Source organism: Jiangella sp. DSM 45060 (genome assembly GCF_900105175.1).
Taxonomy (GTDB): Bacteria; Actinomycetota; Actinomycetes; order Jiangellales; family Jiangellaceae; genus Jiangella.
On the sequence record NZ_LT629771.1, the window covers coordinates 3,183,506 to 3,298,848 of the forward strand.

92 protein-coding genes and 1 pseudogene (1 of these 93 cut by a window edge) are annotated in these 115,343 nt (G+C 72.4%); 35 read left to right on the top strand and 58 right to left on the bottom strand.

Annotated elements, in window-relative coordinates:
- The 6 genes in view from BLU82_RS14380 to BLU82_RS14405 are tightly spaced (at most 51 nt apart) and all read left to right on the top strand, a layout consistent with a single transcriptional unit that may run on beyond the window.
- Window positions 1–1,068: the 3' portion of a YfcC family protein gene (locus BLU82_RS14380; RefSeq protein ID WP_092621493.1), read on the top strand. Its footprint begins 516 nt before the window's first position; only the last 1,068 of its 1,584 coding nucleotides appear in the window; its start codon lies beyond the left edge, outside the window; it ends in the stop codon at window positions 1,066–1,068.
- A 51-nt stretch (window positions 1,069–1,119) separates the two neighbouring features.
- Entirely contained in the window at window positions 1,120–1,605 is a 486-nt protein-coding gene (locus tag BLU82_RS14385) for a DUF1269 domain-containing protein (protein ID WP_092621496.1), read from the top strand.
- A complete protein-coding gene (locus tag BLU82_RS14390; RefSeq protein WP_092621499.1) occupies window positions 1,595–2,143 on the top strand; it encodes a copper chaperone PCu(A)C in 549 nt (182 codons plus the stop codon). Before BLU82_RS14385 ends, BLU82_RS14390 begins: the two co-directional genes overlap by 11 nt.
- A complete protein-coding gene (locus BLU82_RS14395; protein WP_092621502.1) occupies window positions 2,140–3,327 on the top strand; it encodes a Vps62-related protein in 1,188 nt (395 codons plus the stop codon). Before BLU82_RS14390 ends, BLU82_RS14395 begins: the two co-directional genes overlap by 4 nt.
- A complete protein-coding gene (locus BLU82_RS14400; protein ID WP_092621505.1) occupies window positions 3,297–4,067 on the top strand; it encodes a hypothetical protein in 771 nt (256 codons plus the stop codon). Before BLU82_RS14395 ends, BLU82_RS14400 begins: the two co-directional genes overlap by 31 nt.
- Complete coding sequence (locus BLU82_RS14405; protein WP_092621508.1) at window positions 4,064–4,942, top strand: hypothetical protein; 879 nt, start codon at window positions 4,064–4,066, stop codon at window positions 4,940–4,942. The genes BLU82_RS14400 and BLU82_RS14405 overlap by 4 nt, the downstream gene beginning before the upstream one ends.
- A gap of 92 nt (window positions 4,943–5,034) precedes the next feature.
- On the opposite strand, the gene BLU82_RS14410 is transcribed toward BLU82_RS14405, so the two are convergent.
- On the bottom strand, window positions 5,035–5,337 hold the full coding sequence (locus BLU82_RS14410; protein ID WP_092621511.1) for a DUF1876 domain-containing protein: 303 nt from the start codon (window positions 5,335–5,337) through the stop codon (window positions 5,035–5,037).
- Window positions 5,338–5,466: 129 nt separating this feature from the next.
- Here BLU82_RS14410 and BLU82_RS14415 point away from each other — a divergent pair, with 129 nt between their 5' ends.
- On the top strand, window positions 5,467–6,786 hold the full coding sequence (locus BLU82_RS14415) for a phosphoribosyltransferase family protein (protein WP_092625837.1): 1,320 nt from the start codon (window positions 5,467–5,469) through the stop codon (window positions 6,784–6,786).
- A 146-nt stretch (window positions 6,787–6,932) separates the two neighbouring features.
- Here BLU82_RS14415 and BLU82_RS35125 read toward each other — a convergent pair whose 3' ends face one another.
- Genes BLU82_RS35125 through BLU82_RS14455 form a run of 8 tightly spaced genes read right to left on the bottom strand, consistent with a single transcriptional unit; the run spans window position 6,933 to window position 13,132 of the window.
- Window positions 6,933–8,306: a YbhB/YbcL family Raf kinase inhibitor-like protein gene (locus BLU82_RS35125; protein ID WP_197682949.1), complete on the bottom strand. Its 1,374-nt coding sequence runs from the start codon at window positions 8,304–8,306 to the stop codon at window positions 6,933–6,935.
- 11 nt (window positions 8,307–8,317) lie between these two features.
- Complete coding sequence (locus BLU82_RS14425; protein ID WP_092621517.1) at window positions 8,318–8,899, bottom strand: redoxin family protein; 582 nt, start codon at window positions 8,897–8,899, stop codon at window positions 8,318–8,320.
- Window positions 8,899–9,657, bottom strand: coding sequence for an MTAP family purine nucleoside phosphorylase (locus BLU82_RS14430; protein ID WP_092621520.1), 759 nt, complete (start codon window positions 9,655–9,657; stop codon window positions 8,899–8,901). Before BLU82_RS14430 ends, BLU82_RS14425 begins: the two co-directional genes overlap by 1 nt.
- A complete protein-coding gene (locus tag BLU82_RS14435; protein WP_092625839.1) occupies window positions 9,657–10,319 on the bottom strand; it encodes a glycosyltransferase family 2 protein in 663 nt (220 codons plus the stop codon). Before BLU82_RS14435 ends, BLU82_RS14430 begins: the two co-directional genes overlap by 1 nt.
- Window positions 10,319–10,909, bottom strand: a complete 591-nt coding sequence (locus BLU82_RS14440) for a class I SAM-dependent methyltransferase (RefSeq protein ID WP_157740949.1) — start codon at window positions 10,907–10,909, stop codon at window positions 10,319–10,321. The genes BLU82_RS14435 and BLU82_RS14440 overlap by 1 nt, the downstream gene beginning before the upstream one ends.
- Window positions 10,906–11,340 carry a hypothetical protein gene (locus BLU82_RS14445; RefSeq protein WP_092621526.1) on the bottom strand — a complete coding sequence of 145 codons (435 nt, stop codon included), beginning with the start codon at window positions 11,338–11,340 and terminating at the stop codon, window positions 10,906–10,908. Before BLU82_RS14445 ends, BLU82_RS14440 begins: the two co-directional genes overlap by 4 nt.
- Window positions 11,337–12,497, bottom strand: a complete 1,161-nt coding sequence (locus BLU82_RS14450) for a molybdopterin-dependent oxidoreductase (protein WP_197682950.1) — start codon at window positions 12,495–12,497, stop codon at window positions 11,337–11,339. The genes BLU82_RS14445 and BLU82_RS14450 overlap by 4 nt, the downstream gene beginning before the upstream one ends.
- Window positions 12,494–13,132 (bottom strand): DUF2064 domain-containing protein, encoded by a 639-nt coding sequence (locus BLU82_RS14455; protein ID WP_092621529.1) that lies wholly within the window; start codon window positions 13,130–13,132, stop codon window positions 12,494–12,496. The genes BLU82_RS14450 and BLU82_RS14455 overlap by 4 nt, the downstream gene beginning before the upstream one ends.
- 114 nt (window positions 13,133–13,246) lie before the next feature.
- On the opposite strand from BLU82_RS14455, the gene BLU82_RS14460 reads away from it, so the two are divergent.
- The 4 genes from BLU82_RS14460 to BLU82_RS14475 are packed head-to-tail and all read left to right on the top strand — an operon-like array spanning window position 13,247 to window position 17,490.
- Window positions 13,247–13,948 carry a response regulator transcription factor gene (locus BLU82_RS14460; protein WP_092621532.1) on the top strand — a complete coding sequence of 234 codons (702 nt, stop codon included), beginning with the start codon at window positions 13,247–13,249 and terminating at the stop codon, window positions 13,946–13,948.
- Complete coding sequence (locus BLU82_RS14465) at window positions 13,945–15,141, top strand: sensor histidine kinase KdpD (protein ID WP_092621535.1); 1,197 nt, start codon at window positions 13,945–13,947, stop codon at window positions 15,139–15,141. Before BLU82_RS14460 ends, BLU82_RS14465 begins: the two co-directional genes overlap by 4 nt.
- A gap of 53 nt (window positions 15,142–15,194) precedes the next feature.
- Complete coding sequence (locus BLU82_RS14470; protein ID WP_157740953.1) at window positions 15,195–16,439, top strand: hypothetical protein; 1,245 nt, start codon at window positions 15,195–15,197, stop codon at window positions 16,437–16,439.
- A gap of 16 nt (window positions 16,440–16,455) precedes the next feature.
- Window positions 16,456–17,490, top strand: coding sequence for an NAD(P)-dependent oxidoreductase (locus BLU82_RS14475; protein ID WP_092621541.1), 1,035 nt, complete (start codon window positions 16,456–16,458; stop codon window positions 17,488–17,490).
- A 51-nt stretch (window positions 17,491–17,541) separates the two neighbouring features.
- Here the strand turns inward: BLU82_RS14475 and BLU82_RS14480 are convergent, their stop codons facing one another.
- The 6 genes from BLU82_RS14480 to BLU82_RS14505 form a co-directional block, all read right to left on the bottom strand.
- Window positions 17,542–18,789 (bottom strand): MFS transporter, encoded by a 1,248-nt coding sequence (locus tag BLU82_RS14480; protein WP_092621544.1) that lies wholly within the window; start codon window positions 18,787–18,789, stop codon window positions 17,542–17,544.
- Between the two features lie 152 nt (window positions 18,790–18,941).
- On the bottom strand, window positions 18,942–19,718 hold the full coding sequence (locus BLU82_RS14485; RefSeq protein WP_157740955.1) for a precorrin-6A/cobalt-precorrin-6A reductase: 777 nt from the start codon (window positions 19,716–19,718) through the stop codon (window positions 18,942–18,944).
- 93 nt (window positions 19,719–19,811) lie between these two features.
- Entirely contained in the window at window positions 19,812–21,485 is a 1,674-nt protein-coding gene (locus tag BLU82_RS14490; RefSeq protein ID WP_092621550.1) for a DUF885 family protein, read from the bottom strand.
- A 5-nt stretch (window positions 21,486–21,490) separates the two neighbouring features.
- Complete coding sequence (locus BLU82_RS14495) at window positions 21,491–23,761, bottom strand: DPP IV N-terminal domain-containing protein (protein WP_157740957.1); 2,271 nt, start codon at window positions 23,759–23,761, stop codon at window positions 21,491–21,493.
- Window positions 23,762–23,781: 20 nt separating this feature from the next.
- The gene (locus BLU82_RS14500) at window positions 23,782–26,049 is read right to left on the bottom strand and encodes a DPP IV N-terminal domain-containing protein (protein WP_172885614.1); all 2,268 of its coding nucleotides are present in this window, start codon (window positions 26,047–26,049) and stop codon (window positions 23,782–23,784) included.
- Window positions 26,050–26,072: 23 nt separating this feature from the next.
- Window positions 26,073–27,191: a serine hydrolase gene (locus BLU82_RS14505; RefSeq protein ID WP_157740959.1), complete on the bottom strand. Its 1,119-nt coding sequence runs from the start codon at window positions 27,189–27,191 to the stop codon at window positions 26,073–26,075.
- A 193-nt stretch (window positions 27,192–27,384) separates the two neighbouring features.
- Between BLU82_RS14505 and BLU82_RS14510 the strand changes: the two genes are divergently transcribed.
- From BLU82_RS14510 to BLU82_RS14545, 8 genes are read left to right on the top strand one after another with little or no spacing between them, the layout of a single operon-like run.
- Window positions 27,385–28,941 (top strand): ABC transporter substrate-binding protein, encoded by a 1,557-nt coding sequence (locus tag BLU82_RS14510; RefSeq protein ID WP_092621562.1) that lies wholly within the window; start codon window positions 27,385–27,387, stop codon window positions 28,939–28,941.
- Between the two features lie 3 nt (window positions 28,942–28,944).
- On the top strand, window positions 28,945–29,886 hold the full coding sequence (locus BLU82_RS14515; RefSeq protein ID WP_092621565.1) for an ABC transporter permease: 942 nt from the start codon (window positions 28,945–28,947) through the stop codon (window positions 29,884–29,886).
- Window positions 29,883–30,761: an ABC transporter permease gene (locus tag BLU82_RS14520; RefSeq protein ID WP_092621568.1), complete on the top strand. Its 879-nt coding sequence runs from the start codon at window positions 29,883–29,885 to the stop codon at window positions 30,759–30,761. Before BLU82_RS14515 ends, BLU82_RS14520 begins: the two co-directional genes overlap by 4 nt.
- On the top strand, window positions 30,758–31,756 hold the full coding sequence (locus BLU82_RS14525; RefSeq protein WP_197682951.1) for an ABC transporter ATP-binding protein: 999 nt from the start codon (window positions 30,758–30,760) through the stop codon (window positions 31,754–31,756). The genes BLU82_RS14520 and BLU82_RS14525 overlap by 4 nt, the downstream gene beginning before the upstream one ends.
- Window positions 31,749–32,582, top strand: a complete 834-nt coding sequence (locus tag BLU82_RS14530) for an ATP-binding cassette domain-containing protein (RefSeq protein ID WP_092621571.1) — start codon at window positions 31,749–31,751, stop codon at window positions 32,580–32,582. Before BLU82_RS14525 ends, BLU82_RS14530 begins: the two co-directional genes overlap by 8 nt.
- Window positions 32,579–34,279, top strand: coding sequence for a CocE/NonD family hydrolase (locus BLU82_RS14535; RefSeq protein ID WP_092621574.1), 1,701 nt, complete (start codon window positions 32,579–32,581; stop codon window positions 34,277–34,279). Before BLU82_RS14530 ends, BLU82_RS14535 begins: the two co-directional genes overlap by 4 nt.
- A complete protein-coding gene (locus BLU82_RS14540; protein WP_092621577.1) occupies window positions 34,276–35,067 on the top strand; it encodes an SDR family oxidoreductase in 792 nt (263 codons plus the stop codon). The genes BLU82_RS14535 and BLU82_RS14540 overlap by 4 nt, the downstream gene beginning before the upstream one ends.
- Before the next feature lie 16 nt (window positions 35,068–35,083).
- Window positions 35,084–35,716, top strand: coding sequence for a GntR family transcriptional regulator (locus tag BLU82_RS14545; protein ID WP_092625845.1), 633 nt, complete (start codon window positions 35,084–35,086; stop codon window positions 35,714–35,716).
- Between the two features lie 285 nt (window positions 35,717–36,001).
- Here the strand turns inward: BLU82_RS14545 and BLU82_RS14550 are convergent, their stop codons facing one another.
- Genes BLU82_RS14550 through BLU82_RS14580 form a run of 7 tightly spaced genes read right to left on the bottom strand, consistent with a single transcriptional unit; the run spans window position 36,002 to window position 47,535 of the window.
- The gene (locus BLU82_RS14550) at window positions 36,002–38,293 is read right to left on the bottom strand and encodes a DPP IV N-terminal domain-containing protein (protein ID WP_172885615.1); all 2,292 of its coding nucleotides are present in this window, start codon (window positions 38,291–38,293) and stop codon (window positions 36,002–36,004) included.
- 17 nt (window positions 38,294–38,310) lie between these two features.
- Window positions 38,311–39,735, bottom strand: coding sequence for an aldehyde dehydrogenase (locus BLU82_RS14555; RefSeq protein WP_092621583.1), 1,425 nt, complete (start codon window positions 39,733–39,735; stop codon window positions 38,311–38,313).
- Window positions 39,732–41,297 (bottom strand): GMC family oxidoreductase, encoded by a 1,566-nt coding sequence (locus BLU82_RS14560; protein WP_092621586.1) that lies wholly within the window; start codon window positions 41,295–41,297, stop codon window positions 39,732–39,734. Before BLU82_RS14560 ends, BLU82_RS14555 begins: the two co-directional genes overlap by 4 nt.
- Window positions 41,294–43,192, bottom strand: a complete 1,899-nt coding sequence (locus BLU82_RS14565; protein WP_092621589.1) for an alpha/beta fold hydrolase — start codon at window positions 43,190–43,192, stop codon at window positions 41,294–41,296. The genes BLU82_RS14560 and BLU82_RS14565 overlap by 4 nt, the downstream gene beginning before the upstream one ends.
- 7 nt (window positions 43,193–43,199) lie before the next feature.
- Window positions 43,200–44,198 (bottom strand): dipeptidase, encoded by a 999-nt coding sequence (locus BLU82_RS14570; protein ID WP_092621592.1) that lies wholly within the window; start codon window positions 44,196–44,198, stop codon window positions 43,200–43,202.
- Window positions 44,195–46,042 (bottom strand): prolyl oligopeptidase family serine peptidase, encoded by a 1,848-nt coding sequence (locus BLU82_RS14575; RefSeq protein ID WP_092621594.1) that lies wholly within the window; start codon window positions 46,040–46,042, stop codon window positions 44,195–44,197. The genes BLU82_RS14570 and BLU82_RS14575 overlap by 4 nt, the downstream gene beginning before the upstream one ends.
- Window positions 46,039–47,535 carry a S10 family peptidase gene (locus BLU82_RS14580; RefSeq protein ID WP_092621597.1) on the bottom strand — a complete coding sequence of 499 codons (1,497 nt, stop codon included), beginning with the start codon at window positions 47,533–47,535 and terminating at the stop codon, window positions 46,039–46,041. Before BLU82_RS14580 ends, BLU82_RS14575 begins: the two co-directional genes overlap by 4 nt.
- Before the next feature lie 108 nt (window positions 47,536–47,643).
- On the opposite strand from BLU82_RS14580, the gene BLU82_RS14585 reads away from it, so the two are divergent.
- On the top strand, window positions 47,644–48,267 hold the full coding sequence (locus BLU82_RS14585) for a (2Fe-2S)-binding protein (RefSeq protein WP_092621600.1): 624 nt from the start codon (window positions 47,644–47,646) through the stop codon (window positions 48,265–48,267).
- 125 nt (window positions 48,268–48,392) lie between these two features.
- Here BLU82_RS14585 and BLU82_RS14590 read toward each other — a convergent pair whose 3' ends face one another.
- The 7 genes from BLU82_RS14590 to BLU82_RS14620 all read right to left on the bottom strand — a co-directional run bounded on the left by BLU82_RS14590 (window position 48,393) and on the right by BLU82_RS14620 (window position 58,184).
- On the bottom strand, window positions 48,393–49,391 hold the full coding sequence (locus tag BLU82_RS14590) for a dipeptidase (RefSeq protein WP_092621604.1): 999 nt from the start codon (window positions 49,389–49,391) through the stop codon (window positions 48,393–48,395).
- Window positions 49,392–49,410: 19 nt separating this feature from the next.
- Window positions 49,411–51,285: an ABC transporter ATP-binding protein gene (locus BLU82_RS14595; RefSeq protein ID WP_197682953.1), complete on the bottom strand. Its 1,875-nt coding sequence runs from the start codon at window positions 51,283–51,285 to the stop codon at window positions 49,411–49,413.
- The gene (locus tag BLU82_RS14600; RefSeq protein WP_092621610.1) at window positions 51,282–52,148 is read right to left on the bottom strand and encodes an ABC transporter permease; all 867 of its coding nucleotides are present in this window, start codon (window positions 52,146–52,148) and stop codon (window positions 51,282–51,284) included. Before BLU82_RS14600 ends, BLU82_RS14595 begins: the two co-directional genes overlap by 4 nt.
- Window positions 52,145–53,110, bottom strand: a complete 966-nt coding sequence (locus BLU82_RS14605) for an ABC transporter permease (protein ID WP_092621613.1) — start codon at window positions 53,108–53,110, stop codon at window positions 52,145–52,147. Before BLU82_RS14605 ends, BLU82_RS14600 begins: the two co-directional genes overlap by 4 nt.
- Window positions 53,107–54,759, bottom strand: a complete 1,653-nt coding sequence (locus BLU82_RS14610; RefSeq protein ID WP_092621616.1) for an ABC transporter substrate-binding protein — start codon at window positions 54,757–54,759, stop codon at window positions 53,107–53,109. The genes BLU82_RS14605 and BLU82_RS14610 overlap by 4 nt, the downstream gene beginning before the upstream one ends.
- 38 nt (window positions 54,760–54,797) lie before the next feature.
- A complete protein-coding gene (locus tag BLU82_RS14615; RefSeq protein WP_157740961.1) occupies window positions 54,798–56,405 on the bottom strand; it encodes an ABC transporter substrate-binding protein in 1,608 nt (535 codons plus the stop codon).
- Between the two features lie 111 nt (window positions 56,406–56,516).
- A complete protein-coding gene (locus BLU82_RS14620; RefSeq protein WP_092621623.1) occupies window positions 56,517–58,184 on the bottom strand; it encodes an ABC transporter substrate-binding protein in 1,668 nt (555 codons plus the stop codon).
- A 974-nt stretch (window positions 58,185–59,158) separates the two neighbouring features.
- On the opposite strand from BLU82_RS14620, the gene BLU82_RS14625 reads away from it, so the two are divergent.
- Window positions 59,159–60,148 carry a GntR family transcriptional regulator gene (locus BLU82_RS14625; protein WP_092621626.1) on the top strand — a complete coding sequence of 330 codons (990 nt, stop codon included), beginning with the start codon at window positions 59,159–59,161 and terminating at the stop codon, window positions 60,146–60,148.
- A gap of 5 nt (window positions 60,149–60,153) precedes the next feature.
- On the opposite strand, the gene BLU82_RS14630 is transcribed toward BLU82_RS14625, so the two are convergent.
- From BLU82_RS14630 to BLU82_RS14665, 8 genes are read right to left on the bottom strand one after another with little or no spacing between them, the layout of a single operon-like run.
- Window positions 60,154–61,626 (bottom strand): class I adenylate-forming enzyme family protein, encoded by a 1,473-nt coding sequence (locus tag BLU82_RS14630; RefSeq protein ID WP_092621629.1) that lies wholly within the window; start codon window positions 61,624–61,626, stop codon window positions 60,154–60,156.
- A gap of 20 nt (window positions 61,627–61,646) precedes the next feature.
- Window positions 61,647–63,395, bottom strand: coding sequence for a thiamine pyrophosphate-binding protein (locus tag BLU82_RS14635; protein WP_092621632.1), 1,749 nt, complete (start codon window positions 63,393–63,395; stop codon window positions 61,647–61,649).
- Window positions 63,392–64,489, bottom strand: coding sequence for a P1 family peptidase (locus tag BLU82_RS14640; protein WP_197682954.1), 1,098 nt, complete (start codon window positions 64,487–64,489; stop codon window positions 63,392–63,394). Before BLU82_RS14640 ends, BLU82_RS14635 begins: the two co-directional genes overlap by 4 nt.
- Entirely contained in the window at window positions 64,486–64,911 is a 426-nt protein-coding gene (locus tag BLU82_RS14645) for a cobalamin B12-binding domain-containing protein (RefSeq protein WP_092621635.1), read from the bottom strand. Before BLU82_RS14645 ends, BLU82_RS14640 begins: the two co-directional genes overlap by 4 nt.
- A 15-nt stretch (window positions 64,912–64,926) precedes the next feature.
- A complete protein-coding gene (locus BLU82_RS14650) occupies window positions 64,927–66,606 on the bottom strand; it encodes a methylmalonyl-CoA mutase family protein (RefSeq protein ID WP_092625849.1) in 1,680 nt (559 codons plus the stop codon).
- Window positions 66,603–67,508 (bottom strand): ArgK/MeaB family GTPase, encoded by a 906-nt coding sequence (locus BLU82_RS35130; RefSeq protein WP_197682956.1) that lies wholly within the window; start codon window positions 67,506–67,508, stop codon window positions 66,603–66,605. The genes BLU82_RS14650 and BLU82_RS35130 overlap by 4 nt, the downstream gene beginning before the upstream one ends.
- Complete coding sequence (locus BLU82_RS14660) at window positions 67,495–68,982, bottom strand: class I adenylate-forming enzyme family protein (RefSeq protein WP_092621638.1); 1,488 nt, start codon at window positions 68,980–68,982, stop codon at window positions 67,495–67,497. Before BLU82_RS14660 ends, BLU82_RS35130 begins: the two co-directional genes overlap by 14 nt.
- 1 nt (window position 68,983) lies before the next feature.
- Window positions 68,984–69,349 carry a hotdog domain-containing protein gene (locus BLU82_RS14665; RefSeq protein ID WP_157740963.1) on the bottom strand — a complete coding sequence of 122 codons (366 nt, stop codon included), beginning with the start codon at window positions 69,347–69,349 and terminating at the stop codon, window positions 68,984–68,986.
- Between the two features lie 223 nt (window positions 69,350–69,572).
- Here BLU82_RS14665 and BLU82_RS14670 point away from each other — a divergent pair, with 223 nt between their 5' ends.
- Entirely contained in the window at window positions 69,573–71,243 is a 1,671-nt protein-coding gene (locus BLU82_RS14670; protein ID WP_092621644.1) for a DUF885 family protein, read from the top strand.
- A gap of 15 nt (window positions 71,244–71,258) precedes the next feature.
- Here the strand turns inward: BLU82_RS14670 and BLU82_RS14675 are convergent, their stop codons facing one another.
- A complete protein-coding gene (locus tag BLU82_RS14675; RefSeq protein ID WP_092621647.1) occupies window positions 71,259–72,293 on the bottom strand; it encodes a dipeptidase in 1,035 nt (344 codons plus the stop codon).
- Between the two features lie 84 nt (window positions 72,294–72,377).
- Between BLU82_RS14675 and BLU82_RS14680 the strand changes: the two genes are divergently transcribed.
- Together BLU82_RS14680 and BLU82_RS14685 are read left to right on the top strand one after the other, a co-directional pair.
- Complete coding sequence (locus BLU82_RS14680) at window positions 72,378–74,324, top strand: amidohydrolase family protein (protein ID WP_092621650.1); 1,947 nt, start codon at window positions 72,378–72,380, stop codon at window positions 74,322–74,324.
- A gap of 140 nt (window positions 74,325–74,464) precedes the next feature.
- Window positions 74,465–75,772 carry an aspartate aminotransferase family protein gene (locus BLU82_RS14685; protein WP_092621653.1) on the top strand — a complete coding sequence of 436 codons (1,308 nt, stop codon included), beginning with the start codon at window positions 74,465–74,467 and terminating at the stop codon, window positions 75,770–75,772.
- 84 nt (window positions 75,773–75,856) lie between these two features.
- On the opposite strand, the gene BLU82_RS14690 is transcribed toward BLU82_RS14685, so the two are convergent.
- Window positions 75,857–76,843 (bottom strand): LLM class flavin-dependent oxidoreductase, encoded by a 987-nt coding sequence (locus BLU82_RS14690; RefSeq protein WP_157740965.1) that lies wholly within the window; start codon window positions 76,841–76,843, stop codon window positions 75,857–75,859.
- A gap of 156 nt (window positions 76,844–76,999) precedes the next feature.
- On the opposite strand from BLU82_RS14690, the gene BLU82_RS14695 reads away from it, so the two are divergent.
- The 5 genes from BLU82_RS14695 to BLU82_RS14715 all read left to right on the top strand — a co-directional run bounded on the left by BLU82_RS14695 (window position 77,000) and on the right by BLU82_RS14715 (window position 82,405).
- Window positions 77,000–78,640: an ABC transporter substrate-binding protein gene (locus BLU82_RS14695; RefSeq protein WP_092621659.1), complete on the top strand. Its 1,641-nt coding sequence runs from the start codon at window positions 77,000–77,002 to the stop codon at window positions 78,638–78,640.
- Window positions 78,641–78,725: 85 nt separating this feature from the next.
- Window positions 78,726–79,703 carry an ABC transporter permease gene (locus tag BLU82_RS14700; protein ID WP_092621662.1) on the top strand — a complete coding sequence of 326 codons (978 nt, stop codon included), beginning with the start codon at window positions 78,726–78,728 and terminating at the stop codon, window positions 79,701–79,703.
- Entirely contained in the window at window positions 79,696–80,559 is an 864-nt protein-coding gene (locus tag BLU82_RS14705; RefSeq protein ID WP_172885616.1) for an ABC transporter permease, read from the top strand. Before BLU82_RS14700 ends, BLU82_RS14705 begins: the two co-directional genes overlap by 8 nt.
- On the top strand, window positions 80,556–81,554 hold the full coding sequence (locus BLU82_RS14710) for an ABC transporter ATP-binding protein (RefSeq protein ID WP_172885617.1): 999 nt from the start codon (window positions 80,556–80,558) through the stop codon (window positions 81,552–81,554). Before BLU82_RS14705 ends, BLU82_RS14710 begins: the two co-directional genes overlap by 4 nt.
- Window positions 81,551–82,405, top strand: a complete 855-nt coding sequence (locus tag BLU82_RS14715; RefSeq protein WP_092621671.1) for an ABC transporter ATP-binding protein — start codon at window positions 81,551–81,553, stop codon at window positions 82,403–82,405. Before BLU82_RS14710 ends, BLU82_RS14715 begins: the two co-directional genes overlap by 4 nt.
- On the opposite strand, the gene BLU82_RS14720 is transcribed toward BLU82_RS14715, so the two are convergent.
- Window positions 82,390–83,826 carry an aldehyde dehydrogenase family protein gene (locus tag BLU82_RS14720; protein WP_092621674.1) on the bottom strand — a complete coding sequence of 479 codons (1,437 nt, stop codon included), beginning with the start codon at window positions 83,824–83,826 and terminating at the stop codon, window positions 82,390–82,392. The two genes, BLU82_RS14715 and BLU82_RS14720, sit on opposite strands and share 16 nt — an antisense overlap.
- 54 nt (window positions 83,827–83,880) lie before the next feature.
- Between BLU82_RS14720 and BLU82_RS14725 the strand changes: the two genes are divergently transcribed.
- A complete protein-coding gene (locus BLU82_RS14725) occupies window positions 83,881–86,730 on the top strand; it encodes an FAD-binding and (Fe-S)-binding domain-containing protein (protein ID WP_092621677.1) in 2,850 nt (949 codons plus the stop codon).
- 1 nt (window position 86,731) lies between these two features.
- On the opposite strand, the gene BLU82_RS14730 is transcribed toward BLU82_RS14725, so the two are convergent.
- On the bottom strand, window positions 86,732–87,091 hold the full coding sequence (locus tag BLU82_RS14730) for a cupin domain-containing protein (protein WP_157740967.1): 360 nt from the start codon (window positions 87,089–87,091) through the stop codon (window positions 86,732–86,734).
- Between the two features lie 65 nt (window positions 87,092–87,156).
- Between BLU82_RS14730 and fgd the strand changes: the two genes are divergently transcribed.
- Window positions 87,157–88,188 (top strand): glucose-6-phosphate dehydrogenase (coenzyme-F420), encoded by a 1,032-nt coding sequence (fgd, locus tag BLU82_RS14735; RefSeq protein WP_092621680.1) that lies wholly within the window; start codon window positions 87,157–87,159, stop codon window positions 88,186–88,188.
- Window positions 88,189–88,247: 59 nt separating this feature from the next.
- On the opposite strand, the gene BLU82_RS14740 is transcribed toward fgd, so the two are convergent.
- The 8 genes from BLU82_RS14740 to BLU82_RS14775 all read right to left on the bottom strand — a co-directional run bounded on the left by BLU82_RS14740 (window position 88,248) and on the right by BLU82_RS14775 (window position 98,329).
- Window positions 88,248–89,507 carry a Xaa-Pro peptidase family protein gene (locus BLU82_RS14740; protein WP_092621683.1) on the bottom strand — a complete coding sequence of 420 codons (1,260 nt, stop codon included), beginning with the start codon at window positions 89,505–89,507 and terminating at the stop codon, window positions 88,248–88,250.
- A complete protein-coding gene (locus tag BLU82_RS14745; RefSeq protein WP_092621686.1) occupies window positions 89,504–91,477 on the bottom strand; it encodes a DPP IV N-terminal domain-containing protein in 1,974 nt (657 codons plus the stop codon). The genes BLU82_RS14740 and BLU82_RS14745 overlap by 4 nt, the downstream gene beginning before the upstream one ends.
- 35 nt (window positions 91,478–91,512) lie before the next feature.
- A complete protein-coding gene (locus tag BLU82_RS14750) occupies window positions 91,513–93,108 on the bottom strand; it encodes a gamma-glutamyltransferase (protein WP_197682957.1) in 1,596 nt (531 codons plus the stop codon).
- A 62-nt stretch (window positions 93,109–93,170) separates the two neighbouring features.
- Window positions 93,171–94,778, bottom strand: a complete 1,608-nt coding sequence (locus BLU82_RS14755; protein WP_157740971.1) for an ABC transporter substrate-binding protein — start codon at window positions 94,776–94,778, stop codon at window positions 93,171–93,173.
- A gap of 32 nt (window positions 94,779–94,810) precedes the next feature.
- On the bottom strand, window positions 94,811–95,653 hold the full coding sequence (locus tag BLU82_RS14760) for an ABC transporter ATP-binding protein (RefSeq protein ID WP_092621696.1): 843 nt from the start codon (window positions 95,651–95,653) through the stop codon (window positions 94,811–94,813).
- Window positions 95,650–96,504, bottom strand: coding sequence for an ABC transporter ATP-binding protein (locus BLU82_RS14765; protein ID WP_092621699.1), 855 nt, complete (start codon window positions 96,502–96,504; stop codon window positions 95,650–95,652). The genes BLU82_RS14760 and BLU82_RS14765 overlap by 4 nt, the downstream gene beginning before the upstream one ends.
- Window positions 96,501–97,373 (bottom strand): ABC transporter permease, encoded by an 873-nt coding sequence (locus BLU82_RS14770; RefSeq protein ID WP_092621702.1) that lies wholly within the window; start codon window positions 97,371–97,373, stop codon window positions 96,501–96,503. The genes BLU82_RS14765 and BLU82_RS14770 overlap by 4 nt, the downstream gene beginning before the upstream one ends.
- Window positions 97,370–98,329 carry an ABC transporter permease gene (locus tag BLU82_RS14775; RefSeq protein WP_092621705.1) on the bottom strand — a complete coding sequence of 320 codons (960 nt, stop codon included), beginning with the start codon at window positions 98,327–98,329 and terminating at the stop codon, window positions 97,370–97,372. Before BLU82_RS14775 ends, BLU82_RS14770 begins: the two co-directional genes overlap by 4 nt.
- 294 nt (window positions 98,330–98,623) lie before the next feature.
- On the opposite strand from BLU82_RS14775, the gene BLU82_RS14780 reads away from it, so the two are divergent.
- Entirely contained in the window at window positions 98,624–99,346 is a 723-nt protein-coding gene (locus BLU82_RS14780) for a GntR family transcriptional regulator (RefSeq protein WP_092621708.1), read from the top strand.
- A 10-nt stretch (window positions 99,347–99,356) separates the two neighbouring features.
- Here BLU82_RS14780 and BLU82_RS14785 read toward each other — a convergent pair whose 3' ends face one another.
- From BLU82_RS14785 to BLU82_RS14815, 7 genes are read right to left on the bottom strand one after another with little or no spacing between them, the layout of a single operon-like run.
- Window positions 99,357–100,655 carry an FAD-binding oxidoreductase gene (locus BLU82_RS14785; protein ID WP_092621711.1) on the bottom strand — a complete coding sequence of 433 codons (1,299 nt, stop codon included), beginning with the start codon at window positions 100,653–100,655 and terminating at the stop codon, window positions 99,357–99,359.
- A 7-nt stretch (window positions 100,656–100,662) separates the two neighbouring features.
- Window positions 100,663–101,202 carry a type 1 glutamine amidotransferase domain-containing protein gene (locus BLU82_RS14790; protein WP_092621714.1) on the bottom strand — a complete coding sequence of 180 codons (540 nt, stop codon included), beginning with the start codon at window positions 101,200–101,202 and terminating at the stop codon, window positions 100,663–100,665.
- A complete protein-coding gene (locus BLU82_RS14795) occupies window positions 101,199–102,263 on the bottom strand; it encodes a phosphoglycerate dehydrogenase (RefSeq protein ID WP_157740973.1) in 1,065 nt (354 codons plus the stop codon). The genes BLU82_RS14790 and BLU82_RS14795 overlap by 4 nt, the downstream gene beginning before the upstream one ends.
- Window positions 102,260–103,897, bottom strand: coding sequence for a thiamine pyrophosphate-dependent enzyme (locus tag BLU82_RS14800; RefSeq protein WP_092621720.1), 1,638 nt, complete (start codon window positions 103,895–103,897; stop codon window positions 102,260–102,262). Before BLU82_RS14800 ends, BLU82_RS14795 begins: the two co-directional genes overlap by 4 nt.
- Before the next feature lie 51 nt (window positions 103,898–103,948).
- On the bottom strand, window positions 103,949–104,935 hold the full coding sequence (locus BLU82_RS14805; RefSeq protein ID WP_092621723.1) for a D-2-hydroxyacid dehydrogenase: 987 nt from the start codon (window positions 104,933–104,935) through the stop codon (window positions 103,949–103,951).
- A 1-nt stretch (window position 104,936) separates the two neighbouring features.
- The gene (locus tag BLU82_RS14810; RefSeq protein ID WP_092621726.1) at window positions 104,937–105,965 is read right to left on the bottom strand and encodes an LLM class flavin-dependent oxidoreductase; all 1,029 of its coding nucleotides are present in this window, start codon (window positions 105,963–105,965) and stop codon (window positions 104,937–104,939) included.
- A gap of 37 nt (window positions 105,966–106,002) precedes the next feature.
- Window positions 106,003–106,203: a tautomerase family protein gene (locus BLU82_RS14815; protein ID WP_157740975.1), complete on the bottom strand. Its 201-nt coding sequence runs from the start codon at window positions 106,201–106,203 to the stop codon at window positions 106,003–106,005.
- Window positions 106,204–106,838: 635 nt separating this feature from the next.
- Between BLU82_RS14815 and BLU82_RS14820 the strand changes: the two genes are divergently transcribed.
- From BLU82_RS14820 to BLU82_RS14830, 3 genes and pseudogenes are all read left to right on the top strand, one after another.
- Window positions 106,839–109,622 (top strand): LuxR family transcriptional regulator, encoded by a 2,784-nt coding sequence (locus tag BLU82_RS14820; RefSeq protein ID WP_092621732.1) that lies wholly within the window; start codon window positions 106,839–106,841, stop codon window positions 109,620–109,622.
- Between the two features lie 73 nt (window positions 109,623–109,695).
- Window positions 109,696–110,474: pseudogene (locus BLU82_RS14825) on the top strand (SDR family oxidoreductase).
- A 108-nt stretch (window positions 110,475–110,582) separates the two neighbouring features.
- The gene (locus tag BLU82_RS14830) at window positions 110,583–113,381 is read left to right on the top strand and encodes an AAA family ATPase (RefSeq protein ID WP_197682959.1); all 2,799 of its coding nucleotides are present in this window, start codon (window positions 110,583–110,585) and stop codon (window positions 113,379–113,381) included.
- Here BLU82_RS14830 and BLU82_RS14835 read toward each other — a convergent pair.
- Both BLU82_RS14835 and BLU82_RS14840 read right to left on the bottom strand, forming a co-directional pair.
- Window positions 113,332–114,324 carry an alpha/beta hydrolase gene (locus tag BLU82_RS14835; RefSeq protein ID WP_092621738.1) on the bottom strand — a complete coding sequence of 331 codons (993 nt, stop codon included), beginning with the start codon at window positions 114,322–114,324 and terminating at the stop codon, window positions 113,332–113,334. The two genes, BLU82_RS14830 and BLU82_RS14835, sit on opposite strands and share 50 nt — an antisense overlap.
- A 50-nt stretch (window positions 114,325–114,374) precedes the next feature.
- A complete protein-coding gene (locus BLU82_RS14840; RefSeq protein WP_092625855.1) occupies window positions 114,375–115,139 on the bottom strand; it encodes an alpha/beta fold hydrolase in 765 nt (254 codons plus the stop codon).
- Window positions 115,140–115,343: the final 204 nt, after the last annotated feature.

A 115,343-nucleotide genomic window follows, 5' to 3' on the forward strand; every position in this document is an offset into this window, starting at 1 on the left:
GTCGAGACGTTCGGCTTCTATGCGCTGCTCATCCCGCTGATGAAGGCGATCGGGTACGACCGGATGACCACGGTCGGCGTCATCATCGTCAGCATCTCCGTCGGGGCGATGGGCTCGACGGTGAACCCGTTCTCCATCGGGGTGGCCTCCGGCGAGGCCGGGGTGTCCATCGGCGACGGCATCGTGCTGCGGGTCGTGCTGTGGGTGACGATGACCGCCATCGGCATCGCCTACGTGCTGCGCTACGCCCAGCGGGTCCGGCGCGATCCGTCCCGGTCGCTGGTCAAGGCCGACGACGAGCCGGACGATGCCCCCGACGACACCGCCGACGCGCCGGCCGAGCGGCTGACCGGCACCCAGAAGGCCGTCCTGGCGATCACCGGCCTGACCTTCGCGCTGCTGATCTTCTCGGTCATCCCGTGGTCGAGCATCTTCGGCGCGACCACCGGCCCGGCCGAGGGCGACGTGATCCACGAGACCACCACCGAGCCGTACTGGTTCCAGCTGGACTGGTGGTTCGCCGAGCTCGCCATGCTGTTCTGGATCGCCGCGATCATCGTCGGCATCGTCGCCCGGATGGGTGAGAAGGACATCGTCGGCAGCATCATCCGTGGCGCCGGCGACTTCCTCGCACCGGCGCTGGTCATCGCGCTGGCCCGCGGCGTCGCCGTCATCATGACGAACACCCAGACGCTGGACACGGTGCTCAACTACATGGAGCGGGCGGTCAGCGACGCCTCGGCCGGCGTGTTCACCGTCCTGGTGGCGGTCGTCAACGCGCCGCTGGCGTGGCTCATCCCGTCCTCGTCCGGGCACGCGACGCTGGCCATGCCGCTGCTGGCGCCGTTGAGCGACTTCGCCGACGTCGACCGTGCCCTGACCATCACGTCGTGGCAGCTGGGTCACGGGCTGGCGCTCATGGTCGCGCCGACCAACGTCGCCGTCGTCGCGGGGCTGGCCCTGGCCAAGGTCGGGTACGACGCCTACCTGCGCTTCGTCGCGCCGTTGCTGGGCATTCTCGCCCTCTACGTCTGCCTCGTGCTGTTCATCGCCGCCGGTTTCGGCTGACCCATCCCGTCCCGATCTCGCACCATCCGGTCCGATCCGCAGGAGGAACGCATGTCCGAGCTCATCGTCATCGGGTACGACGACCACGACACCGCCAAGCGGGCCTACGAGGAGGTCCAGCGGCTGCAGAGCGACTTCATCGTCGACCTCACCGGGCTGGCCGTCGTCACCGTCGACGAGGACGGCAAGCAGCACGTCGACACCCCCGGGCGCATCGTCGGCGCCTCGGCCGCGTCCGGCGCCCTGTGGGGCGCCCTGTTCGGCCTGCTGTTCCTCATCCCCGGCATGGGCCTGCTGATCGGCGGGGCGATGGGCGCGTTGCTCGGCAAGCTGAACAAGTCAGGCGTCGACGAGGCGTTCCGCAACCGCGTACACACGATGCTGCAGCCGGGCAGGGCCGCCGTCGTGATCATGGCCGCCAAGATCACCGAGGACAAGTTCGCCGCCGCGCTGCGGCCATTCGGCGGCGACCTCCTGCAGACCTCGCTGTCGAGCGAGGACGAGGAGGAACTGGCCTCGGAGCTCCGTGCGGGCTGACAACGGCGCCCGGCGAGCGGTGGCACGGTCGCTGCTCGCCGGCGCCGTCCTGGCGCTGACCGCCGCCTGCGCGAGCAGCGGCGGCAGCGCCCTGCTCGACGCCCGCAGGCCGTCGGACAGCGTCAACGCGACCGCCGGGCACATCCGGCTGCTGGGCGTGCGCATCGAGCATCCCGACGACGCTGAGCACATCGAGGGCGACAACGTGGGGCTCTTCCTCACCATCGCCAACCAGTCGTCGGAGCCCGACACCCTGACCGCGGTGAGCAGCGTCGACGCCCGGCAGATCGTGTTCCGCGACGGCGACGGGCCGATCGAGGAGGAGATCGACGTCACGGTGCCGGCGGAGGGTGTGGCGTCGCTGCAGTACCCGGGCGGCCCGCACCTGGAACTGGTCGAGCTCGGCCGCAACGTGCGCGGCGCCAGCTTCCTGCCCGTGACGTTCCGCTTCGCCGACGCCGGGACGGTCACCGTCTACGTGTTCGTCCGGGGGTTCGGCCGGCCCACGGTGTCGCCGCTCCCCCCGCCGACCCCGTGAGCGTTCGCTCCGCCGTCGCCCGGCTGGTCGTGGCGGCGGCACTGGCGACCGGCCTGACGGTCCCGGCGACGCAGCTCGCCGCGGCGCAGGACGTCGCGGACCCGGCGGGCGAGCTGGCCGAACGGTATGCGCCGGTGCTGCGGATCCGCGCCCAGGAGGAGCCGTGCGGCCCGGGCCAGCCCTACCTGCCTGTCGACATCGACACCGTCCTGGACAACCGCGACGTCGCCCTGCGCGGCCCCTGGTCGACCGACGACCTCGCCGGCATCGCGCCGTCCGCGACGGACATCGGCGACGGCCTGGGCCGTTACCATCTCGACTTCCCCGGCGACGCCCTCGACCCCGGTTGCGAGTTCGAGCAGTGGTCGCGGGAGCTCACCGACGACGGCGACCCGGTGGCCTACGCCCGCGTCGTCGGCGACCCGGACCGGCCCGGGCAGGTCGCACTGCAGTACTGGTTCTTCTACGTCTTCAACGACTGGAACAACAACCACGAGGGCGACTGGGAGATGATCCAGCTCGTCTTCGACGCCCCCGACGCCGCGGCGGCGCTGCGCACCGAGCCCACCATGATCGGCTACAGCCAGCACTCCGGCGGCGAGGGCACCACTAGGGGCTCGGACGTGCACGAGGTGCTCGACGGCACCCACCCGGTCGTCTACCCGGCCGAAGGGTCACACGCCAACTTCTTCGGCGCCGCGCTGTACCTCGGGCGCAGCGCCGACACCGGCGTCGGGTGCGACGACACCCGCGAACCGCACACCGACCTGCGGCCGGAGATCGCGCTGATGCCGACCGAACGGCCGGCCTACCTCGAAGCCTTCCCTTGGCTCGGGTTCGACGGCCGCTGGGGGGAACGGCACGAAGCGTTCTACAACGGCCCCGCCGGCCCCAACATGAAGCGGCAGTGGACCGAGCCGATCCAGTGGGCCGAGGAGACCTGGCGCGACGGCAGCGTCACCGTCCCGCTGTCGTCGGCCGTCGGCCCGAACGTCACCAACACCTTCTGCGGCGCCGTCGAGACCGGCTCCAACCTGCTCCGCGCGATCGTCCGCAACCCCGGCCCGGCGCTCGCCGTCCTGGGCGTCCTGGTCGCGATCGTGCTCGGCGCCGCCAGCCGCACCCGCTGGACCGGGGCCGGCCGCTGCCCGTCGTGCGCCGCCGCGCCTGGGGTCAGCTGCTGACCACCGCCTGGCGCATGTACACCCGGCGCTGGCCGCTGTTCATCGGCTTCGGCCTGGTCTACCTGCCCGTGATGCTGCTCGCCACGGCCGCGCAGTGGCTCGTCGTCACCCTCGCGGACCTCACCACACTGACCGGCCCGGACGGCGACCACAACGCGCTGACCGTGCTCGTCGTCGTGCTTCTCGGCGACACCATCTCGCTGCTCGCCTACGTCCTCGTTCTCGCGGCGGTGAGCCGCTCACTGGACACCCTCGCGCGCGGCGGGCAGCCCTCCCTTCGCGACGCCGCCCGCGCGGTCGGCCACGAACTCGGCCCGCTCACCGGGGTCTCCGCGCGGATCGCCGTCGTGGTCGCGCTGCTGGTGATCCCGGTCATCACGGCGCCGCTGGCCGTCGTCTACGCCGTGCGCCGCGCGTTCGCCGTCCCCGTCGTCATGGCCGAACACCGGACCGTGTCGGGCGCGTTGCGCCGCAGCCGTGAGCTGGTCCGCGGCCGCTGGTGGCCGGTGGCGCTGCTGCTGGTGCTGGTCGCCGGGCTCGGCGCGGTGACCGGCCCGCTGGTCGGCATCGTCATCCTGCTGGTCTCCGGCGGCACCTCCTTCTGGCTGATCAACCTCATCGCCGGCCTCGTCTACGCGATCACCATCCCGTACGTCGCGCTCGTCATCTCCTACCAGTACGCCGACCTCACCGCCCGAGCCATGAGCGACGACGACCGCCAGCCCGAGCTGGTGTCGTGAGGGGACGCTGGCGCTCGGCCGCCGCCGGACTGCTGATCGCGCTGGGTTGCCTGCTGACGGTGCCCGCGGTGGCCGCGGTCTGGCTGGACTCGACCGTCGTCGACACCGAGGGCTACGTCGACACCGTCGGGCCCCTCGCCGCGGACCCGGCCGTGCAGGACGCCGTCGCCGCGCGCCTCGCCGACCGCGTCGAGGCCGCGGTCGGACGCTCCGGCCCGCTCACCGACCGGCTACGCGAACGGATCGAGGAGCAGGTGCGCGGCGTCATCGCGAGTGACCGGTTCGCGACCGCCTGGACCGAGGCCAACCGGATCGCGCACCGCAACGTCGTCGCCGTGCTGACCGGCGACGACGGCGACGGCGTGGTCACCCTCATCGGCGACACCGTCACGCTCCAGCTCGGTGCGATCGCCGCACCCCTCCAGGAGCGCCTGGCCGCCGCCGGCGTACCGCTGCCCGAGCGTCTCACCGCGGCCGACACCCAGGTGGCGCTCCTCCAGTCCGATCACCTGCCGGCCGCCCGGGAGTGGCTCGCCCGCATCGACCGGCTGGGCCGCTGGCTCCCGGTCGCGGCCGTCGTCCTGCTCGCCGCCGGTGTCCTGCTCGCGCGCAACCGACCGCGGGCATCGGCCGTCGCCGGCGGCGGCGTGGGACTCGCCATGCTGGCGTTGGTGGCCGGCCTGGCGCTGGCCCGTCCGCCCTACCTCGACGCGCTGCCACCCACCGTCGACCCCGATGCTGCGGCGGTGGTCTTCGACCAGCTCGTCTCCCCGCTCCGGTCGTCAGCCCTCGTCGTACTCGCTGCCGGTCTCGTCATCTGCCTGGCCGCCGCCGTCGCGACCCGCCTCACCAAGCGGCGGGCACGGGTCCGATGACCCGGCCGCGCGCACGTCGTCCCAGATCCGGGCCGGGAGGCCGGCACCGGACCCTAGTGGCCGGTGTCAGCCGCGCCCTGTTCGGTGACGGCTCACACCGTCGTCCCGGTCCGCCGTTCGTCGCCGTGGAACTGGACGGGTTGATGGGTGACCTGTTCGATGTCCGTGGCCGCGACCTCGAGGACCTGGTGGGCGAGATCGGAGAACGCACGAGCCATCGCCAGTTCGTCGCCGATCTTCGGGACGGCGGGATCGGCCGGATTCCGCCGCGCCGTCCCGGAGCCGGTCAAGAACGTCCCCCTGGGCGACTCGAGCCGTGCCTCGGCCCTCGTGAGCAACTCGTCGTCCTGCTCGTAGACGACGACATCGACGTTCAAACGCTTGATCCGATTCATCGCCGGCCACCCTTCTCGATCGTCCGATGCCCAGCGTGCGGGACACACTCCCGTGATGTCGCGTACCCCATGCCGGTGCGCACAAACGGCCCGAGTGTCGAGCGGCCGGTGCGCGGGTACGGGCAGCACATGAGCGTCGACGGCCCGCAGACGATCTTCCGCGATCGCGAGGATGCTGGTCGCCGTCTCGGCGAGCGCCTGAGTTCAGCGACCTTCCACGACCCGATCGTGCTCGCGCTCCCACGCGGCGGCGTGCCGGTGGCCGCTCAGGTCGCGGCCGCGTTGGACGCTCCGTTGGCGGTGTTCGTGGCCCGGAAGGTCGGCATCCCGTCGCATCCGGAGTTCGGCATCGCCGCGATCGCGGAGGGCAGCGAGGAGGTCGTGGTGTCGGGCGCGGCCGGCCGCGTCGGACTAGGCCCGGGCGAGCTCGACGCGCTGGTCCGGGACGAGCGGGCTGAGCTGGCTCGGCGGGTCGGGCGGTACCGTGGCTCGTCGCCGCTGCCGGACCTGGAGGCACGCGACGTGGTCCTGGTCGACGACGGCCTGGCGACCGGCGTCACGGCCGCGGCCGCCCTGCGGTCGCTGCGCGGCTTCCACCCGCGCCGGCTGCTCCTCGCCGCGCCTGTCTGCTCTCCCCGCGCCGCCGAGCGGCTGGCCGCCGACGCGGACGAGGTCGTGTGTCTGGCCGCCCCCGCCGATCTGCGCGCCATCGGCGCGTACTACGACGACTTCGGCCAGACGACGGATGACGAGGTCGCCGAGCTGCTCGCCTCCTCACGCTCCACCACCGACGCCGCGCCGACCGAGCGGCCCGTCACTCTCGCCGTCCTGCAGGCCGGCGCCATCCATGGCGACCTCAGCGTGCCCGGCCGGGCCCGCGGCGTCGTGCTCTTCGCGCACGGCAGTGGCAGCGGCCGGCACAGCCCGCGCAACCGCGACGTGGCTCGGTCACTCCAGCGGCGCGGGCTGGCGACCATGCTGATGGACCTGCTCACCCCGGAGGAGGAAGCAGAGGACGCCGCCACCGGGCGGCACCGGTTCGACATCCAGCTGCTGGCCGGGCGGCTGGAGCTGGCCAGCCGCTGGCTGGCGGAGGAGCCGGCCACGGCCGATCTCCCGCTCGGCTACTTCGGCGCCAGCACCGGCGCGGCGGCCGCCCTGGTCGCGGCCGCGGCAGCCGACGGCCGCGTGGGCGCCGTCGTCTCCCGCGGCGGGCGCCCGGATCTCGCCGGCGACGCGCTGGCGAGGGTCATCGCCCCGACACTGTTGATCGTCGGCGGCCGCGACGAATCCGTCCTCGGCCTCAACCAGGAGGCGCGACGGCGGCTGCCCGGCGTCAGCGAGTTGGAGGTCGTGCCCGGCGCGAGCCACCTGTTCGAGGAGCCAGGTGCGCTCGACGAGGTCGCACGACTGGCCGGCGAGTGGTTCACCAGACACCTCGGGAGGTGACAAGCATGGCGACGCAGACCCAACGCACGATCCTCTGGGTCGTCGCGGTGGTAGCCGTCATCGCCCTCGTCGCACTGGCGATGGCGATCGGCGGCGACGGCGGAGGGGGTTACTGAGCCCGCCATGCGCTGCGGCAGGTGCCTGTCTCACCGCTGGAAGAGCCCGACCAGCGTGCCGCGCGCGAGCATCGCCGCATCCGCCGCGCGGTACGCGTCCTGGACGCTGGGATCCTCCGGCAGCTCGACCGGCTCGGACAGCGCATACAGCCGGAAGACGTAGTGGTGCGCGTCGTCGCCCGGCGGCGGCGCCGGCCCGCCCCACCCGAGCTCACCGAAGCCGTTGCGCCACTCGCGGCCCAGCGGCGGCGTCCCGTGCTCCGGCACACCGCCGCTGTGCGCATCGATCCCGGTCACCAGCCAGTGCAGGAACGACCCGCCCGGCGCGTCCGGATCCTCGCACAGCAGCAACAGCTCGACTGCCTCCACCGGGACTCCGATCCATTCCAGCGACGGCGAGACGTTCTCCTCGTCGTGCCCGTGGCGGCCCGGAATCGGCGCGTGGTCGCTGAAATCGGGGCTGCGAAGCTCGATACCGGCCACCCCGGCCACTCCCCTCCTGGACGACGCTGCGTACGCCCGCCTGGTACCCACTGCGGCGCGGAGCTCACGCGCGGATCGCATGGGGCGCCCCCGGCCACGGTGGCGCCGGACCAGCACCAGCACGAGGCCGGCGGCGACGACGACGGCGGCCACGACGACGAGCCGGGCCGGTCCGGCGTCGGTGACCAGGCCGCTGAGCCGGCCCTGAAGCTCCAGCGCGGTGTCGATGACGGGGTCGGCGGGGTCGCCGCCCGCACGCACCCGCAACTCGTAGACCCCGTAGTAGGCGACGTATCCCCCGGCGGCCACGAGCAGGACCCCACTCGCCCGCGACACGTGGGGCAGCAGCCGGCGGGCCCGCCGCACGAGGGCGTCGCCGCCCAGGGCCACGGCCACGGCCAGGAGCCCGACCACCAGCCCCATCCCGACGCCGTAGCCGACGAAGGCGGCCAGCCCGCCCGCGATGCCCGACGACGTGAACGTGGACGTGGCCATCGCGAGGAACGGCGCGACGGTGCAGGACAGGCTGGCGATCGCGTAGGCCACCCCGTACCCGGCCATGGACCATGCCGACGACGAGGGCGCGGCGCCCAGTCGTGGCGCCCGCAGCGTGAGCTCCCGGCCCGCGACGAGCCGGCCGCCGAGCCCGATCAGCGCCACGCCGATCACGACCGTCGCCCACGGCAGGAACCGGTCGACCGACATCGCCGCCGGCACCACGACCAGTCCGAATGCTCCGAACACGGCGACGAACCCGGCCGTCATCGCGGCGGTCGCCACACCGGCCCGGCGCAGCGCGGCAGCCGGGCCGGGCGGCCCGCCGCGGGCCACCAGCAGCGTCAGGTACGTGGGCAGCAGTGCGAAGCCACACGGGTTCAGCGCCGCCACCGAGCCCAGCAGCAGGGCGAATTCGATCGGCACCCCGTCCACGGTCAGCTCGCCGCCAGCGACTCGACGGCCGCCACGATCTCGTCCTCGTCCAGCGGCCCGCGGATCACCTCGATCTCGCCGTCGGCGGACACCAGACCGAGGTCGTATTGCTGCGTGACCCCGAACCGGCTGTAGACGTCGCCGTCGCGGTCGTCGATGTGCGCGATGGCGTCGACGCCGCCGTCGGCGATGAAGGCTTCCATGGCGGCGAGGTCGCCGGACAGCCCGGCCACCCCGACGAACGCGACCTCCCCCTCGTACCGTGCCGCGAGCTCGGCGATGAGCGGCGCCTCGCGCCGGCACACCGGGCACCACGGCGCCCAGAACCACAGCACGGCGGGACGGCCGGCCAGGCTCGCGCCGTCGAACGTGCCGCCGCCGACCGTCGCAGCGGTGAAGTCCAGCTCCTCCGGCACGACGACCGCCGGGGTCGGCGACGGGGTCGGCGCCGGCGACGGCGACGGGCTCGCCGACGGCGACGCGGTCACCGGAGGCGACGACAGCGCCGCTTCGGTCTCGTCCTCCGCCGCCCCGCACCCGGCCAGCAGGACGGCGACGGCGAGCAGGCCGGCGCGGGCGCCCATCAGCGCACCGCCAGGTCGGCCACGGCGGCCAGCAGCAGCGAGCGGACCCGCTCGACGTTGGTGCGGACCACCTCGAACACCGCCTCCTGGCTCACCGGCGGCGCCCCCGGCTCGCCGTCGAGCCCCGCGTCGTGGTCGGTGACGAGCGCGATGCCGCCGAAGTCGAGTCCGGCCTCGCGGGCCAGCGCCGCCTCCGGGTACTGCGTCATGTTGACGACGTGCCAGCCGGCGCGGCGGTGCCAGGCGGACTCGGCGCGCGTGGAGAAGCGCGGGCCGTTGATCACCACCACCGTGCCGCCGTCGTGCAGGGTCGCCCCGGCCGCACGCCCGGCGTCCAGCAGGACGCTGCGGACCCGCGGGGTGTACGGGTCGGCCAGCGACACGTGCCGTGGGCCGTCGTCGAAGTGGTCGTGGAAGGTGTCGGCCCGGCCCCAGGTGCGGTCGACGAGCTGGTCGACGACGACGAAGTCGCCGGGCCTGATCTCGGGGCGCAACGATCCGGCCGCGAACGGCGCCACCAGCGTGTGCACGCCGAGCCGCCGCATCGCGTCGACGTTGGCGCGGTAGTTCACCCGGTGCGGCGGCAGCTCGTGGCGCGTTCCGTGCCGGGGCAGGAACGCCACGCCAACGCCGCCGATCTCGGCCACCGTCACCGGCGCGGACGGCGGCCCCCACGCCGTCTCCACCGGCACCGTCTCGGCGCCGTCCAGGAAGGTGGAGAACCCGGATCCGCCGAAGATCCCGATCTCTGGTGTCATCACAGCTCCTCACGCAACTGGCGGCGGGCGTCGGTGAGACGCCGCCGCATGTCCAGCACCGCGCGCACCGTCCCGCCGACGGTGCCGGTGACCTTGCTCCTGCCAGTGCGCGGGTAGTACGGCACCGCGTGCTCGGCGACCCGCCAACCGGCCCACCCGGCCCGCAGCACCATCTCCAAGGGCCAGCCCGACCGCCGGTCGGCGAGTCCCAGGCCGAGCAGCGCCTCGCGCCGGGCCGCCCGCATCGGGCCGAGGTCGGTGAGGCGCACACCGGCGTAGGCCCGCACCCGGCCGGCGAGGTAGCGGTTGGCCACGCGGACGTGCGGCGGCATCGCCCGGCCCCGACGGGCGCCGAGCACCAGGTCCGCCTCCCCCTCGGCGACGGGATCGGCCACCAGCGGCAGGTCGCGCGGGTCGAGCGAGGCGTCGCAGTCCATGAAGCACACGACGTCCGCGGTCGCCGCGGTCAGGCCCGCGAAGCACGCGGCGCCGAACCCGCGCCGCGGCTCGTGGACGACCGTCCCGCCGTGCGCGACGGCCACCGCCGCCGACCCGTCGGCCGACCCGTTGTCGACGACGATCGGCCGGTAGCCCGCGGGCATCCGGCCGAGCACCCACGGGATGGCGGCGGCCTCGTCGAGCACCGGCAGCACGACGTCGATCACGCCACCACCCGGCCCAGCCGGGCGAACCACCGTCCGGCCGTGACGTGCCAGCCGGCCAGCCGCAGCCCGGCCGCCGCGGCGACCCGGGCGAGGTCGTCGGCCGCCACCCGCGCCCACGGGAACCAGCCGCTGATCTCGTCGTCACGTTCCAGTCGCGCCTCGCCCGTCCACGAGCCGGCGCCCGGCGGCGCGGCCTCGACGACCGCCCGCCCGTCGCCGGACAGCAGCCGCGCGACCCGCCGCAGCAGGTCCACCGGCGCGCCGCCGATGCCGACGTTGCCGTCGAGCAGCAGCACGCTGTGCCAGCGGCCCTCGCCGGGCAGCGCGTCGAACACCGAGTGGCGCAACGCCGTGGCACCACGGGCCCGGGCCTGGTCGACGGCGTGTGCCGACGCGTCGACGCCGAGCGCCGGGATGCCGAGCTCCCCCAACGCCACCACCAGCCGGCCCGGCCCGCAGCCCAGGTCCAGGACCGGGCCGCGCAGGGACGCCAGCAGTGTCCGCTCCGCCGGCGTCGCCGACGCCGTCCACGCGGCGACGGCCAGCGGTTGCGTCCACCCGTCGCGGCCGCGCATCAGCACCGTCATCTGGTTCTCCCCCGGACGACGCGCACGACGACGGCCGTCGCGACGGCCGTCCAGATGAGCGCCAGGACGATCACGAGGTTGCGGCCGTAGTCCAGCGGCAGCGCGCTGGGCACTGACGGCGACCGGCCCCATCCCCGCACCACGGGCCAGAACAGCAGCGTCAGCAGCGCACTCAGCGCGAATCCGAGCCGGACCGGCAGCCGCGCCGGGTCCGGCACCCACCGGGTGGCCAGCGCGGCGGCCACCACGACCGGAGCCAGCAGCGCGTCGTGCAGCAGACCGGACCCGGCCAGCCACCCGGCCAACTCGGCCGGGCGGGTGTCCGCGCGGTCGGCCCACGCGCCGGCCAGGCCGTAGCCGGCGATCGCCGCGCCGGCGGCCAGGCAGGTCCAGAAGAACGGGCCCGACGGCGCGCGCTCCGGCGCGGTCATGCGCGGATCACCACCAGTGCGCGCACCCACTTCGTCTGCAGGACGCCGGCCCGGTTGGGCGCGATGAGCCGGCACGGGTAGCCGTGGTCGAGATCGAGCCGCTCGCCGTTCAGCGCCACGGCCAGCATGGTGTCGGCGTCGCGCACCTGCGGGTGGTTCAGCTCCGACGCCCGGTACCGGCCACTGGCCTGCAGCGACTCCGCCCGCACGGTGACGTCGTCGTCCGGGTCGACCCCGGCGACGGCCAGCAACTCGGTGATCGGGACGCCCCGCCACCGGGCCGACACGCTCCAGCCCTCGACACAGGCGATCGGCAGTTCGGCCTCGCGACGCGCGAGGCGGTCGAGCTCCCCCGTGGTGAGCTCCACCGGCAAGGCGACGGCACCGGTGATCCGCAACCGGTAGGCCGGGTCCGACGCGGCGTCGACGACGCCGGCCTGGACGGCGCTGCGGTTGACCGGCACGCCCTGCGGGCCGATGTCGGGACGGCGTTGCGCGAACAGCGTCAGCGGCCGGAACGCGGGCAGCGTCTGACCGGCCGTGGTGACGGTGACGACGCCCGCGGCGACCGCCACCGCGCCCAGGAAGCCGCGCCGCCCGAGGGTGCCCGGCGCCGCTGCCGCGACCGGGTGGCCGGGCCGGGCCAGCGCCGCCCGCGCGACCGCGGCCTTCGCGCCCACGTGCGCGACCAGCGCGCCGACGGTGATCCACGCGACCCAGTAGTGCGCGGCCGGGAAGTAGAACCCCCACGGGTACCAGCGCGACACGTTGGCGACCCCGGAGAACAGCATGAACACGGCGCCGAAGGTCAGCGGCACCAGCATGAGCCGCTCGAGCCCGTGCGCGACGCCGGTCACCGGCGGCCAGCTGAACAGCCGCGGGTACACCGACCACAGCTTCGCCAGCAGCAGCGGCACCGTCGCGAATCCCGTCGCCACGTGCAGGCCCTGCGTGGCCCGGTACAGCGACGCCGGTCGCGGCGGGATCGGCAGCCAGCCCACCGGGTGCTGCTGCAGGTGCGAGTAGAGCCCGGTGAGGAAGCAGATCAGGACACAGCTGCCGAGCACGATGCCGAGAATCGCGGCGGTCCGCGCGTCGTGGACCGGCTGCCGCAGCGCCTCGTCCCGCGCCGTGGCCACCGCGCGCAGCGGTCTCACGCGGCCCCCGTCAGCACCGAGCGGACGACGCCCGCGGTCCGTGTCTCCGGCGCGGCGGCGGCCACCGCGAGCGCGTCGGCCGCGGTGTCGACGTCGCGCAGCACCGGCAGCTCCGTCACCGCCAGGCCCAGCGCGAGCAGCCGGTCGCGCTGGCGCGCAGCGGTCCGCGCGGTGCTCATCGGCACGCCGTCGAAGACGCCGCGCCGCCAGCGGTTCAGGCCCAGGGCCCACCAGCCGCCGTCCTCGGCCGCGCCGAGCGCCGCCGTCCGCGCGTCACCGCCGGCCACCAGGCCGAGCGCGTGATCGAGCAGCGACGGCGTCAGCTGCGGGGTGTCCATGCCGATCTGCACCCCCGGTCCCCCGGCGTGGCTCCACGCCGCCGCGAGCCGGGTCCCGAGCGGCCCGCGCACCTGCGGGACCACCTCGAAACCGGCCGGCAGCCACGGACCGGGCCGGCCGTCGAGCACGAGGATGCGCCGTCCGGCGCCGCACCGCGCGACGGCGTCGAGCGTGTCGGCGAGGGCCGCCTCGGCGACGCGTGCGGCCGCGACAAGGTCCAGCGGCGGGCAGAGCCGGGTCTTCACCCGGCCTGCGACCGGCTCCTTCGCCACCACGAGCACATGCGTCCGCTTCACGCTGACGACCGTAGGGTCGGCCGGCCGTCATGATTCTTACAAGCCGCGAAACTCTGCCACCGTACCCGCCCGACCTGGGGCGAAGCGGTCGCAGGCGGTGGCATGGTGGACCCCATGGATCCCGGACCGGCCCAGCGCGTGCTGGTGGTGGACGACGACCCGGCGCTGTCCGAGGTGGTCGGGCGGTACCTGCGCCGCGACGGCTTCGAGGTCGACTACGCCGCCGACGGCACGGCCGGTCTGGCGAAGGCGCTGGAGACCCTGCCCGATCTCATCGTGCTCGATCTGATGCTGCCCGGCCTCGACGGCCTCGAGCTCTGCCGGCGGCTGCGCCGCGTCGCGCCCATCCCGGTGGTCATGCTGACCGCGCTCGGCGAGGAGAACGACCGCATCGCCGGCCTGGAGATCGGCGCCGACGACTACGTCACCAAGCCGTTCTCGCCCCGCGAGCTGTCCGCCAGGGTCAAGGCGGTGCTGCGCCGAGCGGCCGCCGGCAGCGTCACACCCTCGGCCGCGCCCCGGCGGCTGACTGGAGCCGGCTGCGAGGTCGACCTGGTCGCGCACCAGGTGCGGCGCGACGGGCAGCTGGTGGCCCTCACGACGAAGGAGTTCGATCTGCTCGTGCACTTCATGACGCATCCGGGCCGCGCCTACCGGCGCGAGGAACTGCTCGAGGCCGTGTGGGGCTGGCGCTTCGGCGACACCTCGACGGTGACAGTGCACCTGCGGCGGCTGCGGGAGAAGATCGAGGACGACGCGTCCGCGCCGCGGCACCTGCTCACCGTCCGCGGTGTCGGCTACCGGTTCGAGCCATGACCCGGCAGGCCACGACCGTCTCGGTGCTGGCGACCGGCCTCGTCGTGGCCGGCGTAATCGCGGTCTCCGCCGGCATCCCCGCCCGCGACCTGGCGATCCTGGTGGCGGTGACGGCGCTCGGCTCCGGCGTGGCGTTCGTCGCCGGAGCCACGGTCCTGCGCCGCTTCCGCGGCCGGCCGGTACGCGCCCAAGTGCTCGTCGTCGCGGTGTCGGCGCTGCTCATGACGGTGGCCGGGGTGGTGGCCGCGGCGCTGGCGATGTTCATCTCGACGCACGACCTCGTGGCGCTGTTCATCGTGGTCGCGGCGGCGACGGCCATGGCGGTGGGCGCGGCGCTGCAGCTCGGCGACGACATCGGCGCCGGGACGAGGCAGGTCGGGCATCTGGCCCGCACGATGGTCGACGGCGGCGACGGTCCGGCGGCGGTCACCGGGCCCGGCGAGCTGGCGACGCTCGCGGCCGAGCTCGCCGACGTGTCCACCCGGCTGGACGAGTCCCGCCGCCGCGAGCGGGCGCTGGAGGCGTCGCGGCGTGAGCTGATCGCCTGGGTGTCACACGACCTGCGCAGCCCGCTCGCCACCATTCGCGCGATGGCCGAGGCGCTCGACGACGAGGTGGCCGACGACGCCGCCACCGTCCATCGCTATCACCGGCAGATCCGCGGCGACGCCGAGCGGCTCACCGTCCTGGTCGACGACCTGTTCGAGCTGTCGCGGATCAACAGCGGCGCCGTGCGGCTCGGGCCGGAGCTGGTGTCGATCGGCGACGCCGTCGCCGAGTCGCTGGCCGGCGCGGCCTCGCACGCCTCCGTCAGGAGCGTGCGGCTGGTCGAGGAGCTCGACGAGCTGCCCGTCACCGAGGTGTCGGCCCGCGAGTTCACACGTGCCCTGAACAATCTGCTCGACAACGCCATCCGGCACACCCCCGCCGGCGGCCGGGTCGTGGTGCGCTCCGGCCGCGACGACGGTGGCGCCGTGCTGCAGGTCATCGACGAGTGCGGCGGCATCCCCGAGCCCGACCTGGACCGGGTGTTCGACGTCGCCTTCCGCGGCGACACCGCCCGCGGCCGCGACGCCGGCGGCGGCGGTCTCGGGCTGGCCATCGCCCGCGGCCTGGTCGAGGCGCACGCCGGCTCCGTCGAGGTCGCCAACCACGACCGCGGCTGCCGGTTCACCATCCGGCTGCCGGCGTGAGGGTCCGGGCCGTCCCGTTCGCCCCCTCACACGGTCCGGCTCCCGGTGTGAGCGTGCGAGCGACCCCATTCGCGCTGGCCGGATGGGTGCTGCTGCTGGCCGTCGCGTGGGCCTGGGGCCTGACGCTGCCGGCCGGCGACCTGCACCTGGGTGCGATGCCGCTGTACGGGCGCTGGGACCTCGTCCCGGCCTGGCGGCTGGCGGCGCCGGTCGCCGTCGGCGCGGCCGCGGTGCTGGTGCTGCCCGCACTCGCGGCGCGGTGGCCCTGGCGGCGGCTGCTGGCCGCGTTCGCGGTGACGGCGGTGGCGTGGTCGCTTGCGCTGGCCGCCGCCGATGGCTCGGACGGGTTCGCCGACATCGGGCAGGCGTACGGACGGCACGCCGGCCTGGTCGACGAGCGCGGCGGCCCGGCGGCGTTCCTGCGCACCTACGTCGAGCACCAGGACGCCGTCCCCGTGCACCTGCAGGCGCACCCGCCGGGGCTGGTGCTGACGCTGTGGGCGTCGGCCCGGCTCGGGCCGGCCGGCGCCGGGTGGGAGTCCGCGCTGGCCATGGTCGGCGTGGCCGCGGCGGCGGTGGCGGTCCTGGTGATCGCGCGCGACGTGGTGTCGCAGCGGTTCGCCCGGGCGGCCGCGCCGTTCGTCGTGCTGGCGCCGGCCGCGGTCTGGCACACCAACGCGGACGTGGTCTTCGGCGGGCTGGCGCTGACCGGTGTGGCGCTGGTCGTGCTCGCGACCGGCCGGTCCGGGCCGGCCCGCTGGGCGGCGGCCGGCGGCGCGGTGTTCGGGCTGGCCCTGCTGTTCGCCTACGGGGTCGCGCTGCTCGCACTGCCGATCGCGGCGGTCGCGCTGTGGCGGCGCCGACCCGCGGTGCTGGCCGCGGCGGCCGGGGCGGGGGCCGTCGTGGTGGCGCTGCCGCTGCTCTGGGGGTTCTGGTGGCTCGATGGGCTGGCCGCCACCCGGGTCCAGTACCACGCGGGCGTCGGCGCCGACCGGCCGTACGCGTACTTCCTGCTGGCCAACCTGGCCGTGTTCGCGCTGGCGACCGGCCCGGCGACGGCCGCCGGGCTGGCCCGGCTGCGCGACCGGCGAGCCTGGCTGGTGGTCGGGTCGGGGCTGGCAGCGGTGCTGGTCGCGGACCTGTCCGGGCTGTCGTCGGCGGAGACCGAGCGGATCTGGCAGCCGTTCATGCCGCTCGTCCTGCTGGCCGGCGCCGCGCTGGCGCCGTCGCGGCGGTGGTTGATCGTGCAGGTCGCCGTCGCCGTCGTCCTGCAGGGCGCGCTGCGCTCACCGTGGTGAGGTCGGAGGGAGACGGATGAAGGTGCTGGTCACCGGCGGCGCCGGGTTCATCGGCGGGCACGTCGTCGAGCAGCTGTGCGCGGCCGGCGCGGACGTCGTCGTGCTCGACTCGCTGGTCGCGCACGCCGCACCCCCGGACCTGCCGGACGGCGTCGACCTGCGGGTCGCCGACCTGCGCGACCCCGACGCCGTCGCGCTGGCGGTGCACGACGTCGACGCCGTCTGTCACCAGGCCGCCCGGGTCGGGCTGGGGGTCGACCTCGGCGACATCGCCGACTACGTCTGCGACAACGACCTCGGCACGGCCGTGCTCCTGCGGGCCCTGTGGCGGCGCCGGTTCGCCGGGCGCCTCGTCGTCGCGTCGTCGATGGTCGTCTACGGCGAGGGCCGGTACCGCTGCGCCACGCACGGCGGCGTCGCGCCCGGCCCGCGCTCCGTCGCCGAGCTCGGCGCCGGCCGGTTCGAGCCGCCCTGCCCGCGCTGCGGCGCCCCGCTGTCCTGGGAGCACGTCGACGAGGACGCGCCACCCGATCCGCGCAACGTCTACGCCGCGACGAAGCTGCACACCGAGCACCTGGCCTTCGCGTACGGCCGCGAGACCGGCGCCGCCGTCTGCGCACTGCGCTACCACAACGTGTACGGGCCGCGCATGCCCCGCGACACCCCGTACGCCGGCGTCGCCAGCCTCTTCCGCAGCTCGCTGGCGCGCGGTGCCGCACCCCGCGTCTTCGAGGACGGCGGCCAGCTGCGCGACTTCGTCCACGTCCGGGACGTCGCCCGCGCCAACGTCCGGGCCCTCGGCTCCGCGTGGAGCGGCGCGCTGAACGTCGCGAGCGGCGAGCCGCACACCATCCTCGACATGGCCACCGCCCTATGTTTCGCGTTCGGTCCCGGCGCACCGCGCCCGGTCGTCACCGGCGAGTACCGCCTCGGCGACGTCCGCCACGTCGTCGCCTCCCCCGCCCGCGCGGCCGAGGTCCTCGGGTTCCGGGCCGAAGTCCCCTTCGCGCCCGGCATCGCCGAGTTCGCCCACGCCCCGCTGCGCGGATGACCGGCCGCCCCGGCTCACGACGTCCGGCTGCGTCACACCCCGGCTCTCCACTCACGGTGGGCTGATGTCGTCGGCGTCGTCGAGGTCCTCTGGGTTGGGCAGACCGGCCAGGAAGCGGAACGACGCGAGCGTGACCAGCGCCGCGGCACCGCCCGCGATCAGGAACGGGGCCCGCAGGTCGATCCGGCCCAGAACCCCGCCCAGCAACGACCCCAGCGGCATGGTGCCCCACAGCAGCGTGCGCCAGGTGCCGTGGACCCGGCCCAGCAGGCGGCTCGGGATCGCGGCCTGGCGCAGCGACATGACCAGGATGTTCCACATCGTCGTGCCGCCGGCGGAGACGAGATAGCCGAACGCGACCACGCCGAGCACCGGGACCGCACCCATCAGGACCAGCGCCAGCAGCGACACAGTCTGCGCGACCGCCATCACCGGCCCGGCCCGGTACCGCTCCTTCAGCCGGTTGGCCAGCGCGGCGGCACCGAGCGAGCCGACGGCGCCGGCCAGGATGAACGCGCCGTACCACGCCTCCGGCAACCCGAGCCGGTTCAGCACATAGAGCACCAGCGTCGCCGTGGCGGCCGAGAAGAACAGGCCGACCACCACACTGATCATCCACAGTTTCCGCAGCATCGGGTGGCCCATGAGATAGCGGAATCCGACGGCGAACTGCCGATACCAGACGACGTGCGGCTCACCCGGGTCGCCGCGGTGCGTACCGGCCGCCGCGACCGGGAGGAAGACCGCCAGGACGCCGGCGACCGCGTACGTCAGGGCGTTGATGCCGAGCGGCACTACCACCGACACCGCGAACAGCGCCGAGGTCAGCGGGCCGGACAGGAACCGCTCGACGACGATCTCACCGGCCTCGACCCGCGAGTTCGCCCGCGGCAGGTCCGGCTTGGCGACGATCGAGGGCAGCACCGCCCGCAACGCTCCGTCGTAGACCGTCTCGAACACCCCGTAGACGAACACGACGACGTAGAGCCACCAGATCGTCAGCGCGTCCGTGGCGAACAGCACGAGCAGCAGAACCGCGAGGAGCGTCCGCGCGCCGTTGGCGAAGGTCATCGCGCGTCGCCGGTCGACGCGGTCCAGCACGATGCCGGCCGGGATCGCGAACAGCAGCCACGGCAGCATCGCGACCGCCGCGATACCGGAGACGAGCAGCGGGTCGCCGGTCAGCCGCGCCGCCAGCAGAGGCGCCGCGACCTTCGCGATGCCGTCGCCCAGACTCGAGCTGACGTTCGCCGCCACGACGTTGCTCAACGCCCGCCCCAGCGGCTGCCGCTCACCCACCGCAGCAGCCTACGGCCCGGACCGCACCCACTCCGGCGCCGCTCTGCTGACAGCAGACGGGCGGCCGGAGCGGGTGGGGCGAGAGGACCGCGTCCCCGGAGGAGGGCGGTGGTGCCGGTGAGGTTCGGCGGACAGACTGCCGAGGTCAGGACTCAGCGACCACGGTGAGCCGAGTGCCGTCGTACGTCGCTGAGCCAGGCCAGAGCGGACAACGCGTCCGTCACCACGGGCTCCGACGGCCCGTTGCGCCGCTGGTCGCTCGCCGGCTCCGGTCGCCGGACCATGACCACCTCGATGCCGAGCTGGTCGGCGGCCTCCAGGAAGCTCCGCACACCGGTGTCACCGGAGTCGGCCGCGACCAGCAGCCGCACGTTCCCGGCGGCCAGCACGGAGATCGCCCCTCGAAGCCCGTATCGAGTGGCGTCCGGCTCGCGCACCCAGCCCGGAATCCGAGGGTCCATGGAGGTGCGTCTGCGGTGGCTGAGGGCCGATCGCCCGCCCAGGTCGCCCAGCCGCTCCGCGAGCCGCAGCGGTTCCAGCGCGAGCATGACGTCGCCCGGGTATCTCGACGCCTCGCGCTCGGCGGCATCGAACGAGGCGACCCAGTTCCACCGCTCAGATCCCGCGACGCCGTCGAACGGCGGTGGCACCGCCCGGAGAAGTGGTAGCCCGGCAACCTCGCAGGCAGCCGTCACCGCGGCGGACACGTCCGCTGCATAGGGGTCGGCAGCGTTGATCACGACGTCGACGGCATGGCTCCGGAACATCGTCACCAACGCGGCCGGCTCGGGGTGACTTTCGTACACGATCCCGTCGTCACGACCAGGCCCGTCCTCGGTCACCAGCCGGACGTAGTCGGGGTCGCCGTGTTCGAACGCCATCACCAGGTCGGTGACCAACGTGGTCGATCCGATGATCAGAGTCGCCATGCCCAACTCCCGGCCCAGCGGTCGACAGCCCGTCGTTGAACACATCAGGCTAGCACGACAATTGACCTAACTATCGCACCACATGACGGTCGATCAGCTGCCCGGGCGAGACGCCTGATCGCCGATCCAGCGGTGGACCTCGGTGGACAGGACGGCCAGCGGGACGGCGCCGTTGCCCAGGACCGCGTCGTGAAAGGCGCGGATGTCGAAGCGGCCGCCGAGGCGCTCGCGGGCGGACCGGCGCAGCGCGTCGATCTCCAGCCGGCCGGTCATGTAGGCCAGTGCCTGGCCGGGCCAGGCGATGTACCGGTCCACCTCGTTGACGACGTTCGGCGGCGAGACGGCGCTGTTGGCGAGCATGAAGTCGATCGCCTGCTGCCGCGTCCAGCCGTGGTGGTGCAGGCCGGTGTCGACGACCAGGCGGCAGGCCCGCCACGCATCGCACGACAGCATGCCGAAGCGGAAGAGGTCGTCCGAGTACAGCCCCATCTCGTCGGCCAGCCGCTCGGCGTAGAGGCCCCACCCCTCGCCGAAGGCGGCGATGTAGAGGTAGCGGCGGAACGCCGGCAGCCGGGTGAGTTCCTGGGCGGCGGCGAACTGCAGGTGGTGGCCGGGCACGCCCTCGTGGAACGACAGCGTCTCGTACTCGAACCGGGTTCGGGTCCGCGGCTGGTACGTGTTGACGTTGTACTGGCCTGGCCGCCCCTCGGCCGGCGGCATGTACTCCCCGATCACCGCCGCGGGCGCGACCACCGCGTTCATCGGCTCGACCACACAGTCCGCCGACGGGACACGGCCGAACCAGTCCGGCAGCGCCGCCTCGGCCCGGGCCACCGCCGCCCGCGCATCGGCGACGATGTCCTCGGCCGACGTGTAGCGCAGGGCCGGGTCGTTTCGCAGCTTGTCGACGATCGCGTCGAAGTCGCTGCTGCCGAACACCTTCTCCCCCAGCTCGGAGAACTCCTCGCGCAGCTGCGCGCACAGGTCCAGCCCGAGGCGGTGCAGCTCATCCGGCGTCCGCGACGTCGTGGTGTGTGCCGCGACGGCGCGCGCGTACATCTCGCCGCCGTCCGGCAGATGCAGCAGCCCGCTGCGCGCGTCCGGGCGGGCCGCCGCCAGCACCGGGCCCGACAGCGTCTCCAGCAGCGCCGCGAACGCCGGGCGGATGCTGTCGGTGACGAGGGCGCGGACGTCGTCCTCGACGCCGGTGCCCGCGGCGGGCGCCACCATCAGGTCGGCGTCGGCGGGCGTGGCGAGGTAGGCGCGCACGCGCTCGATCGTCTGCTCGACGCCGCGGCGGGTGGGGACGCGCCCTGACGCCACACCGGCCGACGCGCGCACGGTGATGCCGTCGACATACCCCCGGATGCCCGTCATCCGGCTCAGGTAGTCGCGTTCGCTCCGCGGGGTGGGCAGGCTGGTGTACGCCAGGGTGGCCAGGACGCCCGCCACGGGTCCGGCATGCCCGGAGACGGTGAACTCGAGGTGCCGGTCGACCAGCGGAGCCGCCTCCGAGCGGGCCGAGTGGATCAGCACGTCCCGCGTCACACGGTCGTCGCCGACGAGCCCGTCGGCGGGGATCGCCTCGGCTCGCGCCGCCAGGTCCAGCAGCCGCTCGCCGGCGGCCAGCTCGGCCGCCTCGCCGAGGTCGGGGACCCGGTCGTCGTACCCGGGGACGCCGAAGACGGAGGCGGTGAACGGGTTGGCGGAGCTGGTGATCTCCAGGTAGTCGTCGGCGAGGCGCGCGATCGAGCCGAGTTCCGTCATGACGTTCAGCCTCCGTACGAAGCGAGCAGCTCGGGGTCGGCGGGGATGTCGGCGATCCGGTACGTGGGCGGCGCCGCGCCCATCAGGTGCTGGACGAAGAAGTCCCAGCGGCGCCGCAGCCAGTACGCGGTGCCGATCATCAGGCGGTGGTCGGCGTTGGGGACGATCAGCAGGTCGAAGTCCTTGTTCGCCTTGATCAGGGCGTCGACCAGCCGCATCGTGCCGTGCGGCGTGGCGTTGTCGTCCATCTCGCCGTGCACCAGCAGCAGCTTGCCGGCCAGCTGCCCGGCATGGGTCTCGTTGGCCTGGCCGGCGAAGTCGAAGTCGTCCTCGAGGCCGAAGAACTTCTCGCCCCACCAGGCGTGGTTGAGCCGGTTGTCGTGGTTCCCGGCCGAGGACACCGCGACCTGGTAGAACTCCGGCGCCCGGAGCATGCACCTGGTCGAGGCGTAGCCGCCGGCCGAGTGCCCGAAGATGCCCACCCGGTCCAGGTCCATCCACGGACGGGTCCGGGCGAGTTGCTGGATCGCCGCGACGTGGTCGTGGACGTAGCCGTCGTCGCCGAGCCGCGCGGCGTCCTGGAACGCCTGGCCGCGCAGCGCGGACCCTCGGCCGTCGACCGCCACGACGACGAAGCCGAGCGCGGCGAAGCCCGCGGCGTTGCGCTCTCCCGTCAGGACGCCGCCGGACAACGGGAAGCGCAGCGGCGCCGTGGAGATCTGCGGACCGGGGTAGATCTCCTCGACCACGGGGTACCTGGCCGACGGGTCGAAGTCGTGTGGACGGTAGATCGCGCAATAGAGGTCGGTGACGCCGTCGGCCGCCTTCACCACCGCCCGCTCCGGCGGCGTCCAGCCGGCCGCGTAGAGGGCGGACGCGTCTGCCCGCTCCAGCTCCAGCACGACGGCGCCGGAGCGGTCGCGCAGCACCGACACGGTCTCCACGTCGTACCGCGAGGCGTTGTCGACGAAGAACCGTCCCGACGGCGACGCGGCGCAATCGTGGTCGAGGCCGTCGGACGTGACCGCGGTGATCTCGCCGCCGTCGAGCGACACCGAGTACAGCTCCTGCAGGTACGGGTCCGAGTCCGGCTCGCGCCCGGCGCCGGTGAACACGACCCGGCGGGCGTCCTCGTCGATCGACACGACGTGGCGCACCGACCAGTCACCGGAGGTCAGGGTCGTGACGGAGCCGTCGCGGCCGTACCGGTAGAGGTGGCCGTACCCGCTGCGCTGCGACCACCACAGCACCTCACCCGTGGACAGGACCCGGATGTTGGTGTCCTGCTGCTGCGGGCCGTACAGAAGGTGCGACGTGCTGGTCTCCTCGACGAGGACGGTGACCGCACCGGTCCCGGGGTCGAGCTCGTGCAGGCGGACGGTGTGGTCGCCACGGTCGCTGGAGAGGAAGTAGACGGTCGCGCCGTCGGCGCTCCACCACAGCTGGTCGTAGGCGATGGCGGGGACGAGCGGGGCCAGGATCGGCTCGCACCTCGCCGGCGTCACGGCGCCCGTCGCGGCCTCGAACACGATGAACCGAGTCGTGGGGACGTTCTCGTCGCCCACGACGGCGTAGCGATAGGCCAGCGGCTGCGGCCGCCCGCCGCCCGGCGGGGCGGAGCGCAGCAGGTGCATGAGCCCGACGCAGCGCTGGTCGAGCCGGTGCGTGACGAACCGGGTGGAGTCCGGCGACCAGACCACCAGCGGAGGCATGGTGAAGCCGAGGTTCTGCTGCATCACCAGGGCGGCGCTGGAGTCGGTCATCGTCGCGTAGTCGTACGCCTCGACGCCGTCGGTGGTGAGCCGCCGCACGTCGTCCGTGGCGGTGTCGCGCAGATAGAGGTCGTGGTCGCGTATCCCCACGGCCCAGCGCCCGTCCGGCGACGGCGTCTCGGCCGGATGGGCCGGTCCGAGGACGGTCGCCGCGTACGTGTCGAGGGCGACCTCGATCCGCCGCTCCCCGACGACCACGCGCACCACGCCGTCGTGCAGCAGATCCATGGAGAAGAACGGCAGGGCGGCCGGGTCGAACTCCTCGCCCAGGACGTCGCCGAGCGCGCGGGCCAGCCGCTCGTGGTCGAACGCCGGCCGCGTCGTCCCCGCCTCGGCGTCGACGACCACGAACCGCACGCCCGTGGCCGTCCTGGTCCGGTACCAGAACGTCTCGGTGCCGTCGATCCAGTTCGGCGTCACCCGCGGGGTGTGGACCAGCTCCTTCAGGTGGTGCGGCAGCAGGGCCTCGGCCCTCGCGTAGCGGGCGGCGAGCTCGGTGGTCATGGCGTCCTCCCCGGGCGCGGTCACCGGTAGACCTCGATCGGGACGTCCCCGACGCGGTACGGCGGCGGCGTCGCGCCCATCAGGTGCCGCACGAAGTAGTCCCACCGGCGGCGCAGGAAGTACGCCCGGTTCACCATCATGTGGTGGTCGGCGTTGGGGACGATGAGCAGGTCGAAGTCCTTGTTGGCCTCGATGAGCGCGTCGACCAGGCGCATCGTGCCGTGCGGCGTGGCGTTGTCGTCCATCTCGCCGTGCACCAGCAGCAGCCGGCCCGCGAGGTTGCCGGCCAGCGACGCGTTGGCCTGCGCGGCGAAGTCGAAGTCGCCGGTCAGTCCGAAGTACTTCTCGCCCCACCAGGAGTGGTTGATCCGGTTGTCGTGGTTGCCGCCCGCCGACACGGCGACCTTGTAGAACTCCGGCGCCTGCAGCAGCGCCCGGGCCGACGCGTAGCCGCCGGCCGAGTACCCGTAGATCCCGACCCGGTCCAGGTCCATCCACGGACGCGTCCGCGCGAGCTGCTCGATCGCGGTGACGTGGTCGTCGACGAACGCGGCGCCGGCGTCGACCCGGGCCTGGTCCTGGAAGGCCCGGGAGCGCATGGCGCTGCCCCGCCCGTCCGTGATCACCACGACGAACCCGAGTGCGGCGAAGGTCTCCGGGACGTTGAACGCCATCGACGCGCCGACGTTCGGGCCGCCGGACAGCGGGAACCGCAACGGCGCACACGACATCTGCGGCCCCGGGTAGACGCAGTCGAGGACCGGGTAGCTCGCGGCCGGGTCGAAGTCGTGCGGCTGGTAAACGGCACAGTAGACGTCGGTCTCGCCGTCGGCGGCCTTCACCACCGCACGTTCCGGCGCGATCCAGCCGGTCGCGGCGAGCGCCGAGGCGTCGGCCCGCTCCAGTTCCAGCACGACGTCGCCGGATCGGTCGCGCAGCACCGACACCGCCGGGACGTCCCAGCGCGCGGCGACGTCGACGAGGAACCGGCCGGACGGCGACGGCCGCGGGTCGTGGTCGAGACCGTCGGCGGTGATGGCCGTGATCTCGCCGCCGTCCAGCGACACCGAGTACAGCTCCCGCAGGTACGGGTCCGACCCCGGCTCGCGCCCGGCGCCGGTGAACACGACCCGGCGGGCCTCCTCGTCGACGGTGACGACGTCGCGCACCAGCCAGTCGCCGCCGGTGACGGCGCGGACCGAGCCGCCCGCGCCGTACAGGTAGAGGTGCCCCCAGCCGGAGCGCTGCGACCACCACAGCACTTCGCCGGTCGAGAGCGTGCGGACGTTGCGGTCCATCTGCTGCGGGCCGTAGAGGATCTGCGAGCTGCTGCTCTCCTCGACCAGGACGCTCACCTCGCCGGTGTCCGGGTCGAGCTGAGAGAGGGCGACGTTGTGATCGCCGCGGTCGTTGGCGAGCCAGTGGACGGCGGATCCGTCCTCGCTCCACCACACCCAGCCGTAGGCGATCGCCGGGACGAACGGCATGAAGATCGGCTCGCACTTGGCCTGGACCGACGCGCCGGTGGCCGCGTCGAAGACGAAGAACTCCGCGGTCGGGAGGTCCTCGTCGCCGGCGAGCCCATAGCGGTACGACAGCAGCCGCGGGCGGCCGCCGTCGAACGGCGCCGACCGGACGAGGTGCATGAAGTCGAGGCCGCGCTGGTCCAGCCGGTGGGTGACGAACCGGGTGGAGTCCGGCGACCACACCACCTGCGGCGGCGGGGTGAGATCGAGGTTCTCCTGCATGACCAGGCCCGCGACCTGATCGTTCGTCCCGCCGTAGGCATGACCGTCGACGCCGTCGGTGGTGAGGCGGCGCTCCGTGTGCGCGACGGTGTCGCGCAGGTACAGGTCGTGGTCGCGCCGGAACACCGCCCAGCGCCCGTCCGGCGACGGCGCCTCGCCCGTCCGGACCGGGCCGACGACGCTCGCCTGGTTGCCGTCGAGGGAGATCTCGATCAGCTGTTCCCCGACGGCCACCCGCACCGCGCCGTCGCGCGGCTCGATCGACGCGAACGGCAGCGCCTTCGGCCTCACCTCCTGCCCCAGCACGGCGCCGAGCGCGGCGGCCACGCGTGCGTGGTCGAACACCGGCCGGCGGCTCCCGGTCTCCGCGTCGACGAGGACGAACTCGGCCTCGTCGCCCGTGACGTTGCGGTACCAGAACGTCTCGGTGCCCGGGACCCAACCCGGCTGCACCTGCGGCGACGTGATGAGCCGCCGGAGGTGGTGCGGCAGCAGTGCCTCGGCCCTCGCGTAGCGGGCGGCGAGATCGGTCGTCGTCACAGCTCTCCTCGGGAAGCGGTCGGCTACTGACAGGCGCGGAGGAACCACTCCCGCTCGAGGGCGTGCAGCTCGTCGCGCTCGACGAGAGCCCGGCGGCCGGAGTACACCGTGGCGACGCCGACGCCGGCACGGTCGTCGACGCCGGCGGACGCGAGGTAGAACAGCGTCGTCCCGCCGTGCCACCAGGCCAGGCCCTCCGGGTGCGCCAGCCCGCGCCAGCCCAGCCCCTGGACGAAGTCGGGCACGTCGCTCCCGTCGGGCATGGTGAACCCGCCGGGCACGGCGAAGTACTGCTCGCGGGCGCGTCGCATGGCCCGGGACAGGACGGGCCCGCCGTCCTCGGCGCCGGCCGCGAGGTTGGCCTCCACGAACGTGAGCAGGTCGGTCATGGTCGAGCGCAGCCCGCCCTGCGGGAGCATGACGTCGTGGTACCAGTTCGGGCACGGCTGCCCGGTGGCGTCGTAGGCGTGCATCACCCGGCCCTGCTGCTCCGGGGAGAGCGTGTAGCCGGTGTCGGTCAGCCCCAGCGGCGCGCAGACCGTCTCCTTCAGCAGGTCCTCGTATGGCCGGCCGGCCACCAGCTCCAGGATGTGGCCGAGCGTGCCCATGCCGAGGACCGAGTAGGTCCAGCCGTGCCCGGTGGGGTAGACCAGTTCGGCGGTCTCGAGGTCGGCGTAGAGGTGTTCCTTCTTGTAGCGCAGGTAGTGGGTGTACGTCGCGAACGGCGGTTCGGTGCCCCGCAGCTCCTCGTCGATGAACGCCTGGTGGATCGCCCCGACGGAGCCGAGCCCGGAGCTGTGCGTGGCGAGCTGCTCGATCGTGATCGACGCGATGTGCTCCGGCAATCGGAGCTCCTTCGGGAGGTGCGCGGCGATCGGGTCGTCCAGGGCGATCAGCCCTCGCGCCTCCAGCGCGGCGAGGACCGTGGTCGAGAAGACCTTGGAGACGGATCCGATCTCGTAGATGGTGTCGGCGTCGGGCAGGCGGGCCTGCTCGGCGCCCGGCGACCGGAAGCTGCGAACCCGACGCTCGCCCCGCACGGACAGGCCGATCATCAGCGTGGCCTCGTCGCGGGTGGAGAGGTACTCCTCGGCGTCCTTCTCGATGCCGGCCACCAGGCCGGGGAGGTCGATGGCACTCAACGGCGCATCCTTCCACCTAGTGAAGTAGGCGCAGATTACCCCAACTGCAGCGACCACGCTAGGCCCCACCAGATCCATCTGGTGACGGCAAGTTCACCGTTGACGGGGGCTTCTTGATAGTGAATTATGCCCAGATCGACTCTGTCCTCTAGGCACTAGAACGGCCTCAACCGGCTGCCTCTGGGAAGGAAGAGTGATCCACGTCGCACGGCAGGCACGCATAGTCCTGGCCGCGGCCACGGCCGCCCTGGCCCTCGCCTCGTGCTCGGCCGGCGAGGCCGTCGAGCCGGTCTCGGCCGACCCGACGGCGACGCCGGCGACGGGTGGCACGCTGCACATCGCCGACGAGCGCGAGGCGCTCGGGCTGAACCCCTACACGGCGATCGACAACAACTCGGCGCACGTCTTCGCCCAGATCCTCGAGACCCTGTTCCGGACCGACGAGAACGGCGAGGTCGTGCCGTGGCTGGTCGAGAGCAGCGAGGCGAACGCCGACTTCACCACGTGGACGTTCGGCCTCCGCGAGGGCGTCACGTTCTCCGACGGCACCCCGATGACCGCCGACGACGTCGTCTACAGCATCGAGACGGTGCGGCAGTCCGAAGCCTGGGTGTCGATGTTCGCCGAGATCGAGACGGTCGAGGCGACCTCGCCGTCGACCGTCGTGGTCACGACGTCGGTGCCCTCCCCCGCGCTGGAGGCCAGCCTCTCGCTGCCGTTCGCCCCGGTCGTGCCCGAGGACCTCGCCGGCCTCACCCCGGAGGAGTTCTCGCAGCACCCCGTCGGCACCGGGCCGTTCCGCCTGGAGTCGTGGACCAGCGGGCAGCGCATCACGCTGGTGCGCAACGAGTCCTACTGGGTCCCCGGGCGCCCCTACCTCGACAGCATCGTCTTCGAGGCGGTGCCCAGCGACAGCAACCGGACCCAGCAGCTGCGCGGCGGCGATCTCGACATCATCGCCACGCCGCCCCGCCCGCAGCTGGAGGCGCTGGACGACGGGGCGGCCACGGTCGTCGGCCAGTTCGCCATGGCCTTCCCGAACTACCTGCTGCTCAACCAGGAGTCCGACGCCTTCGCCGACCCGCGGGTCCGGGAGGCCGTCGACCTCGCGATCCACCGCGCCAACATCCTGGAGGCGGCCGGCGGCGGCGTGGGCGAGCTCGGCGGCTCCTTCCTCGCGCCCGCTCTGGACTACCACGACGCGTCGCTCGAGCCGGTCGAGCGCGATCCCGCACGCGCGGCGGAACTGCTCGACGAGGCGGTCGCCGACGGCGCGGACCGGCGGTTCACCCTCTCGGTCGCCGCGGGCGGGACGTACGCGAACCTGACCGCCCAGATCATCCAGGAGAACCTCGAGGACGCCGGCTTCGACGTGACCATCGAGCAGCTCGACGGCGCGACCGTCCTCTCCGAGGTCGGCGCGGGCCGCTACGACGCCACGCTCTTCACGATGACCAGCGACATCATCGATCCCCTCGAGGTCATCGGCTACTACGTCGACCTGAACGCCCTCTGGACCGGCGGCGAGACGGCCGAGGTGGCAACCCTTCTCGAGGAGGCGAAGCAGGCCGTGGACCAGCAGTCCCGCAGCGACCTCTACGCGCGGATCCAGCAGGTCGTGTACGACGACCGCAGCCTGGTCGTGCTCGGCTACCAGCCGTGGGTCTGGGCCTGGCGGACCGACGTCGTCGGCTTCGAGGTGCCCATGACCGGGGTCCCCTGGCTGGCCGACACCGGATTCCGGGAGTGAGCGATGGCCTTCGCGAGGTTCTTCGCCAGCCGCCTGCTGCAGGCCGTGCCGGTCCTGCTCGGCGTGACGCTGGTGGTCTTCGTCCTGATCCACCTGGTGCCGGGTGACCCGGCCCAGACCGCCCTCGGTCCGCGGGCGACGCCCGACGCCGTCGACGCGCTGCACAGCCAGTGGGGGTTGGACCAGCCATTGCACGAGCAGTACCTGCTGTTCATGGAGCGGCTCCTCGGCGGCGACCTCGGCACGTCGCTGCGCTTCGGCCAGTCGGCCGGCGACCTGATCGCCGCCCGGCTGCCGGTCACCCTGTGGCTGATCGTGTACGCGGCCGTGCTGGCCTGCCTGTTCGCCGTGCCGCTGGCGCTGTGGGCGGCGTCGCGGCCCGCGGCGCTGCGCGACCGGGTGGTCCGCGTCATCTCGGTCGTCGGCCTCGGTGTGCCCGGCTTCTGGCTGGGGCTGGTGCTGATCGAGGTGGTGTCGGTGAACTGGCTGCTGTTGCCGGCCGCCGGGGTCGAGCCGGGCTTCCTCGGTCACCTCGAGTCGCTGTTCCTGCCGAGCCTCACCATCGCCGCCGGGATGACGCCGCTCGTGGTCCGGAGCCTGCGCACCGAGGTGCTGCGGGTCACCGAGTCCGACTTCGTGACCACCGCGAGAGCGAAGGGGCTGACGCCGCATCAGATCCGGATGCGGCACCTCCTGCGCAACGCCCTGGCGCCGTCGGTCACGGTGCTCACGGTGAACGTGAGCTTCCTGATCGGCGGCACGCTCGTGATCGAGCGGGTCTTCGGCCTGGGCGGCCTCGGCGACCTCATGCTGACCGGCATCGACGCCCGCGACTTCCCGCTCGTCCAGGCGGTCACGCTGGTGCTGGCCGTCCTCGTCGTCCTCGTCAACATCCTCGGCGACCTGGCCCAGGCGCTGATCGACCCCCGCGTGGAGGTCCAGTGAGCATCAGCAGCAGCCTGTCCCGCACCGGTGTGGCGGCGTGGTACGAGCGCCGCTCCCGCCGCCGCTCCTCGCGCGGCGCCGACGCGTCGCTGGCGATCGGCGTCGCCATCATCGGCGTCATGATGCTCGCGGCGCTCCTCGCGGGTGTGCTGTCGCCGGCCGACCCGATCCGCCAGGACATCCCCAACGCGCTGGCGCCGCCCGGCACGGACGGCCATCCGCTCGGGACCGACGCGCTCGGCCGCGACGTGCTGACCCGGATGCTGTACGCCGCCCGGACCGATCTGTTCGTCGCGGTGGGCGCCGTGCTGCTGCCGCTGGTGATCGGCGTCGCCGTCGGCACGATCGCCGGGTACCGCGGCGGCATTGTCGACCGGGTCGTCACCGGGGTGGTCAACGTCGTGTTCGCCTTCCCCGTGATGGTGCTCCTGATCGCCCTCGTGTTCATCCTCGGGCCCGGCATCCCGACGATCATCGTGGCGGTGACGCTGGTCAGCTGGGTCTCGTACGCCCGGCTGGCCAGGGACCTGGTGCGGCGGGAACGCTCGATGGACTACGTGCTCGCGGCGAAGGTGAGCGGGCTGCCGACCCGGCGCATCCTGGGCCGGCACATCCTGCGCAACATCATCGCGCAGCCGGTCACGTTCGCGATGTCCGACGCCGTCGCCATCATCCTGTTCATCACCGCGCTCGGCTTCCTCGGCCTGGGCGTGCCGCCGCCGGCGCCCGACTGGGGCACGATGATCGCCGACGCCCAGCCGTACTTCACGACGCACTGGTGGCTGGCGGTCTTCCCCGGCCTGGCCATCTGCGCCGCGGGCCTCGGGCTGTCGCTGATCGCCGACGGCCTCTCGCAGAAGTGGAACGCGCAGTGACCGGGCCGGACGAGCACCTGCTCTCGGTGCGGGGCCTGCGGCTGCGCGTCGGCGACGAAGCGCACGACGTGGTGCGCGGCGCGACGCTGCACGCGGCCCGCGGCGAGGTCGTCGGCATCGCCGGCGAGTCCGGGTCCGGGAAGTCGCTGACGCTGCGGGCGATCGCCGGGCTGCTGCCCACGGGCGTCACCGTCGCCGGCGGCGACATCGAGGTCGACCGGGTCGACGTCGTCAGGGCCGGCCCGCAGGCGCTGCGCGGGCTGCGCGGCCGCACCGTCGGCATGGTCTTCCAGGAGCCGATGACGGCGCTGAACCCGACGATGCGGATCGGGCGGCAGATCGCCGAGGCCGCACGGGCCCACGGCGACCTCTCCCGGTCCCAGGCGCGGGCGCGGGCGGTCGAGCTGCTGGAACGGGTCGGTTTCCCCGAGCCGGCCCGGCGCTACCGGCTCTTCCCGCACCAGCTGTCCGGCGGGATGCGCCAGCGGGTGGTCATCGCGATCGCGCTGGCGGGGAATCCGTCGCTGCTGCTGTGCGACGAGCCGACCACCGCCCTGGACGCCACCGTCACGCTCAGGATCCTGGACCTGCTGACGGACCTCGTGCGGGACCTCGGCATCGGGATCGTGTTCGTGACGCACGACCTGGGCGTGGCGGCGCGGATCTGCGACCGCATCGCCGTGATGTACGCCGGCCAGGTGGTGGAGGAAGGCCCGACGGAGCAGCTACTGCGCCGGCCCCGGCATCCGTACACGCTGGCGCTGCTGCGGGCCGTGCCGACACGCGACCGCGACATCGACGGCCTGCGGGCGATCCCCGGCAACCCGCCGCAGCGCGGCGAGGAGCTGCCCGGCTGCGCGTTCGCGCCGCGCTGCGAGTATGCCGAACCCGAGTGCCGGAGCGGGATCGAGTTCGTCCCCGTCGGCGCGGGCCGCTCGACCGCCTGCCGGCGTCATCCGCTGCTGGCGGCCATGGCGGGAGGACTCCATGACTGAACCGCTGCTCGACGTGCGGGACCTCGCGGTGACGTTCGCCTCCGGCCGGGGCTGGGGCGGCGACCGCGGCCGGATCCACGCCGTCCGCGGCGTCGACTTCTCCGTGCGCCCCGGCGAGGCGTTCGCTCTGGTCGGCGAGTCGGGGTCGGGCAAGTCGACGACCGCCAAGTGTGTCGTCGGGCTGCAGCAGCCGACCCGCGGCTCCCTCACGTTCGCGGGCGCGCCGCTGGACCCGGCCCGCGACCGCGGACAGCGCCGCGCCATCCAGATGATCTTCCAGGACCCGTACAGCAGCCTGAACCCGCGCATGACGATCGGCGCCGCGCTGATCGAGATCCTGCGCGTGCACCGCCTGGCCGCCGGCCGCGACGCCGCGGAGCGACGGGCGGCCGAACTGCTCGACCTGGTGGGCATGCCGCGCAGCGCGCTGGACCAGCGTCCCCGCGCCTTCTCCGGCGGGCAGCGGCAACGGCTCGGCATCGCCCGGGCGCTGGCCGTCGAGCCGTCGCTGCTCGTCGCCGACGAGCCGGTGTCCGCGCTGGACGTCTCGATCCAGGCCTCGGTGCTGCTCCTGCTGAAGCAGCTGCAACGCGAGTTGGGTCTGACCATGCTGTTCATCTCGCACGACCTCGCCGTCGTGCGGCAGCTGTGCGACCGCGTGGCCGTCATGGCCGACGGGCGGATCGTCGAGGAGGGCACGGTCGGCCAGGTGCTGACCGAGCCGTCGGCGGACTTCACCCGGACCCTCCTCGCAGCGGCGACCGACCTGCCGCCCCTGGAGCTCGACCTCGACCACCGGCAGCCGACGCGGAGGAGCACGCCATGACGTACGGGACGCTCGGACGCGCGCCGTTCGGAGCGCCGATCCCGGACCGCCCGCCGCGCGACGTCTTCGACGCCTACCGGCAGGTCGACCTGACGGCGCCGCGATCGTTCGAGGCCGGCATCCCGATGCGCGACGGCGTCGAGCTCGCTGCCACCGTGCACCTCCCGGCGGCCGCGGCGCTGCCCGCGCCGGCGATCGTGCGGGGAACCCCGTACGACAAGAGCGCCGGGATGCCGTCGGACGTCAGCCGGAAGGTCGACGCCGGCTACGTGCACGTCCGCTACGACGTCCGCGGGCGCGGCAAGTCCGAGGGCGTGTGGCACCCGTTCACCCTCACCGAGGCGCAGGACGGGCACGACGTCGTCGAGTGGGTGGCGGCGCAGGACTGGTGCGACGGCGCGGTCGGCGCCGAAGGGCTGAGCTACGACGGGTGGACCACCATGGCCACCGTCAGCCAGAACCCGCCGCACCTGCGGGCGGCCACCCCGTTCTCCGCGGCCGGGCGGTGGCAGCAGGAGATCCCGTACACCTACGGGTGCTTCCAACTGTTCTTCGTGTGGTGGTGGGCAGCGGTCCGGCGCCGCATCATGGACTCCAGCCTCGACGTGCCCGCCCTGTTCGACCTGCTGCCGGTCCAGGCCATGGGCGACGTCCTCGACACCGCCGGGCCGGGCTGGGCGGAGTGGATGGAGCACGACGCCCTCGACGACGTGTGGCGGGGCCGCCGCTTCGACGGCGCCTACACCTTCGACGTCCCGACCCTGCACGTCACCGGCTGGCACGACCGCGAGGACATCCAGGCCGCGTTCCACCACTACGAGCAGATGATGGCGCACTCCCCCGCCCGCGACCGGCAGTGGCTGCTCGTCGGGCCGTGGAGCCACGTGTCGTCGTACTACCCGACCAGCACCTACAAGGGCATCGAGTACCCCGGCGGCACGGTCGACATGGCCGGCATCCAGCTGCGCTTCTTCGACCGGTTCCTGCGCGGCGAGGACAACGGGGTCGACGACGAGCCTCGCGTGCAGCTCTACGACCCCGGCGCCAAGTCGTGGCAGGTCCGGCCGGCCTGGGCCGGCGGCACCCGGGAGCTGAGCCTGTACCTCGGCGACGACACCACGCTCGGCGAGACGCCCGGCGCGACGGGGTCGCAGAGCTACGACTACGACCCGATGAAGCCCAACGGCCTGAGCGTCGACCTGCGGAACCTGCCACTGGAGCCGGACCTGGACCTCGCCGAGCTCGAGGCCCAGCCCGGCGTCGTGTCGTGGACGAGCGCGCCGCTCGACGGCGCCGTGACCATCCGCGGCTGGGGCGAGGCCGAGCTGTGGGCGTCCACCGACGGCGAGGACACCGAGTGGCACGTGAAGCTCGCCGACGTCGACGACGAAGGCCGGGCGCTCTGCGTCGCCTGGGGGTGCCTGCGCGCGTCGCACCGCGCCGACCTGTCGGCGCCGTCGCCCGTCACGGCGGGTGCGGTGGAGCGCTACTCGATCGAGCTGACCCCGATGTTCCACACCATCCGGCCGGGCCACCGGATCAGGCTGGTGCTGGCCAGCTCGGAGTTCCCCTGGTTCGCCCGGAACCTCAACACGTTCGAGCCGATCGCCACCCAGGCCGAACCACGCGTGGCGCACAACAGCGTCTTCCACGGCGGCGAGCGACCGTCGCGGATCCGATTGGAGATCGAGTCATGACCAGTGACACCACCGGCCTGAGCGGCGCGTCCGCGCTCGTCACGGGCGCCGCCTCGGGCATCGGCGCCGCCTCCGCCCGGCAGCTGGCCGCGGCCGGCGCCCGGGTCGTCGTCGCCGACCTGCAGGCGGAGAAGGGCGGCGCGCTGGCCGACGAGCTCGGCGGCGTCTTCGTCGAGGTCGATGTCACCCGCACCGACCAGGTCCGGGCCGCGGTCGAACGGGCCGTCGACCTGGCGCCGCTGCGCGCGGTGGTCTGCTCGGCCGGCTTCGCACCGGCGCAACGCACCATCGGCCGCGACGGCGAGTTCGCCTCCGCCCACGACCTCGAGCTGTACACCAAGGTCCTCGGGGTGAACCTGATCGGCACCTTCGACACGATCCGCCTCGCCGCCACCGCGATGAGCCGCAACGAGCCCGACGCCGACGGCGCGCGCGGCGCGATCGTGGCGTTCGCGAGCGTGGCCGCGTTCGACGGGCAGATCGGCCAGGCCGCGTACTCGTCCTCCAAGGGCGGCATCGTCGGCCTGACGCTCCCGGTGGCCCGCGACCTGTCGGTCAGCGGCATCCGGCTCAACACCGTCGCGCCGGGCCTCGTCGACACCCCGATCTACGGTGTGGGCGAGCAGGCCGAGGAGTTCAAGGCCCGGCTCGGCCAGTCCGTGCTCTTCCCCAAGCGGCTCGGCCGGCCCGACGAGGTCGCCCGCATGGTGGTGGAGTGCCTGACGAACCCCTACATGAACGGCTCGGTCGTCCGGGTCGACGGCGGCGTCCGGCTGCCCCCGAAGTAGCCGCCCCGTGACGTCCATGCCGGCCTTCGCCGCGATTCCCAAGCAGGAGGGGTTGCGGGTGAGCGTCGCCCGCGCCCTGCGCGAGGCCATCGTCTCCGGCGAGATGGAGCCCGGCACGGTGTACTCCGCGCCGAGCCTCGGGCAGCGCTTTGGGATCTCCGCGACGCCGGTGCGTGAGGCGCTGCTCGACCTGCTCGGTGAAGGGCTGGTGTCAGCGGTGCCGAACAAGGGGTTCCGCGTGGCCGAGGTGTCCGAGCAGGACCTCGACGAGATCACCGACCTGCGCCTGCTGGTCGAGCCCCCGGCCGCCCGCCGCGCGACCGCGTCGATCCCCCGCCACGACCTCCCCGCCCTGCGCGAGCTCGCCCGCGAGATCGCCGGCCGGGCGAGCGCCGGCGACCTGATCGCCTACCACCAGGGCGACCGCCGCTTCCACCTCCGGCTCGCCGGCTACGCGGGCAACCAGCGCCTGGTGGACCTGATCTCCCGGCTCTGCGACCAGACCCGGCTGGCCGTCCTCACCCCGCTCGCCGAGCGGGACGCCCTCGCGGCCGCCGCCGCCCAGCACCTCGACCTCGTCGATCTGATCGAGGCGGGCGACGGCGCGGCCGCCGAGGCGCTGATGCGGCGCCACCTCGCGCACCCGTAGGCGCCGCACGTGTCGTTGCCGGTACGGCGAGGACGCGGTCAGGCGGCACGTCCTGGACCCGGCCGACCCGTCGTCCGGCGGGAGTACTGTTCCGGCGCGGTGACCTCAGCGCCAACTGTTGGCACGGGTGTCACCCCGCCGCACACCACCACCCCCGGGGGCCCGCAGCTGATCTGCCCCGATCCGCCCCGACCCGGCCTCCCCACCCTCGCCGCCGCGATCTGGCACAACTGGCGCACCGGCGCCCCAACCAAACGCTCCATCACCGCCTACGACCACTAGCGATCAGTAGGACTCAGTCATTGAGGCGCCCAGTGCGGCCAGGACCTCGGCGTCCAGCGGGATGTCCGCGATGCGGTACGCCGGCGGCGTCTCGCCCATGAGGTGACGGACGAGGTAGTCCCAGCGCCGCCGGAGCCAGTACTCCTGATGCACCATCAGGGAGTGCTCGGCGTTCGGGACGATGAGCAGGTCGAAGTCCTTGTTCGCCGCGATCAGCGCGTCCACCAGCCGCATCGTCTGATGTGGCGTGACGTTGTCGTCCATCTCGCCGTGCACCAGGAAGAGCTTGCCCGTCAGGTTGCCGGCGAGCGAAGCGTTGGCATGCGCGTCGTAGTCGAACTCGTCGGGCCGGCCGAAGAACTTCTCGCCCCACCACGCGTGGTAGGTCTTGTCGTCGTGGTCGCCGGAGGACGAGACGGCGACCTTGAAGAAGTCGGGGGCCTGCAGCAGCGCCCTGGTGGACCCGAGCCCGCCGCCGGAGTGGCCGAAGATGCCGACCCGGTCCAGATCCATCCAGGGCCGGGTCGCGGCGAGCTGCCTGATCGCCGCGACGTGGTCGTCGACGTACTGGCCGACGCCGTGCAGGCGCTCGTGGTCCTGGAACGCCTTGTGCCGCAGCGCGGTGCCCCGTGCGTCGACGGCGACGACGGCGAAGCCGAGGGCGGCGAACACGTGCCCGTGGCGCGATCCGGTCAGGGGGCCGCCGGACAGCGGGAACCGCATCGGCGTGGTCGACACCTGCGGGCCGGCGTAGATCTCGTCGAGGACGGGGTAGCGCTGCGACGGGTCGAAGTCGAACGGCGTGTAGACGGCGCAGTAGAGGTCGGTCACGCCGTCGGCCGCCTTGACCACGACGCGTTCCGGGGGTGTCCAGCCGGCGGCGTAGAGGGCCGACGCGTCGGCCTGCTCGAAGTCCATCACCACCTCGCCGGTGCGCCCGTCGCGTAGCACCGACGCGGCGGGGACGTCGATCCGGGACGTGACGTCGACGAAGTACCTGCCGGACCTCGACGGCACGCAGTCGTGGTCGAGTCCGCCGGAGGTGATGGCGGTGACCTCGCCGCCGTCCAGCGACACCGAGTAGAGCTCCTGCAGGTAGAGGTCGGCGCCGGGCTCACGGCCGGCCGCGGTGAAGACGACCCGCCGCGCCTCCTCGTCGACGCTGACGATCCTGCGGACCAGCCAGTCCCCGGACGTGACCGTGGTGACGGCGCCGTCGGGGCCATGCAGGTACAGGTGGCCCCAGCCGCTGCGCTCGGACCACAGCAGCACCTCGCCCGAGCTCAGCACCTCGACGTTGCGTTCGTGGTGGTGGGGCGCGTACAGGATCTGGGTCCGGCTGGTCTCCTCGACGAGCACGGTGTCCGCCCCGGTCCGCGGGTCGAGCTCGCGCACCCTCGACGTCGCGTCGCCGCGGTCGCCCCACACCCAGTGGACCTTGGTGCCGTCGTCGTTCCACCAGAGGAACCCGTAGGCGATCGTCGGCACGAACGGTGTCGGGATCGGCCCGGCCGCCGACCACGTCGCCGTCCCCGTCGCCGCGTCGAAGACGACGAACTCGGCCGTGGCGGTCTTCTCGTCGCCGACCATCGGGTAGTGGTAGCTCATCAGCGTGGGACGCCCGCCGTCCGCCGGCGTGGAACGGACCAGGTGCATGAGCTCGACGCCGCGCTGATCGAGCCGGTGGGTGACGAACCGGGTGGAGTCCGGTGACCACACCACCTGCGGCGGCAGGGTGAAGCCGAGGTTCTCCTGCATCACCCGGGACGCCACCGCGTCGTTCGTCGCGCCGTAGGACCAGGACTCGACGCCGTCGGTGGTGAGCCACCGCTCCTCGTCGGTCGCCGTCTCGCGGACGTACAGGTTGTGGTCGCGGGCGCCCACGGACCAGCGCCCGTCGGGAGAGCGGACCTCGGCCGGGTGGGCTGGGCCGACGACGGTCGCCGCATAGGTGTCGAGCGAGACCTCGATGCGCCGGTCGCCGACGACGACCTGGACGGCGCCGTCGACGAGGTCGATCGCGACGAACGGAAGCGCCGCCGCATCGACCTCCTCGTCGACGACGTCGTTGAGCGACTTCGCCATCCGGGCGTGGTCGAAGGCGGGTCGCTTCGTCCCGGCGACCGCGTCGACGACGAAGAAGCGGGCGCCGTCGGCCGTGGTGAGCCGGTACCAGAACGTCTCGGTGTCCCGGATCCAGACCGGGCTCACGCGCGGCGCGTCGACCAGCTTCTTGAAGTGGTGCGGCAGCAGCGCCTCGGCCCGGGCGTAGCGGGCGGCAAGATCCGTGGTCACGACATCCACTCCTCGGCTCATCCGACGTACCGGGCCCCGCTGAAGAACCGCGGCCCCTGACCTGATCCGATCTGCCCGATGCCGCTGCTGCCCCACATGCCCATCACCGGGTCGGAGTCGGGCGGGCCGTAGGGCGAATTCAGCCGCACGAGGCCGGCGCGCAGCCGGCGGCCGACGGCACGGGCGGCGTCGCGATCACGGGCGAACACGTAGCCGGCCAGGCCGTAGGTGTGGTCGTTGGCGATGGTGACCGCCTCGTCGAGGCCCCGGTACGTCCGGACCAGCAGGACGGGCCCGAAGATCTCCTCGCGCAGGTCCGGTGCGCCGTCGGCGAGCACGACGGCCGGCGCGGCGAAGTGGCCGCCGGACTCCGGCACCTTTCCGTAGCGGCGCACCTCGCAGCCGCGCGCGGCGAACTGGGCGAGCTGCTCCTCGACCCGGCGGCGATGCGGCTCGTGGGCCAGCGGACCCAGCTGGGTGGCGGGGTCGGCCGTACCGCCGATGGTCAGCGCGTCGAGGATGGTCGCGAACGCGTCCAGGTATCCCTGCGCCTCGGCCTCGGGGACGATGACGCGTCGCGGCGCGACGCAGTACTGCGCGTTCAGCGTGAGCATCGCCGTGACGACGTGCTCGGCCACCGTCGCCGGGTCCTCACCCGGCAGCACCACGGCCGGGTTGTTGCCGGACAGCTCGAGGTCGACGGGTTTGAGCCGCGCCGCGCAGGCCTGCGCCACGGCGGTGCCACCGGCCACCCCGCCGGTGTAGGAGACGGCGGCGACGCGCTCGTCGCGGACCAGGGCGGCGCCGACCGCGCTGCCACCGTGGACGATCTGCACGACGCCCGCGGGCAGCGTCGCCTGGACCGCCTCGGCGAAGCTCCCGGTGAAGTGCGGCGCCCACTCCGACGGCTTGATGATCACCGGGCAGCCGGCCGTCAGGGCGTCGGCGGTCTTGACCATCGCCAGCTGCGCCGGAGCGTTCCACGGGAGGAACACCGCGGCCGGGCCCCACGGGAGCCTCCACTGGTCGCTCGCACCGGCCGACGTGGCCTGCTCGACGTGGCCGAACCCCTCCTCGATCTGCGCGGCGGCGGCGTCCAGGAGCATGGCGACGGCGCCGCCGAACGCGGTGATCGTCGCCTGCGGCACCCCCGTGTCCTGGGCGTCGGCCCGGGCGAGGTCGGGGACGCGCGCCTGGAGCTCGACGCGCAGCGCTCGCAGGGCAGCGGCGCGTTCCTCGCGCGGCAGCCCGAACCAGGTGCCGTCGGTGTGCGCGGCCCACGCGGTGGCCAGGGCCGCGTCGACGCTCGCGGCGGAGCTGGCCCGTTGCGGGTGCAGCTCCTGCCCGGTGTCGGCGTCGGTCAGGACCGGGTCCAGGGTGTCCGCCGGGATCGCCGACGTCGCCCCGACCAGCTCGCGGATCGTGCAGTCGTGGCCGGTCACAGGGTGCTCCCCTCACGCATCGATGCCGCGACCTTCTCGCCGACGAGGATCGCGGTCAGGTTGGTGTTCGCCCGTGGCACCCACGGGAGGATGCTCGCGTCGGCTACGCGCAGGCCGTCGACGCCGAGGACGCGGCCGTGCGGGTCTACCACGGCCCGCGGGTCGTCCGGCGCGCCCATGCGGCACGACCCGCTCGCGTGCACCGTGTCGGACACGGCGGCGAGGGCGAACCGCGCGAACTCGTCGTCGGACATGGTCTCCGCCGGGTCGGCGCTCACGGAGCCGAGGCCGCTGAGGCTCATGGCCGACGCGATCGAGCGCAGCTCCGGCTGCGCGGCGAAGGACCGCAGCTCCTCGGTCACGGCGCGGAACCGGCGCAGGTCGTCGGGGTGCGACAGCAGGTCGAAGTCGACCAGCGGGTCGGCGGACGGGTCGGTCGAGGCCAGCCGGACCGACCCGGTCGACGCGACCCGGTTGACCCAGCCGACGACCCCGGCGGCCGGCACGCCGAGGCCCAGCGCGCCGGTCACCGCGATCATGGCGTCGTTGACCTCGTCGCCGACGCCGGTGGTGAACCGGACGCAGATCTGGCCGCGCATGGGCACGCCGCGGTAGTCGATCTCCTGGTGCAGCCCGAGGCCCAGCGCGATGCTCGGGTGGTCCTGCAGGCCGCGCCCGACCGGCAGGTCCATGACGGGGCCGATGCCGGCGTCGCGCAGCTCGCCGGCCGGGCCGACGCCCGAGCGCAGCAGCACCGCCGGCGAGTGGATGGCGCCGGCGGACACGACGACCTCGGCGGCGCGGAACTCGACCGGCTCACCCGCGACGATCGCACGCACGCCGGTCACGCGGTTCCCGTCGAACAGGACGCGGTCGACCAGCGCGTCGCCCACGACACGCAGGCCGGGACGGTCGCGCGCCGGTTCGAGGTACGCGTCGTTGGTCGAGACCCGGACGGTGCCGAAGCTGTTGAGCGCGTACGGCGACACCCCGGTCGAGCCCGGCGCGTTGTGGTCCGGCGCCCACGGGTGGCCCAGCCGCCGCGCGGCCGCATCGACCGCGGCGTCGACGGCGGCGAAGTTCTCGTGCCGCGGCCGCGTGATCGGGATCGGCCCGTCGCCGCCGTGGTACGCCTCGGCGCCGAAGTCCAGGTCGTTCTCGAGCCGGCGCAGCAGCGGCAGGACGTCGTCGTGGCCCCAGCCGGCGCAGCCCTGCGCGGCCCAGCCGTCGAAGTCCTCGACGGTCGCCCGGATCGCGAACAGCCCGTTGACCGCGGAGCTGCCGCCCACGCCGCGTCCGCGCGCGTACGGCAGCCGGTCCTGCGCGGGCGTCCGCGCCGCCAGCAGCTCCGCGTACATGTGGGTCTTCAGCAGGGTCGCGGTCGGCATGACGATCATCGGCTCGATGCTGCGGATCTCCGGGACCGCGTCGGCCGACCGGTAGTCCGGGCCGGCCTCCAGGACGAGCACCCGGCGGCCGTCGTCCTCGGTCAGCCGGCCGGCCAGCGCCGCGCCCGCGGAACCGGCGCCGACGACGATGACGTCGTACTCGGGACCGCTCACGGCTGCTCCTGACTACGCCCGCCGAGGTGTTCGGCGAAGAAGCGGTCCATGGCGTGGAACATGGTGAACAGGTTCTCGGGGTTCTGGAAGCCGTGGCCCTCGTCGTCGGCGACGATGTACTCGACCGGGACGTCTCGCGCCCGGAGCGCGCCGACGATGTTGTCGGCCTCCTCCTTGACGACGCGCGAGTCGTTGGCGCCCTGCACGACGAGTAGCGGGGTCCGGATGCCGTCGACCATGGTGATCGGCGACCGCGTCAGCATGTCGGCCTCGTCCGCCGGGTCCTCGGGATCGCCGACGTAGCGGTACCAGCTGTTGCCGATGAGCGGCTTGAGGAACTCCGGCAGCGTGCGCATGAAGTTCGGCAGGCTGGAGATGCCGACGTAGTCGACCGCCGCGGCGAAGAAGTCCGGGGTGACCGTGACGCCGACCAGCGTCGAGTAGCCGCCGTAGGACCCGCCGTAGATCCCGATGCGGGCCGGGTCGGCGTACCCCTGCTCGACGGCCCAGTTCGCGGCGTCGATCAGGTCGTCGTGCATCGCGCCGGCGAACTCCCTGATCGCGGCGGTGATGTGCCTGGCGCCGTACCCGGACGAGCCGCGGAAGTTCACCTGCAGCACGGCGTAGCCGCGATTAGCCAGGAACTGGATCTGCGGGTCGAACCCCCACGAGTCGTGACACCAGGGCCCGCCGTGCACCTTCAGGATCAGCGGCAGCCCCGTCGGTTCGACGCCCACCGGCAGGGTGAGGAACGCGTGCAGCGGCAGCCCGTCCCGCGCCGGGAACGCGACCGGCGTCATCGGCGCCAGCTCCGCCGGGTCCAGCCGCGGGTACGGCCGGAACAGCAGCCGGCTCTCCCGCGTGGTGTGGTCGTAGTAGTAGGTGAGGCCCGGCTCGCGGTCGTGGGCGAACGTCGCGACCCACCGCTGCTCGGTCTCGTCCGACGAGACCGCCGCCAGCACGCCGTCGGACAGCTTGGACAGCTCCGCGTACACGTCCGCGAAGTGCGGGTCGAGCACCAGGAGGTGCGGCCGCTCCCCCACGAACCGCACCGCCAGCACCTCGCCGGTGCGCCGGCTGGTGAACAGCGTGGGCGGATAGGTGCGCGCGACGTAGCCCATGGTGCAGAGGCTGTGCCCGTCCAGTGCGGCGACCACGGTCTCTTCGCCGGTCTCGGCGTCGACGCGGACCAGGCGCAGGTCGTCGGTGCCCTGGTAGACGCCGACGAGCAGACCCTTCCCGTCCGCCGCGACGTGCGCCGGGTAGATCCCCATCGGGTACTCCGGGCCGCCGATGCGGTGGAACGGGCGCAGCTCGCCCGTCTCCTCGTCGGCCTTGGAGAACTCCCACACGCCGACCTCGGCGATGCGCGAGTAGAAGACCTCGCCCGCCCGGCCGAACAGGAAGTGCCCCGCGGACTCGGGGTTCTCCCGGTGCAGTGTCGTCTCGCCGGTGGCGATGTCGACGCGGAACGCGTCGACGAACATGTGCCGGCGGTTCATCGACACCACGACCGTGCCCGGCACCGACGACAACGGCGACACGTCCATGACCCGCGACCCCGGCGGCAGCGGCGTCAGGTCGACCGCGGGCTCGTCCGGCGCGTCGAGGTCGACCCGGTAGAGGTGCCAGTCCTCGTTGCCGTCGGTGTCCTGCAGGTACAGCAGCCACCGCGGCGAGTCGGTCCAGTAGTAGGTCTTGATGCCGCGCCGCTCGTCGTGCGTGACGCACACGGCGTCCTCGTGCTGCTCGTCGATGCCGCGGACCCAGACGTTCGTCCGCCCGCTCCACGGCGCCAGGTAGGCGAGGCGCTTGCCGTCGGGCGAGATCGACGCGCCGGAGAACTCCGGGTCGGCGAACAGCTCCTCGACCTCGATCACCCTCGGTGCGGCCATGACGTGCTCACCTCGCCGTCTCGGGCCGGGCCCGCTCGAGCATCGCCAGATAGGACCCGCCGGTGACGAGGTCGAGCTCGGCCTGGCCGAGGCCGCGCTCGCGCAGGCCTTCGACGAGGTTGCCGAGGCGGCTGGCGTCCTCCATGCCCTCGGGCCCGACGGCGTAGACGTCCGGGCCGATCTCGTTCAGCCCGTAGGCGTTGTCCGGGTCGGCCTGCTTGAGGCCGGCCGAGATCATCTCGATGGGCGACCCGGAGTAGTCCGCCCCGATCGCCAGGTGCTCGGCGCCGACCAGGTCGTAGATGTGCATCGCGTGGTCGAGCACGTCCGACAGCGTCGCCCGGTAGGGGTCCTCGGTGACGTAGCCGCGGTAGGTGGTGATGCCGATGACGCCGTTGCGCGCGGCGACGGCCTTGATCTGCTCGTCGGTCAGGTTGCGCCGGTGCGGGGAGACGGCGTCGGCGTTGGCGTGGGAGACGAAGATGTCGCCGTCGTAGAGGTCCAGCGCGTCCCAGAACGACGCCCGCGACATGTGGACGAGGTCCACCATGAGCGGCAGCGACTCCAGCGCCTTGAGCACCTGCTTGCCGAGGTGACTGAACCCGCCCTCGCCGAAGCGCTCGTTGCAGCCGGTGCAGAGCAGGTTCTGCATGTTGTGCGAGAACGTGAACGTCGTGACGCCCAGCTGGGACATCGTCTCCAGCGCCTCGAAGTCGCCGACCAGCGGGCCGTACCCCTCGAACGACATGAACAGGCCGAACGACCCCTCGGGACGGTTGTCGAAGTCGGCCCGCGACGTGCAGAACGTGATCTCGCCCTCCGAGCCGCGGGCCTCGGACAGCAGCATGCCGACCGTGGGCCAGTCGGAGACCTGCATGACGGCCCCGGTCAGGCCGCCGGCCCGCCACGCGTCCAGGTAGTGCTCACGCAGGATCTGGGCGTTCGGGTCGGCCCGGTGGCCCTCCATCACGTGCGCGATGGTGGGGCCGACGTAGATGTTGATCATCTCGCTCCTCCTTCTGGCGCTGACGAGCCCACGGCCAGGACGCGGGCGTAGAAGTCGCGCTCGGCCTCGAGGGCGTGGACGAGGTTCTCGGCCTTCGCGAACAGGTGGCCCTCGCCCGCGTAGACGTGGTGCTCGTGCTCGACGCCGCGCTCGCGCAGCACGACGGCGATCGCCTCGGCCTGGTCGGCCGGCACCACGTGGTCGGCCTCCCCCTGCAGGAGGATCAGCGGCGCGGTGATGTGGTCGGCCGCCGTGACCGGCGAGCGCTCGGTGTAGAGCTCCTTCGCCTCCGGCAGCGGGCCGATCAGCGAGTCGAGGTAGCGGGACTCGAACTTGTGCGTGTCCGTCGCCATCTTGTACGCGTCGGCGACGCCGTTCATGCTGCCGCCGGCCGCGAACACGTCGCGGAAGGCCATGGCGCACAGCGTCAGCCAGCCACCGCCGCTGAGGCCGCGGATCACCAGCCGCGACCCGTCGGCCAGCCCTTTGGCCACGAGGTACTCGGCGCCCGCCACGGCGTCGTCGACGTCGACCACGCCCCAGGTGCCCTTGAGGGCGTCGCGGTAGGCGCGCCCGTAGCCGCTGCTGCCGCGGAAGTTGAGCTCCAGGTAGCCGTATCCGCGGCTGGTCCAGTACTGCTGGCGCAGGTCGAGCACGGGCACGACGTGGCCGGTGGGTCCGCCGTGGCAGTTGACGATCAGCGGCGGCGGGCCGTCGACGGGCACCGTCGGCGGGTACCAGAAGGCGTGCGCCACCGCCCCGTCCGTCGTCGGGTAGGTGATGGCCTCCGGCACCGCCACGGTCTCGGGTGCCACCGTGCCGTTGTCGCGCACCACCTCGCCGACGCCGCCGGTGGCCGGGTCGAGCAGGACCACCGCGGGAGCGTGCCGGTATCCGGCGGCGATGACGGCGATGCGGTCGCCGACGACGGTCGGCGAGACGAACTGCGTGTACGGCGTCGCGATCTCGTCCAGCCGGCCGTCGGCATGCCGGACGCCCAGGTGCTCGACGCCGTCGATCGTCCACTTCACCACCAGCCGCCCGTCGGCGAAGACGTCGAGGCTGCGCAGGCCGAGGAACCACACGGGGCCGCCCATGTCGGCCTCCATGCGCACCAGCGGAGCGGTGTCACCAGCGCGGTAGAGGTTCCACCAGCCGGTGCGGTCGCTGAGGAAGAGCAGCTCGCCGTCCGGGGTCCAGGTGGGCTCGAGGACCGACTCGCCGGTGGAGCCGGCGACGAGGGTCGCCGGGCCGATGCCGCCGGGGGTGACGGCGGCGGTCCACAGCTGCGTGCCGTCCCACGGCATCCGCGGGTGGTCCCAGGTGATCCAGGCGATCCTGGTCCCGTCGGGCGACACCCGCGGCGAGCCCACGAAGTCGTGGCCGCCGTCGAGGACGACGGGGTCCTCCGCGCCGTCCAGCCGGACCCGCACCAGCTCGTTGGCGATGCCGCCGTCGTCGTGGTGCTGCTCCCGGACGGCGTGGACGTGCTCGCCGCTCACGACGAAGTCGCTCCACCGGACGCTCTTGCCCGGCGCCGCGGGCGTGACGGGCGCGCCGCGGCGCACGCTGTGGATGCGCTGGTCCTCACTGTCGCACAGCAGCACCTCGCCGTCCGGCGCAACGCCGTACGGGATGCCGCCGTAGCCGACGATGTTGCTGCTCGACCGCCCCGGCGGGGTGAGGTCGACCGGCTCGGCGCCCGGTTCCCAGCGGACCACGACGGTGCGGGCCTGCGCCGGCCTCGTCTCGGTCCACAGCAGGGCCTCGCCGTCAGAGCGCAGCCAGTTGAACGTCCGCGCCGGCGCGAACACGTCCGCCGCGGACAGCGCGCCGGCCGTCATGCACCGATGCCCGTCCGGACGGAGGTGAGGAACTCCACCAGGTCGGCGCGCGTCTGGGCCAGCGACGGCTCGTGCAGGTAGATCATGTGCCCGGACTCGTAGCGCTTCTTGGTGACGTTGCGCGCCACGTCCGGGTGCAGGTGCAGGTGGTCGAACGTCAGCTCGGCCGGGAAGAACGGCGTGCCGAGGTCGTAGTAGCCGCTGAGCAGGAACACCTTGAGGTGGGGTGAGCGGTACATCGCTCCGCGGAGCAACGTGGCCACCTCGAGCTGGGGCGTCCAGATGCCCATCTGCTCGCTCTCGCGGTGCTTCCACTCGAAGCGCGGGCGGATGTGCCGGTACAGCAGGGGCCGGTCGGCCTCCCAGCCGAGGTCGCCGCGCAGGTACTTGGTCAGCGCCGCCGTCGCCGCGCCGGTGGGCGCCGTGTAGCTGGGGTCGTTCTCGAACGCCTCGCCGGCGGAGTCGGAGTCGACGCCGGTGAAGCGGGTGTCGAGCCGGCCGACGGTGCGTCCCCGGTCGCGCAGCAGTTCCTTCATGAACCGCCAGAGCGTCACCCGCAGGTTCGCCCGGAGGAAGTACTCGGCCGAGATGCCGGTCAGCTCCGACAGCCGGCCGGCGATGCGCTGCTCCTCCGCGGCGGTGAGCCGGCTGCCCTTCAGCAGAGCCACCGAGTACTCGTTCAGGGCGAAGTCCTCGGCCTCCGCGACGACCGTGGTCAGGTCGCCGGAGATGACGCCGTGGTACCAGGCGGTCGCGGCGTAGCTGGGCAGCTGGCCGACCGGGCCGTTGTTGACGCCGACGCCGAAGGTCGTCCCCGCGACGTCCATGAGCGACGACAGCAGGATGACGCCGTCGACGAACAGACCCGGCCCCTGCTGCAGGTAGTCGGCCACCGCCGGCGCCCGGAGCGTCCCGTAGCTCTCGCCGAAGAGCACGATCGGGCTGTCGCCGCGACTCTCGCGCGCGATGAACTCCAGCACGAAGTCCCCGACCACGGCGGCGTCGACCTCGATGCCGTAGAACTCCTTGGGATCCACGCCGGGCGCGGTCCGGCTGAAGCCGGTGCTCGGCGGGTCGAGGAACACGAGGTCGGCCACGTCCAGCAGCGAGTGCTCGTTCTCCTTCAGCTCCCACCGCGAGACGTCGACCAGCGGGTCGCCCTCGAACACGACGCGGCGCGGGCCGTAGCTGTACATGTGCAGCCAGATCGTCGACGAGCCCGGGCCGCCGTTCCACACGAACACCAGCGGGCGTTCCTGGGTCGACGACACCCCGTCGCGCAGGTAGGCGGTGTAGAAGATGGCGACCTTCGGCTTGCTCTGCTCGTCATCGTCGTGCATGACCATGCGACCGGTCTTGGCCGTGTACTGGATCCGCTCGCCGCCGATGGTGACGGCGTGCTGGCTGACGAACTGCTGGTCCTCCAGTGGCTTGGCGTCCGCGACCTTGTCGGCCTCGGTGGCGGTGGACTGACTGGTCGCGGCTTCCGGCATCGATGTCTCCCAGAGATCGGCGGTGTTTGGACTGTATGGCTATGGCAATCTAGCGTCAATAGCATGTGCTCTAGATTGAGCTAGTGAAGTGGGTTCTTGAGGAGGCGCATGGGTGACACGGAGGCGGTGGTACGCCGGGTCCGCGACCGCACGCCGTTCTACGTCGTGCGCGTCGGAGCCGAGGCCGCCGGCCGACCCACCGCGGACCTGCGTGACCCGGACGTCGCCGTCGCGCTCATCGGCGAGCTGGGCCGGCGGATCGGCGCCGCCGAGACCCGCGTCGCGGTCTCGACCCTCTTCCTCGGCTACGCGTCGCGCCTGTGGTGTCTCGCCATCGGCACCGCCGCGCTGACCGGCCGCGGTCTCGACCTGGACCCCGGCGCCCTGGGCTGGTCCAGCTCCCGGGGCACGCTGACGCTGCACTGCCGCACGCCGCGCCTCGGCGCGACGCCCGCCGACGAGGTGGCCGACCGGCAGCTGACGCCGCTGGTGCGCGCCTGGAGCCGCTGGATCGCTCCCGGCGCCCTGTGGGGCAACGCCGCGTCGGCCCTGCGTGGCGCGGGCACCGTCCTGGGGCCCGCGGCGATGTCGCTGGCCGAGGAGGCGCTCACCCACCCGCAGCTGGCCGGCCGGCTCGAGCCGGGCACCTACCGGCGGCGCAGCTGCTGCCTGTTCTACCGCGCCCGGCCCGGCGCCTACTGCGGCGACTGCCCGCTGCCCCGGCGCACCTAGCGCCCGCCTTGGCACGTTGAAGGTGACCAATCGTGCCGGATATGCCCGAATTGTGGAGCGCCCGGACGTGCCAAGGGTGCGCCCCGGCGTGCCAAGCACGTCCGGCCGAAGCGAGCCGCGGTTCATCAGGGCTTCGACGGGCGCGACCGCTCCAGCATCCGCAGGTAGGACTCCCCGCAGACCAGGTCGACCTCGTCGGGAGTCAGGCCGCGCTCGGCGAGGCCGGTGGCGATCGCACCCAGGTTGCTGGCGTCCTCCAGACCCTCCGGGCCGTACGTGTACAGCTCGCGGCCGCGGCCCTTGATGCCGTGGGCGCCGTCGGGGTCGATCATGTCCAGCACCGGCAGCAGCATCTCGACGGGCGACTCGCAGTAGTCGGCACCGATGCTGAGGTGCTCCGGCCCCACCATGTCGTACATGTACATCGCGTGGTCGAGCAGGTCGGACAGCGTGGCCTTCATCGGCTCCGGCGACACGTAGCCGCGGAACGTGTTGAGCCCGATCGTCCCGTTGCGCTCGGCGACCGCCTTGATCTGGTCGTCGGTCAGGTTGCGCGGGTGCGGGCAGAGCGCGTCGGCGTTGGAGTGCGACACGAACAGGTCGCCGTCGTAGAGGTCGAGCGCGTCCCAGAACGACGCCCGCGACATGTGGACGAGGTCGATCATCATCGGCAGCGACTCCAGCTCCTGCAGCGTCTGCTTGCCGAGGTGGCTGAACCCGCCCTCGCCGAAGCGCTCGTTGCTGCCGGTGCACAGCAGGTTCTGCAGGTTGTGCGAGAACGTGAACGTGGTGACGCCGAGCTCGGCCAGCGTGTGCAGTGCCTCGAAGTCGCCCGCGAACGGTCCGTGGCCCTCGAGGGAGAGGAAGATCCCGAACGACCCCTCCGGGCGGTTGTCGAAGTCGGCCCGCGTCCGGCAGTACGTGATCTCGCCCTCGGAGCGGTCGATCTCCGCGAAGTAGGCGTTGATGGACGGCCAGTTCGAGACCTGCACGACGGCGGCCTCGAGGCCGCCCGCACGCCATCGCGGGAGGTAGGTGGAGCGCAGCACCTCCGCCCTGTTGCCCGGGATGCCGTGGTGGGCCATGACGTCGTAGATGACGCCGCCGACGTAGCTGTTGATCACGATCAGTTCCCTTCTGTCGTCAGCGTTGGACGGGGACTTCGAGTCCGCGGGTGCTCAGCCACTCGCCCTCCGGGCGCGGGACGGACTCGAGCAGCTGGGCGGTGTACGCGTCGCTGGGGTGGTCGAGCACCGACTCGGTCGGCCCGGACTCCACGACCTTGCCGTGGTGCATGACGTAGAGGTACTCCGAGGCCTGCCGCACGATGGACAGGTCGTGGGTGATGAACAGGCAGCTGATCCCGCGTTCGGTGCGGACCTCCTGCAGCAGGTTGAGGATCTGCGCCTGGACCGACATGTCCAGCGCCGACACCGGCTCGTCGCAGATCAGCACCCGGGGCTCCACGGCCAGCGCCCGCGCGATCGCGACGCGCTGCCGCTCGCCGCCGGACAGCGACGACGGACGCCGCTGGGCGTAGCTCGCCGACAGGCCGACGGACTCCAGCAGCTCGGCGACCCGGCGCTCGACGTTCCCGCCGCCGCGGTCGTGGGTGGTGATCGCCTCCTTGAGCGCCCAGCCGATGGTCCGCATCGGGTTGAGGCTCGAATAGGGATCCTGGAACACGGTCTGCACGGTCTGCCGGAGCTTGCGGCGGTCGCGCGGGGTCAACGCGCTCCAGCTGCGGACCGGGATGCCGTCGATCACGATCTCGCCGCCGGACGGCGACTCGAGCCCGACCAGCATCCGGGCGATCGTGGTCTTCCCGGAACCGGACTCCCCCACGATGCCGACGCTCTCGCCCTCGCGCACCGAGATCGACACGTCGTCGACGGCGCTGACGGTGCGGCCGCCGCTCTCGAAGACCTTCCGGATGTTCACGACGTCGATCAGCACACCGTCGGAGCGGCCCTCGGCCGGCACCACGGCGCGCTCCTCGCTCTTGCTGAGCAGCGCGGCCATCTCGGCCCCGATCTCCGGCAGCCGGATGCAGCGCGAGTGGCGGTCGTCGCCCACCTCGGCCAGCGGCGGCACCCCGGTCCGGCAGACGTCCTCGGCCCAGCGGCACCGGGACGAGAAGGAGCAGCGGTCCTGTACGTCGGCCGCCGACGGGACCGAGCCGGGGATGGCGACGAGCTGGCGCACCCGGCGGTCGGCGGGGGGCTCGGACAGCAGCAGGCCCTGCGTGTACGGATGCCGAGGCCGCTCGCGCACGTCGTCCGCCCGGCCCGTCTCGACCAGCGATCCCGCGTAGAGGACCTGGATCCGGTCGCACGTCGCGAACGCGACCCGCAGGTCGTGGGTGATGAGGATCAGGGCCATGCCGCGCGCCGCCTGGATCCGCTTGATCAACGCCAGGACCTCGCGCTGCGTGACCACGTCCAGCGCCGTCGAGGGTTCGTCCGCGATCAGGACCTTCGGGTCCCGGGCCAGCGCCGCGGCGATGGCGACGCGCTGGCGCATGCCGCCGGAGAGCTGGAACGGGTATCGCTCGACGACCGACTCGTCGGTGATGCCCACCTCGGCGAGCCGCCGGATCGCCTCGGCCCGCCGCTCGGCGCGGCTCAGCCGCCGCTCGGGGAGCAGCGACTCCTCCAGGATCCGGCCGCAGCGCATGACCGGGTTCAGCATGGTGAACGGATCCTGCATGACCATGCCGATCCGGCGGCCCCGGATGCCGCGCCATTGCCGTTCGGACAGCTCGAGGAGGTTCTGGCCGTCGAACCGGGCGGTCCCGCTCGCGACGACACCCTCGGGCAGCAGGCCGATGAGGGCCTTCGCGCTCATCGACTTCCCGCTGCCCGACTCGCCGACGATGCCGATGCTCTCCCCCGCGGCCAGCCGCAGGTCCAGCGAGGTGACGATCGGGGCGCCGAGGTCGGTGCGCTCGATCCGCATCCCCTCGACCTCGAGGACGGGACGGCCGGAGCTGGGTGTGGGCTCGGTGTGGGGGCTCAACGGGCTGCTCCTCGCCTCGACATCTTCTCGTACACCCAGTCGCCGATCAGGTTCACCGCCGTGGCGGTGAGTGCGATGGCGATGCCGGGCGCGATGCTCGCGACCGGGTTGGTGAACAGCAGGGGCTGGTTCTCCGACAGCATCTGGCCCCAGTCGGGGGTGCCCGGCTCGGCGCCGAGGCCGAGGAAGGACAGGCCGGCGATGGCCACGAGCGACCCGGCGAAGATGATGACCGAGTTCGCGACGGCGGTCGCGGCGATGTTGGGCCAGATGTGCCGCACCATGATCCGGCCGTTCGACACACCCAGGGTCTTCGCCGCCTCGACGTACGGACGCGGCACCTGCTCGAGCGTGGCGGCGCGCATGACGCGGGCGTCGGTGGGGATCGTGAGGACGGTCAGCAGCGCGACGGCCAGCCAGTAGCCGCCACCCAGCGCGCCGGCCACGACGATGATGATCAGCAGCGACGGGATGGCCACCATCAGGTCGACCCAGCGCATCAGCAACGAGTCGACGAGCCCGGCGCGGTAGCCGGCCAGGAGTCCGAGCAGGTTGCCGCACACCATGGCGACCACGGCGATGACCAGCGGCCCCATGATCGCGGACCGCGCTCCGGCCAGCATGCGGGAGAACACGTCGCGCCCCAGGCCGTCCGTGCCGAGCCAGTGCTCGGCGCTCGGCGGGGCCAGGCTGCCGAGCACGTCCTGCTGGGACGGGTCCTGAGGCGCCAGGGCCTCGCCGAAGATCGCCACGATCAGGACCAGCGTCATGAACCCGAGACACAGGCCGATCAGGAGCGGCGGACGGCTCTTCGTCCGCCGCCTGGTCAGCTGCCGCGGCGCCGTGACGGCCGCTTCGGTCATGACGACCTCCCTTCGAAGCGGATCCGCGGGTCGATCGCCACGTAGGCGAGGTCCGCGAGCAGGTTGGCCAGCACGATCAGCACCGCGATGAGGATCGCCAGGGCCTGGATCATCGGCATGTCACTCGACTGGGCGGACTGCACCAGGAGCTCACCGATGCCGCCCAGCGAGAACGTCGCCTCCACGAACACCGCTCCGGCGAAGAAGAACGCGAGCAGCGCCCCGGAGACCGTCACCACGGGGATCAGCGCGTTCCGGAACGCGTACCGGAACAGCACGTGTCCCCAGCTCAGGCCCCGGGCCCGGGCGAACATGATGTAGTCCTGGTCCAGCACGTTGATCATCGAGGCGCGGGTGTGCCGCAGGAGGAACGCCGCGACGCACAGGGCGAGCGCCAGCGCCGGCAGGGTCAGGTGCCACAGCTGGTCGAAGAACCCCTCGCCGCGACCGGCGGCCGGGAAGATCGGTACCAGGACGGCGAACAGGTACAGCAGCAGGATCCCCATGACGAACGGCGGCGTGCTCAGCGCCACGACCGCCCCTGCCACCAGGCCGCGGTCGAGTAGTTTTCGCTGGCGCAGCGCGGCGATGATCCCGGGGACGACGCCGAGGATCATCGTCAGGACGTAGGCGTAGACGGCGAGGAACGCCGACGGTCCCAGCCGGATCCCGATCTCGTCGGTGACCGGCAGCGTCGTCAGCGTGGACTCGCCGAAGTCGAACATCAGCGCGTCCTTCAGCCACAGCCAGTACTGGGTGAAGAACGGTTCGTCGAGGTGGTACCGCTCCGTCAGCAGCTGCACCAGCTCCGGCGTGGCCGGCTTGCCGCCCAGATAGGCGTCGACCGCGGTGCCCGGGGCGATGTGGACCAGCGAGAAGACGAGGAACGACAGGATCGCGACCAGGACCACCAGCGCGACCAGACGTTTGCCGATCATCAGCAGGACGGCGCGGCCGGTCATCGCGCCACCACGTTCAGCAGCCAGGGGAAGCTCATCCAGAAGCTGTCGTACTCGACGATGTCGTAGTCGGCCGAGGCGTAGGTGTTGCCCTCGGCGTACACCGGCACGTACGGAACGTCCTCGGCGACCCGCTTCGACAGCTCCGTGTAGATCCGCAGCCGCTCGGCCGGGTCCTGCTCCAGCAGTCCCTCCTCGAGCAGCGCCTTGACCTCCGGCGGCGTGTACTGGGCCAGGTTCAGCCCGATCGGCTCACCCGCGTCGTCGGTGTCCAGGAAGAGCGAGTCCCAGTCCGGGTCCGGCGTGCAGGCGCCGGTCTCGCTGAAGGTGAGCATCGGGTCGCCCTCGGAGATCATCCCGAACCACGCGGTGTCCGGGACGACCTCGACCGTGGCGTCGATGCCGATCTCGGCCAGCTGAGCCGAGATCACCTGGGCGACGGCGGAGGACGCGCCGGGGATCGTGAAGTCGTAGCTGAACCCGTCCGGGACCGACGACTGCGCCAGCTCGGCCTTGGCGGCCTCGACGTCGTAGGGGTACGTCTCGACCTCCTCCAGCGCCGCCTCGACCTCCTCCTCGGTGCCGAGTGACTCGAACAGCTGCGGCGCGATCAGCGTGTGCAGCGGCGCCCCCGCCTGTCCCTGGGTGGCGGCGATGATGTCGTCACGGTTGATCGCGTGTGCGACCGCCCGGCGGACGTGGATGTCGTCCCACGGCGCGGTCCGGGTCGGCATGGCCACCAGCGACGTCGCGCAGGTGGCCGTCGTGTACGTCGTGGCCGTGCCGGCCGCGGCGACGAAGCCCTCGGGCTGGCCGATGCCCGGAGCGATGTCGATCTCACCGGCCCGCATCGCCAGGGCCATGCTGTTGTCGTCGGTGAAGAACTTCACCGAGACCCGGTCGATCGGCGGTTTCCCGCCCCAGTAGTCCTCGTGCGCCGACAACTCCATCCCGCTGGTGGGGTTGAGGCTGTCGAACCTCCACGGGCCGGTGCCCACCGCCAGTGTGGCCGGGCGCCCGAACTCCTCGCCGGTCTGCTCGGCGTGCGCCTTCTGGTAGATGACCGAGTAGAACATCGCGGGTACGTACTGCCACGACGCGTCCGGCTGCCGCAACGTCACCCGTACCGTGTACCTGTCCGGCGCCTCGATGCTCGCGACGGCGGCGAAGATCGTGCTGGTCCCGCCGGACGACGGCGCCATCCGGTCCCAGGCGTACTTCACGTCCTCCGCCGTCAGCTCGGTGCCGTCCCAGAACATGACGCCCTCGCGCAGCGTGTACTCGTAGACGGTGTCGCTGACCTGCTGCCAATCGGCCGCGAGCCAGGGCGCGAGGTTGCCGTCTCCGTCGATCTGCAGCAGCGTCTCCAGCGCGTTCGCGTTGACGTACAGACCGGACATGATGTTCTGCGCCGGGTCGACCAGCGGGATCTGGCCCGAGATGCCGACGGTGAGGTGCGCGATGTGCTCGTCCGACACCGGCTTCCCGGCGTCGACGTTCCTGGCCGCGGCCCCGGGGTGGTCGCCGTCGCCGCCGGCCGGGTCGTCGTCCGCCGCGCCGGTGCCGCCACACGCGGCCAGTAGGGCCGCGCCGAGCAGACAGGCCACGACCCGCGCCCGGCGCCACCCCCTGGTACTGGTCGATCCGGACATGCCTCACTCCTCGTCTGTGATCACGCCGCGCGGCGCCGTCATTTCGGCACCAGGTTCAGCGCCCAGGGCAGGTTCATCCAGAAGTAGCTGTGGTATTCGACGATGTCGTAGGTGGTGGAGGCGTACGTCGTCCCTTCGGCGTACAGCGGCACGTAGGGAACGTCCTCGGCGATCTGCTGCTGCAGGTCCGTGTAGATCCGCAACCGCTCGGCCGGGTCCTGCTCCAGCAGGCCCTCGGCCCACAGGGCGGTGACCTCCGGCGAGGAGTACTGGGCCATGTTCAGCCCGATCGGCTCGCCCGACGCGTCGGTGTCGAAGAAGATCGAGTCCCAGTCCGGGTCCGGCGTGCAGGCGCCGGTCGCGGAGAACGTCAGCGGCCGGACGTCCTCGCGGAGGGCGGCGTACCAGGCGGTGTCGGGGAGGACCTCGACGGAGAGGTCGATGCCGATCTCGCCCAGCTGAGCGGCGATCACCTCGGCCATGGCGGCCGACGCGGGAGGAACGGTGAGGTCGAAGCCGAACCCGTCCGGGACCGTCGACTGGGCCAGCTCGGCCTTGGCGGCCTCCAGGTCATAGGGGTAGGTCTCGATCGCGTCCAGCGCGGCCTGGACCTCGTCCTCGGTGCCGAGCGTCCGCAGCAGCCGCGGGGCGATCGTGTACACCGCGGGGCCGGCCGCGGCGCCCTGAGCGGCGGTCACGATGTCGTCCCGGTTGATCGCGTGTGCGACCGCCCGGCGCACGTGCACGTCGTCCCACGGCGCCCGTCGCATCGGGATGCTCAGCCTGGCGGTGCCGCAGGTCTCGACCGTCGTGACCGTGTTGCCGCCGGCGGCGGCGTCGAAGCCGGTCGGCCAGCCGACGACGGGTGCGATGTCGATCTCACCGGCCCGCAGCGCCAGCGCCATGCTGTTGTCGTCGGCGAACGACTTCACCGAGATCCGGTCGATCGGCGGCGTGCCGCCCCAGTAGCCCTCGTACGCCGACAGCTCCATCCCGCTGGCCGGGTTGACGCTGTCGAACTTCCACGGCCCGGTCGCCACCAGCAGGGTGCCGGGCTGGCCGAAGGCGTCGCCGGCCTGTTCGGCGAACGCCTTCTGGAAGATCACCGAGTACCACATGGCCGGCGTGTACTGCCACGACGCGTCCGGCTGCTTCAGCGTGACCCGCACCGTGTCGGCGTCGACCGCCTCGACGGTGTCGACCGGGGCGAAGTACGTCGCTCGCCGGCTCTCGGGCGCCCGCAGATGGTCCCAGGAGTACTTGACGTCCTCCGCGGTCAGCTCGGTGCCGTCCCAGAACGTGACGCCGTCGCGCAGCGTGTACTCGTAGACGGTGTCGCTGACCTGCTCCCACTCGGTGGCCAGCCACGGCTGCAGGCTTCCGTCCGGGGCGATCCGCAGCAGCGGCTCCAGGCCGAGCTGGTTGACGTTGAGGCCCGCCTCCATGTTGTCCGCCGGGTCGACGAGCGTCACCTTGCCGGGGATGCCCACGTCGAGCTGCTCGATGTGCTCGTCGGAGACCGGTGCGCCCGGTTCGACCGTCCGTGCGGTGTCCGCCGGCCGCTCGCCGCCCCCGGCCGCCCCGTCGCCGCCGTCACCCGCGGAGCCGTTCCCGGCACAGGCCGCGAGCAGTGCGGCGGTGAGCACACCCGACACGATCCGCGCCCGGCGTCCGCGCCATCCCCTGGTTCTCGTCGGTTCGGACATGCGCTCACTCCTCGTCTCACGACCACGGCTGTTCGACCGGGAACGGACCCGCTACTTGGGGAGGAGGTTCAGCACCCAGGGCAGGTTGGACCAGAAGCTGCTGAACTCGACCAGGTCGTAGTCGGTCGAGCCGTAGGTGTTGCCCTCGGCGTAGAGCGGCACGTACGGAACGTCCTCGCCCAGGTGCCGGAGCACCTCCGCGTAGATGCCCAGCCGCTCCCGCGGGTCCTGCTCCAGCAGCCCGTCGGCGAGCAGCTGCGTCACCTCCGGCGGCGCGTACTCGGCGAAGTTCAGCCCGACCGGCTGCCCGGCCTCGTCGGTGTCCACGAACAGGGCGGCCCAGCTCGGGTCGGGCGCGCAGGGGCCGGTCGCGAAGAACGTGAAGGGCTTCTCGTCCTCGCCGAGGGCGGCGTAATACGCGGTGTCCGGGAGGACCTCGACGGTGATGTCGATGCCGATCTCGCCCAGCTGGGCGGCGATCACTTCGGCGATGGCGGCGGACGCCGCGACCACCGTGAGGTCATAGCTGAACCCGTCCGGGACCGACGACTGCGCCAGCTCGGCCTTGGCGGCCTCCACGTCGAACGAGTAGGTCCGCACCCCCTCGAGCGCCGCGTCGATCTCCTCGCCGGAGCCGAGCGTCCGCAGCAGCCGCTCCGAGATCACGTGCTCGGCCGGTCCGGCCGCGGCGCCCTGGGCCGCCGCGATGATGTCCTCCTGGTTGATCGCGTACGCGACCGCCCGGCGCACGTGCACGTCGTTCCACGGCTCACTCTGTGTGGGGATGCTGAGCAGCGTGTTGGCACAGGTCGGCACCGTCGTGACGGAGTTGCCGCCGGCGGCGGCGTCGAAGCCGGTGGGGCCGGCCACCGTCGGGGTGATGTCGATCGCCCCGGAGCGCAGCGCGAGCGCCATGCTGTTGTCGTCGGCGAAGGCCTTGATCGAGATCCGGTCGACCGGGGGCTTGCCGCCCCAGTAGTCCTCGTGGGCCGACAGCTCCATCCCGGTCGCCGGGTTGACGCTGTCGAACTTCCACGGGCCGGTCGCCACCAGGAGCGTGCCCGGCTGGCCGAAGGCGTCGCCGGCCTCTTCGGCGAACTCCTTCTGGAAGATCACCGAGTACCACATCGCCGGCACGTACTGCCACGACGCGTCCGGCTGGGTCAGCGTGACCCGCACCGTGTGCGGGTCCACCACCTCGATGGTGTCGACCGTGGTGAAGTAGTTGGCGCGGCGGCTCTCCGGCGCCCGCACGTGGTCCCAGGAGTACTTGACGTCCTCGGCCGTGAGCTCGGTGCCGTCCCAGAACGTCACGCCCTCACGCAGCGTGTACTCGTAGACGGTGTCGCTGACCTGCTCCCATTCAGTGGCCAGCCACGGCTGCAGCCGGCCCTCCGGGTCGATCCGCAGCAGCGGCTCCAGGCCGAGCTGGTTGACGAACAGACCCGACTCCATGTTCTCCGCCGGGTCGACCAGCGTCACCTTGCCGGCCAGGCCCACGTTCAGGTGCGGGATCTGCTGGTCCGAGACCGGCTGGCCCGGGTCCACCGTCCTGGCCGTCGAGGCCGGCCCGGCCCCGCCGCTGGCCGGATCCTGGTCGTCGGCGCCGCCGCCGCCACCGCCGCCGGCACACGCCGCGAGCAGTGTGACGCCGAGGGCGCACGACATGATCTGCGCGCGGCGCCGTCCGCGCTTCGGAACACGGTTCGTCTCGGACATCTCAACACCATTCGCTTGTCGTGGCAGAGAATCCGCGTCCCTTCACGGGACTCCGCGAAGAGCCTGGTTCTCGTCGCTCCGGCCTGTGTCTAGCTGGCCCATGTCGTAACGTGGAGCACAGCATTGTCTGATTGCCTATGCCTGTCAAGACCTAACTGAGTGGTCCAACCAAAGCCCGAGACAGGCAGTCGATATCCGGGCAACACGCCTGACTTCGGACCGATACGACCAACGCCCCTCTGCAGCTGACCCACCCCATCCAGCCACCATGTCGGCAACCCGAGCGACATCGGGGGTTGATCGACCGGGCCGATACCGGGTCTATCGCCTTAGGGTGAAATGGCACAGGTTCTCGTGAGGCGGACGACGCGATCGCCCACCCCACGCGAGCGCCGGCCGTGATCAGCGGCGGTCGCAGGTGTCGCGCCTTGTCGCGGGCATGGACGCACGGCCGGGCGCGACCCCGCAGGCCCTCCGGCGAGCGCCGGTCAGTCAGGCCGGCGGCTCACCGCGCCCCGCCCACCCCGGGGTGGGCGCCATCGAGCCGTGACACCAGCGCCAACCGTTGGCCATGACGCCACCCCACCCGACACCCAACCCCCCACCGCCAGCCCCACAGCCCACCGCCCGGGTCGACGCCGTGACACCAGCGCCACCCCTTGGCCATGACGTCACCCCACCCGACACCCAACCCCGCCACCGGCCCTACAGCCCACCGCACCCCACAGCCCCAACGCCGGGTCGACGCCACCCGCCGCCGAAGCGCAGCCCAGGTCGCCACTCGGCGACCCGCTCCGGAAGATCTCCCCGCCCGTCGACGCGCCGAAGCGGCCGATTCGCCCTATGATCTATGCCAAAACGGGTGACGGAACCCGCTCAGCTGCTTGAGCTCACTCGGCTAGGTCGACTCCGCGCAGCGGCAGTGGTGTACTTGTGCTGGGCGGATACGTCCTTCCGTAGAGGGAGAGCGAGCAGTGGTCGACAAGATTCAGGTGAGCCTGCACTCCGATGTGCCCATCTACCGGCAGATCGTCACGCAGCTGTCGTTCATGATCGAGACCGGCGACCTCGCGCCCGGCCAGGCCCTGCCCAGTGCCCGTCTCCTCGCCGACAACCTCCACATCAACCGCAACACCGTCGCCCGGGCCTATGCCGAACTCGGCGAGATCGGCCTGGTCGAGGGGCGCGGGCGCACGGGGACGATCGTCGTCGGGCCCGGTCCGGAGCGCGAGGGCTCGCTGGCCCGCGACCAGGCCAGGCAACTGCTCGAGACAGCCACCCGCGAGTGCATCGAGCTCGGTCTGTCCGCGGCCGAGATCCAGTCGCTGGTCATGAGCCTGGCGCTGCGCGCCGAGGACGACCTCCTGAAGGTCTCGTTCGTCGAGTGCAACGTCGACCGCGCCAAGTACTTCGCCAGCGAGCTCGAGGCCAACATCGGCGTCAAGGTGAAGCCCCTGGTGCTCGGCACCTTCGAGCCCGAGGAGGAGCGCGCCGACCTCGTCCTCACGACGTTCTTCCACCTGGCCGAGGTGCGCGCGCTCATGCGCCGCCCCAACACCGAGATCGTCGCCATCGTCGTCGCACCGCACGTCCAGACGCTGGTGCAGATCGCGTCGGTGGCCAAGAACGGCACGGTCGGCATCTGGTACCGCACCGACGAGCAGGCCGTCACCGTCCGCGACTCCCTGCGCGACTCCGGCATCAAGAACATCGAGGTGCTCGACGGCATCGAGGACAAGCACCTCGACGGCATCGACCTCGTCGTGATCCCCGACGGCATGGGCGAGCTGCGCGAGCAGCTCGAAGGCCGGGTCAAGGTCATGGAGTTCGGCAACGTGCTCGACGCCGCGTCCATCCGCATGGTCAGCGACGTCGTCCGCGACATGCAGGACCTCAAGCGCGGCGCGGCGCCGTCGATCGGCCAGGCCCCGCCCGTGCCGGCGACGCCCGCCGGCACGGGCTGACGTCGTCACACGCCCACGAGCTCGATCGTCCCGTCCGCGATCAGCCGCTTCACCGCCGCCTTGTCGCCCTTGCCGATCCCGGTGACCGGCAGGCTCGGCACCAGCGCGGCCGCCGACGGACGCTTGAAGCTCGGCAGCGCCTCACGGCAGTGCCGGAGCAGGCCCTCGGCGGTGAGTCCGCTGCCCGCCTTCGGCACGGCGACGACCACCGGGGTCTCGCCCCACCGAACGCTCGGGATCCCCACGACGATCGCCTCCTGGACGCCTCCGTGGCCGAACGCCGCCGCCTCGATCTCGGCCGGAGCGACGTTGAGGCCGCCCGAGATGATGATGTCCTTGAGCCGGCCGGTGAGGAAGACCAGCCCGCGGTCGTCGACCCGGCCGAGGTCCCCGGTGCGCAGCGCGCCCGACGCCGTCAGCGCGCCGCTCGTCGCCGCGGCGTCGCCGAAGTACCCGCGCATGCGGCTGGGAGCGGCCGCGAGGATCTCCCCGCCGTCGCCGTGGCCCTCCAGCGGGTCGAGCGCCACCTCGGTCGTCGGGAAGGCACGCCCGACGGTCGCGGGCTCGGCCCGCAGCATGGCGTGTGTCGCGACGGTGACGGGCACGAGCTCGGTCAGCCCGTAGAACTGGTGCGTCTCCACCCGAGGCAGCACCTCCCACCACGTCCGGAGCAGCTGGACCGGCATCGGCTCGGAGGCGAACATGATCCACCGGAGCCCGGCGAGCTTGCGCAGCGGCGCGTGCTCGAGCAGCCGGCTGAGGATCGTCGGCACGGCGTCGAACGTCGTCGCCCGGGTGCAGGCGTCGGCGACCCGCTCGACGTCGAAGCCGGGCAGGATCTCCAGCGAGCCGCCGGCGCACAGGGTGGGCAGGACGTGCTCGGGGATGCAGGTGTAGAGGGGCAGGAACACCAGGCCGCGGTCGCCGCGGTCGAACGGCAGCGCCGCCGTCATCTGCAGGGCCGTGTGGAAGATCGATCCGTGCGTGTGCTCGACGCCCTTCGGCCGTCCGGTCGAGCCGCTGGTGAGCATGATCTTGCAGGTGGCGTCCGGTCCGATCCGGGGCAGCGGCGGTCCGCCCGGCCCGCGTGGCGGCGCGGACAGCTCCAGCAGCCGGTGGGACTCCTCGAGCCCGTCCCGGAGCTCGGCCGGGATCCGGCCGACGAGTATCGTCCGCACGCCGACGAGGTCGAGCTGGTCGCGGATCGACGCGAGGTCGAGCATCGTGTTGACGGGGACCGCGACCAGCCCGGCCCGCATGATGCCCAGGTAGGCGGCGATGTAGGCCGGCTCGTTCTGCCCGATGATCCCGACCGGCTCCCCCGGTCTCAGCCCGAGGCCGAGCAGTCCTCGGGCCAGCTCCTCCGTGCGGGACCAGAACTGCGCGTACGTCCAGGTCTCGCCGTCGCAGATCAGCGCCGGATCGTTCGGGTGGGCGCGCGCCACGGCGCCGATGTGCGACAACAGGGTTCTGACCATGCGCTGACCACCTCACCGGTTCACGACTCGACGTCCCCATGACGCGGACCCGACAACCACGCCCGCTCGGCCGCGTCCCAGGCGGCGAGCGCGTGGAACTCCGGCACCAGGGCGAGGCCGCTCCTGGTGTCCGGGGAGATCGGTTCGCGGGAGACCCGGACGGCGACCAGCGCGGGTGCGTGCGCGAACGCCTCCCCCAGCGCCGTCTCCAGGTCGTCCACGCTGCCGGCGCGGTAGCCGGCGACGCCGAGGCTCTCCGCGAGCCGGTCCCAGGCAGACGGCCCGAGCTCGGTGCCCATGATCCGCCCGTCGTAGTTGCGGACCTGGTCCGCGCGCTCGATGTTCCACGCGTTGTTGTCGGCCACGACGACGACGAACCGCGCGCCTTCGCGGACCGCGGTCTCCAGCTCCATGACGTTGAAGCCCAGGGCGCCGTCCCCGACGAGCGCGACGACCGTGCGGTCCGGATGGTTGAGCGACGCCGAGACCGCGAACGGCACGCCCACCCCGAGACATCCGAACGCCCCGAGGTCCAGGTAGGTGGGCGTGGTCAGGCTCGATCGCGACCACGACAGGATGTCCCCGCCGTCGACGATCACGATCGCGGTGTCGTCGATGTGCTCGTTGAGCGCGCGGATGACCTGGAGCGGGTGCAGCCCGCCGTCCGCGGCGGCCTGCTGGGCCCGCATCGTCTCGCCGAGCCGGCGCCGTTTCGCGGCGTTGCCGCTCATGACGTCGTCGCGCCAGCCGAGATCCGGAGCGGCCGGTCGCGCGCCCGCCGTCACCAGAGCCTCCAGCGCCGAGTGCGGATCGGCGCGCAGTTCCACGTCGCCGCGGCGGTTGGCCTGGACCTCCTCGGAGTTCCGGCCGATCCGCAGGAACCGCTCGGCCGCGGCGAACACCGCGGGCGACCCGTACGCCGTCTCGAAATCCAGCTGCCGGCCGACCGTGATCACCAGGTCGGCCTCGGCCATCGCCCGGGCGCGCGCCGCCGGAACGAACGTGGGGATGCTCTCGGACAGGGCGCCCCGGCTCGCCCGGGTGTCGAGGTAGAGGGCGCCGGTCGTGCGCACGAACTCGGCCAGCGGTCCGGGCACGGTGAGCGCCTCGCGACCGGCGAGCACCAGCGGCCGGGTGCTGGCCGCGATCGCGTCGACGGCCCGCTCGACGGCGGCGGCCTCCGGTGGCCGGCGCGCCCTCGTGCGGCGCGGATAGGCCGTGTAGGGCGGCGCGGCATCCTGGCGCAGCAGCTCGGCGCCGAACTCGACGTACACCGGGCCGCCGGGGCCGTCGTCGCCGAGCGCCGCGCTCACGGCGCGGTCGAGCCGGTCGACGACGTGCCGGCACGACCGGACCACCTCCACCGCCCGGCAGACCGGCCGGACGATCGCCGCCTGGTCGATCTCCTCCAGGGCGCCCATGCCCGCCTGCTCGTCCGGCGGGCGGGTCGAGATGACGAGCACCGGCGAACCGGCGAGGAAGGCGCAGCCGATCCCGGTGACCGCGTTGGTCAGCCCCGGCCCGGTCGTGACGATCGCGACGGCGAGGCGGTGCCGCAGATCGGCCTCCGCCTGGGCCATGTGCACGGCGGCCACCTCGTGCCGCGCCGTCACGACCCGGACGCCGCGCGCGTCCAGCTCCGCCCAGATCGGCTTCATGTGCGAGCCGGGCAGGCTGAACACCCGCTCGATCCCCTGCTCGCTCAGGTACGCGGCGATCACCGCGGCCACGGTGGGCGGGGCGGCGTCGCGCGGCATCGGGCGCGTCATCCGGCGTAGGCCGCGCGGAGGCGGTCGTGGTCCAGGGCGTGCGCGGTGATCCCGTCGCGTCCGACGCTGGTCTCCGCGGCCACCACGGCGTTGAGGATCGCCTCCTCGGTGGCGTCGATGACCGCGTCGAACAGGCCGTTGATCACGGTGTTGCCGGCCATGCGCAGCGGGATCTCGTCCGGGCCCGGCTCCACCAGGCCGACCCGGGGCAGGCCGTCGTTCCCGGTGGAGAACGCCAGGAGCAGGTCGCCGCTGCCGTTCTCGCCGGACCCGCCGGTCCGCCCGACGGCCAGCGCGCCGCGCTGGGCCAGCCGTTCGCACTGGTGCGGCAGCAGCGGCGCGTCCGTCGCGATCAGCACGATGATCGACCCGCTGCCCCGGGCCGAGCGCACCACCGCGTCGAACGGCGACGGGACCTCGTCGGTGGGGATCCGCTCGCCGATCGGCACCCCGTTCACCCGCAGCCGCCCGCGCCGGCCGTGATTGGCCTGCACGAGGACGCCGACGGTGTGGCCGCCGACGACCCGCGACGACGTGCCGATGCCGCCCTTGAACTCGTGGCAGATCATGCCCGTGCCGCTGCCGACCGAGCCCTCGGGCACCGGCCCTGCGGACAGCGCGTCGAAGGCCGCGTCGACGTGGGCGGCCGTGACGTGCTGGCCGTTGATGTCGCTCAGCAGGCCGTCGTAGGTCTCCGCCACCACCGGAAGGTGGAAGTAGAGCTCGTCGTCGCCCCGCTCCCGGTGCAGCCGGGCGACGATCGCGTCGCGGACCACGCCGACGGAGTGCGTGTTGGTCAGCCCGATGGCGGTGGTGAGCTGCCCGTTCTCCCGGATCCAGTGCAGGCCGGTCATCTCGCCGTTGCCGTTGAGCCGGTGGAAGCCGGCGAAGACCGGCGAGTCCCAGACCCGCGGCCGCGGCTCCACGACGGTCACCCCGGTGCGCACCGGTCCCTCGCCGACGACCAGCGGCCCGTCGCCCGCGCGCACCGTGTGGTGCCCCACCCGCACGCCGGCGACGTCGGTGATCGCGTTGTGCCGGCCGGTCGGGAGGTCACCGACCACGATGCCGAGATCGCGCGACCGGCCCGTCACGCCAGCCGTGCCTGTCGGGCGTTGCTGGAGATGTACTCGACCAGCTCGGCCGTCGGCGTCCCGGGCCCGAACACCTCGTGGACGCCGTAGCCCTTGAGCGTGTCGGCGTCCTCGGGCGGGATGGTGCCGCCGACGACGAACAGGACGTCCTGGCGGTCGTTCTCCTTCAGCAGCGCGCACAGGTCCCTGGCGTACTCGAGGTGGGCGCCGGACAGGCTGGACAGGCCGAGGACGTCGGCGTCCTCCTGGACGACCGCGCGCAGGATCGATTCCGGGCTCTGGTAGATGCCGGTGTAGACGACTTCCATCCCGGAGTCGCGCAACGCCCGCGCCACGACCTTGGCGCCGCGGTCGTGCCCGTCGAGCCCGGGCTTGGCGATCACCACTTTGAGTGGCGGCAGTCCATCGGTGGCGGATGTCATGGTCTCGTCCTTCCTCTAGAACACGGTCGACGGCTGGTGGTGGCCCCACACGCCGCGCAGCACGTCGCAGATCTCGCCGACCGTGGCCCGCGCGCGCACGGCGTCCTCGATCAGCGGCATCAGGTTGTGGTGCAGGTCGGGGGCGGCCTTCTCGATCGCGCGCAGTGCCGCGGTGACCTGCCGGTCCTCGCGGGACCGCTTCACCTCGGCGAGCCGCGCCATCTGGCGCTCCATCACGCCGGGCACCGGACGGTCGATCTCGATGTCCTGGGTCTCGTCCTCGTCGACGTAGTCGTTCACGCCGACGGTGATGGTGTCGTTGCTCTCGACCTTGACCTGCTGCTCCCAGGCGGAGTCAGAGATCAGCTGCACCGCGTAGCCGGACTGGACCGCCTCGATCATGCCGCCCATCGCGTCGATCCGCTCGATCAGCGCGAGCGCGTCCTCCTCGATCTGGGAGGTGAGCGACTCCACGTAGTACGACCCGGCGAGCGGATCGACGACGTCGGCGACGCCGGTCTCGTGCAGGATGATCGCCTGGGTGCGTACGGCGATCTTGATCGCGCTCTCCGACGGGATCGACAGCGCCTCGTCGAGGGAGTTCGTGTGCAGCGACTGGGTGCCGCCCAGGATGGCGGCCATCGCCTGGATCGCGGTCCGGGCGACGTTGTTGTACGGCTGCTGCGCGGTGAGCGAGACGCCGGCGGTCTGGCAGTGCGCCCGCATCAGCCACGATCGGGGATCCTTGGCGCCCAGCCGCTCGCGCATGAGCCGCGCCCACAGCCGGCGGGCCGCCCGCAGCTTCGCCGCCTCCTCGAAGAAGTTGTTGTGCACGTCCCAGAAGAACGACACCCGCGGCGCCAGCCGGTCGACGTCGATGCCGCGCTCGACCGCGTGCTCGAGATAGCACAGCGCGTTGCTGATGGTGAGGCCGACCTCTTCGACGGCCGTCGAGCCGGCGTCCCTGATGTGGTAGCCGCACACGTTGAGCGGGTTGAACCGCGGCATCACGTCCGCGCCGTACTCCATCGTGTCGACCACCAGCTGCACCGAGGGCAGCGGCGGGAAGATGAACTCGTTCTGGGCGATGTACTCCTTGAGGATGTCGTTCTGGGTGGTCCCGGTGAGCACGTGGCCCGGGATGCCCCGCTCGTCGGCCACCACCCGGTACATGGCCAGCACGACGGCGGCCGACGGGTTGATCGTCATCGACGTGGAGATCTGGTCGAGCGGGATGCCGTCGAACAGCGCGTGCATGTCGACGACGGTGTCGACGGCGACGCCGATGCGGCCGACCTCGCGCCGGTACACCTCGTGGTCGGAGTCGTAGCCCAGCAGCGTCGGCAGGTCGAAGTCGGTCGAGAGACCGGTCTGGCCGGTCTTGAGCAGGTACTTGTACCGGTTGTTGGTGTCCTCGGCCTGGCCGAAGCCGGCCACCTGGCGGATCGTCCACGGCCGGCCGCGGTACATCGTGGCGTGCACGCCGCGGGTGTACGGGTACTCGCCGGGGAGCCCGATGTCCTCAGCCGGGTCCAGGTGCCTGATGTCGGCATGGGTGTAGACGTCCTTGACCGGCGCGCCGGACAGGGTCGTGTACTCCGAGCGCCGCGGCGGGATCCGCTGGTAGTCGGCGGCGACCCGTCCGGTCCTCCAGGCCTCGACGCGCTCGTCCCAGCGCTTGTCGTCCTCGTTCATCGGCTCCATCGGCGTGACGCCTCCTTCAAGATCTTGTCCACGGAGTCCTGCATGGTCGCGTGCGGGTCCAGGGCGATCGCGGCGGCGCAGTCGGCGACCCAGGCCTCGGCCACCAGTGCCGCGTCCGAGCCCCACTTCTCCAGGCGCCGCGCCTCCAGCTGCCCGTCCTCGAGCAGCGAGCGCCACCGGGCGTACATGCCGTCGCGCACCTGGTCGACCCCGGTGCCCTCGATGGCCACGGTCTTGTAGACGGCGTCCACCCGGCCGGCGGCCAGGCGCAGATGCCGCGCCGTCTCCGCGGCGCCGGGCCGGTCGGCCATGTTGACGATGAAAGCGTCGGCGACCTCCATGAGGCCCGCCTTGATCGTCTGCACGGCGTCGCCGAGCCCCGGCACCGTGACCAGCAGCACGGTGTCGGCGACCTCGACGATCGCGACCTCGGTCTGGCCCGCGCCCACCGTCTCGATCAGCACGATGTCGAACAGGCCGGACAGCTCCAGGAGCCGGGCGATGTTCCGGGTGGACCCCGCCACGGCGCCATGCGACCCGCGGCTGGCCAGGCTGCGCACGAACACGCCGGGCCGGCCGTTCAGATAGGTCTCCATCCGCACCCGGTCGCCGAGGACGGCGCCGCCGCTGAGCGGGCTGGACGGGTCGATCGCCAGCACGGCGACCCGCTGGCCGTCGTCGGCGAAGGACTCGATGAGGCGGCCGGTGAGGGTGCTCTTGCCGGCGCCGGGCGGCCCGGTGATGCCCACGATGTGGCAGGGCCGGGACGCCCGCGGGATGGAGACCTCCCAGGGCGGGCTGTTCTCGACCACGGTGACCGCCCGGGCGAGCGGGGCCCAGTGGCCCGCGCGGCCCTTGGCCACCAGCGTCTCGATCTGGTCAGACTCGAACAATGGTGATCTTCCCCTCCACGATCATCTTCCGCACCGCGTCCTTGGCCGCCTTGCCGATTCCGGTGGTCGGGAGGGCATCGATCAGCCCGGCGCCGGTGGGTCGCTTGTAGCTGGACAGCAGCGACCGGCAGTGACCCAGCAGGTCGTCCGCCGTGAGCGCCCGGCCCGGCCGGGGCACGGCGACGACGACGGGGGTCTCGCCCCAGCGCTCGCTCGGCACGCCCACGACGACCGCCCGTTCGACCGACGGGTGGCGGGCGGCGACGGCCTCGATCTCGGCGGGCGCGATGTTGATGCCGCCGGAGATGATGATGTCCTTGCTCCGGCCGGTCAGGAACACCAGCCCGCGCTCGTCGATGCGGCCGAGGTCGCCCGTCCGCATGGCGCCGTCCGGTCCGAGCGCCGCCTTCGTGGCGACCTCGTCCTTGTAGTACCCCACCATCTGGGCCGGGCTGGTGCCGATCAGCTCGCCTCCGTCCGCGCCGCCGGCGGAGGAGACGTCGTCGACGCTCAGCCGCGTCGTCGGGAACGCCCGCCCGATGGTGGACGGCTCGCGGCGCAGCAGCCGGTGCGGCGCCGCCGACAGCGGCAGCACCTCCGTCATCCCGTAGAGCTGGTGCGTCTCGACACCCGGCAGCTCCTCCCACCAGCGGCGCAGGAGAGTGACCGGCATGTGCTCCGACGCGAACATGACCCACCGCAGGTGGGCCAGCTTCTCCGGCGGTGCGTGCTCGATCAGCCGACTCAGGATCGTCGGCACCGCGTCGAACGTGGTCGCCTTGGTGCAGGCGTCGGCGACGCGCTCGATGTCGAACCGCGGCAGGATCTCCAGCGCGCCGCCGGTGCACAGCACCGGGAGCACCTGCTCCGGGATGCACGCGTAGAGCGGGAGGAAGACCACCGACCGGTCGTCGGAGCGGAACGGGAAGACCGAGGTCAGCTGCTGGGTCGCGTGCAACATGGTGCCCTGGGTGTGCACGACGCCCTTCGGACGCCCGGTCGACCCGCTGGTCAGCATGATCGCGGCCGGCGTCCCCGGCCCCGCGACCGGCAGCCGGCCGCGGCGCTGCACCGGGTCGCCGCCCTCCATGGCGAGGATCTGGAACGTCCCGGCGAGGTCGTCCCGGACGGCCGGGTCGACCCGGCCGACGAACACGCGGGTGGCGTCGACCGAGACGAGCAGGCTGCGCACCGTCGCGCCGTCGAGCCGGTCGTTGACCGGGACCGCGGTACCGCCCGCCCGGGCGATCCCGAGGTAGTTGACGATGTACGCCGGCTCGTTGGCGCCCAGGAGACCGACGGTGTCGCCGGGCCGGAGGCCGCCGGACAGCAGGCGCCGGGCGGCGTCCTCCGCGCGCGACCACAGGTCCTGGTAGCTCCAGATGGTGCCGTCGTGGATCAGCGCCGGGCGGCCGCCGTGGGCACGCACCACCGCCTCGATCCACGCGACGACCGTGTCAGGGTGGTCGATCACGTCAGGCAACGCCCGCGCCGGAGCTCGTGCCCACGACGATCGTCGCCACGGCGGTGGCCGCCAGCACCGGCTCCGTGCTGGCGAGCGCGCCCTTGTCGTCGACGCCGAGGACCTTGAAGATCCGGGCCTCGATCGTGCGGCTGCGGTTCCCGCGCCGGGTCACCCGCGCGATGCCCTCGACGTAGTCGCCCACCCGCAGCGGCGCGAGGAACTCGACCGAGTCGTAGGCCGCGCAGAGACCCTCGTCGCCCCCTTCCTTGAGGGCGAGCTCGGTCTCGAGGTCGGCGAAGATCTCCATCGCCTTCGACCCGGGGACCAGGTTCCCGGCGTACCGCGCATCGCCGGGCGACAAGCGAAGTCGGATCATCGCTCGGTCGTCGTCAACAGACCTCGGCTCCAACATCAGACTCCTCCGTGCAGCTGGGGGATCCTTGTCGCAGACAGAGTAGAGCACTTAGACCTAAACAAGTAGGTCAGATTGCCGACCAGTTTCAACCATGACGTTCGCCACTACCGGCCGCGCCAGCTAGATAGAACAACGCGCTAGGGTGTGGGCCATCAGCGATCCTGCCGTCCGACGGAGGAGCCTCATGGAGACGTCCCGGCCGCTCGCCGAGCTGTCCGACGACCTGTACGCGACGTTGGCGGCGGCCGATCCGTTCGTGGCGACGCTCATCCACGGCATCCCCGGGCTCGACGGCGAGGTGCCCGACCTCAGCGAGTCCGCCCAGCTCGCGTCGGCCGAGCGGCTGCTGGACCTGGCGGCGCGCGCGGAGCGGATCCCGGCGGACGGGCTCGACGACCACGACCGGGTCACGCGGGACGTGCTGATCCACGTCGCGCGGTCCGAGGCGGTGCCGTACGAGGACCGACATGCGGAGTTCGCCGTCTCCGGCTACGCCTCCCCCAGCGCGCTGCTGTTCACCGCGCTGACCAACGTCTCGGTCGCCACGCCGGACGAGCAGCAGAGCTACCTGCGCCGGCTGCGCGATGTGCCCCGCTACCTCGGCCAAGCCCGGGAACGGGCGATGGACGGCGTGGCCGCCGGCCGGGTGCCGACCCGCCGCGGCGTCGAGCAGACCGCCGAACGGCTCGACGCCTACCTGCGCGGCCGCGCCGAGGACGACCTCATCGCCGGCATGGTGACCGGCGCCGCCGTCGAGGACGAGGTCCGCGGCCTGGTGGCGGAGTCCATCCGGCCGGCGCTGGCGGCGCTGCTGGAGACGCTCTCGGGACCGGTGCTGGCGGCGGCCCGGCCGGACGAGCGCAGCGGGCTGCTGCACGTGCCCGGGGGCGGCGAGATGTACGCGCGCGCCGTCGCGGCACACACGACCACGACGCGCTCGCCGGACGAGATCCACCGGCTCGGCCTGGACCTGTGCGAGGCGTTGCGCGACGAGTACGCCGTGCTGGGGCACCGGGTCTTCGGCACCGGCGACTTCGACGCGATCGTCGACCGGCTACGCCACGACCCGGAGCTGCGCTACTCGTCCGCCGAGGACATCCTGGCCGACGCGCGGACGGCGGTGGCCCGGGCCGAGGCGGCGCTGCCGGACTGGTTCGGCCGCACCCCGTCGGCGTCGTGCGCGGTGGTGCCCATGAACGAGGTGCTGGCGCCGGCCGCGGTGCTCGGCGAGTATCTTCCCTCGTCCGGCGACGGCAGCCGGCCGGGCCGCTACAATGTCAACACGTACGCGCCACACACGCGGACCCGGTTCGAGTACGAGACGCTGTCGTTCCACGAGGGCGTGCCCGGCCACCATCTGCAGTTCGGGCTCGCGCAGGAGCTCAACGAGCTGCCGGCGTTCCGCCGCTACCTGTACGTCGCGGCCTACGGTGAGGGGTGGGGCCTCTACGCCGAGCGGCTCGCCGACGAGATGGGTCTCTACTCCGGCGACCTGTCCCGGCTGGGGATGCTCTCGTTCGACTCCTGGCGGGCCTGCCGGCTCGTCGTCGACACCGGCCTGCACCACCACGGCTGGACGCGGCAGCGGGCCATCGACTTCATGCTCGCCAACAGCGCCCTCACCCCCGAGAACGTCGCCAACGAGGTCGACCGCTACATCGCCTGGCCCGGGCAGGCGCTGGCCTACATGACCGGCCGGCTGGAGATCGAGCGGCTGCGGGACCTCGCCCGCGAGCGCCTGGGCCCGCGCTTCGACGTCCGCGCCTTCCACGACGCCGTCATCGGCAACGGATCGGTGCCGATGACGGTGCTGTCAGGCGCCGTGGAGCGCTGGATCGCTCAGGTGCCCGGGTAGAACGTGGGGCGATGGTCAGTCGCTCGTGCCGACGCCCATCACCTCGTCGAGGACGCGCATGGCGTTGCCGCCCAGCACCTTGGCGATGTCGTCCCGGGAGAAGCCGCGGGCGACCATCTCGGCGGTGAGCTTCGGGAGGTCCGACGGCCGCCGGACCTCGGCGTCCACGAACTCGACCTCGTCCACGCCCATGATCTCCATGCGGCCGCCGTAGACCTCCGCGTAGTAGTCGTCGATGAAGTCCGGCCCCAGCCCCACCGCGTCGATCGAGGCGACCGACGCGATGTGCTCGATGTGGTCGACGACGCGCGCGGCGGTCGGCCGGGCCGGGTCGATGAACGGCGCGATCGCCGCCGCGACCCCGATGACGCCGCCGACGCCGGCGATGCCCTTGATCTGGTCGTCGCTGAGGTTGCGGTGCATGTCGGTGATGGCGCGGCAGCCCGAGTGGGTCGCGAGCAGCGGGCGGGTCGCCCGCTCCAGCACGTCGTCGACGCCGGCCATGCCGAGGTGGCTGATGTCGAAGACGATCCCGAGCCGCTCCATCTCGGCGAGCACCTCGAACCCCTGCGGGGTCAGCCCGCCGCGCGAGCTGTCGTCGAACCCGCTGCCGTCGGCGAGGTGCGTCCGGCCCAGGTGGGCGAGGGACACCACCCGGGCGCCGACGCGGTACATCGTCCCGATCAGCTCCGGGTCCTGGCCCAGGGCGTGCGCGCCCTCCAGGCCGATGACGAACGCGATGCGGCCGGCGGCCACGGCCGCGTCGACGTCCGCACCGGTCAGGCAGATCGCCACCTCCGGGTGCTGCTCCGCCAGCGCGTGGATCCGCTCGATGAGCAGCAGCGTCCGCCGCAGGGCGCCCTCGGACTGGTACTGCGCCTCGATGAACACGGGCAGCACCTGGACGTTCACGCCGCCCGACCGCAGCTCGGGCAGCCAGAACTCGGCGAAGTGCTCCGGCCGGCCGCGGTGGTCGAAGTGGTCGACCAGCAGGATCAGGTCGTTGTGCAGGTCGACGACCAGGGCCTCGTCGTTCGGCATCGTCATCATGGGGTCGATTCTCGAGGCAATCGACCGCCCCGCGCAAGACTTCGACCCATGTTCATAGGTCGAAATTGCTGCTAGCGTGACGGCGTGAACGACGCCACAGCGACGACGATCCTCGCGGGGACCGTGCTCTCCATGACCGACCGCGGGGTGCTCCGGGATCAGGCGATCACAGTGGCCGGCGGCCGGATCACCCGCATCGCGCCCCGTGCCGAGCACGAGGTCACCGGCCCGGTCGTCGACTGGCGCGACCGCACCGTCCTGCCCGGGCTCGCCGACTGCCACGTCCACGTCGACGACCGGGCCGACATGCTCGGCTACCTGGCGCATGGCGTCACTCTGGTGCGCAACATGCGTGGCAAGCCATGGCACCTGGACTGGCGCCGGCGCGTCACCGAGGGCGCCGAGCTCGGTCCCTACCTCGTCACCAGCACCGCCATGGCCGACGGGCGTGGCGCGCCCGGGACGACGGTGTGGCCGGACTCGGCGCAGATCACCGGCCGGGCGTCGGCGCACGCGGCGGTGCACCGCTGGGCCGAGCTCGGGTACCAGCAGGTCAAGGCGTACCAATGGCTGTCCGCCGAGGCGCTCGCGGGCCTCGGCGAGGCGTGCCGCGACACCGGCCTCCCGCTGGTCGGGCACTGCCCCCAGGCGCTCACCGTCCACCAGGCGATCGACCGCGGCCAGACCGGGTTCGAGCACCTGAACAACTACGAGTACGGCTCGCTGCGCCCGGCCGCCCAGAAGCGCCTCGACGCCTTCTTCGCGCAGGGGTTCAGCTACGGACGCGGCCGGAACCGGTTCTCCCCCGAGGCCGCCCAGGCGGCGTCCGACATCGACGACCACAAGATCGCGGCACTGGCCCAGCGGATGGCGGCCGAGAACATCACCTCCTGCCCCACGCTGATCGTCCTCGACCGCCTGCTCGGGCACCGCGACTTCACCGACCCGCGGCTGCGCCTCACCGATCCCGTGCTCGCCCGCACGTGGCGGCCGGAGAACGACTTCCGCATCATGGCGCTGACGCCCGATGAGCTGCAGGGCACCGCCGACCTCTTCCACGAGCGCAGCCGGCGCATCCTGGCCGCGCTCCGCGACGCCGGCGCGCCGGTCCTGGTCGGCACCGACACCCACAACGCGTTCGTCTTCCACGGGTCCTCGCTGGTCGAGGAGCTGGAGCTGATGACCGAGGCCGGCTACACCAGCGCCGAGCTCGTGCGGCTGGCCACCCGGGGCGCGGCGGACCATCTCGGCCTGACCGACCGCGGCCGCGTCGACGCCGGGTTCGTCGCCGACCTGGTGGCCGTGACCGGCGACCCCCTGGCGTCGGTCACCGCGCTGAGGGACCCGGCCGCCGTCGTCGTGGGCGGGACGGTGCTCGAGCGCCCCCAGCTGGACGCCCTGCTCGACGAGGTCGAGACGCTGGTCCATGCCGAGCCGGATCGCGCCCGGCTGCGACCGGCGCCGTCCGGCGAACGGCTGGTCGGCGACCACGAGCGGAGCAACTTCGGCCAGATCGACGCCGCCACGAGGATCTCGTCGCGCTCCGACGGCGACACGACGACGTGGCGTGAGCAGGTCGCGACCCGGCACGGCGTCGAGACCCGCACGACGGTCGTCGACGCGTCCGGGTACGTGGTGTCGGCCGACATCGAGCGGCAACGCGCCGAGGGCAGCGACGTCGCGACGGTGCGCCGCCACGGCGACCACTACGCCGTCCGCTGGTCGGCCCTCGACGGCTCGGAGCTCGACGCCGAGGTGCCCGCTCCCCTGCTGCCCGGCGCCGACCTCGGGGTGGCGGCCCTGCTGGCGGCGGCCCGGCTGGCCCCGGACCACGGCCCGTGGCCCGTCCTGTCGCTGCGCGCCGGCCTGGCCAACGCCCTGCCGCCCGTCCCCGGGACGCTGGAGCGCGACGGCGACGAACTGGTGCAGCGCACGACCGACGCCATCGTCCGGATCGCCGGCGACGTCACCGGCGAGTACACGGTGCAGGCGCCCATGACCCAGCTGGTGCACCGCCGCGCGGGCTCCTGACGTCCGGCGCCCGCCCTCTCCTCGCGACCCGCTGGCGGGGTCGAGCGCTCCCGATGTGGCCACGGACACTGTCCCCGCGCCTTGCCAGCGTGATTATGGCCTAGTTGAATAGGCCATAATCACCAACTCGGGAGGCTGCCGTGAGCACGGACACGTTCTGGACCGACGTGGAGGATCACCTGGTCCGCTACATCCCGGCGTTCACGCCGCGCGTCATCGAGCGCGCGGCAGGACCCTACGTCTACGACAGCGACGGCGCCGCGATCCTCGATTTCACGTCGGGCCAGATGAGCGCGGTGCTGGGACACTCGCACCCGGAGATCGTGAGGGCGGTCTCGGCGTGCGTCGGATCGCTGGACCACCTGTTCAGCGGGATGCTCAGCCGGCCGGTCGTGGACCTGGCGAAGCGGCTGGCGCACACGCTGCCGCCGAACCTCACCAAGATGCTGCTGCTGTCGACGGGAGCCGAGTCGAACGAGGCCGCGCTGAAGCTGGCCAAGCTGTACACCGGCCGGTACGAGATCGTCTCGTTCGACCGCTCGTGGCACGGCATGACGTCGGGCGCGTCGGCGGCGACGTTCTCCGCGGGCCGGCGCGGCTACGGGCCCACGATGCCGGGCAATTTCGTCCTGCCGACGCCGAACGCCTACCGCTCGCCCTTCCGCCACCCGGACGGGTCGCACGACTGGGAGTCCGAGCTGGAGTACGGGTTCGGCCTGGTCGACACCCAGTCGAACGGCTCGCTGGCCGCCTGCCTCGTCGAGCCGATCCTGTCCTCGGGCGGGGTCATCGAGCTGCCCGAGGGCTATCTCGCCCGGCTCAAGGAGCTGTGTGAGGCACGCGGGATGCTGCTGATCCTCGACGAGGCGCAGACCGGTCTCGGGCGCACCGGCCACATGTACGCGTTCGAGCGCGACGGCGTCGCCCCCGACATCCTGACGCTGTCGAAGACGCTCGGAGCCGGGCTGCCCGTCGCCGCCGTCCTGACGAGCGCCGAGATCGAGCAGGTCTGCGCCGAACGCAGGTTCCTCTTCTACACGACGCATGCCTCCGACCCGCTCGCGGCGGTGGTCGCGTCGACGGTTCTCGACGTCATCGAGCGCGACGGCCTCGTCGAACGGGCCGCGAAGCTGGGCCAGCAGCTCACCGACCGTCTCCTGGCCCTCCGTGACGCCCACGAGGTGGTGGGCGACATCCGCGGCCGGGGCCTGCTCCAGGGCGTCGAGCTGGTGGCCGACCGGGCCAGCAAGGCCCCGGCTCACGCCCTCGGCGCGGCCGTCACCGCGGCCTGCCTGGAGCGGGGCCTGCACATGAACATCGTGCAGCTGCCCGGCATGGGCGGCATCTTCCGCATCGCCCCGCCGCTCACCATCAGCGAGGACGAGCTGCACACCGGCATCGACATCCTCGGCGACGCGCTCACCGCCGCCACCGCGGCCGCCGCCTGAGCGCCGACGAGATCGCCAACTGCCTCGGTGCTGTAGCGGGTCGCAGCGGCAGCGGTCGCCTCGTGGAGTCCGGTGGTGCCGCGGCTAGCGGGCCGACAGGTACGGCACGACCTCCTCGGTGATCCGCTCGAACTGCCCGCGCTGGTCGAAGCTGCTGATCCGCAGCAGGATGCTCGTCGCTCCGGCGCGGACGTAGTCGTGCAGTGTCTCCAGGCATGCCTCGGCTGGCCCGGCCGCGACCCAGGTCTCGAGGAACTCGCGGGTGTACTCCGTGCGTGAGTGGGCGTCGAGGAACCGTTTGGCCTCGGCGAACGCCTTCTCCCGGTCGTCGTCGACGCAGATGTTCATGCAGACGCAGACGTCGAAGTCGTCGGGCAGGGTGCGGCCGATGGCGTCCGCGTGCTCGTGGATGATCTCCAGCGCACGGGCGACGCCCGCGGGCCGGGTGTGCGTGACCTGCCAGCCGTCGGCGTAGCGGGCGACCCGGCCGAACGCCGTGGCGACGTTGCGCGCCTTGCTCAGGTCAGGGTTGGCGGCGATCCACACCGGGATCCGCGGTTGCGCGGGACGGGGACGGATGGTGACACCGCGAAGGGAGGTGAACGTGCCGTCGTAGTCGACGTCGTCCTCGGACCAGAGCCGGCGGAGGATCTCGATGGCCTCCTCGACCCGGCGCGGCCGGCTCGACCGCTCCACGCCGAAGTTCGCCAACTCGTTGTCGAACTCCCCCATGCCGGGCCCGCCGCCCTGGCAGGCGACGAAGATCGTCCGCCCGCCGGACAGGTGGTCGAGGCTGGCCCATTGGTGCGCGAGCAGCAGCGGGTCGCGCAACGGCGTGCTCGCCAGGCACGCGGCCCCCAGCGACACCCGCGTCGTGCGGGCGGCGACGGCGCTCAGCATCACCAGCGCCTCGACCCGCGGCTTGGCGAGGATGCTGTCACCCACCCACACCGAGTCCCAGCCGGACGCGTCGGCCGCGGCGGCGAGATCGAGCAGTTCCGGGACGGTGGTCGCCCCGATCATGGGCCCTCGGTTCGGCAGGATCAGCCCGGTGGTGAGACGACGGTCCATCCGTGGGCTCCTTCGGATCGGAGCGAGCGTTTGTAACATGTTACATGCGAATCGCGGCGAAAACGAGCTCCAATACCTTGACATCGGCCTGAAACGTCACGACAGTAGGCGAGATAACATGTTACATTCATCACTAGGCCACCGGAGGGCGCAGCCATGGTCACACGCCCGGTATCTGGTCACGGTCCTCGACGGCGCTCCGCACGCGGCCTCGCCGCGGTCGCCGGCCTGGTCGCCGTTCTCCTCACCGCGTGTCAGAACAACACCGGACCGGACACCGGGTCGGCCGGTACCGACGGCGGCGAACCGGTCAGCGGAGGAACGCTCGTCCTGGGCATCCAGAGCGATCCGAGCCCGCTCAACCCGAACCTGACCACGAACGGCCCCACCCAGCAGATCGGGACGATGATCTACGAGCCGCTGGTCTACTTCGACAACGAGGCGGCCGAGCCGAAGCCGGTGCTGGCGGAGTCGTGGGAGATCTCCGACGACGGCCTCACGTACACGTTCCATCTCGTCGACGCGACGTTCACCAACGGCGATCCGCTGACGTCGACGGACGTCAAGTACACCATCGAGCAGGTGTCGACGCCGATGTTCGCGCCGTTCGCCCAGGCCGCCTCGGTGATCGAGTCGATCGACGACTCCGACCCGAAGACCGTGGTCATCCAGCTCAAGGAGCCGTTCGGGCCGCTCCTGCTGTCGCTCACGCGGGTCTGGATCCTTCCCGCGTCCGTGTTCCAGGGCAGCGACCCGGCCACGAACCCCGCCTCCATCGACCAGCCTGTCGGCACCGGCCCGTTCATGCTCGACGAGGTCAGCCGCGGCAGCCAGTGGACGCTGACCCGCAACCCCGAGTACTGGCAGGAGGACCGCCCGTACCTGGACTCGATCGTGGCTCGCGTCGTCCCGGACGCACAGTCGGCGACACTCGCCCTCGCGGCCGGCGAGATCCAGTACATCTCGTCGCAGGTCATCTCCCCCACCGACGTCGAGGCGGTGGTCCAGCGCAACCAGGCGGTCGCCCATCCGGACTCGTTCGCCCCGAACATGACACAGGTGTTCTTCAACACCACACGCGACATCACCGGCGACCCCGCGGTGCGGCATGCGCTGGCCATGGCGATCGACCGCGAGTTCCTGCTGGAGAACGTGTTCCAGGGCGGCGGTGAGGTGGCCAGGGCACCGTTCGACTCCCGGCTGGAGTGGGCCTACAACGACGAAGTCGACTTCGACGAGCTGTATCCGTACGACCCGGAGGCGGCCGCACAGGCTCTGGACGACGCCGGTTACCCGATGCAGGGCGACAGCCGGTTCTCGCTGACGATCCTGGCCGAGGGCGCCAGCCGGTTCCAGGAGGTCGCCGAGGCCATCCGCAGCATGCTGCTGGAGGTCGGCATCGACGCGCAGGTGTCGGCGCCCGAGGCCTCGGTGGCGACCGAGCAGGCGTTCACCGCTCCCGGCGACTTCGACCTCTACATCCAGTCCTACACGACCAACTGGGACCCCGCGCTCGGCATCGCCCGCGCCTACGTCTCCACCTCGATCGGGACGCCGTTCGGCAACGCCAGCGGGTACAGCGACCCCGAGGTCGACGAGTTGTTCGCCGCGGGCCGCTCCGGCACGACGGAGGACCAGCGGGCCGAGCCGTACCGCCAGGTCCAGGAGATCCTGGCCGAGGACCTCCCGGTGATGCCGCTCATCGAGACGAAGCTCAACGACGCGCACGCGCCGAACGTCAACGGCGTCTGGTACGCCGCCAACTGGGGCCAGTGGCAGGAGGCCTGGGTCGGATGACCACGAACGCCGCCGGGGCCGCCCGCTCGCGGCACCGCCCGCGGGCCAGCGGGCGGGTGGTCCGTCTCGGCCGGAAGGGGTCGCCATGGTGAGATACGCCGCGGTGCGGCTGGCGTGGGCCGTCCCCACGGTCCTCGGCATCGTCCTGCTCGGGTTCATCCTGACCCGGGTCGCTCCGGGTGACCCGGTGCAGGCCATGATCGGCGAGTTCCCCGCTCCCCCGGAGTACGCGGACGAGATCCGCGAACGGTTCGGCCTGGACCAGTCGCTGCCGACGCAGTTCTGGCTGTTCCTGCGGAGCCTGGCCGGCGGCGACCTCGGGTTCTCGTTCGCGCACAACGCGCCCGTGCTCGACATCATCCTCGACCGGATGGCGAACACGCTGCTGCTCATGGTCCCGGCTCTGGTCCTCGCCGCCCTGCTCGGCATCCTGCTCGGCATCCTCGGCGCCCGCCGGGCCGGCACCCGGCTGGACACCCTCGTCACCGTCGTGACGATCTCCGGCCAGTCGGTGCCGGTCTTCTGGCTGGCGATGCTCCTGGTCCTGGTCTTCTCGGTACAGCTGGGCATGTTCCCCGTCGCCGGCATGCTGAGCATCACCGGCTCGGACACCGCACTCGGCGTCGTCGGCGACTACCTCTGGCACTGGGTGCTGCCCGGGATCACCCTGACGCTCGCGTACATGACCGTGGTCGCCCGGGTCGCCCGCTCCTCGATCCTCGAGACGATGCACCAGGACTACGTGCTCACGGCCGAGGCGAAGGGACTGACCCGGCGCGAGGTCATGCGGCGGCACATCTTCCGCAACGCGCTGCCGCCGATCGTCACGGTCATCGGCTTCAACTTCGGCCTGGTGCTCACCGGCGCCGTCCTCACCGAGACGGTCTTCGGCTGGCCCGGCATCGGCAGCCTGTTCGTCCAGGCCGTCACCAACCGGGACTATCCGGTGATCCAGGGGGTCTTCCTGTTCTCCGCGATCGTGGTCGTCCTCGTGAACCTGCTGGTCGATCTGCTGTACCCGGTCATCGACCCACGGATGCGAGGCAGCCATGCACGTGTCTAGGAAGCAGCGGTGGGGCTGGCTGCGCTCGAGCACGGCGACGACGGTCAGCTTCGTCTTCATCGTCCTGCTCGTGCTGGTGGCCCTGGTGGGCCCGTTCGTGCTCCCGGGCAACCCCGCGGCGATCTCCCGCGACGTCCTGCAGCCGCCGTCGCCGGACGCCCTGTTCGGCACCGACCACCTGGGCCGCGACCAGCTCACCCGGATGGTGTACGGCGCACGCATCTCGCTGCTGGTCGGCGTGCTGGCCGCCGGCATGGCGATCGTCGTCGGCATCGCCGTCGGCGCCTGCGCCGGCTTCTTCGGCGGCATCGTCGACATCGCCCTGATGCGGATGTCGGAGTTCTTCCAGGTCATCCCGACGCTGATCGTCGCCGTCGCGATCGTGGCGCTGATCGGGCCCGGGCTGGCCAACATCATCGGCGTGATCGCACTGCTGTCCTGGGCGCAGACGGCTCGGGTGACCCGGGCCGAGGTGTTGCGGGTGAAACAGCTGGACTACGTGAACGCGGTCCGCTGCCTGGGCCATCGCGAGTTCCTCGTGCTGCTGCGCGAGGTGATCCCGAACTCCCTGCCGGCGGTCATGCCGCTGATCGCGCTCGGCGTGGCCGACGCGATCCTGCAGGAGTCGTCGATCAGCTTCCTCGGCCTCGGCAGTCCCGACACGATCAGCTGGGGCCTGCTGCTGCACGACGGCCAGCAGAATCTGCTGTCGGCGTGGTGGATGGTGGTGATCCCGGGTCTGGCGATCTTCGCCACGGTCCTGTCCCTGAACATCCTCGGCGACGCGGTCAGCACGGCGCTCAACCCGCGCCTGCGGCTGACCGGCCGGGTCCGGCGGAAGGTGGTGACACCGTGACGGCGACACCGTTGCTCGAGGTGGAGGACCTCCATCTCTCCTATGAGTTGCGCGACCGCACGGTGCACGCCCTGCAGGGTGCGACGCTGCACGTCGGCCGCTCGGAGATCGTCGGCATCGTCGGCGAGTCCGGATCGGGCAAGTCGACGGTGGCGCGGGCCGCGCTGGGGCTGCTGCCATGGGGCGTCGCGCACATCACCGGTGGCGCGATCCGCCTCGAGGGCGCCGACGTCACACGCCTGGGCCCGCACCAGTGGCCGAAGCTGCGTGGCCACCCGCTGGCCATGGTGTTCCAGGACCCGCTGAGCTTCCTCAATCCGGTCGTGCGGGTGGGCCGCCAGATCGCCGAGGGCGTCGCCAAGCACGACCCGGGCGCCGACCGCACCCGCCGTGTCGCCGAGCTCCTCGACCTCGTCCGCCTGCCGGCCGAGGTCGCGCAGTCCTATCCACACGAGCTCTCCGGCGGGATGCGCCAGCGCGTCCTGCTGGCGATCGCCCTCGGCTGCCGGCCCCGTCTGCTGGTCGCCGACGAGCCGACGACGGCCCTCGACGTCACCACGCAGGCCGACATCATCGCGCTGCTGCGCGACATCCGCGACACCCTGGACCTCAGCATCCTGCTGATCAGCCACGACCTCGCCGTCGTCGCCACCATGTGCGACCGCATCTACACCATGTACGGCGGTCACACGGTCGAGACCGGGCCGACGGCCGAGGTGCTGCGCCGTCCCGGCCATCCGTACACCTACGGGCTCATGCAGTCGGCGCGGGCGGTCCGCGACGAGCACGGCCGGTACGCCACGATCCCCGGGCAGCCGCCGAACCTCGCCGTCGAATTCCCCGGCTGCCCGTTCTCCGGCCGGTGCCCCGTCGAGGTCGAGACGTGCAGCACGCGATTCCCGCCGTCCGCCCAGGTGTCCGGCTCCGAGTCACATCTCGCCTGGTGCTGGCGGCTCGTCGAACAGCCCCTCGACAACGCGGCGGTGACGGCATGACGAACGAGACCGGAGCGGAGCCGGTCCTGGAGCTGCGCGGCGTGTCCAAGCAGTACCGGCGCCGGGGCAGCGTCACGCACGTCACCGCGGTCGACGGCGTCGACCTGACCATCCGCAGCGGCGAGTCGTTCGCGCTGGTCGGCGAGAGCGGGTCGGGCAAGTCGACGCTGGCGAAGCTGGCGCTGTGCCTGGAGCGGCCGGACGCCGGCCAGATCCTGCTGCGTGGTCGCGACCTGACCGGCCTGCGGGTGTCGAGGCTGCGTCGCGTGCGCACGGCGATGCAGCCGATCTTCCAGGACGCGTCGGCGTCGTTCAACCCGCGCCGCTCCGTGGAGTCCGCCCTGTTCCAGGCGCTCGGCCGGCTGCGCACCACGGCCGAGCGGCGCGCCCACGCCGTGGACCTGCTCGAGCGGGTGGGACTGCGCCCGGCCCCGTCGTTCCTCGACCGGATGCCACACGAGCTCAGCGGCGGCCAGCGGCAGCGGCTGGCGATCGCCCGCGCGCTGGCCGCGGATCCGGTGCTCGTGGTCGCCGACGAGCCGCTGTCCGGTGCGGACGTCTCGGTGCGCGGCCAGGTGATGAACCTGCTCGCCGACCTCCAGGCCGAGCGTGCCCTCGCCTACCTGTTCATCACCCACGACGTGTCGCTGGCCCGGTCGTTCGCCGATCGGGTGGGCGTCATGCACCACGGGCGGCTGGTGGAGGTCGGCACGCCGGAGGCCGTCCTCGACAACCCTGCCGATCCGTACACGAAGCGGCTGGTCCACGCGGTGCCGGACATCGAGGGCCCGGAGCCGGTGCCGGCCTTCGACCCGGCCCCGGCCGACCCGCCGCGTCAGGGACGCACGTAGGCGATCTTGTACTCGGTGAAGAAGTCCCGGGCGTGCGCCCCTTGTTCCTTCGGCCCGTAGCTCGACCGCCTTCGCCCGCCGAACGCCACGTGCGGGTCGACGCCGGCCGTCGGCAGGTTCACCATCACCATGCCGGTCCGCGAGCGGCGCTGGAAGTCGTCGGCCAGCGCGAGCGACGTGGTGCAGATGCCGGCGACCAGGCCGAATTCGGTGTCGTTCGCGACGGCCACGGCCTCGTCGTGACCGGACACGCGGATCACCCCGGCCACCGGACCGAAGATCTCCTCGCGGTTCACGACCGCGTCGTTGTCCAGCCCCTCGATCAGCGCCGGGGCGAGGTAGTGGCCCTTCGTGTCGCGTTCCACGAGGTCGCCTCCGTGCACGGACGCCCCCGGGGTCGTGCGGGCCAGGTCGAGATAGCGCAGGTCGGTGTCGAGCTGGCGGCCGTCGACGACCGGGCCGATCTCGGTGCCGGGCGCGAGCGCATGGCCGACGCGCAGTGCGGCCATCCGAGCCCGCAGCCGCTCGACGAACGGACCGTACACGGCGTCGTCGACGATCAACCGGCTCGACGCCGTGCAGCGCTGCCCGGTGGAGAAGAACGCGCCGTTCACGGCGCAGTCGACGGCGACGTCGAGATCGGCGTCGGCCGCGATGACCAGCGGGTTCTTGCCGCCCAGCTCCAGCTGCACCTTGGCGAACCGGCCGGCCGCCGCCACCGCGATGCCGCGTCCGACCGGCTCGGAGCCCGTGAAGGTCACCGCGTCGACGCCCGGGTGGGTGACGATGGCGTCGCCGACGACACCGCCGGAGCCGGTGACGACGTTGAACACACCGGGCGGGAAGCCGGCGTCGTCGATGATGCGGGCCAGCTCGATCACCGAGGCGGGCACCAGCTCGGCCGGCTTCAGCACGACGGTGTTGCCGTAGGCCAGCGCCGGCGCGGTCTTCCACGACGGGATCGCGATCGGGAAGTTCCACGGCGTGATCACCCCCACCACGCCGACGGGCTCGCGCCGGTGGGTCACCGTGACGCCGGGGCGGATGGAGTCCTGCGTCTCGCCGGCCAGCCGGACCGCCTCGCCGGCGAAGAACCGGAAGATCTGTGCGGCGCGCCGTACCTCGGCCTCCGCCTCACCCCGGGTCTTGCCCTCCTCGCGGGCCAGCAGCTCGGCCAGCCGGTCGACGTCGGTGAGGATGCGGGCGGCCACGGACTCCAGCAGGTCGGCGCGGGTCTGGGGCGACGCGGCGGCCCAGTCCGGCTGGGCCATGCGGGCGGCCGTGACCGCGGCGTCGACGTCGTCGCGATCGCCCGCCGCGAACAGGCCGACGATGTCGCTGGTGTCCGACGGGTTGACGTTCTCGCGATGCTCGCGGGCCGCCATCCAGCGTCCGCCGACATAGCTTTCGAAGCGCTCCACGGGCCTAGGGTAGCATGCTACATGCTACCTCCGAGAGCCGCTCACCAGCCGAGGATGGACAGGGTGCACCTACCGACCAGCGATCTCGTCCACGCCCTCCGCCGGGCCGGCCTCGACGCCGACGCCGGCTCGCGACGACGCGCCGAGTACTCCTCCGACGCGTCCAACTACCGCGTCGTGCCCGAGGTCGTCGTGTTCCCGCGCACCGTCGACGACGTGCTCGGCGCGCTCGAGGTCGCGCGCGAGCACGACAGCCCGGTCACCGCCCGCGGCGGCGGCACGTCGGTGGCCGGCAACGCCGTCGGGCCGGGCACGGTGCTCGACCTCTCCCGGCACCTGGGTCGCGTCCTCGAGATCGACCCGCGGGAGCGGGTGGCCAGGGTCGAACCCGGCTGCCTGCTCGGCACCGTCCAGCGCGAGGCGGCCGCTCACGGCCTGCGGTTCGGCCCCGATCCGTCGACGTGGGCCCGGTGCACGATCGGCGGCATGATCGGCAACAACGCGTGCGGCCCCCGGGCGCTCGGGTACGGCCGCACCGCCGACAACGTGCGGGCGCTCGACGTCGTCGACGGCGCCGGGCGACGCTTCATGGCGGGCCGCGACGTGAGCGCGGTGCCGGGCCTCGAGCGGCTCGTCGACGACCACCTCGCGCTGATCCGCACGGAGCTCGGCCGGTTCAGCCGGCAGCTCTCCGGCTACTCCCTGGACCACCTGCTGCCGGAGAACGGGCACGACGTCGCCCGCGCGCTGGTCGGCACCGAGGGCACCTGCGTGACGGTGCTGGGCGCCACGATCGAGCTGGTCGAGGTCGCGGCCAGCCCGGCGCTGCTCGTCCTGGGCTACCCCGACATGCCGGCGGCCGGCGACGACGTCCCGGCGCTGCTCGGGCACCGCGCGCTGGCCATCGAGGGCCTGGACGCGCGGCTGGTCGACGTCGTCCGCCGGCACTACGGAGGGGTGCCCGACCTGCCGAAGGGGGCCGGCTGGCTGCTCGTCGAGGTCCCCGGCGCGACGCCGGCGGAGGCGGTCGCCGCGGCCGGAGAGCTGGCCCGCGCCGCCCACGCGCTCGACTCGCGGGTGCTGCCGGCCGGGCCGGAGGCCACGGCGGTGTGGCGGATCCGCGAGGACGGCGCGGGGCTGGCGGGCCGCACGCCGCGCGGCCGCCAGGCCTGGCCGGGGCTCGAGGACGCGGCCGTCCCTCCGGCGCGACTCGGCGCGTACATGCGCGACTTCGAGGCCCTGCTCGGCGAGCACGACCTCCAGGGCCTGTCGTACGGGCACTTCGGCGACGGCTGCATCCACGTCCGCCTCGACCTGCCGCTCGACCGCGACGCCACCGCGCTGCGGCGGTTCATGGAGGACGCCGCCCGGCTGCTGTCGCGTCACGGCGGCTCGCTGTCCGGCGAGCACGGCGACGGCCGCGCCCGCGGCGAGCTGCTGCGCCACGTCTACTCCCCCGAGGTGCTCGACCTGTTCGCCGCGTTCAAGGGCTTGTTCGATCCCGACGACCGGCTGAACCCGGGTGTTCTCGTCCGCCCGGCTCCCCTCGACGCCGACCTCCGCCGGCCCGCCGCCCGCACCGTGCGCGCCGCCGGCCTGGCGCTGCACGCGGACGACGGTGACCTCACCCGCGCCGCCCACCGCTGCGTCGGCGTCGGGAAGTGCCGCGCCGACAACGCCGCGACCGGCGGGTTCATGTGCCCGTCGTACCTGGCCACGCGGGACGAGAAGGACTCCACCCGGGGCCGCGCCCGGGTGCTGCAGGAGCTGACCAACGGCTCGCTGGTCACCGGCGGCTGGCGCTCGCCCGAGCTCGCGGAGTCGCTGGACCTGTGCCTGTCGTGCAAGGCGTGCTCACGCGACTGCCCCGCCGGCGTGGACATCGCGTCGCTGAAGTCCGAGGTGCTGTACCGGAAGTACCGGCGCAGGCCGCGGCCGATCTCGCACTACACGCTCGGCTGGCTGCCGCGCTGGGCCCGGCTCGCCGCCCGGCTGCCCGGACCGGTCAACTGGGTGCTCGGACGGCCCCGGCTGTCGCGGCTCGCGCTCGGCCTGGCCGGCGTCGACCCGCGCCGGTCGGCGCCGCGTTTCGCGACGACGACGTTCCGGCGCTGGTGGGAGCGCCGCGCGGACCGGCCCGCCAACCGGACGGGCGAGGCGCGACAGCGGCGCCAGGTCCTGCTGTGGGCGGACACCTTCACCGACACCATGTCGCCGTCGCTCGCCACCGCCACCGTGGAGCTGCTGGAGTCGGCCGGCTACGACGTGCTCGTGCCGGACGCGGCGGCGTGCTGCGGGCTGCCGTGGATCAGCACCGGTCAGCTCGACGGCGCCCGGCGGCGGCTGGCGCGGACGCTCGACGCCCTGCATCCGTACGCCGCCGCGGGCATCCCGATCCTCGGCCTGGAGCCGTCGTGCACCGCCGTCCTCCGGTCGGACCTGCAGGAGCTGCTCCCCGGCGACGCCCGCTCCCGGGTCGTGGCCGGCGCGACCCACACGCTGGCGGAGCTGTTGCGGGCGCCGGAGCCGGTCGGGCCCGGGGCGTCCTGGACGCCGCCGGACCTCGCCGGTGTCACCGTCGTCGTCCAGCCGCACTGCCACCACCACGCGGTCATGGGGTTCGACGCGGACCTGGAGCTGCTGCGGCGCACCGGCGCGGCCGTCGCGCCGATCTCCGGCTGCTGCGGGCTCGCGGGGAACTTCGGGATGGAACGCGGCCATTACGACGTCTCCGTCGCGGTGGCCCGCAACGGCATGCTGCCGGCCCTGGAGGCCGCTCCGGACGACGCCGTGCTGCTGGCCGACGGTTTCTCGTGCCGGCTGCAGGCCGGCGACCTGGCCGGGCGCCGCGGCCTGCACCTGGCGGAGCTGCTGGCGCCCGGACGACGGCCGGCGGCGGGGTGACCTACTGCGCGTCCGGCTTCTCGATGGCCGTGTAGACCTTGCGGACCGGCTCCTCGACGTACCACGTGCCGATGTAGCCGTGGTGGACGTGCAGCACGGTGCCCGGCCGGATGTCGGTGACCGTGCCGTCGGAGTGCTCGATGCGGCCCTTGCCGGCGACGAAGTGCATGAACTCGGAGATGTTCTTCTTCTCCGACCGGAACACGCCGGGCGTGCACTCCCAGATGCCGAGCTCGGTGGCGCCGTCGCGGTGGAGCACCGTCTTCGTCGCCTTCGGGTCGCCCTCCAGGACGATGGGCGGGGCCGCCGAGGGCGTCAGCGGGGCGGTCGTCACGTCGTCCACGGTGTAGAAGGTGGTCACGGGTACGCTCCTTCTCAGGTCGCAAGATTGTTGGTAACATGTAGCATACCAATTGAGGAGGCCCGGTGGGTAGGACACTGAAGCTCGGATACAAGGCGTCCGCGGAGCAGTTCGGCGCACGCGATCTGGTCGAGTACGGCGTGCTGGCCGAGCAGGCCGGCATGGACTCCGCCGTGGTCAGCGACCACTTCCAGCCGTGGCGGCACAACGGCGGCCACGCACCCTTCTCGCTGGCCTGGATGACCGCGGTCGGCGAGCGCACGACGACGATCACGCTGGGCACGTCCGTGCTGACGCCGACGTTCCGTTACAACCCGGCCGTCATCGCCCAGTCGTTCGCGACCATGGGTTGCCTGTACCCGGGCCGGATCATCCTGGGCGTCGGCACCGGCGAGGCGCTGAACGAGATCGCGACCGGCTTCCGCGGCACCTGGCCGGCCTTCAAGGAGCGGTTCGCCCGGCTGCGCGAGTCCGTCGACCTCATCCGCCGGCTGTGGAGCGGCGAGCGAGTGGACTTCGACGGCGAGTACTACGCTGCCGCCGGGGCGTCCATCTACGACGTGCCGAAGAACGGCATCCCGATCTACGTCGCCGCCGGCGGCCCCGTCGTCGCCCGCTACGCCGGCCGCGTCGCCGACGGTTTCATCTGCACGTCCGGCAAGGGCATGGACCTCTACACCGAGAAGCTCGTCCCGGCCGTCGAGGAGGGCAAGGAGCAGTCCGGCCAGCCCGGCCGCGACGTCGATCAGCTCATCGAGATCAAGCTGTCGTACGACCGCGACCCGCAGGCCGCGCTGGAGAACACCCACTTCTGGGCCCCGCTGTCACTCACGCCGGAGCAGAAGCACAGCGTCGACGACCCCATCGAGATGGAGCGCCTGGCCGACGAGTTGCCGCTGGAGCAGGTCGCCAAGCGCTGGATCGTCGCCTCGGACCCGCAGGCCGTCGTCGACGCCGTCCGCCCGTACGTCGAGGCCGGCTTCAACCACCTGGTCTTCCACGCGCCGGGCGCGGACCAGCGACGCTTCTTCGAGCAGTTCGAGGCCGATCTCGCCACTCCCCTGCGCCGGCTCAGCTCCGCGCTGCCGCAGGCCTGACAGCCCCCGGGCGGCCGACGCGACGAGCTCGGCCGCCCGGCGACATCCTCGCCGGCACGTCACAGGGTGAGCCAGCACCACTCGGTGGTCCACGGGACGCGCGACAGCTGCAGCGCCGGGCCGGAGTCCTGGACGACGAACATGTCCGAGAAGTTCACGCTGAAGCCGGCCCGCGGGTCGTAGAGTCCCGGCTCCACCGACAGGCACATGCCGGGCTCCAGGACGGTGTCGTCGCCGAGGGCCAGCCACGGCGGCTGGTGGCCCTCCGGCCCCTGTCCGTGCGCCGGGCGGTGGTAGACGAAGTCCCGCACGCCGGCGTCGATCTGGAAGCGGTGGATCTTCTCGGCCACCTCGCCGCAGCTGACGCCCGCGCGCAGCTCGTCCTGCTGCAGCAGGCAGCTGTCGCGGGCCACCGTCCAGAGCCGCTCCATGTGCGCGGTCCGCGGCGCGATCATGAACGGGCGGTAGCACTCGCCGCCGTACCCGCCCACCCGGATCACGCCGGATGCCTGCAGCGTGCCGCCGCGGGTGATCTCGGCGTAGCGGAACTGGTTGGGGTGCGGGTAGCCGGTGACGCGGCCCGCGCGGACCCAGCCGAGGTCGATGCTGACGCCGACGCCGCGGTGCGGGCCGCCGTCGAGCTCGAGGTCGGGCACGATCCGCCGGGTCGCCATGTCGATCATCGCGCTGCGCAGCTCGAAGTCGGTCATGCCGTCGTGGAAGCCGTCGAGCAGGGTGTCTCGGCAGAAGACGTGCACGTCGTCGAAGTAGGCGTAGGCGCGCCGGGCGAGCGCGAGCTCCTCCGGTGTCTTCAGCATCCGCGACCGCAGGCACACGTCGCCGATCGAGCCGAACGGGGTCTCGCGGGGACGGTCGATCAGCAGGTCGCCCGCTCCGTGGCCACGCGCCGCGCAGAGCCGCAGGGCCCACTCCCAGAGGTCGACGGCCGGCCCGCGCGCGGCGGTGCCCTCGTTCGGGTGCTGCCCGTCGACGTGGGGATAGTCGAAGTACTCGGCGCCGTCGCCGTACCACCAGCTCTGGACGAGGTCGCGGTCCAGCCGCGGGTAGAACCAGAACGGCGCGCCGTCCGGCTCGATCAGCGCGTACAGCGGCCGTTCCGTGGTGGCCGCCCAGAGCCCGGTGAAGTGGACGATGTTCCACGGATCGGTCAGCAGGACCGCCCGGGCGCCGCGCTCCGCCGCCGCCGCGCGCAGCTCACCGGCCCGGGCCTGGTGCCACGCGAGCGGCAGCCGGGTCGCCGGCGACGGCTCGACGGGCGGAGGGTCGAGCAGCAGCGCCCGCGAGCCGGCGCCCGTCACAGCGCGTCCACGCCGAGGTGCTCGCAGAAGTAGCGGCCCTTCGCCATCGCCAGGTACGTGCCCTTGACGCCGGTGAAGTGGTGCGGCTGCTCGTTCACCGGGAGGAAGTCGAACGGCTTCCCGGCCAGCGTCAGCTGCTCGGCGAACATCAGCGACGCCGCGAACGGGACGTTGACGTCCGACGTGCCGTGGACGATCAGCAGCTTGCCGCGCAGCCGCGGGATCAGCGGGTACAGCGACAGCGCGTCGTAGCCGGCGACGTTCTCCTCCAGCGGGCCCATCACGCACTCGATCGGCCCCGGCCCGTTGCCCTCGCGCATCTCGTACACGCCGTTCACGGCGACGCCGACGTGGTAGACATCAGGCGCCTCGAGCAGCGCCCGGGCGGTGAAGTAGCCGCCGTACGAGCGGCCGTACACGCCGACCCGGGTGAGGTCGAGGTAGGACCGCTCCGCGCCGAGCTGCCGGATGGCCGCGACGTGGTCGGCGATCACGTTGTCGGCGAAGTTGCCGTACGCGACGTCGTGGAAGGCCTTCGACCGCTCCGGTGTGCCGCGGCCGTCGAGCATCATGACGACGAAGCCCAGCTCGGCCAGCGCCCGCGACTGCACCGCGTTGGCGTCGAGCAGGTGGGTCGGCACGAACGCGCTGTTCGGGCCGGCGTAGATCGACTCGATCAGCGGATACGTCCGGGCCGGGTCGAAGTCCGACGGGAAGTACAGGTGTCCGTGGAGCGTGGTCTCGCCGTCGGCGGCCAGGACGGTGAACTCCTCGGGCGGCGTCCAGTCCATCCCGGGCTCCGTGGTGACCTCGGCCTCGGCCAGCCGGCAGATGGAGGTGCCGTCGGCGGCTCGCAGGTCCGACGCCGGAGGCCGGCTCATGCTCGAGTGGTTGTCGACGAACACCCGCAGGTCGGGCGCCATGACGCCGTGGTGGGTGCCGGGCTCGTCGGTCAGCTGCTCGAACTTCGTGCCGTCCAGGCGGGCCCGGCCGATGTGGGTGTCGTAGGGGCGTTTCGGGTCCGAATGCGCCTCGACGTACACCCAGCCGGCCCGCTCGTCGATCGCGACGACCCTCGTGACCGCCCACTCGCCGCCGGTGACCCGGTTGATCAGCTGGCCGTTCATGTCGTGCAGGTACAGGTGCGCCCACCCGTCACGCTCGGTGAGCCACAGGTGGCCGGTGCGGCTGGGCAGCAGGACGCAGTCGAGACCCTTCTCCCAGAACGACACCCACGTCTCCGCCCGCTCCTCGTGGACGACCCGCGACGCCCCGGTCGCGGAGTCGGCCGCCATCAGCACGAACGGCTTCTTGTACCGGTTGGTCTTGAGGTAATAGAGCTCCCGCGCGTCCGCGCTCCAGCCCAGCGGGCGCAGGTCCTGTTCCGGCTCGGGGCCGCTGTCGATGCGCACGACGTCGCGGCTGAGCCGGTGCACGATGTACAGGCTGACGTCCTCGACGGCGCCGCCGACCCGGCCGGCCGGGAAGAACTCGACCTCCTCACGCGGCTTCAACCAGTGCACGACGGGGAACCGGTCCATCCGGCGGGTGTCGACCCGGCGCGCCGCCAGCCGCAACCCGTCCGGCGACCACGCCGCGCCCTTGACGTCCCAGCGGAAGTCCGGCTCGCCGCCGGACGTCAGCGGGCTGAGCCGGTCGTCGACCGCCCAGCGCAGCGCGATGTCGTCGCCGGACTCCGTGGCGAAGTACGTGCCGTCGGGCGACGGGGCCTCGTGCACCGGCGGCCGGCCGATCTTGAACGCCGACCGCAACCTGCGGCCCGTCACCTCGACGCTGCGTGGCAGCTCCGCGACCTCGGTGCGCGTGCCGGAGACCGGGTCGACGACCTGGTGGACGCCCTGGTGCGTGAAGGCGACTCCGCCGTCCACCCAGCGTGGCTCGACCGTGCCGCCCACCACCCGCTCGGGGTGGGCCAGGTACTCCCGGTAGCGCTCTTCCCTCGTCGGCATCGACGTGCGTCCTCCCTCGTGTCCGTCGTCAGTGATCAGTAGCCGGCGGCCTTGCCCTCGCGACGGGCCCCGGCGCCGCCGCGCAGGGAGCCGCCGGCGTCGCGCCAGCACATCTGGAACGACCCCAGGTGCCAGTTGGTCAGCCCCAGCGGCCGCACCCTGATCCCCAGCGCCGCCAGGCCCGCCGGCACCTCCGGCGCCACGGCCATCTCCATCGGCAGCGTGTAGTCGTCGCCGAGCGGCATCATCAGCGCGGCCGCCTCGGCGTCGTCGGGCGCCATGCCGAAGTCGAGGACGTTCGACAGCACCTGCGGCACCGTGGCCTCCACCTTGCCCGGCGTGCCGAGCGCCAGCCACGGCCGCCCGTCGCGCAGCACCAGCGTGTTGCCCATGACGGTGCGGACGTGCCCGCCGCCGGCGTACCACCCGCTGATGTTCTGCCGCGCGTTGAGACTGGTGTCGGTCAGCGACCCCGTCATCGGAACGCCGCCGACCACCTCGCCCGGGATCCCGCTGCCGGAGAGCGTCGTCATCGCCTGCACCCAGTTGCCGGCCGCGTCGACGATGCTGATCTCGCAGCTGTCGGTCCCGCGCTCCAGGTCGGGCAGCGGCGCGACGTGCGGCGAGCGGGTGGTGAGCCGCACGTGGGCGCTGAGGTCCGTCCGCGGCATCGACGAGCGGATCAGCCGCGCGACGTGCTCGTGATAGCCGGGATCGGCGAGGACGTCGCTGGGGTCGCCGAACACCTCGGGGTCGTTGAGGTGCCCGACGTCGAGCCGGGCCCGGCGCAGTGTGTGCGCGAGCAGATAGCTCGCGACCGGGCTGGCGTTGTAGTGGCCCTCGCCGGCGATGCCCAGCTGGTCGAGCACCCCGAGGACCATCGCCGCCGACGCACCCTGGATCTGCGGCGCGGCCAGCGAGACGATCTCGTGCCCGCGGTGGGTGAAGCGGCGCGGCTCGTCCCAGGCCGCCGGCTTCGCGGCCAGGTGCGCGAGCGTCACCGGCCAGCCCATCGCGTTGCCGCGCTCGACGAACGCCCGTGCCCACGGGCCGTCGATGAAGTACCTGGGACCGTGCTCGGCCGTCCCGGCGAGCGTCCGGGCCAGTTCCGGCTGCCGCCACCGCTCGCCGACCTGCGGCAGCCGGCCGCCGGGCGTGAAGTGCTCGCGCCCGGACGGCGAGTGCTGGAAGTAGGCGAGCGTCGTGGCCATGACGTAGTGCTCGAACGACGTCACGACGTGGCCCTCGTCGGCCAGCCGCAGGGCCGGCTCGACCAGCCTCGCCCAGGGCAGGACGCCGTGGCTCTCGTGCAGCAGTTTCATCGCCGGCATGAATCCGGGCACGACGGCGTTCGCACCCGGCGCCACGGCGGAGTACGTCCCGGGCTCCACCGGCACCGGCCGGAACGGCGCGAGTCCCGGGATCACCCACCCCGGGCTGTTGAGCTGCCGGACCCGGCCGGTGCGAGCGTCGTACAGCAGGGCGGTCACGGTGCCGGCGTGGTTCGTGAGCTCCTGCGAGACCGTCGCCTGCACCATGCACGCGGCGATCAGCGCGTCGACGGCGTGCCCGCCGTCACGCAGCACCGCCAGGGCGGCGTCGGTCACCAGCGGGTGCTGCGTCGACACCATCGCCGACGTAGCACCCGCGGGAGCCTTGCGACCGACGACGCCATGCGGATACGTGCGCGTCATCAGCCCTGTGCCGGCCCGATCTTGCTCCAGTCCAGCAGCACGACCTCGCCGAGCGCGAAGAACTCCTCGATGCCGGAGAGCTCGGCCCGGATCGCCTCGGTGTAGGAGACCTGCACGAGGATCGCCGTCGGCAGGTCGTCGGCCACGACGCGCTGTGCCTGGGTGTAGAGCGGGACCCGTTCCTCCCGCGCGTTCGCCGAGTTGGCCGCGAGGAAGAGGTCGTCCAGCTGCGTGTTGCAGTACCCCGTCGCGTTGCCGAAGACGGCGTTCTGGTCGTTGTCGCAGGTGTAGCGGCGGTACAGGCCGATCGCCGGGTCGGCACCGGACGCGATGTTGATCGTGTAGGTGTCGAAGTTGTGGTTGGCGAAGACCTCCTCGCGGAACACCTCCGCGTCGTCCTGCACCACGGTCGTCTCGACCCCGATCGCCCGCCAGTTGTCGGCGACGACCTCCGCGACCTTCTCACCGCCCGGCTCACTGGCCTCGTACCGATGGACGAGGCTGAACCGGGTGCCGTCCGCCCCGCGGGGGTAGCCGGCCGCGTCGAGCGCCTCCTCGGCGGCCTCCGGGTCGTACGGGTACTCGGCGGCGTAGTCGATCTCGCCGGTGTTCGCCCAGTGGCCCTCGGGCAGCGGCGACCGGCCGGGCGGGAAGTAGCCGCCGAACACGCTCTCGGAGATGAAGTCGCGGTCGATCGCCTGGAACAGCGCTTGCCGCACCGCCGGGTCGGCCAGGATCTCGTTGCGGGTGTTGAACGGGAACATCTTCATCGAGTACGACGCCCGGCCGTTGTCGAGCACGACGTTCTCGTCGTTCTCGAGCTGGAGGATCGCCTCGTACGGCACGTCGTAGGAGTTGACGTAGTCGATGTCGCCGCTCTTCAGCGCGAGCGCCCGGGCGGTCGCGTCGCCGATGACCGTGAAGACGACCTTCGCGAAGCCGGGTGTGTCGCCCCAGTAGTCGTCGTTGCGGGCCAGCGTGATCCGCCCGTTCTCCCAGGACTCGAACTTGAACGGCCCGGTGCCGACCGGCTCGCGGTTCGCCGGGTTGGTCTCCAGTTCCGTGCCTTCGTAGACGTGCCGCGGCAGGACGGAGAACGACATCGGGTTGAGCATCGCGAGGAAGGCGCCGGACGGCGAGTTCAGAACCACGTCCACCGTGTGCTCGTCGACGGCCGTCGCGGAGGCCACCATGTCCTTCAGCGCCGCGGTACCGGCGTTGACGCCCAGGCCGTTCTCGAACGTGAACACGACGTCGTCGGCGGTGAACGGCTCTCCGTCGTGCCAGTTGACGCCCTGCCGCAGGTGGAAGCGGTAGGTCAGGTCGTCGAGCTGCTCCCACGACTCCGCCAGCTGTGGCTGGACCTCGCGCTCGCGGTCGACGGTGACCAGGGACTCCTCCATCGCCAGGCCGACCAGCCCGACCTGGACGTCGCCGAGGAACAGCCGCATGAGGTGCGGCGGCTCGGCGCTCATGCCGACGACGAACGTGTCGTCGGTGTTGCCGCCCTGCCCCCCGGCGCCGCCGGCGGTGCCACCACAGCCGGCCATGAGCAGAGCGGCGCCGGCGACCAGCGTCACCGCCCATGTCCTGATGGTTCTGACCACGATCGCTCCTTCGTATCGGCGGTTCCGGCGCCTCACGCCGCGTCCTGCGGCGGCACCAGCTGCGGTGTGGAACCGAGAAGCCTGCGGGTGTACTCGTGCTGGGGCCGGGCGAAGACGTCGTCGATGTCTCCCTCTTCGACGATGTCGCCGCGGTACATCACCAGCGCGCGCTGCGCGAGGGCCCGCACCACCGACAGGTCATGGGTGATGAAGAGGATCCCCATGCGGTGGTGGGCCTGGATCTCGCGGATGAGCTTGATGATCTGGACCCGGACCGAGACGTCGAGGGCCGACGTCGGCTCGTCGGCGACCAGGAAGGCCGGACGGTGCAGCAGCGCGCGTGCCAGCGCGACACGCTGCTGCTGACCGCCGCTGAGCTCGTGCGGGTACCGGCTCAGGAAGCGGCCGGGCGGAGTCACGCCGACCTCCTCGAGGGCGTCCGAGACCGCCGCCTCCACGCCGTCTCGCGGCGCACCGGCGCGCCGGGCGGCGTAGCCGAGGATCGAGCGGATCGTCATCTTGGGGTTCAGCGATGCCGCTGGACTCTGGAACACCATCTGGACGGCGCCGTGGAAGCCCGGGCTGATCCCCCGGCGGCCCTCGTACGCCGTCCCGCCGATGGTCACCGTGCCGTGGTCGGGCACCTGGAGTCCGGCCATGACGCGGCCGAGCGTGCTCTTGCCGCTGCCGCTCTCCCCCACCAGCCCGACGATCTCGCCGCGGCCGACGGACACGCTGACGCCGTTGACGGCGACCACCTCGCGTCGGCGCCGGCCGCGTGACCGGAAGGTCATGTGGATGTCGGACAGCCGCAGCGCGTCGCCGCCGGCGTCGTGCGTTCCGGTCGCGGCATCCTGCCGGCTCACCACACTCATGACTCCCTCACCGGCTCGGGGACGGCCGACGTGCCTGCCGGCGCCGCGGCCGCGACGTCGTAGATCTCGCGCATCGCGGCCATCAGGGACCGCGTGTACTCGTGCCGCGGCCGCCAGAGCACGTCCTCGGTCGGGCCGCTCTCGACGATCTCGCCGTCGAACATCACGAAGACCCGCTCACAGAACTGGCCGATCGCGGCGAGGTCGTGCGACACCAGCAGGATCCCGACCTGCTCCTGGTCGGCCAGCGACCGCAGCAGCCGCAGCACCTGGTCCTGGATCGTGACGTCCAACGCCGTGGTGGGTTCGTCGGCGATCACCAGAGCCGGGCGCTTGGCCAGCGCGCACGCGATGATGATCCGCTGCTTCATGCCGCCGCTGAGCTGGTGCGGGTAGAGCCGGGCGAACTCCTCGGTCGCGGGCAGGCCGACGGCGTCGAGGAGCTCCGCCACCGTGCGGCCACCGGGACGGATCGCCTCGGCCACCTGGCTGCCGATGCGCATGGTGGGGTTGAGGTGGGCGTTGGGGTCCTGGAAGACGTAGGACAGCTCCGTGCTCAGCGCCTCCCGGCGGCGGGCCTCCCCGGCGCCGGACAGATCGGAGCCGTTGACGACGATCCGCCCGCTGATCCGGGGCTGCAGGCCGGGCGCCAGCAGGCCGGCGACGCCACGTGACAGCATCGTCTTGCCCGAACCGGACTCGCCCACGAGCCCGACCACCTCGCCGCGGCCGACGTCGATGGAGGCGCCCCGGACCGGGTGGATGCGCGTCCCGCCGAACGGGTGGATCGAGACGTCGAGGTCGCTCACCTCGAGTGCGCGCGGATCCTGCTGCTGCGCTGGCGTGGTCACAGTGCCCTCCGCCCCTGGTTGCCGCGGCGTCCCATGGAGTCTCCGATGAGGTTGAACGACAGCACCATCAGGGCGATGCAGACGCCGGCGGGCACGCTGAACCACCAGGCGTCGGTGAGGAACGGCTGCGCCCGCCGCAGCACGCCGCCCCAGCTCGACGTCGACGGGTCGCCGAGGCCGAGGAAGCTCAGACCGGCCTCGAGCAGCATGCCGCGGCCGATGTCCAGCGCCGCCTGCACGGCGGCCGGCGCGAACGCCACCGGAAAGATCTCCAACGCGATGATGCGCCACGCCGGCGTGCTGGAGATCCGGGCCGCGTCGACGAACTCCGCCCGGCGCAGCGCCAGGAACTGGCTGCGGACGATGCGCGCCGACTGCGGCCACAGCGCGATGACGACCGCGGCCGCGATCAGCGTCGTGTTGCGCCCGATCACCGCGACGATCACCAGGGCGATCAGCATCGCCGGCATGATCTGGAACATCTCGGCGATGCGCATGAGGACGTTGTCGACGGCGCCGCCGACGTAGCCGGCGATGCCGCCGACGATGATGCCCAGCACGAGCGAGCCGAGGCCGGCCGCGAGGCCGATCAGCAGCGACACCCGCGCGCCGTAGATCAGCTGCGACAGGATGTCCTTGCCGGTGTCGTCGGTGCCGAGCAGGTGGTCGGCCGACGGCGCGTGGAGGATGCGCTCCGACACCGCGAACGGGTCGTACGGCGCGATGAGCGGGGCGAACAGGGCGACCAGCGCGAACAGCACCACGATGGCGATCGCGGCGATGGTCAGCGGGCCGCGGCCCAGCCGCAGCCGCTGCAGCCGGGAGGGTTTCGTGGTGGTGGCGGTGGGGTCCACGACGATGTCGCTCACAGGGCCGTCGCCTCCCGCACCTTCGGGTCGATGACCCCGTAGACGACGTCGGTCACCACGTTCACGACGAGTGTCACGACGGCGACGATCACCACCACGCCGAGCACCACCGACGTGTCCCGGCGCTGCACCGAGTCGTAGAGCAGGCTGCCCATGCCGGGCCAGCCGAAGATCTTCTCGACCAGCACCGAGCCGCCGACCATGGTGCCGAACGTGTAGCCCATGACGGTCGCGACCGGGAGCAGGGAGTTCCGGACGACGTGCCGGCGGATGATCCGGCCGCGGGCCAGGCCCTTCGACACCGCCGTCAGCACGTAACCGGAGTTCAGCACCTCGTTCGCGCTGGCCCGGGTCATCCTGATCATCAGGGCCGTCTCGGGCACGGCCAGTACCGCCGCGGGCAGGATCAGGTGCGACACGAGGTCGCCGAACTGCTGGATCGGCGTGCCGACGAAGCCGATCGTCGTCATGCCGTGCGCCGGCAGCAGGGCCAGGTTGATCGCGAAGACCAGCACCGCCATCAGCGCGAGCCAGAACGCCGGGATGCTGAAGGCGACCAGCGTGGAGAGGTTGACGGCGTTGTCCACGGCGCGGCGGCGGGTCGTCGCCGCCCACAGGCCCAGCGGCAGGCCGATCACGATCGAGAGCAGCGTGGCCGCGACCACCAGGATCATCGTGGCGCCCAGGTGGTTCACCACCAGCGGCAGCACCTCCTGGCGGTTCGCGAACGAGTAGCCGAGATCGCCCTGCAGGGCGTTCAGGACGTAGTTGACGTACTGGACGACCAGCGGCTGGTCGAGCCCGAGCTCCGCCCGTCGCTCGGCGAGGTACTCCTCCGAGGCGGGGTAGTCGCCGATCGTCGCCGTCACGATGTCCCCCGGCGCGAGCGATACCAGGACGAACGTGAAGCTGATGACACCGATCAGCAGCGGGATGACGTATCCAATACGTCGCATGACACCGAATAGCACGCGCAACGCCCCGATTCGTTCTGTCGGCTGGGGGTGGGCCCGCGGATCTGGGCACGTCCAGGCCGCCACAGCTTGTTGTCAAGCAAGCGACTCTGGACCCAATCTCTGGCTGCATGTAGCATGTAGCATGCCGTCTCACACGTCAAGAGCCTCGCACGGTGTGCCGTCCCGCTTGCCGGTGACGTGCTACCGCCTGTGTGTCGGGTGCTCCGGCATGCGCTATCCCACTAACCTGTCAATTGATCAGGCCCCGGCCCCTCCCGTCGATCGGAAGAAGAAATGACGAGGCAGTCAGTCCCTCCGCAGGATGAGCCGGCTCTGTCGGGTACCGGCCAGCTCGGCCCGATCGGCGATCGGCCGTCGCGGACGAAGGAGATCTACGAACAGCTCCGGTTGGCCATCGCCCGCCGCGAGCTCGTGCCCGGCAATCTGTACTCGGTGGCCGAGCTCGCCGCGACGTTCGGGGTGTCCCGGACGCCGGTGCGCGAGGCGCTGATCGACCTCTCCGCTCGCGGCATCATCCAGTTCGAACGCAACCGCGGCGTCCGGATCACCCAGTCCTCCGCACAGGACCTCAAGAACATCTTCGAGCTGCGCCTCATCCTCGAGACCCATGCGGCGAGCGTGGTCGCGTCCCGTCTCGACCCCGCGACCGAGAGCGCGCTCACCACCGCGTTGGAGCAGCTGCAACGAGCCACGACGACCCAGGACGACCTCACGTACTGGTCCAGCGACCGCAGCTTCCACCGCGTGCTGCTCGAGGCCTGCGGCAACGAGCTGCTGAGCTCGATCGTCGACAACCTGCGCGACTCCATCCTGGTCCGCGGCACGACCAGCGCCGGGCGCACGCGCACACTGCAGGACATCACGAACGACCACGAAGAGATCCTCACCGCCGTGCTGAGCCGGCGGCCGGCCGCGGCCGCCGAGGCCATGCGGGCCCATCTGCAGCGCACGGCCGACTCCCTGCTGCAGCAGGAACGCGACGGCGACCAGAGCTGACCGGCCCCGGTCAGAGGTGGTGGTGCGCCCGCACCGGTCCCTCGGCGAACCGCTCGATCCGGAACGGCTCGAGGTCGACGGACGGCTGCTTCCCCTGCGCGAGCTCGGCGGCCACGACGGCGACACCGGGCCCGATGCCGAACCCGTGACTGCTCATGCCGGTGGCGACGACGAGCCCGGCGTACTGCGGCGGTGCGGCGACCACCGGCAGCGCGTCGGGGGTGACGTCGACGGTGCCGGCCCACGCGCGGGCGATGCGCGACGACTCCCACCGCGGCACCAGCGCGGTGAGGCTGCGGTGGGCGCGCTCGATCTTCCTGCGATTCGGCGGCGGCTCGTCCATCCGCGGCCAGTCGAAGCGGATCGCGTCGCGGTCGCGCCGCGGCAGCCGCCGCAGGACGTCCTGGACCGCCACCTCGTTGAGGTGCAGCCGGATCATCTTCCGGTTGCGGGCGAAGTTCGGCAGGAACAGCCGCAGGTTGCCCAGGGTGTCGATGCCGATGTCGTAGTCGCTCCAGGCGGCGCTGCCGAAGATCACCGACCCGTCGGCGAGCTGGCTGAAGCCGACGGCGGGAACGTGGACGGCGAGCTCCGTCAGCTGCGCCGCCGGTGTCGTCCTGGCGGCCGTCGCGCGGATCCACCGGACCGGCACCTTCAGGCCGAGCGGTGCCAGCAGCTTGCCCGACCAGGCGCCGGCCGTCACCACGACCCGGCCGGCGGCGCGGCGGCCCGCGGACGTGCGCAGTCCGGTGACCCGGCCACCGGACGTCGTGATCTCCAGCGCCGTGACACCCTCCTCGATGACCACGCCACGAGCCCGCGCCGCCGCCGCGATGGCCGGCCCGGCGGCCGTGGGGTCGGCGTGCCCGTCGGCCGGCGTCAGCAGCCCGCCGGCCCACTCCCCCGTGACGTGCGGCAGCAGCTCGCGGACCTCGTCGGGGCCGACCATCCGGCTGCCGAAGAGCGTGTCGCCGCCGCTGGCGCGCAGCCAGTCGCGGTACTTGCTCAGGCCGGCCTCATCGGGGGCCAGGTTGATCAGGCCCTTCTTGACCAGCGTCAGTGCCGGGCCGATCTCCTCGCCCAGCCGATCCCAGGTGAGCGACGCGTGCTGCACCAGCTCCGCCTCGACCGGGTCGCAGCCCTGCCGGCGGACGAACCCCCAGTTCCGGCTGGACTGCAGGCCGGCGACGCGGCCCTTGTCGATCAGCCGCACGGAGTGACCCGCGGACGCGAGCTCGTAGGCGGTCGTGACGCCGACGATGCCGGCGCCGACGACGATGACGTCGGTCCCGCTCACCTGCTCGGCCACGAAGGGCTCAGGCCTTCTTCGCGGCGGCCAGCGCCTCGATGATCGGCGGCATGAACGCGGGCAGGTCGTCGGGAATGCGCGAGGTGATGACGTTGCCGTCGACCACGACCTCCGCGTCGACGTACTCGCCGCCGGCGCCGACGATGTCGTCCTTGATGGAGAAGTACGACGTCACCTTCCGGCCCTTGCACAGCCCGGCCGAGGCGAGCGCCCACGCGCCGTGACAGATCGCGCCGACCGGCTTGCCGGCCGCGCCGACCTCGCGGATGAAGTCGATCATCTCAGGCTTGCGCCGCATGTAGTCCGGCGAGAAGCCACCCGGCACGACCACGCCGTCGAAGTCGGCGGCGTTCACCGCGTCGATCGAGACGTCGGCCGTCACGGGGAGGCCGTGCTTGCCCTTGAAGACGTCGGTGCGGCCGCTGCCGATGATCGTCACCTCGGCGCCGGCCTCGCGCAGCCGGTAGAGCGGGTACCACAGCTCCACGTCCTCGTAGAGGTCCTCGGCCAGGATGGCCACGCGAACACCCTGCAGCTCGTCGCTCATGACAGTTCCTCTCTGTAGACCGCGGCCCCGACAGGGCCGTTCGGGGACTCTTCCCACAACGCACGGACCGGCCGGTTCACCAGGTCCGGCGGCTCGTTGCCGGTCAGCGCGGCGACGACCGCGCCGGTCGCGTGCTCGACCATCTGGTCGATGGCTTCTTTGGACAGCCCGCCGATGTGCGGCGTGAGCACCGTGGATCCCCACAGTGGCAGCAGCGGGCTGGTCCGGGGCGGCTCCTCGGAGAACACGTCGATGGCCGCGCCCCGCAGCCGCCCGGCACGGATCGCGTCCGCGAGCGCCTGCTCGTCGACGATACCTCCGCGGGAGGTGTTGACCAGGACCGCACCCGGCTTCATCCGGGCGAGCAGCGCGCCGTCGACGAGGTTGCGGGTGTGCTGCGTGAGGGGCAGGTGCAGCGACAGCACGTCGGCGGAGGTGACGACGTCGAGCATGCGCGCCGCGCGGACTCCGGGCGGCGGCGGAGCGACCGGGTCGTAGCCGACGATGTCGACGCCGAACCCACGCAGCCGCCGGGCGACGAGCTGCGAGATCGCGCCCATGCCCAGCAGGCCGACGGTCTTGCCGTGCAGGTTGCGGCCGGCCCACTGCCCGGTCCGCAGCCACCGGCCGTCGCGGACCGCCCGGTCGAGCTCGGGCACCCTGCGCAGCAGCGCGAGGATGAGACCGATCGTGTGGTCGGCCACCGCCTCCTCGTTGGCGCCGCGGGCGACCGTCACTCCCACACCGTGCTCGGCGGCCGCCTCGAGGTCGATGCTGTCGGTGCCGACGCCGACCCTGCTCAGCAGCCGCAGGCCGGGCGTGGCCTCGAACACGGCACGGGTGAACGGGTCGGTGCTGACGATGCCCGCCACACAGCCGTCGAGCAGCTCGACGAGTTCGTCCTGGCTGCGGTCGTGCAGCCGCGGCGCCCGCCGCAGCGTCAGGCCGAGGGCCGTGAGCCGCGCCGTCTGAGCCGAGGAGTCGTCCGGATAGTCCGGCCAGGTCACCAGGACGATCCGGCCGCGTTGCTGCGGCTGCGGACCCGGGACCGTGGCCGTCATGACGCCCACGCGTTGATCTGCTCGGGCGAGACCGCGAGCTGGATGACGGCGGGCCGCTCCGCGGCGATCGCCTTCTCCAGCGCCGCGGCGAACTCGCGGTTGGTCCGGCAGCTCAGGCCCAGCGCCCCGAGGCCCGTCGCCACCGTGGCGAGGTCGGCGCTGCCGAGGTCGACGCCGATCTCGCGGCCGGGATAGGTGCGGGTCTGGTGGTTGCGGATCGACCCGTAGACGCCGTTGTCGAAGACGACGAACACCAGCCGGTCCAGGCCGAGCCGGACCGCGGTGTGGATCTCGCTCATCGTCATCGCGAAACCGCCGTCGCCGGCGATGCCCACCACGACCCGGTCCGGGGCGGCGATCTTGGCGCCGATCGCCGTCGGCACCGCGTAGCCCATCGGGCCGGACGTGCTGCCGATGAACGTCTCGGGCGCGGTCCACCGGTAGTAGCGGTTCAGGTAGCCGGCGAACGCCCCGGCGTCGGAGGTGACGATGGCGTCGGCCGGCAGGATCCGCCGCAGCTGCCCGATCGCGACGGGCAGGTCCGCCTCGCCCTCGGCGTCGTCGGGCACGGCGGTCGAGGCGACGTAGCGCTCGTGCGCCTCCCGGGCCGCGGCCAGGGCGGCCGGCCGCCGTTCGACCGTTCTGTTCTCCAGGAGGTCGGCCAGCCGGCGGACGGTCGCGCCCGCGTCGGCGACGATCGGCACGTCCGGGTTGCGCACGACGCTCATCGACGCGGCGTCGACGTCGATCTGGATCAGCTTCTGCTCCGGCCCCGGCACGGTGTAGGACATCGACGTGAAGTCGCCGAGCCGGGTGCCGATGGCGAGTACCACGTCGGCGTCGCGCAGGGGCCGGGCCAGCTCGGCCGACAGCCAGGGCAGGTTGCCGGCGAACTGCGGGTGCGTGTTCGGGAACGCGTCGAACCGCCGCCACGCGTTGTAGACCGTGGCGCCGAGCCGCTCGGCCAGCCTCACGACGGCCGCGCGGCCGCGCGGACCGGCGAGTCCGCCGGTGCCGACGATCAGCGCGACGCTGCCTGCGCCGGCCAGCAGCGCGACCGCTCGGACGAGGTCCTCCTCGCGGGCGGCCGGTACCGGGACCGCCTGCCGGGCGACGGCGGTGACCTGTGTCGTCGCGTAGCCGACGTCCTCCGGCAGGCTGACCACCACCGGCCCCGGCCGGCCGCTCCTGGCCAGGTAGAACGCGCGCTGGATCTGCTCGGCCGCGCGGTCGGGCTCGGTGATCTCGATGCCGTCCTTGCCGAGCAGGCGGCCGGCGGCGAGGTGGTCGAGCTCCTGGAAGCTCTCCCGCCCCGCGTCGTCCCGGGACACCTGGCCGGCCAGCAGCACGAGGGGCGTGGAATCCTGCCGGGCGGCGTGCAACGCGATCGCCGCGTGGGCGAGACCCGGGCCGCGGGTCACCATGAAGACGCCCGTGCGCCCCGTGGTCCTGGCCCAGGCGTCGGCCATGAAGCCGGCGCCCTCCTCGTGCCGCGTGGGCACGATGCGGACCTCGGGCACGTCGTTGAACGCGTCGAGGACTGGCAGGTAGCTCTCGCCGGGCACGCCGAAGACATGGGTGACCCCTTCAGCGGCGATCGCGTCGACGATCACCCTTCCCACCGTGGAACTCATCGCGATGACCTTCCTGGCCGTGTCGGAACGTGCGGGTCGCGGGTCGATCGGTCAGTCGATCGGCGCGTACCCCAGATCCAGATCGACGACGTTGAGCAGCGGCTCTCCTCCGAGAGCTCGCCGGAGGTTGCGGACGAACAGGTCGACCATGGCGTCCTCCCAGCCCACGAAGTCCGAGGACGTGTGCGGCGAGAGGACGACACCGGGCGTCTCCCACAGCGCGTGCTCGGGCTCCAGCGGCTCGCGCCACAGCACGTCGAGCCCCGCGCCGCCGAGCCGGCCCGAACCGAGCGCCGCCATCAGCGCCGCCTCGTCGACGACGGCTCCCCTGCCGAGGTTGACCAGGTGGGCGCCGTCGGGCAGCGCGGCCAGCTCGGCCGCCCCGATCAGGCCGCGGGTCTCGCCGGTCAGCGGCGTGGCGATCACGACGTGGTCGGCGAGCGGCAGGACGTCGAGCAGCTGGTCGCTGCCCACGACACGGTCGAATCCGTCGACCCCGTCGCGAGGCCGCCGGCCCACGCCGATCACCGTCATGCCCAGCGCGCCGGCGCGGCGGGCGAGCTCGCGGTTCACCGGGCCGACGCCGATGGCGACGAGCGTCGCGCCCGACAGCATCCGGCTCTCCCGCGGCCGCCAGACCTTCGCCGCCTGGTCGGCGATCGTGCCCGGCAGGTCCTTGGCATGAGCGAGCATGAGCATGAGCGCGTACTCGGCCATGGCCGGCGCGGTCACGCCGCGGGAGTTCGTGAACGCGATTCCGCGGGCCCGGACCTCGTCCGACAGCGACGCGTCGACGCCGGACGCCGCCACGTGCACCCACCGCAGCCGCGGCAGCCGGTCGATCGCGTCCGGCACCAGCGTGCTGCGGAAGTTCCAGACGAACGCCGAGTCGACGGCCGCCGCCTCCTCGCCGATGTCGTCGGCCGTGACGGCGAAGACGAAATCGGCGAGGTCGCCCGCCTTCTTCAGCAGGCTCGGCGGCTCGACACCCGTGGGCCGAAGCGCCACGAGCACCCGCGGCTTGACCGGTGGAGTCACGTCACTTCGCCGCGGCCAGCGGAACGACCTCGTGGGCGAACCGGGTCATGTGCTCGAGGCCGAACTTGGCGTCCACCCAGCCGTGCAGGTAGAAGTCCATGACCAGGTGGTCGGCGCCGGCCCCGATCATCGCGGCGAGCCGATCGGCGGCCGCCTGCGGCGTGCCGATCATCAGCCGTTCCTCGGGCCGGTTGAGCGTCTGGTCGTCGCGCCGCTCGACCGCTTCTTCCATGGTGATGCCGTTGATGCGGGCGAGCAGCCGCGGGATCGCCCACTCGTCGATCCATTGCGCGTCCTCGCTGATCATGCCGTAGTTGACGACGGCGAGCTCGAGCGCCTTGGCCCGTCCGTACTCCTCGGACAGCCGCTTCAGCGACGGCACGAGGTCGTCGCGGATCTCGTCCACCGTCGGGAAGAGCGGGTAGAACGCCTCCGCGAACTTCGCCGAGCGGTTGAGCGACTTCTCGCCGCCGCCGATCCACAGCGGGAACGGCTGCTGCACCGGCTTCGGGTTCAGCTCCAGACCCTGCGAGTCCCAGATGCCGCCGGTCTCCTCGATCGGCTCGCCGGCCATCAGCTTGGTGATGGTGTCCAGCGCCTCGTCCATGCGACGGCCGCGCTCGGTCTTCTTCACCATGCCGACCTTGAAGTCCTCTTCCCACCAGCCGAGGACCGGGACGGCGACGGCACGGCCATTGCTGGCGTTGTCGAGGGAGGCGAAGTACTGGGCCCAGACGAACGGGTGCAGCGCGGGGACGACGAACTCGAAGGCGATCTTGATGCGCGACGTCTCGCGGGCGAGGATCGGCATCAGCACCATCGGGTCGAACAGGTAGCGGGTGCCGAAGGCGCCGAAGCTCTTCGTCTTCGGCATCGTGAAGTGCCAGGGCACGTGGATCGCCTCGTACCCGAGCTCCTCCGCGGCCTTCGCGAACTCGACCATCGAGTCGACGTCCGGCTCGTTCGCACCCCAGGGGAAGAGGTACACCCGCAGCTTCTTGAGAATTTCCTCGGCAGTCAGGTTCGACATGTCATCCTCTCGCGTCGTCCGGGCCTCGCGCGGACGGTCAGTCCTCGTCGGGCAGGTTCAGGTGCTTGTGGAACGTCGTGCCGTGGGTGCCCCACGACTTCGGGCTGTGCTCGACCAGGAGCACCTGGACGTTCTCGAGGCGGGCGCCGTTGTTCACCATGACGTCGGTGATGCCCGCGATGATCGCCTCCTTCTGCTCCTGCGTGCGCTTGGCGATGTCCACTCGAACGAAGGCCACGTCGCTCTCTCCTCGCATGTGTGTCCGCCGGCCGACAACCTCCGGCATGAGTGGCATGTTACATGCAATCGACACGTCAGGGAAGAGTGAGGCGGCCATTCTGGGAGCCGCCGGGTCCCGGGAAGCGCCCGCCCGGGCGCCACTCGTATGCTACGTGCCACCCGTGACCCGGACCGAGGAATCGACCTGGTGAGGAGTGCAGGCGCCGAACGACCTCGTCGAGGAGCTCGCGGAAGCCGGCGCTCCCGGTGGCGGAGACCGTGGACGGACGCCCGGCGCTCAGTACCGGAAGACTTCCGGCGGGATGTCCCGCGGCACGGCGCCCCGCAGATGTGGCTCCACGTCACGCGCTCCCCCGAGTCGGCCCCGGGCCGGCTCGTCGATCGGGCGTGGGTACTGGCGGCAGGTGGGACCAGCCGCGGTCTGCTTGACGCAACTCCCGAGGGAGCCGTCTGAAACCCGGTCTCCGGCTCTTACCTCGCGGCTCGGCCAGTATCCACGCGGACGGATCGGGCGGACAGGTGTCCTCCGGTCACCAGGAGGACCGGACGGGAGCTCCGGATGTGACAGGGCGCCGTGATCTCGTGCCCGTTGCCACCGTCACGGGCCGTCAGTAGGCTCGCCGGGGGGTGTCTATGGCCAGGAGGGGTCCGGCATTCGAATTGCGCGGCAGGCGCGACGAGTGCGACATCCTGGCACGGCTGCTGGCCACGGCCCGATCGGGACACAGCGCCGTCCTGGTGCTGCGCGGCGAGGCCGGCATCGGCAAGTCCGCGCTCCTCGACCACCTGGTTCGGCAGGCCGCCGGTTGCCGCGGCGCGCGGGCCGTGGGCAGCGAGTCGGAGCAGGAGCTCGCCTTCGCCGGGCTGCACCAGCTGTGCCTGCCGTTCCTCGACCGTCTCGACCGGCTCCCGGCGCCGCAGCGAGACGCTCTGGTCACGGCGTTCGGCCTGCGGGCGGGGCGCCCGCCGGAGCGGTTCCTCGTCGGGCTCGCGGTGCTCAGCCTGCTGGCCGACGCCGCGGCCGAGCGCCCGCTCGTCTGCGTCGTCGACGACGCGCAGTGGCTCGACCAGGTCTCCCTCCAGGTCCTGGCGTTCGTCGCGCGCCGGCTGGCCGCCGAAGCGGTCGCGATGGTGTTCGCGACCCGCGACTCCCATGCGCGCCAGGAGCTCGCCGGCCTGCCGGAGCTCACCGTCGGCGGCCTCAGCGACATCGACGCCCGCGCGCTGCTGGACTCCGCCGTCCCGGGCGGTCTGGACGAGCGCGTGCGCGACCAGATCGTCGCCGAGAGCCGCGGCAACCCGCTCGCACTGCTAGAGCTGCCGCGCGGCTCGACGGCGGCCGAGCTGGCCGGCGGGTTCTGGCGTCCGGACGCACGCCCGCTGGCGGGCCGCATCGAGCACAGCTTCCTCCAGCGGGTCCGGGCGCTGCCGTCGACGACGCAGCGGCTCGTCCTCGTCGCCGCGGCGGAACCCGTCGGCGACGTGTCCCTGCTGCTGCGCGCGGCCGCATTGCTGGACCTCGGCGCGGACGCGGCCGGCGCCGCCGAGGACGCGGGGCTGATCGAGATCGGCGCGCGGGTTCGCTTCCGGCATCCGCTGGTCCGTACGGCGGCCTACCGCAGCGCCGACCCCGGCGACCGCCAGGAGGCACACCGAGCCCTGGCCGAGGCGACCGACCCTGACGCGGACCCCGATCGTCGTGCCTGGCATCGCGCGCAAGCCGCGGCCGGACCCGACGAGACGGTGGCCGAGGAGCTGGAACGCTCCGCCGGCCGCGCACAGAGCCGTGGCGGGGTCGCGGCCGCCGCGGCGTTCCTCGAACGGGCGACGGAGCTCACCCCGGACCCGCTCCGGCGTGGGCTGCGGGCTATCGCGGCGGCCGAGGCCAAGCTGCGGGCCGGCGCGCCCGACCGCGCACACGAGCTGCTCTCCACGGCACGGTGGGCTCCCCTCGACGACCTGCACCGCGCCCGGCTGGCCCGGTTGAGCGCCCAGGTCACGTCCGTCCGGCGACCCAGCAGCGACGCGGTCCCGCAACTCCTCGACGCGGCCCGTCAGCTGGAGCCGTTCGACCGGGCCGCGGCGCGTGAGACCTATCTCGAAGCCCTCGGCGCCGCGTTCTTCGCGGGACGCCTCGGCCCGGGCCTTCGCGCCGCGGCCGCGGCGGCCAGCGCGGCGCCGCCCGGACCGCGTCCGCCGCGACCCACCGATCTGCTGCTGGACGGCGTCACCCTGCGGCTCACCGAGGGCTACGCGGCTGGTGTGTCACCGCTCACCAGCGCCCTTCAGGCGTTCCGCGGCGACGGCGGCGACGTCGACGACGCGGTCATGAGCTGGCTGTGGCTCGCCTGCCCGGTGGCGCCGGAGCCCATTGCCCCCGACCTGTGGGACGACGACGTCTGGCACGATCTCGCCGCACGCGCCGTCCAGCTGGCCCGCGCCACCGGAGCCCTCAACGTCCTCCCGGTCGCGCTCAGCTACCGCGCCGCCGTCCACCTGCATGCCGGAGAGTTCGCCGCGGCGGCGACCCTGATCGACGAATCCGAGACGATCGCCGCCGCGACCGGCAACGCGCCACTGCGCTACGTCCCGCTCATGCTGGCCGCCTGGCGCGGGAACGAGGCCACGGCGCGGTCCTCGATCGACGCCGCGGTCAGGGAGGCGACGGCCAGGGGCGAGGGACGTGCCCTCGGTCTCGCCGGTTACGCGAGCGCCGTCCTCGACAACGGACTCGGCCATTACGCCGCCGCGCTCACCGCCGCCCGGACCGCCTGCGAGTACGAGGACCTGGGGTTCTACGGATGGACACTGGTCGAGCTGGTGGAGGCGGCGGTCCGCAGCGACCGCCACGACGAGGCTCGGGCGGCCCTGGAACAGCTCGACGAGCGCGCCGGTTCCAGCGGCACCAACTGGGCGCTGGGCGTCCGGGCCCGGTCGAAGGCGCTGCTGAGCGACGGCAAGCGCGCCGAAGACCTCTACCGTGCCGCGATCGAGCGGCTCGGCGGCAGCCACGCGACCGTCGAGCGCGCCCGCGCTCACCTCCTGTACGGCGAGTGGCTGCGCCGCGAGAACCGCCGCACGAACGCCCGCGAGCAGCTGCGCACCGCCCACGACGCCTTCGCCCGCATCGGCGCCGGCGCGTTCGCCGAACGCGCCCGTCGTGAGCTCCACGCCACGGGTGAGACGGTGCAGCGCCGCTCCACCGGCACGCACCACTCCCTGACCACGCAGGAAGCGCAGATCGCCCGGCTCGCCGGCGACGGGTTGACGAACCCCGAGATCGGCGCGCAGCTGTTCATCAGCCGCCACACCGTCGAGTGGCATCTGCGCAAGGTGTTCGCCAAGCTCGACATCAGTTCCCGCCGCCAGCTGCGCACCGCGCTGACGACGACCGCGCGGGCCGGCGTGCCGGGTTAGACGTCGGCGCTGTCACACTCAGGGCGCGCCGTCCGGTCTGAAGAGTGACCGGACGGGCGAACGGCGCCTCCGGCTGCACTGGAGGTGCGAGACGAAGATCGTCGTCATCGGTGGCAGCGGGCTGATCGGCTCGACCGTCGTCGCTCGTCTGCGCGAGCACGGGCACGAAGCCGTTCCCGCCTCGCGGAACACGGGCGTCGACACCCTCACCGGGCAGGGGCTGGCCGACGTGCTGGCCGGCGCGGAGGTGGTGGTCGACGTGTCCAACTCGCCGTCGTTCGAGGACGAGGCGGTCCTGCGGTTCTTCGAGACGTCGACACGGAACCTGCTCGCCGCCGAGGCCCAGGCGCAGGTGGGACACCACGTCGCGCTGTCGATCGTCGGCGCCGACGCATTGCCCGACAGCGGCTACCTGCGGGCCAAGGTGGCTCAGGAGTCGCTGATCGAGGCCGGCCCGATCCCGTACTCGATCGTGCGCTCCACGCAGTTCTTCGAGTTCGTGAAGAGCATCGCCGACGGCGCCACCGCCGGGACCGAGGTGCGGCTGCCGCACGTGCTGTTCCAGCCCGTCGCCGCGGCCGACGCCGCCGGAGTCGTCGGCCGCACGGCCGTGGGCGACCCCGGAACGGGCGGGTCGAGATCGGCGGGCCGGAGCGGTTCCGGTTCGACGACTTCGCCCGGGACGGCCTGGCCGCCCGGAACGATCCCCGCACGGTGGTCACCGATCCGCACGCCCGCTACTTCGGCACCGAGCTGGACGAGCGGTCGCTGGTCCCCGGCGCCGGCGCGGTGCTCGGCGAGACCCGATTCGCCGACTGGGTGAGCTTGACGGCGGCGGCGCCGGCGCGGTGACCCGTCCCGCGGGGTCTTGTCCGGCGAAACGGCGAGTGCGACTCTGAGGGATCGACTCCGGCCGGGCGCCGCACCCTCCGGCCGGACCCTCGGCCGCAGGAGGACGTCGTGGAACCAGGGTCGCGCCCTCCCCGACGGCTTCGAGGGCGCGACCAGGAGTGCCGGGAACTCCTCGCCCTGATGAATGCGGCCCGTGCGGGCCACAGCGGCGTGCTCATGGTGCGGGGTGAGGCCGGCATCGGCAAGACCGCCCTGCTCGACTACCTCGTCGACGCGGCGTCGGAGTACCGCGTCCTCCGAGCCGCCGGCGTCGAGTCGGAGATCGAGCTCGCGCACGCCGGTCTCCATCAGCTGTGCCGCCCGCTCCTCGACCGGTTCGACGGGCTGGACCGGCTGCCGCCGCCGCAGGCGGAGGCGCTCGGCACGGCCTTCGGGCTACGGTCCGGCAGGCCGCCGGATCGCTTCCTCATCGGCCTCGCGGTCCTCACCCTGCTCTCGGAGCATGCGGACGACCAGCCCTTGATCTGCGTCATCGACGACGCGCAGTGGCTGGACCGAGCATCGGCCGAGGTCCTCACGTTCGTCGCCCGCAGGCTGGCCGCGGAGCCGATCGCCATGGTGTTCGCGGCCCGCACGACGGGTGACGAGCAGGCCTGGGCGGGTCTGCCGCGGCTGACGGTGCACGGACTGCGCAAGCCCGACGCCGCGGCTGTGCTGGAGTCCGTGGTCACCTCCCCGCTGGACCAGCGCGTGCGCGACCGGATCCTGGCCGAGACGCGCGGCAACCCGCTGGCGCTGCTGGAGCTGCCGCGATGGATGTCGTCGGCCGAGCTGACGTTCGGCCCGGGACAGCCGGCCGCCGGGACCGTGACCAGCCGCATCGAGGAGGGCTTCCGCCGCCGGCTCGACACCCTGCCGGACGACACCCGCACGCTGTTGCTGATCGCGGCGACCGAGCCGCTGGGCGACGTCGGCCTGCTTCGGAGTGCGGCCGAGCGCCTCGGCCTCGGCCTGGACGCCGCCACCGCGGCCGAGGCGGCCGGACTGATCGACGTCTGGGACACCGTGCGGTTCCGGCATCCACTCGTCCGCTCCGCGGTCTACCGCTCTGCGGCGTCACCCGAGCGGCGGGCAGCGCATCGCGTGCTCGCCGACGTCACCGATCACGACCGTGACCCGGACCGGCGGGCCTGGCACCGCGCGCACGCCGCCTCCGGCCCGGACGAGGACGTGGCCGCGGACCTGGAGGCATCCGCCGACCGTGCGCTGGCCCACGGCGGGCTGGCCGCCGGCGCCGCACTCCTCGAACGCGCCGCCAAACTCACCCCCGACCAGTCCGCCCGAGCCGAACGCGAACTCAAAGCCGCACAGACCATGCTCCACGCCGGCACCTTCGACGACGCCCTGCGCCTCCTCACGCTGCTCGACCATCGGCCCCTGACCCAGCTGCAGCGCGCACGCGCCGAAGTACTCCAATCTCACATCGCCTTCGCCTCCAACCGCGGCCACGAAGCCATGGCTCTGCTCCTGGCCGCCGCCCGCCGACTCGAACCCCTCGACCTCGAACTCGCCCTCGACACCTACGTGACCGCGCTCCAGGCAGCGCTGTTCGCCGGCCGCCGGGCGGGCGAACCCGAAGCACTCGAGGTCGTCCGCGCCGCCCGCGCCGCACCCGTCCCGCTCCAGCTACGCCGCAGCGACCTGCTCCTGCAGTGCATGGCGGTGCTCCAGGAGGACGGAATCGCCGCGGCCGCGCCGCTGATGAAGCGGGTGGTCGAGGCGTTCCGCGCCGACGATCTCCCGGTCGAGGACGGACTGCAGTTCCTCGCGCTCGCCGGTTCGGTCGCGAGTGACCTCTGGGACCTGCCGGGCTGGACGGCACTGACCAGCCGGCAGCTCGAGCTCGCCCGCGAGACCGGTGCGGTCCATGCGCTCCAGTTCACGCTGAGCAGCGTCATCTACGCGCGCCTGTTCGGCGGTGACCTGGTCTCCGCCACCGCGTTTCTCGACGAGGCCGCCGCGCTGGCCGAGGTCGCCGGCGCGCCGCCGCATCCATACGGGGCCATCGGCCTGGCCGCTTACCGCGGCGACCGGCAGCGCGCCGAGCCGCTGATCGCGGCAGCGAAGTCCGACGCCGTCGCCCGCGGCGAAGGGCTCGTCCATTCTCTGGCGTCCTGGGCGAGCGCGGTGATCTGTAACGGCAACGGCGACTACCCGGCCGCGCTCGCGCACTGCCTGGAGTCCCTCGATGCCGTCGAGGACGACGGGAGCAGGTCGCTGCTCCCCGTCGCGACACAGCCGGGCGGCTGGATGCTGCCCGAGCTCGTCGAGGCGGCCGTGCGGTGCGACGAGCCTGAGACGGCGGCCGCCGGGGCACGGATGCTGACGGAGGTGGCCGACGCCTGCGGGACCGACTGGGCGCTGGGCGTGGCGGCCCGGTCTAACGCGCAGCTCCACGGCGGCGGCCAGGCCGACGACCTCTACCACCAGTCCATCGACCGGCTCGGCCGCTCCGGGGCGCGCGTCGAGCTGGCGCGAGCGCAGCTGCTCTATGGCGAGTGGTTGCGGCGGTCGGGACGCCGCAACGACGCACGGGCATACCTGCGGCCCGCGTACACCTCCTTGACGGCCATGGGTGTCCAGGCATTCGCCGAACGCGCCCGCCGCGAGCTGGCCGCCACCGGCGAGACGGTGCGCAGGAGCACACCCGACACGCGCCAAGAGCTCACGACCCAGGAGCTGCACATCGCCCGTCTGGCGGCCGATGGCCGCACCAACCCCGAGATCGGCGCCGCGCTCTACCTCAGCCGCCACACCGTGGAATGGCATCTGAGGAAGGTGTTCGCGAAGCTGGATCTCACCAGCCGGCGTCAGCTGCGCGATGCCCTGGGCCGGCCGGCGGGCTGACCTCGAACGCCTTGCGGAGCACGTGGACGGCCTGCTCGATCGCGGCGGTCGCGGCGGCGGTCTCGCGAACGGGATTGAGCATCATGAAGTCGTGCAGGATGCCGTTGTAGCGGACGGTGGTCGTGCGCACGCCGGCTTCGATCAGTCTGCGCGCGTAGGCCTCCCCCTCGTCACGCAGCACGTCGTTCTCGTCGACGACGACGAACGCCTCGGGCAGACCGGCGAGCTCGTCCAGACCGGCCCGCAGCGGCGACACCGTGCTCTCGCCGCGCTTGGTCTCGTCCGGCAGGTAGGCGTCCCAGAACCAGGCCATGCCCTTGGCCGTCAGGAACGGCCCGTCCGCGAACTCACGGTAGGAGTCGGTGTCCTGCCCGGCGTCGGTGACCGGGTAGTACAACGACTGGTGCACGAACGTCACGTCCGCACGCCGCTTGGCCAGGATCGTCAGCGCGGCGGCCATGTTGCCGCCGACCGAGTCGCCCGCCACGGCGAGCCGGGCCGCGTCCAGACCGTGCTCGCGCCCGTGCTGGACGATCCACCGGGCCGTCGCGTAGGCCTGCTCGATCGCCACCGGGTAGCGGGCCTCCGGCGAGCGGTCGTATTCGACGAACGCGACCGCGGCGTTCACGCCGACGGCCAGCTCACGGACCAGACGATCGTGGGTCCCCGCGTTGCCAAGGACCCAGCCGCCGCCGTGGACGTACAGGATCACCGGCAGCGGCGCGGAGATCCCCCGGCGCCGCACGATCCGCACCCGCACCTCACCGACCGGTGCGGGCACGGTGATCCAGTGCTCGTCGACGTCCGGCATGGCGATCGGCGCGGCCTGCAGGTCGTCCAGCACCTTGCGGGCGCCCTCCGGGCCGAGCTCGTACAGGAACGGCGGCATCGACGTCGCCTCCGCGATGGCCTGCGCCGCCGGCTCCAGGATGTGTGTGCTCATGATCGGCTCCTCGGCTGTGGGTATCGCCTGACTGGATGGGGTGGACGTGCTCAGCGTCCGGCGGTGGCGCGGGCGGCCTGCTCGATCAGCCTCGTCACCGTGTGGGGCTTCGAGACCAGCACCGCGTGCGATGCGCGGACTTCGACGATCTCCGATCCCGCCCGCTCGGCCATGACGCGCTCCACGTCGGTGCCGATGACGCGGTCGTCGGACGGCAGCAGGTACCAGGAGGGAATCGTCTTCCAGGCCGGGTCGTGGGTGGGCTCCTCGAGCACGCTCGCGTCGAGCGGGCGTTGAGTGACGGCCATGACGTCGGTCACGCGCGTCGGCAGGTCCGCGGCGAAGATCGTGCGGAACCGGTCCACCTTGATGTAGGCGTCCGCGCCGGTTCCCCCGCCTGGCAGCGGATAGGGACGAATGTCCAGCGCATCGGGGGTCAGCAGGCTGTCCATCGAGCCCGCGTACGCCTCGGCCAGCGTCTCTCCCTCATCCGGAGCGAACGCGGCGACGTAGACCAGCGCCTTCACGTTCGGGTTGCCACTGGCGGCGTTGGTGATCACCGCACCTCCGTAGGAGTGGCCGACCAGCACGATCGGCCCCGAGATGGTGGCGAGCACGCTGCGCAGATAGGCCGCGTCGGAGGCGATGCCCCGCAGCGGGTTGGCCGGCGCCAGCACGGGGTAGCCGTCATTGCGCAGCTGCCGGATCTCCGCACTCCAGCCGGACGCGTCGGCGAACGCCCCGTGGACGAGGACCACGGTCGGTTTCGGGCCGGACGGTTTCGGGCCGGACGAGTTCGCCTGGCCCAACGCCATCGAGGTCGTCAGGACGGGTGCGACGAGCGCCGCGGCGCCGACCGTCAGGACGCGCCGGAGGCGTCCGCCGCCCAGGCGCGCGAACGGCCGTACCCGCGGCGGGATCGACGTGGGGGCCGTGGTGTCGTGTGCCGCTGCCTCGTGGTGGTGTCTGGTCACGGTGGGCTCCTTGTCCGAGGTCTACAGGACATGGACCGGACAGGC

Excerpts from the sequence above, each read along its gene's own strand:
- BLU82_RS14580 (WP_092621597.1), bottom strand. The coding sequence starts at position 47,535 with ATGCCGGAAGCCGCGACCAGTCAGTCCACCGCCACCGAGGCCGACAAG.
- BLU82_RS14750 (WP_197682957.1), bottom strand. The coding sequence starts at position 93,108 with ATGGTGTCGACGCAGCACCCGCTGGTGACCGACGCCGCCCTGGCGGTG.
- BLU82_RS14585 (WP_092621600.1), top strand. The coding sequence starts at position 47,644 with ATGGGTGACACGGAGGCGGTGGTACGCCGGGTCCGCGACCGCACGCCG.
- BLU82_RS14495 (WP_157740957.1), bottom strand. The coding sequence starts at position 23,761 with ATGACCACCGAGCTCGCCGCCCGCTACGCGAGGGCCGAGGCCCTGCTG.
- BLU82_RS14570 (WP_092621592.1), bottom strand. The coding sequence starts at position 44,198 with ATGATCAACATCTACGTCGGCCCCACCATCGCGCACGTGATGGAGGGC.
- BLU82_RS14715 (WP_092621671.1), top strand. The coding sequence starts at position 81,551 with ATGACGAACGAGACCGGAGCGGAGCCGGTCCTGGAGCTGCGCGGCGTG.
- BLU82_RS14700 (WP_092621662.1), top strand. The coding sequence starts at position 78,726 with ATGGTGAGATACGCCGCGGTGCGGCTGGCGTGGGCCGTCCCCACGGTC.
- BLU82_RS14600 (WP_092621610.1), bottom strand. The coding sequence starts at position 52,148 with ATGACCGAAGCGGCCGTCACGGCGCCGCGGCAGCTGACCAGGCGGCGG.
- BLU82_RS14445 (WP_092621526.1), bottom strand. The coding sequence starts at position 11,340 with ATGACCGCGCCGGAGCGCGCGCCGTCGGGCCCGTTCTTCTGGACCTGC.
- BLU82_RS14835 (WP_092621738.1), bottom strand. The coding sequence starts at position 114,324 with ATGAGCACACACATCCTGGAGCCGGCGGCGCAGGCCATCGCGGAGGCG.
- BLU82_RS14690 (WP_157740965.1), bottom strand. The coding sequence starts at position 76,843 with ATGGACCGTCGTCTCACCACCGGGCTGATCCTGCCGAACCGAGGGCCC.
- BLU82_RS14425 (WP_092621517.1), bottom strand. The coding sequence starts at position 8,899 with ATGGGCGCCCGCGCCGGCCTGCTCGCCGTCGCCGTCCTGCTGGCCGGG.
- BLU82_RS14760 (WP_092621696.1), bottom strand. The coding sequence starts at position 95,653 with ATGAGTGTGGTGAGCCGGCAGGATGCCGCGACCGGAACGCACGACGCC.
- BLU82_RS14780 (WP_092621708.1), top strand. The coding sequence starts at position 98,624 with ATGACGAGGCAGTCAGTCCCTCCGCAGGATGAGCCGGCTCTGTCGGGT.
- BLU82_RS14775 (WP_092621705.1), bottom strand. The coding sequence starts at position 98,329 with ATGCGACGTATTGGATACGTCATCCCGCTGCTGATCGGTGTCATCAGC.
- BLU82_RS14430 (WP_092621520.1), bottom strand. The coding sequence starts at position 9,657 with ATGACACCAGAGATCGGGATCTTCGGCGGATCCGGGTTCTCCACCTTC.
- BLU82_RS14440 (WP_157740949.1), bottom strand. The coding sequence starts at position 10,909 with ATGACGGTGCTGATGCGCGGCCGCGACGGGTGGACGCAACCGCTGGCC.
- BLU82_RS14385 (WP_092621496.1), top strand. The coding sequence starts at position 1,120 with ATGTCCGAGCTCATCGTCATCGGGTACGACGACCACGACACCGCCAAG.
- BLU82_RS14530 (WP_092621571.1), top strand. The coding sequence starts at position 31,749 with ATGACTGAACCGCTGCTCGACGTGCGGGACCTCGCGGTGACGTTCGCC.
- BLU82_RS14565 (WP_092621589.1), bottom strand. The coding sequence starts at position 43,192 with ATGGCCGCACCGAGGGTGATCGAGGTCGAGGAGCTGTTCGCCGACCCG.
- BLU82_RS14665 (WP_157740963.1), bottom strand. The coding sequence starts at position 69,349 with ATGATCCGACTTCGCTTGTCGCCCGGCGATGCGCGGTACGCCGGGAAC.
- BLU82_RS14485 (WP_157740955.1), bottom strand. The coding sequence starts at position 19,718 with ATGGCGACTCTGATCATCGGATCGACCACGTTGGTCACCGACCTGGTG.
- BLU82_RS14620 (WP_092621623.1), bottom strand. The coding sequence starts at position 58,184 with ATGTCCGAGACGAACCGTGTTCCGAAGCGCGGACGGCGCCGCGCGCAG.
- BLU82_RS14515 (WP_092621565.1), top strand. The coding sequence starts at position 28,945 with ATGGCCTTCGCGAGGTTCTTCGCCAGCCGCCTGCTGCAGGCCGTGCCG.
- BLU82_RS14725 (WP_092621677.1), top strand. The coding sequence starts at position 83,881 with ATGGACAGGGTGCACCTACCGACCAGCGATCTCGTCCACGCCCTCCGC.
- BLU82_RS14575 (WP_092621594.1), bottom strand. The coding sequence starts at position 46,042 with ATGACGGCCGGCGCGCTGTCCGCGGCGGACGTGTTCGCGCCGGCGCGG.
- BLU82_RS14475 (WP_092621541.1), top strand. The coding sequence starts at position 16,456 with ATGAAGGTGCTGGTCACCGGCGGCGCCGGGTTCATCGGCGGGCACGTC.
- BLU82_RS14415 (WP_092625837.1), top strand. The coding sequence starts at position 5,467 with ATGAGCGTCGACGGCCCGCAGACGATCTTCCGCGATCGCGAGGATGCT.
- BLU82_RS14695 (WP_092621659.1), top strand. The coding sequence starts at position 77,000 with ATGGTCACACGCCCGGTATCTGGTCACGGTCCTCGACGGCGCTCCGCA.
- BLU82_RS14675 (WP_092621647.1), bottom strand. The coding sequence starts at position 72,293 with ATGATGACGATGCCGAACGACGAGGCCCTGGTCGTCGACCTGCACAAC.
- BLU82_RS14795 (WP_157740973.1), bottom strand. The coding sequence starts at position 102,263 with ATGACGGCCACGGTCCCGGGTCCGCAGCCGCAGCAACGCGGCCGGATC.
- BLU82_RS14650 (WP_092625849.1), bottom strand. The coding sequence starts at position 66,606 with ATGAACGAGGACGACAAGCGCTGGGACGAGCGCGTCGAGGCCTGGAGG.
- BLU82_RS14490 (WP_092621550.1), bottom strand. The coding sequence starts at position 21,485 with ATGACGGAACTCGGCTCGATCGCGCGCCTCGCCGACGACTACCTGGAG.
- BLU82_RS14535 (WP_092621574.1), top strand. The coding sequence starts at position 32,579 with ATGACGTACGGGACGCTCGGACGCGCGCCGTTCGGAGCGCCGATCCCG.
- BLU82_RS14670 (WP_092621644.1), top strand. The coding sequence starts at position 69,573 with ATGGAGACGTCCCGGCCGCTCGCCGAGCTGTCCGACGACCTGTACGCG.
- BLU82_RS14460 (WP_092621532.1), top strand. The coding sequence starts at position 13,247 with ATGGATCCCGGACCGGCCCAGCGCGTGCTGGTGGTGGACGACGACCCG.
- BLU82_RS14540 (WP_092621577.1), top strand. The coding sequence starts at position 34,276 with ATGACCAGTGACACCACCGGCCTGAGCGGCGCGTCCGCGCTCGTCACG.
- BLU82_RS14610 (WP_092621616.1), bottom strand. The coding sequence starts at position 54,759 with ATGTCCGGATCGACCAGTACCAGGGGGTGGCGCCGGGCGCGGGTCGTG.
- BLU82_RS14545 (WP_092625845.1), top strand. The coding sequence starts at position 35,084 with ATGCCGGCCTTCGCCGCGATTCCCAAGCAGGAGGGGTTGCGGGTGAGC.
- BLU82_RS14820 (WP_092621732.1), top strand. The coding sequence starts at position 106,839 with ATGGCCAGGAGGGGTCCGGCATTCGAATTGCGCGGCAGGCGCGACGAG.
- BLU82_RS14465 (WP_092621535.1), top strand. The coding sequence starts at position 13,945 with ATGACCCGGCAGGCCACGACCGTCTCGGTGCTGGCGACCGGCCTCGTC.
- BLU82_RS14635 (WP_092621632.1), bottom strand. The coding sequence starts at position 63,395 with ATGACGCGCCCGATGCCGCGCGACGCCGCCCCGCCCACCGTGGCCGCG.
- BLU82_RS14410 (WP_092621511.1), bottom strand. The coding sequence starts at position 5,337 with ATGAATCGGATCAAGCGTTTGAACGTCGATGTCGTCGTCTACGAGCAG.
- BLU82_RS14790 (WP_092621714.1), bottom strand. The coding sequence starts at position 101,202 with ATGAGCGACGAGCTGCAGGGTGTTCGCGTGGCCATCCTGGCCGAGGAC.
- BLU82_RS14840 (WP_092625855.1), bottom strand. The coding sequence starts at position 115,139 with ATGGCGTTGGGCCAGGCGAACTCGTCCGGCCCGAAACCGTCCGGCCCG.
- BLU82_RS14605 (WP_092621613.1), bottom strand. The coding sequence starts at position 53,110 with ATGACCGGCCGCGCCGTCCTGCTGATGATCGGCAAACGTCTGGTCGCG.
- BLU82_RS14800 (WP_092621720.1), bottom strand. The coding sequence starts at position 103,897 with ATGAGTTCCACGGTGGGAAGGGTGATCGTCGACGCGATCGCCGCTGAA.
- BLU82_RS14630 (WP_092621629.1), bottom strand. The coding sequence starts at position 61,626 with ATGGTCAGAACCCTGTTGTCGCACATCGGCGCCGTGGCGCGCGCCCAC.
- BLU82_RS14745 (WP_092621686.1), bottom strand. The coding sequence starts at position 91,477 with ATGCCGACGAGGGAAGAGCGCTACCGGGAGTACCTGGCCCACCCCGAG.
- BLU82_RS14645 (WP_092621635.1), bottom strand. The coding sequence starts at position 64,911 with ATGACATCCGCCACCGATGGACTGCCGCCACTCAAAGTGGTGATCGCC.
- BLU82_RS14810 (WP_092621726.1), bottom strand. The coding sequence starts at position 105,965 with ATGTCGAACCTGACTGCCGAGGAAATTCTCAAGAAGCTGCGGGTGTAC.